Annotated in this window: 86 protein-coding genes and 5 pseudogenes (2 of these 91 running past the window's edge); 66 read left to right on the top strand and 25 right to left on the bottom strand. The window is 71.5% G+C overall.

The genetic code is table 11. The annotated features are described in order from the left end of the window. The 4 genes from C6N31_RS14255 to C6N31_RS14240 all read right to left on the bottom strand — a co-directional run. Positions 1-927, bottom strand: partial view of an ATP-binding cassette domain-containing protein gene (locus tag C6N31_RS14255; protein ID WP_198357641.1) — the start only. 963 nt of this gene lie to the left of the window's left edge; only the first 927 of its 1,890 coding nucleotides appear in the window; it begins with the start codon at positions 925-927; its stop codon lies beyond the left edge, outside the window. Positions 928-2,099: 1,172 nt separating this feature from the next. Then, entirely contained in the window at positions 2,100-3,056 is a 957-nt protein-coding gene (locus tag C6N31_RS14250; protein WP_244809581.1) for a Ppx/GppA phosphatase family protein, read from the bottom strand. 395 nt (positions 3,057-3,451) lie between these two features. Next, a complete protein-coding gene (locus C6N31_RS14245) occupies positions 3,452-4,012 on the bottom strand; it encodes a hypothetical protein (protein WP_232485170.1) in 561 nt (186 codons plus the stop codon). 120 nt (positions 4,013-4,132) lie between these two features. Further along, on the bottom strand, positions 4,133-4,636 hold the full coding sequence (locus C6N31_RS14240; protein ID WP_198357640.1) for a hypothetical protein: 504 nt from the start codon (positions 4,634-4,636) through the stop codon (positions 4,133-4,135). 221 nt (positions 4,637-4,857) lie between these two features. On the opposite strand from C6N31_RS14240, the gene C6N31_RS14235 reads away from it, so the two are divergent. The 5 genes from C6N31_RS14235 (at position 4,858) to C6N31_RS14215 (ending at position 11,730) form a co-directional block, all read left to right on the top strand. After that, positions 4,858-6,711, top strand: a complete 1,854-nt coding sequence (locus C6N31_RS14235; RefSeq protein WP_198357639.1) for an APC family permease — start codon at positions 4,858-4,860, stop codon at positions 6,709-6,711. Between the two features lie 460 nt (positions 6,712-7,171). Beyond that, positions 7,172-7,261, top strand: a complete 90-nt coding sequence (gene kdpF, locus C6N31_RS14230; protein ID WP_078075662.1) for a K(+)-transporting ATPase subunit F — start codon at positions 7,172-7,174, stop codon at positions 7,259-7,261. Positions 7,262-7,269: 8 nt separating this feature from the next. Next, positions 7,270-8,934, top strand: a complete 1,665-nt coding sequence (gene kdpA / locus C6N31_RS14225) for a potassium-transporting ATPase subunit KdpA (RefSeq protein WP_138352474.1) — start codon at positions 7,270-7,272, stop codon at positions 8,932-8,934. After that, positions 8,931-11,060 (top strand): potassium-transporting ATPase subunit KdpB, encoded by a 2,130-nt coding sequence (gene kdpB / locus C6N31_RS14220; RefSeq protein WP_138352475.1) that lies wholly within the window; start codon positions 8,931-8,933, stop codon positions 11,058-11,060. Before kdpA ends, kdpB begins: the two co-directional genes overlap by 4 nt. A gap of 4 nt (positions 11,061-11,064) precedes the next feature. Continuing rightward, complete coding sequence (locus C6N31_RS14215; RefSeq protein ID WP_138352476.1) at positions 11,065-11,730, top strand: potassium-transporting ATPase subunit C; 666 nt, start codon at positions 11,065-11,067, stop codon at positions 11,728-11,730. 432 nt (positions 11,731-12,162) lie between these two features. On the opposite strand, the gene C6N31_RS14210 is transcribed toward C6N31_RS14215, so the two are convergent. Together C6N31_RS14210 and C6N31_RS14205 are read right to left on the bottom strand one after the other, a co-directional pair. After that, positions 12,163-12,987, bottom strand: coding sequence for an SDR family NAD(P)-dependent oxidoreductase (locus C6N31_RS14210; protein ID WP_138352477.1), 825 nt, complete (start codon positions 12,985-12,987; stop codon positions 12,163-12,165). 400 nt (positions 12,988-13,387) lie between these two features. Further along, complete coding sequence (locus C6N31_RS14205; protein WP_198357638.1) at positions 13,388-15,472, bottom strand: APC family permease; 2,085 nt, start codon at positions 15,470-15,472, stop codon at positions 13,388-13,390. Between the two features lie 322 nt (positions 15,473-15,794). On the opposite strand from C6N31_RS14205, the gene chrA reads away from it, so the two are divergent. Next, on the top strand, positions 15,795-16,988 hold the full coding sequence (gene chrA, locus C6N31_RS14200; protein ID WP_269286157.1) for a chromate efflux transporter: 1,194 nt from the start codon (positions 15,795-15,797) through the stop codon (positions 16,986-16,988). A 93-nt stretch (positions 16,989-17,081) separates the two neighbouring features. On the opposite strand, the gene C6N31_RS14195 is transcribed toward chrA, so the two are convergent. After that, the gene (locus C6N31_RS14195) at positions 17,082-17,948 is read right to left on the bottom strand and encodes an Fpg/Nei family DNA glycosylase (RefSeq protein WP_198357636.1); all 867 of its coding nucleotides are present in this window, start codon (positions 17,946-17,948) and stop codon (positions 17,082-17,084) included. Between the two features lie 142 nt (positions 17,949-18,090). Then, positions 18,091-18,909: a S1 family peptidase gene (locus C6N31_RS14190; protein ID WP_438817419.1), complete on the bottom strand. Its 819-nt coding sequence runs from the start codon at positions 18,907-18,909 to the stop codon at positions 18,091-18,093. Positions 18,910-19,201: 292 nt separating this feature from the next. On the opposite strand from C6N31_RS14190, the gene C6N31_RS14185 reads away from it, so the two are divergent. Beyond that, positions 19,202-21,421, top strand: a complete 2,220-nt coding sequence (locus C6N31_RS14185; RefSeq protein WP_198357634.1) for an NADP-dependent isocitrate dehydrogenase — start codon at positions 19,202-19,204, stop codon at positions 21,419-21,421. A 220-nt stretch (positions 21,422-21,641) separates the two neighbouring features. Here the strand turns inward: C6N31_RS14185 and C6N31_RS14180 are convergent, their stop codons facing one another. Genes C6N31_RS14180 through C6N31_RS43790 form a run of 3 tightly spaced genes read right to left on the bottom strand, consistent with a single transcriptional unit; the run spans position 21,642 to position 22,701 of the window. After that, complete coding sequence (locus C6N31_RS14180; RefSeq protein ID WP_232485169.1) at positions 21,642-22,202, bottom strand: DUF421 domain-containing protein; 561 nt, start codon at positions 22,200-22,202, stop codon at positions 21,642-21,644. 56 nt (positions 22,203-22,258) lie between these two features. Next, the gene (locus C6N31_RS43795) at positions 22,259-22,447 is read right to left on the bottom strand and encodes an RICIN domain-containing protein (protein ID WP_244809588.1); all 189 of its coding nucleotides are present in this window, start codon (positions 22,445-22,447) and stop codon (positions 22,259-22,261) included. Continuing rightward, positions 22,444-22,701: a ricin-type beta-trefoil lectin domain protein gene (locus C6N31_RS43790; RefSeq protein ID WP_232485215.1), complete on the bottom strand. Its 258-nt coding sequence runs from the start codon at positions 22,699-22,701 to the stop codon at positions 22,444-22,446. Before C6N31_RS43790 ends, C6N31_RS43795 begins: the two co-directional genes overlap by 4 nt. A 10-nt stretch (positions 22,702-22,711) precedes the next feature. Between C6N31_RS43790 and C6N31_RS14170 the strand changes: the two genes are divergently transcribed. From C6N31_RS14170 to C6N31_RS14045, 26 genes and pseudogenes are all read left to right on the top strand, one after another. Then, positions 22,712-22,921: a hypothetical protein gene (locus C6N31_RS14170; protein ID WP_232485168.1), complete on the top strand. Its 210-nt coding sequence runs from the start codon at positions 22,712-22,714 to the stop codon at positions 22,919-22,921. A gap of 164 nt (positions 22,922-23,085) precedes the next feature. After that, the gene (locus C6N31_RS14165; protein WP_138352484.1) at positions 23,086-24,396 is read left to right on the top strand and encodes an MFS transporter; all 1,311 of its coding nucleotides are present in this window, start codon (positions 23,086-23,088) and stop codon (positions 24,394-24,396) included. 104 nt (positions 24,397-24,500) lie between these two features. Then, on the top strand, positions 24,501-24,719 hold the full coding sequence (locus C6N31_RS14160; RefSeq protein WP_138352485.1) for a hypothetical protein: 219 nt from the start codon (positions 24,501-24,503) through the stop codon (positions 24,717-24,719). Between the two features lie 199 nt (positions 24,720-24,918). Then, positions 24,919-26,451 (top strand): carboxylesterase/lipase family protein, encoded by a 1,533-nt coding sequence (locus C6N31_RS14155; protein WP_138352486.1) that lies wholly within the window; start codon positions 24,919-24,921, stop codon positions 26,449-26,451. An 86-nt stretch (positions 26,452-26,537) separates the two neighbouring features. After that, the gene (locus C6N31_RS14150; protein ID WP_198357631.1) at positions 26,538-27,551 is read left to right on the top strand and encodes a LacI family DNA-binding transcriptional regulator; all 1,014 of its coding nucleotides are present in this window, start codon (positions 26,538-26,540) and stop codon (positions 27,549-27,551) included. 839 nt (positions 27,552-28,390) lie between these two features. Continuing rightward, a pseudogene (locus C6N31_RS14145) lies at positions 28,391-28,817 on the top strand (sugar transferase); the annotation flags it as partial. A 157-nt stretch (positions 28,818-28,974) separates the two neighbouring features. Continuing rightward, positions 28,975-30,291 (top strand): nucleotide sugar dehydrogenase, encoded by a 1,317-nt coding sequence (locus C6N31_RS14140; RefSeq protein WP_138352488.1) that lies wholly within the window; start codon positions 28,975-28,977, stop codon positions 30,289-30,291. After that, positions 30,281-31,546 (top strand): glycosyltransferase family 4 protein, encoded by a 1,266-nt coding sequence (locus C6N31_RS14135; protein WP_164292949.1) that lies wholly within the window; start codon positions 30,281-30,283, stop codon positions 31,544-31,546. Before C6N31_RS14140 ends, C6N31_RS14135 begins: the two co-directional genes overlap by 11 nt. Next, a complete protein-coding gene (locus tag C6N31_RS14130; protein WP_198357630.1) occupies positions 31,543-32,910 on the top strand; it encodes a Wzz/FepE/Etk N-terminal domain-containing protein in 1,368 nt (455 codons plus the stop codon). The genes C6N31_RS14135 and C6N31_RS14130 overlap by 4 nt, the downstream gene beginning before the upstream one ends. Then, a complete protein-coding gene (locus C6N31_RS14125) occupies positions 32,907-34,424 on the top strand; it encodes a Wzz/FepE/Etk N-terminal domain-containing protein (RefSeq protein WP_198357629.1) in 1,518 nt (505 codons plus the stop codon). Before C6N31_RS14130 ends, C6N31_RS14125 begins: the two co-directional genes overlap by 4 nt. A 3-nt stretch (positions 34,425-34,427) precedes the next feature. Then, positions 34,428-36,353, top strand: coding sequence for an asparagine synthase (glutamine-hydrolyzing) (asnB, locus tag C6N31_RS14120; RefSeq protein ID WP_138352492.1), 1,926 nt, complete (start codon positions 34,428-34,430; stop codon positions 36,351-36,353). 25 nt (positions 36,354-36,378) lie between these two features. Beyond that, positions 36,379-38,559 carry a bi-domain-containing oxidoreductase gene (locus tag C6N31_RS14115; RefSeq protein WP_138352493.1) on the top strand — a complete coding sequence of 727 codons (2,181 nt, stop codon included), beginning with the start codon at positions 36,379-36,381 and terminating at the stop codon, positions 38,557-38,559. Next, entirely contained in the window at positions 38,556-40,538 is a 1,983-nt protein-coding gene (locus C6N31_RS14110) for a heparinase II/III family protein (RefSeq protein WP_198357628.1), read from the top strand. The genes C6N31_RS14115 and C6N31_RS14110 overlap by 4 nt, the downstream gene beginning before the upstream one ends. Next, on the top strand, positions 40,532-42,064 hold the full coding sequence (locus C6N31_RS14105; RefSeq protein WP_138352495.1) for a right-handed parallel beta-helix repeat-containing protein: 1,533 nt from the start codon (positions 40,532-40,534) through the stop codon (positions 42,062-42,064). Before C6N31_RS14110 ends, C6N31_RS14105 begins: the two co-directional genes overlap by 7 nt. A gap of 1 nt (position 42,065) precedes the next feature. Next, positions 42,066-43,307: an O-antigen ligase domain-containing protein gene (locus C6N31_RS14100; protein ID WP_138352496.1), complete on the top strand. Its 1,242-nt coding sequence runs from the start codon at positions 42,066-42,068 to the stop codon at positions 43,305-43,307. Positions 43,308-43,309: 2 nt separating this feature from the next. Then, positions 43,310-44,551: a glycosyltransferase gene (locus tag C6N31_RS14095; protein ID WP_138352497.1), complete on the top strand. Its 1,242-nt coding sequence runs from the start codon at positions 43,310-43,312 to the stop codon at positions 44,549-44,551. Then, positions 44,548-45,792, top strand: a complete 1,245-nt coding sequence (locus C6N31_RS14090) for a class I SAM-dependent methyltransferase (protein ID WP_138352498.1) — start codon at positions 44,548-44,550, stop codon at positions 45,790-45,792. The genes C6N31_RS14095 and C6N31_RS14090 overlap by 4 nt, the downstream gene beginning before the upstream one ends. Further along, positions 45,789-46,616 (top strand): sugar phosphate nucleotidyltransferase, encoded by an 828-nt coding sequence (locus tag C6N31_RS14085; protein WP_138352499.1) that lies wholly within the window; start codon positions 45,789-45,791, stop codon positions 46,614-46,616. The genes C6N31_RS14090 and C6N31_RS14085 overlap by 4 nt, the downstream gene beginning before the upstream one ends. Beyond that, on the top strand, positions 46,613-47,260 hold the full coding sequence (locus tag C6N31_RS14080) for a PIG-L deacetylase family protein (RefSeq protein ID WP_198357627.1): 648 nt from the start codon (positions 46,613-46,615) through the stop codon (positions 47,258-47,260). Before C6N31_RS14085 ends, C6N31_RS14080 begins: the two co-directional genes overlap by 4 nt. 3 nt (positions 47,261-47,263) lie before the next feature. Next, the gene (locus tag C6N31_RS14075; RefSeq protein ID WP_138352501.1) at positions 47,264-48,289 is read left to right on the top strand and encodes an NAD-dependent epimerase/dehydratase family protein; all 1,026 of its coding nucleotides are present in this window, start codon (positions 47,264-47,266) and stop codon (positions 48,287-48,289) included. After that, the gene (locus C6N31_RS14070) at positions 48,277-49,560 is read left to right on the top strand and encodes a DUF4910 domain-containing protein (RefSeq protein ID WP_138352502.1); all 1,284 of its coding nucleotides are present in this window, start codon (positions 48,277-48,279) and stop codon (positions 49,558-49,560) included. The genes C6N31_RS14075 and C6N31_RS14070 overlap by 13 nt, the downstream gene beginning before the upstream one ends. Positions 49,561-49,565: 5 nt before the next feature. Next, the gene (locus C6N31_RS14065) at positions 49,566-50,873 is read left to right on the top strand and encodes an MATE family efflux transporter (protein ID WP_138352580.1); all 1,308 of its coding nucleotides are present in this window, start codon (positions 49,566-49,568) and stop codon (positions 50,871-50,873) included. Then, positions 50,870-51,817, top strand: a complete 948-nt coding sequence (locus C6N31_RS14060; RefSeq protein ID WP_138352503.1) for a glycosyltransferase family 2 protein — start codon at positions 50,870-50,872, stop codon at positions 51,815-51,817. The genes C6N31_RS14065 and C6N31_RS14060 overlap by 4 nt, the downstream gene beginning before the upstream one ends. Continuing rightward, positions 51,814-53,055 (top strand): polysaccharide pyruvyl transferase family protein, encoded by a 1,242-nt coding sequence (locus tag C6N31_RS14055; protein WP_138352504.1) that lies wholly within the window; start codon positions 51,814-51,816, stop codon positions 53,053-53,055. The genes C6N31_RS14060 and C6N31_RS14055 overlap by 4 nt, the downstream gene beginning before the upstream one ends. Next, entirely contained in the window at positions 53,052-53,603 is a 552-nt protein-coding gene (gene rfbC, locus C6N31_RS14050) for a dTDP-4-dehydrorhamnose 3,5-epimerase (RefSeq protein ID WP_138352505.1), read from the top strand. The genes C6N31_RS14055 and rfbC overlap by 4 nt, the downstream gene beginning before the upstream one ends. 43 nt (positions 53,604-53,646) lie before the next feature. Then, on the top strand, positions 53,647-54,972 hold the full coding sequence (locus C6N31_RS14045) for a glutamate-1-semialdehyde 2,1-aminomutase (protein ID WP_138352582.1): 1,326 nt from the start codon (positions 53,647-53,649) through the stop codon (positions 54,970-54,972). A gap of 7 nt (positions 54,973-54,979) precedes the next feature. Here the strand turns inward: C6N31_RS14045 and C6N31_RS14040 are convergent, their stop codons facing one another. Continuing rightward, on the bottom strand, positions 54,980-55,663 hold the full coding sequence (locus C6N31_RS14040) for a phosphatase PAP2 family protein (protein ID WP_138352506.1): 684 nt from the start codon (positions 55,661-55,663) through the stop codon (positions 54,980-54,982). Positions 55,664-56,262: 599 nt separating this feature from the next. Here C6N31_RS14040 and C6N31_RS43785 point away from each other — a divergent pair. Next, positions 56,263-56,439: pseudogene (locus C6N31_RS43785) on the top strand (substrate-binding domain-containing protein); the annotation flags it as partial. Between the two features lie 59 nt (positions 56,440-56,498). Here the strand turns inward: C6N31_RS43785 and C6N31_RS14030 are convergent. Together C6N31_RS14030 and C6N31_RS14025 are read right to left on the bottom strand one after the other, a co-directional pair. Next, a complete protein-coding gene (locus C6N31_RS14030; RefSeq protein ID WP_198357626.1) occupies positions 56,499-57,194 on the bottom strand; it encodes a phosphatase PAP2 family protein in 696 nt (231 codons plus the stop codon). 153 nt (positions 57,195-57,347) lie between these two features. Continuing rightward, positions 57,348-58,298, bottom strand: coding sequence for an alpha/beta hydrolase (locus tag C6N31_RS14025; RefSeq protein WP_198357625.1), 951 nt, complete (start codon positions 58,296-58,298; stop codon positions 57,348-57,350). Between the two features lie 390 nt (positions 58,299-58,688). Here C6N31_RS14025 and C6N31_RS14020 point away from each other — a divergent pair, with 390 nt between their 5' ends. From C6N31_RS14020 to C6N31_RS13955, 15 genes and pseudogenes are all read left to right on the top strand, one after another. After that, positions 58,689-59,252: an ATP-binding protein gene (locus C6N31_RS14020; RefSeq protein ID WP_198357624.1), complete on the top strand. Its 564-nt coding sequence runs from the start codon at positions 58,689-58,691 to the stop codon at positions 59,250-59,252. 178 nt (positions 59,253-59,430) lie between these two features. Further along, positions 59,431-61,056, top strand: a pseudogene (locus C6N31_RS14015) (AMP-binding protein); the annotation flags it as partial. After that, complete coding sequence (locus C6N31_RS43780) at positions 61,033-61,503, top strand: acyl-CoA thioesterase (RefSeq protein ID WP_232485188.1); 471 nt, start codon at positions 61,033-61,035, stop codon at positions 61,501-61,503. The pseudogene C6N31_RS14015 and the gene C6N31_RS43780, both read left to right, overlap by 24 nt. 109 nt (positions 61,504-61,612) lie before the next feature. Beyond that, positions 61,613-64,033 carry a bifunctional salicylyl-CoA 5-hydroxylase/oxidoreductase gene (locus tag C6N31_RS14010; RefSeq protein ID WP_138352510.1) on the top strand — a complete coding sequence of 807 codons (2,421 nt, stop codon included), beginning with the start codon at positions 61,613-61,615 and terminating at the stop codon, positions 64,031-64,033. Positions 64,034-64,097: 64 nt separating this feature from the next. Next, positions 64,098-65,150: a carbon-nitrogen hydrolase family protein gene (locus C6N31_RS14005; RefSeq protein ID WP_138352511.1), complete on the top strand. Its 1,053-nt coding sequence runs from the start codon at positions 64,098-64,100 to the stop codon at positions 65,148-65,150. Next, complete coding sequence (locus C6N31_RS14000; protein ID WP_138352512.1) at positions 65,147-66,259, top strand: cupin domain-containing protein; 1,113 nt, start codon at positions 65,147-65,149, stop codon at positions 66,257-66,259. Before C6N31_RS14005 ends, C6N31_RS14000 begins: the two co-directional genes overlap by 4 nt. 245 nt (positions 66,260-66,504) lie before the next feature. Further along, positions 66,505-67,410, top strand: coding sequence for a fumarylacetoacetate hydrolase family protein (locus tag C6N31_RS13995; protein ID WP_138352513.1), 906 nt, complete (start codon positions 66,505-66,507; stop codon positions 67,408-67,410). Between the two features lie 98 nt (positions 67,411-67,508). Further along, on the top strand, positions 67,509-68,249 hold the full coding sequence (locus tag C6N31_RS13990) for a maleate cis-trans isomerase family protein (RefSeq protein WP_138352584.1): 741 nt from the start codon (positions 67,509-67,511) through the stop codon (positions 68,247-68,249). 131 nt (positions 68,250-68,380) lie between these two features. Then, positions 68,381-69,208 (top strand): PaaX family transcriptional regulator, encoded by an 828-nt coding sequence (locus tag C6N31_RS13985; protein ID WP_138352514.1) that lies wholly within the window; start codon positions 68,381-68,383, stop codon positions 69,206-69,208. A gap of 347 nt (positions 69,209-69,555) precedes the next feature. After that, complete coding sequence (locus tag C6N31_RS13980) at positions 69,556-70,503, top strand: ABC transporter permease (RefSeq protein ID WP_198357623.1); 948 nt, start codon at positions 69,556-69,558, stop codon at positions 70,501-70,503. Next, positions 70,500-72,425, top strand: coding sequence for a dipeptide/oligopeptide/nickel ABC transporter permease/ATP-binding protein (locus C6N31_RS13975; RefSeq protein WP_138352515.1), 1,926 nt, complete (start codon positions 70,500-70,502; stop codon positions 72,423-72,425). The genes C6N31_RS13980 and C6N31_RS13975 overlap by 4 nt, the downstream gene beginning before the upstream one ends. Further along, the gene (locus C6N31_RS13970; RefSeq protein ID WP_138352516.1) at positions 72,422-73,483 is read left to right on the top strand and encodes an ABC transporter ATP-binding protein; all 1,062 of its coding nucleotides are present in this window, start codon (positions 72,422-72,424) and stop codon (positions 73,481-73,483) included. The genes C6N31_RS13975 and C6N31_RS13970 overlap by 4 nt, the downstream gene beginning before the upstream one ends. Next, on the top strand, positions 73,465-75,009 hold the full coding sequence (locus tag C6N31_RS13965) for an ABC transporter substrate-binding protein (protein ID WP_198357622.1): 1,545 nt from the start codon (positions 73,465-73,467) through the stop codon (positions 75,007-75,009). The genes C6N31_RS13970 and C6N31_RS13965 overlap by 19 nt, the downstream gene beginning before the upstream one ends. A 414-nt stretch (positions 75,010-75,423) precedes the next feature. Beyond that, positions 75,424-75,519 (top strand): annotated as a pseudogene (locus C6N31_RS45545) (ABC transporter permease); the annotation flags it as partial. A 134-nt stretch (positions 75,520-75,653) separates the two neighbouring features. Next, the gene (locus C6N31_RS13955) at positions 75,654-76,607 is read left to right on the top strand and encodes a DUF4352 domain-containing protein (RefSeq protein WP_232485166.1); all 954 of its coding nucleotides are present in this window, start codon (positions 75,654-75,656) and stop codon (positions 76,605-76,607) included. Positions 76,608-76,632: 25 nt separating this feature from the next. Here C6N31_RS13955 and C6N31_RS13950 read toward each other — a convergent pair whose 3' ends face one another. From C6N31_RS13950 to C6N31_RS13940, 3 genes are all read right to left on the bottom strand, one after another. Further along, on the bottom strand, positions 76,633-77,382 hold the full coding sequence (locus C6N31_RS13950; protein WP_138352520.1) for a DUF4232 domain-containing protein: 750 nt from the start codon (positions 77,380-77,382) through the stop codon (positions 76,633-76,635). Positions 77,383-77,550: 168 nt separating this feature from the next. Beyond that, on the bottom strand, positions 77,551-78,741 hold the full coding sequence (locus tag C6N31_RS13945) for a PucR family transcriptional regulator (protein WP_138352521.1): 1,191 nt from the start codon (positions 78,739-78,741) through the stop codon (positions 77,551-77,553). Positions 78,742-78,847: 106 nt separating this feature from the next. Beyond that, entirely contained in the window at positions 78,848-80,284 is a 1,437-nt protein-coding gene (locus C6N31_RS13940) for an MFS transporter (RefSeq protein WP_187145127.1), read from the bottom strand. Between the two features lie 227 nt (positions 80,285-80,511). Here C6N31_RS13940 and C6N31_RS13935 point away from each other — a divergent pair, with 227 nt between their 5' ends. From C6N31_RS13935 to C6N31_RS13920, 4 genes are all read left to right on the top strand, one after another. Continuing rightward, entirely contained in the window at positions 80,512-82,059 is a 1,548-nt protein-coding gene (locus C6N31_RS13935; RefSeq protein ID WP_138352523.1) for an acyl-CoA carboxylase subunit beta, read from the top strand. A 119-nt stretch (positions 82,060-82,178) separates the two neighbouring features. Continuing rightward, complete coding sequence (locus C6N31_RS13930; RefSeq protein WP_138352524.1) at positions 82,179-83,954, top strand: fatty acyl-AMP ligase; 1,776 nt, start codon at positions 82,179-82,181, stop codon at positions 83,952-83,954. Continuing rightward, positions 83,947-88,323 carry a type I polyketide synthase gene (locus C6N31_RS45140; protein WP_198357621.1) on the top strand — a complete coding sequence of 1,459 codons (4,377 nt, stop codon included), beginning with the start codon at positions 83,947-83,949 and terminating at the stop codon, positions 88,321-88,323. Before C6N31_RS13930 ends, C6N31_RS45140 begins: the two co-directional genes overlap by 8 nt. After that, a complete protein-coding gene (locus C6N31_RS13920; protein ID WP_138352525.1) occupies positions 88,323-89,336 on the top strand; it encodes an alpha/beta hydrolase in 1,014 nt (337 codons plus the stop codon). Before C6N31_RS45140 ends, C6N31_RS13920 begins: the two co-directional genes overlap by 1 nt. A gap of 31 nt (positions 89,337-89,367) precedes the next feature. Here the strand turns inward: C6N31_RS13920 and C6N31_RS13915 are convergent, their stop codons facing one another. Then, positions 89,368-90,177 carry an ABC transporter permease gene (locus C6N31_RS13915; protein WP_138352526.1) on the bottom strand — a complete coding sequence of 270 codons (810 nt, stop codon included), beginning with the start codon at positions 90,175-90,177 and terminating at the stop codon, positions 89,368-89,370. Then, positions 90,174-91,145 carry an ABC transporter ATP-binding protein gene (locus C6N31_RS13910; RefSeq protein WP_138352527.1) on the bottom strand — a complete coding sequence of 324 codons (972 nt, stop codon included), beginning with the start codon at positions 91,143-91,145 and terminating at the stop codon, positions 90,174-90,176. Before C6N31_RS13910 ends, C6N31_RS13915 begins: the two co-directional genes overlap by 4 nt. Positions 91,146-91,426: 281 nt before the next feature. Here C6N31_RS13910 and C6N31_RS13905 point away from each other — a divergent pair, with 281 nt between their 5' ends. From C6N31_RS13905 to C6N31_RS13870, 8 genes are all read left to right on the top strand, one after another. Further along, positions 91,427-91,588: a hypothetical protein gene (locus C6N31_RS13905; RefSeq protein ID WP_164292920.1), complete on the top strand. Its 162-nt coding sequence runs from the start codon at positions 91,427-91,429 to the stop codon at positions 91,586-91,588. A 234-nt stretch (positions 91,589-91,822) separates the two neighbouring features. Beyond that, positions 91,823-93,058 (top strand): cytochrome P450, encoded by a 1,236-nt coding sequence (locus C6N31_RS13900; RefSeq protein ID WP_138352528.1) that lies wholly within the window; start codon positions 91,823-91,825, stop codon positions 93,056-93,058. A 5-nt stretch (positions 93,059-93,063) separates the two neighbouring features. Continuing rightward, positions 93,064-93,924, top strand: a complete 861-nt coding sequence (locus C6N31_RS13895; protein ID WP_138352529.1) for a biotin/lipoyl attachment domain-containing protein — start codon at positions 93,064-93,066, stop codon at positions 93,922-93,924. Continuing rightward, complete coding sequence (locus tag C6N31_RS13890) at positions 93,921-96,260, top strand: ATP-binding cassette domain-containing protein (RefSeq protein ID WP_138352530.1); 2,340 nt, start codon at positions 93,921-93,923, stop codon at positions 96,258-96,260. Before C6N31_RS13895 ends, C6N31_RS13890 begins: the two co-directional genes overlap by 4 nt. Further along, positions 96,257-98,548, top strand: a complete 2,292-nt coding sequence (locus C6N31_RS13885) for an ATP-binding cassette domain-containing protein (protein ID WP_138352531.1) — start codon at positions 96,257-96,259, stop codon at positions 98,546-98,548. Before C6N31_RS13890 ends, C6N31_RS13885 begins: the two co-directional genes overlap by 4 nt. A 1-nt stretch (position 98,549) precedes the next feature. Beyond that, complete coding sequence (locus tag C6N31_RS13880; RefSeq protein WP_198357620.1) at positions 98,550-101,957, top strand: type 2 lanthipeptide synthetase LanM; 3,408 nt, start codon at positions 98,550-98,552, stop codon at positions 101,955-101,957. A 66-nt stretch (positions 101,958-102,023) separates the two neighbouring features. Next, positions 102,024-104,354 (top strand): TOMM precursor leader peptide-binding protein, encoded by a 2,331-nt coding sequence (locus tag C6N31_RS13875; protein ID WP_138352533.1) that lies wholly within the window; start codon positions 102,024-102,026, stop codon positions 104,352-104,354. Positions 104,355-104,375: 21 nt separating this feature from the next. Further along, positions 104,376-105,941, top strand: coding sequence for a SagB/ThcOx family dehydrogenase (locus C6N31_RS13870; RefSeq protein WP_138352534.1), 1,566 nt, complete (start codon positions 104,376-104,378; stop codon positions 105,939-105,941). A gap of 28 nt (positions 105,942-105,969) precedes the next feature. On the opposite strand, the gene C6N31_RS13865 is transcribed toward C6N31_RS13870, so the two are convergent. Next, the gene (locus C6N31_RS13865) at positions 105,970-106,653 is read right to left on the bottom strand and encodes a response regulator transcription factor (protein ID WP_138352536.1); all 684 of its coding nucleotides are present in this window, start codon (positions 106,651-106,653) and stop codon (positions 105,970-105,972) included. A 40-nt stretch (positions 106,654-106,693) separates the two neighbouring features. Beyond that, entirely contained in the window at positions 106,694-106,915 is a 222-nt protein-coding gene (locus C6N31_RS13860; RefSeq protein WP_138352537.1) for a hypothetical protein, read from the bottom strand. A 712-nt stretch (positions 106,916-107,627) separates the two neighbouring features. Here C6N31_RS13860 and C6N31_RS13855 point away from each other — a divergent pair. Then, complete coding sequence (locus C6N31_RS13855; protein WP_232485165.1) at positions 107,628-108,605, top strand: LuxR C-terminal-related transcriptional regulator; 978 nt, start codon at positions 107,628-107,630, stop codon at positions 108,603-108,605. A gap of 69 nt (positions 108,606-108,674) precedes the next feature. On the opposite strand, the gene C6N31_RS13850 is transcribed toward C6N31_RS13855, so the two are convergent. From C6N31_RS13850 to C6N31_RS13840, 4 genes and pseudogenes are all read right to left on the bottom strand, one after another. After that, positions 108,675-109,433, bottom strand: coding sequence for a GAF and ANTAR domain-containing protein (locus C6N31_RS13850; protein ID WP_164293425.1), 759 nt, complete (start codon positions 109,431-109,433; stop codon positions 108,675-108,677). Positions 109,434-109,618: 185 nt separating this feature from the next. After that, the gene (locus C6N31_RS13845; protein ID WP_138352540.1) at positions 109,619-111,010 is read right to left on the bottom strand and encodes a S53 family peptidase; all 1,392 of its coding nucleotides are present in this window, start codon (positions 111,008-111,010) and stop codon (positions 109,619-109,621) included. 165 nt (positions 111,011-111,175) lie between these two features. Next, positions 111,176-111,454: pseudogene (locus tag C6N31_RS43770) on the bottom strand (ECF transporter S component); the annotation flags it as partial. Positions 111,455-111,517: 63 nt separating this feature from the next. Beyond that, positions 111,518-112,090, bottom strand: a complete 573-nt coding sequence (locus C6N31_RS13840; RefSeq protein WP_138352542.1) for a histidine phosphatase family protein — start codon at positions 112,088-112,090, stop codon at positions 111,518-111,520. Positions 112,091-112,355: 265 nt separating this feature from the next. Between C6N31_RS13840 and C6N31_RS13835 the strand changes: the two genes are divergently transcribed. The 4 genes from C6N31_RS13835 to C6N31_RS13820 all read left to right on the top strand — a co-directional run. After that, positions 112,356-112,577, top strand: coding sequence for a CbtB domain-containing protein (locus C6N31_RS13835; protein ID WP_138352543.1), 222 nt, complete (start codon positions 112,356-112,358; stop codon positions 112,575-112,577). Between the two features lie 15 nt (positions 112,578-112,592). After that, the gene (locus C6N31_RS13830; protein ID WP_198357619.1) at positions 112,593-113,375 is read left to right on the top strand and encodes a CbtA family protein; all 783 of its coding nucleotides are present in this window, start codon (positions 112,593-112,595) and stop codon (positions 113,373-113,375) included. Between the two features lie 111 nt (positions 113,376-113,486). Continuing rightward, positions 113,487-113,894: a (2Fe-2S) ferredoxin domain-containing protein gene (locus C6N31_RS13825; protein ID WP_138352546.1), complete on the top strand. Its 408-nt coding sequence runs from the start codon at positions 113,487-113,489 to the stop codon at positions 113,892-113,894. A 113-nt stretch (positions 113,895-114,007) separates the two neighbouring features. Beyond that, positions 114,008-115,343, top strand: the 5' portion of a protein-coding gene (locus tag C6N31_RS13820; RefSeq protein WP_198357618.1) for an APC family permease. It continues 752 nt past the right edge of the window; the window shows 1,336 of its 2,088 coding nt (coding positions 1-1,336); the start codon lies at positions 114,008-114,010; the stop codon falls past the right edge of the window.

The raw sequence follows: 115,343 nt of genomic DNA, 5'->3' as shown, positions 1-115,343 counted from the left end.
CCAAGTGGCAATGAGGAATGCCCCGCCCACGAGCGAGGACACCAGGGCGATCCGCAGCGTGCGGGGAGCGGCGGCCAGGGTGCGCTCGTCGACCCGCTCGGACAGCGATCGGTACCAGAACAACAGGTAGTCGGTCATTCCGTTGGCGCGGACTTCATCGCCGTACTTCGGGGTGGTGGACCACCACCGCATCATGCCCCGCACGTTGCGGTCCCCGACGTTCGCGTAGTGGATCTCGTAGTCCACCCGTGCGGCGAGCACCGCGCCGACGCCGGCGGGAAGCACCGCGAGCAGGAGCAGGGGCAGCATCAGCACGTTCAGCACCGACAGGACGGCGCTCGCGCTGATCATTCTGACCAGGGCCGACAGGAACCGCTGGGCGTCGGCGACCATGACATGCGTGCGCATCACCCCCATTTCAGCGGCCTCTTGACGATCGGCGAACCCGTCCACGGCATACGCCGCCGCTTCTACGCGGCAGACCGCCTCGACCAGTGCGGTGTCCGTCGCGGTGGTGAGCCTGGGTGTGATCCGCCGCTCCGCGTAGGTGGCCAGGGCGCCGGCCCCGCGGGTGAGCGCGGTGGCGGCAGCTACCACGAGCAGGGCCGGCAGGGCCTGGTGCAGCCGGTCAGCGACAGCACCGCTGCCGAGGATCGGGCGCATGGCCTTGGCGGTCGCGGTCAGGAGGACCGCTGCGGCCACTCCGGTGACGAGCTGACAGGACAGGAGCAGGAGGACGGCCCGACGGTCCATGTCCCAGGACATGGCGACGATGCGTCGCAGGACTGACGGGAGCTGTTCGCACAGCTTGCGGAAGGAGACTTCGCCGAGCGGGTTCACGGAGTATTCCCCCGTGTAGGTGATCTCGGCCGGTGGGGGAGGCGGGGGCGTGGCGGCGGGTGTGTCCTGGGTGTCGATCGAGGTCAACTGCTGTCCTCCTGCACGGTCGTTGTCATCGGTTCGGCGCTACCGGGGTCAACGAGGCAGGCCGCGATATCGAACACACGTGTTTGAGCCGGAGTGGATTCCGTACGAACGCGCGCGCGGCACAAGATGCGGAGTGCATCCACCCTTGGGGCGCCCGGGGCCCTGCCCGGCGCGGCCTTGGCCGAATCGCCGACGCTGATGAGCGTGGAGAACGTGGGTCTGGAGGGCTGTGTGGGGCCACGGTTGGATCGGTCGCCGGCGGGAGATGACAGGGCGGACGCTGCTGTGACGGCCCCGGCATGCTGCAGACCGTCAGCTACTGACCTTTTCGGCGTCGTGACCGTTGATGATCCCTTCGGTATGCGGTCTGCACGGCCGTTGGAGCGGTGGCGTCGTTCGTGGCGCGAGGGCGGCAGCGAAGCGCTGCGACCCTGCGGGCTCGGCGTAGCTGCCGAGGCCTTTCGAGGCGCAGCCAGTGCGCTCTGACGTCATGGGTTCGCCACCTCAAGGCCCACCGGACGACGCTGGAGCGCCGCCTCGAAGCACGGAGCGGTGTGGAAGGCGCCAACGCTGTCACCGTTGGTGCGGCGCTGTTCAACCGCTACCTGGCCAACTTTGAGGAACCGAACGGAGAGGGTGAGCAGGTCGTCATGCAGTCCTCGACTTGAGGATCTGCACCCGCTCGGCGGTGAGGGGACGCCCAGCCTTGCGGAGCTTGTGGATGATGGGCACGGCGGGATCCTCCAAGCGGCGGGAGCCGTCAGGACGCGTACGCGGTCGGTTCAGGGTGTGCCGGCGCCGTGGTTCGGGTCGAGCGCGATGAGCAGGACGATGGCGGTGACCCAGCTGAGGAGCGCTGCGATGATCAAGTAGGGCGCGTACTTGCGCATGGCGGCATTCCTTCTCCTCGCGGCCGGTTCCAGCGAGGGAAGCCGGAGATTGAAGCCGGCGATTGAAGCGTACGCACAGCCCGCGGCCATCAGGTCGATGACAAGCGGGCACAGGTGCCCCGACCCTGTGAGCAGGTCGATGGTGCATCCACGGGCCGGGACCGTGGCGGGCCGGGACGACCAGGGTCGGTGCCCGGCACCACAGCCACAGGCACACTCTTGACGGTTCTCCTCGCGGGGTCGCGGAAGACCCCGACAACGTCGGGGAGGGTAAGCCGCAGTTCAGCCGACGAGAGGGAGGTCGTGCCGGGGTGCCGCGGAGGCCGTGCCGAGACGTTCCAGCAGTAGTCCCTCCCGGGTGGACCAGGGGCAGATGTCGACGCTCTTGGCCTCGCACGCGGAGAGGAGGGCCTCGGCGACCAGAGCTCCGGCCAGGGACTGTCCCGCGCGGTGCCGGGAGATGCCCGGCAGGTGGGTGAGCAGGGCGGGGTCCGCTGCGGCCAGCACCGGGATCCATCCGCGCAACTGGGGCAGCGTCAGCTGCTGCCCGGCATGAGGCTTCATGTCCGGGGATGGGGATCCGGCCAGTTCGGCGAGCTGCTCGAAGGTCTTGGAGCAGGCGACGACGCGCCCGTTCCGGGAGGCCACCGGCAGGTCGGGCACTGCCCCCAGGGTATGGCTGAGGTACTCCCGGATCTCCTGCAGACGCCCCGCCGACGGGAGGGTGCCGGCCGGGAACCAGTCCCGGGTGATCCGGCGGGCGCCCAGCGGCAGCGAAAGTGTGCTGCGGGGCTGCTCTCCGCGGCCCGAGGCGATCTCCACGGTGCCACCGCCGATGTCCAGCATCAGCAGCGAGCCCGTCCCGGAGCCCGCCCACTGCCGGGCCGCCACATAGGCCAGGCGGGCCTCCTCCTCGCCGGGCAGAACCCGCAGCCGGGTCCCGGTGGCACGGGCCACCCGCGCGATGATCTCTTCCCGGTTGGGCGCGTCCCGGATGACGGAGGTCGCGAAGGGGAACACCGCCGACGGGCAGCCGAACCGGGCGGCGGCCGTCGCCTCGGCCACCGCGCGCTGCACGCTGGTGATTCCCGCCTCGCGTATGCGGCCTCTTCGGTCGAGCGACTCGTGCAACCGCAGCCGCGTCTTGTACGAGAAGACCGGCTTCAATCCCCCACCGGGCCGCCGCCGGACCACTGCCAGCAACGCGCTGTGGCACCCGACATCCAGTACTGCGGCCACTTCCGGGCGTGCCCCTTCCATCCGACTGTTTCCCCCGTTTCACAGTTCGATTGCGTTCGATCCTAGGCGGTGGGTGTCTGTGCGGGGTTGCTCGTGACACAACGTTGATCTCCGCCCATGGGCCGGTGACGCAACGTTGACACGTTCCTCGCCCGGGCCGAGCGGACGAGAGGGCAGGGCGGACGAGGGGCCGGCCGGGGTTCAGCCGACGTGGACGCGGGGTCGGCGGTCGCGGTCCGGTTCGGCCTCGCGCAGTACGTCGCGGGTGACGGGTGCGACCTCGCCCTGTCCGAAGAGGAAGAACCGCAGGAACTGGGCGAAGGAGCCGTCCTCAGTGCTCGGGCTGCGCCCCCGTCTCGCGGAGTTCCGCTGACGTGAGCGGCCGAAGGAGCCCGTTACTCCAGCCCCGATGCGCGGAAGGTGGCCCGCGCCGCGGCCCCGTCGATCTGCTCCGCCGCCCGCAGCAGATCACCTGCCCCGCTCTGCAGGGTCCCGGTGCCGAGAGAGTTGCGGACACCGGCATCCAGCGCGATCCACAGCAGCGGATTGTCGACGAGCACCCGTGCGTTCAGCTCGACGACGCCACCGAGCGTGTCCCGCAGGACGAGCCGGGGAGCCGTGCCCTGGTGCCAGCGCACGCTCGCCAGGTGGTCCGTGCGGACCCGGCGGCGGCGCAGCAGTCCGCGCGAGACCAGCCACTCCTGGTCCACCGACACCCTCGCCGGTGCGAGCACGGCGAACAGCAGGACGGCCAGCGCCGCCCAGATCCCGGCTCGCGGCGCGGTGAGCTGGCCCTTCCAGGCGTCGGCCAGCGTCAGCACGGCGAAGAGCGCACAAGCGCAGCCCGCCGCGGACCGGAGCTCTCCGGCCCAGAAGCGGTCGCGGGCGCTCGTCCATCCTGAGTCCGCGGAATAGGCCCCGCTCAGCGGAGCGGAGCGTGCGGTTCGCCGTCCCATACGGCCGACGCTAGACACGCCGCACGTCGAAACACCGTGCTTTGATGCATCGCTGATGGATTTTTAACGTCGATCGCCCGGACGGAAGCACCCTCGGTCACGTCACCGGTTCGGCCGGATTCACGCACTCAGCGACGGGCCCACTCCGTACCGCGCCGCCACGGCCTCCACCTCGGTCCAGCCACAGAGCAGCGTGCCGCTCTCCCGGGAGCGGCACGCCCCCGCGTTGACCAGCAGCCACAGGGCCGGGTTCGAGGCGAGCACCTTCGGGTTGAACTCCACGCGGTTGCCGTACACGTCGCGCAGCACGAGGCGGGTGGCGACGCCGTCGATGCGGCGCACCGATACCAGGCAGTCGGTGCGGACGCGCTGCTCGCGCAGCGGTCCGCCGACCGCCAGCCATCCGTGGCCCGCGGTCACCCGGGGCGGATGGAGGACGGCGTAGAGCAGCGCCGCCAGCGCGGTCCACAGCACGGCGCGGGTCGTGTCGAGCCCGCTCGACCCCCAGTCCATGACCAGCAGCAGCGCGAGGACCGCCGCCGAGGAGGACAGCGCGGTGAACGCCTCGCCCTCCCAGGTCCGGTCGTGGGCCAGTACGTCCTCGGCTTCGTCTGCGCGTCCCATGCGGCAGACGGTAGGAGCGGCCGCGGCGCCGACAGCGGCCGTTGACACATCGCTGACGCGGGCCCCGGGGCTCTTGACGGCCTTCTGATGGCGGGGGTGAAGAACGGTGACAGGAAGGCGTCAAGAAGGCGTCGTTCGGCGTCAGGACCGCGTACGGACCGCGCATCGGCTCCGGGAGCCGCCTCCACGCTGGGTATCCACACCATGGAGGTACGACCACGTTGTCCGTTCTGACCAGCGAGCCGACTCTCGAGGCATCCGACGGGGAACCCCCGGACCCAGCTCAGGAGCAGCACAAGCTGACCGCGCTGCAAGGGCTGGCCGCCCTGTCGCTGGACGCGATGGCGTCGGTGGCGTACGGCCCCGAGGCCATCGTCCTGGTGCTGGCCGCGGCGGGCGGGTACGGGCTCGGGTTCGCCCTTCCCGTCACCCTCGCGATAGCCGGCCTGCTGGCCGTCCTCGTCGCCTCCTACCGCCAGGTGATCGCGGCCTTCCCGGACGGCGGCGGCTCGTACGCGGTCGCCAAGCGGCACCTGGGGCGGCGTACCAGCCTGGTGACGGCGGCCTCCCTGATCCTGGACTACGTCCTGAACGTGGCCGTGTCGGTGACCGCCGGAGTGGCCGCACTCACCTCGGCGTTCCCCGCCCTGTACGGCGACCGGGTGTGGATCTGCCTGGCGGTCCTGGTGCTCGTCACCGCCGTCAACCTGCGCGGCATCGTCGACTCGGCCCGGGCGTTCATCATCCCCACCGCGGTCTTCGTCGGCTCCATCCTCACGATCATCGTCGTCGGGCTGTTCCGGGACGCCCCCGCCAGCACCGAGGCCGCGGCCGGCCACGCCTCCGCGCTGGGCGCCAACGCGACCACGGTCGGCGCGCTGCTCCTGATGAAGGCGTTCGCGGCGGGGTGCTCCGCCCTGACCGGTGTCGAGGCCGTCGCCAACGCCGTCCCGTCCTTCCGTGCTCCGGCGCGCAAGCGCGCCCAGCGCACCGAGGTGGCGCTGGGCGGACTGCTCGGCGTCATGCTGATCGGCCTGTCGGTCCTCATCGGCCGCTTCCACCTCCAGCCGGTCGAGGGCGTGACCGTACTCGCCCAGCTCGCCGACGCCTCGCTCGGCCACAACTGGGCCTTCTACGTCGTCCAGTTCGCGACCGTCGTGCTGCTCGCGCTCGCCGCGAACACCTCGTTCGGCGGGCTGCCCGTGCTGATGGGCCTGCTGGCCCGGGACAACTTCCTCCCGCACGTCTTCGGCCTCAAGGCCGACCGTCAGGTCCACCGGCACGGCGTGCTGGCGCTCGCCGCCGTCTCCGCGCTGCTGCTGGTGTTCTCGGGCGGTGACACCAACACGCTCGTGCCGCTCTTCGCGATCGGAGTGTTCGTCGGCTTCACCCTCTGCCAGACCGGCATGGTGCGCCACTGGCGCGCGGAGCGATCGCCGGGGTGGCGGGCGAAGGCCGCGCTGAACGGTTTCGGGGCCGTGCTGACCGGTGTCGCCGCGGTGATCACCACGTCGGTCAAGTTCACCGAGGGCGCCTGGATGATCGTGCTGGCGCTGCCGCTCCTCGTCCTGCTCTTCGAGGCGGTCCACCGCGCGTATGTCCGCATCGCCGGCCGGCTGGGCCTGGGATTCATTCCCGACGCCCCGCACCGCGACCGGTCCGTGATCATCGTCCCGGTGGCGTCGCTGTCCCGTCTCACCAGCGAGGCGCTGACCGCCGCAGTCTCCCTGGGCGACGAGGTCATCGCGGTCACCGTCACCGACCCCGACGACCGCGAACGCACCGAGGCCCTGCACCGCGACTGGGCGCTGTGGTCGCCCGGCGTCGAACTGCGCGACCTGCCGTCCCCCACGCGTTCCGTCGGCCGCCCCGTCGCCGCCCTCGTCCGTCGGATGGCCGCCGACCAGCCCGGCACCCGGATCACCGTCCTCATCCCGGAGGTCGAGCCCGCCCACATGTGGCAGCGCCTGCTGCAGAACCAGCGCGGCGCGGTCGTTGCCCACGCCGTCCGCCGTGACACGGACGCCGTCATCTGCCGGCTCCGCTTCCGCCTGGCGGCCCCGTCCGACCAGTGAGCCACCACGCGGGAACCGGTGAGGAGATCTCCACCACCCGCCCGTCCGCCACCGTGAACTGCAGCAGTGGCCGGACCGCGGTGTCGGTGGCGGCCGGACCGGTGCGTTTGACCAGGGCCCGGCCCGACGGCCACCGCCGGCGCCTCAGGGACACGTCAGGATCGCGCAGTGGAGCGGGGCGCCCCAGCGGTGGAGCAGGCGTCCGGAATCCGGCGTGCGCAGCCCTCTGCACCGGCTTTTCCGCAGGTGAGGCCGGGTGCGTAAGAGAGGCGTCAAAAGCGTGCCAGTGGCCGTAAGGGACGCATCAACGAAAGACGAAGCGGCCTGTTCAGGAGGTTTGCTCAGAGGGTCAGAGATTCCGACTCTTCTAGGAGCACACGATGGCCGACATGGCCTTCGTCGTCACCACGATCGCGGTGTTCGCGTTGGTGGCTCTCATCGCCAAGGGGGTGGCAAAGCTGTGACCGCCGAGAACATCGTCGGCCTCGTCGTGGCCGTCGCCCTCCTGGGCTACCTCGTCCTCGCCCTTCTTTACCCGGAGAGGTTCTGAGTCCAGATATGAGCCCCGTCCTCGCCGGTGTGCTCCAGATGCTCGCGCTGATAGCCGCGCTCGCACTGGCATACCGTCCGCTCGGCGACTTCATGGCCGGCGTCTACTCCTCCGACAAGCATCTGCGGGTCGAGAAGTGGATCTACAAGGCCATCGGCGCCAACCCGTCCACCGAGATGCGCTGGCCCGCGTACCTGCGCGGTGTCCTCGCCTTCTCCGCGGCGAGCGTCCTCTTCCTCTACGTGATGCAGCGGATCCAGGGCAGCCTGCCCGGTTCGCTCGGCTTCTCCGCGATCGACCCGGACCAGGCGTTCAACACCGCCGCGTCCTTCGTGTCGAACACCAACTGGCAGTCGTACTACGGCGAGCAGGCCATGGGCCACGTCGTACAGACCGGCGGCCTCGCGGTGCAGAACTTCGTCTCGGCGGCCGTCGGCCTCGCCGTGGCGGTGGCCCTGGTACGCGGCTTCGCCCGCTCCCGCACCGGTGAGCTCGGCAACTTCTGGGCCGACCTGGTGCGCGGCACCGTACGCATCCTGATCCCGATCGCGGTGATCGGTGCGATCGTGCTGGTCGCCTGCGGCGCGATCCAGAACTTCTCCGGCATCCACGGTGTCGGCCAGTTCATGGGCGGCTCGCAGCAGTGGAACGGCGGCGCGGTGGCTTCCCAGGAGGCCATCAAGGAGCTGGGCACCAACGGTGGCGGTTACTTCAACGCCAACTCGGCGCACCCCTTCGAGAACCCGAACGGCATCTCGAACCTCTTCGAGATCTTCCTGATCCTCGTCATCCCCTTCGCGCTCACCCGCACCTTCGGCAAGATGGTCGGCAGCGTCAAGCAGGGCTACGCGATCCTCGCCACGATGGTGACGATCTGGATCGGCTTCACCGCGCTGATGATGTGGACCGAGTTCCACCACGGCGGCCCGGCCTTCAACATCGCCGGTGGTGCGATGGAGGGCAAGGAGACCCGGTTCGGTGTCGGCGGCTCGTCGATCTTCGCGGTGGCGACCACACTGACCTCGACCGGCGCCGTGAACTCGTTCCACTCCTCGTTCACCGGCTTCGGCGGCGGTATCACCATGCTGGGCATGCAGCTCGGCGAGATCGCTCCCGGTGGTGTCGGCTCCGGCCTCTACGGCATGCTGATCATGGCCATCATCGCGGTGTTCATCGCGGGCCTGATGGTGGGACGCACACCCGAGTACCTGGGCAAGAAGATCGGCACCCGCGAGATCAAGTTCGCGGCGTGCTACATCCTCATCACCCCGGCGCTGGCGCTGTGCTTCACCGCCGCCGCCATGGCGCTGCCGACCCCGATGACGTCGATGACGAACTCGGGCGCGCACGGCTTCTCCGAGATCCTGTACGCGTACACCTCGGGCGCCAACAACAACGGCTCGGCCTTCGCCGGGCTCAACGCCGACACCCAGTGGTTCAACACCACGATCGGGCTCGCGATGCTGCTCGGCCGGTTCCTGCCGATGGTGTTCGTGCTGGCGCTGGCCGGCTCGCTCGCCGAGCAGAAGCCGGTCCCGGCCACCGCGGGCACCCTGGGCACCCACAAGCCGCTCTTCACCGGGCTGCTGGTCGGCACGATCATCATCGTCACTGGACTGACCTACTTCCCCGCGCTGGCGCTGGGGCCGCTCGCCGAGGGGCTGGGGTCATGACCACTCGTCTGAAGCAAGAGGACTCGATGTCCACTGTCACTCCGACCCGTGCCCCGCACCATGATGTGCCCACCGGTCACCAGCCCGACGGCGCACGCGTCGGTGGGGGCCTGTTCGACCCCAAGCAGCTGATCAGGTCCTTCCCGGACGCGGTCCGCAAGCTCGACCCGCGGGTGATGGTCAAGTCCCCCGTGATGTTCGTGGTCGAGATCGGCTCCGTGCTGAGCACGATCTTCGCGTTCACCAACCCGGGCGACTGGTTCGGCTGGGCCATCGCCGCCTGGCTCTGGCTCACCACGATCTTCGCCAACCTGGCGGAGGCGGTGGCCGAGGGCCGCGGCAAGGCGCAGGCCGACACCCTGCGCAAGGCCAAGACCGACACCGTCGCGCGGCGGCTCAACGGCGGCGTGGAGGAGAGCGTTCCCGGTGCCGAGCTGCGCATCGGTGACCTGGTGGTCTGCGAGGCCGGCGACGTCATCCCCGGTGACGGGGACGTCGTCGAGGGCGTCGCGAGCGTCGACGAGTCGGCCATCACCGGCGAATCGGCCCCGGTCATCCGGGAGTCCGGCGGTGACCGCTGCGCGGTGACCGGTGGCACGAAGGTGCTCTCCGACCGCGTCGTCATCAAGATCACGACGAAGCCGGGCGAGACGTTCATCGACCGGATGATCGCCCTGGTGGAAGGTGCCTCCCGGCAGAAGACGCCGAACGAGATCGCGCTGAACATCCTGCTGGCGTCGCTCACGATCGTCTTCCTGCTCGCGGTCGTCACGCTCCAGCCGTTCGCGATCTACGCCGGCCAGAAGCAGTCCATGATCGTGCTGGTCGCGCTCCTCGTCTGCCTCATCCCGACCACCATCGGCGCTCTGCTGTCGGCGATCGGCATCGCGGGCATGGACCGGCTGGTGCAGCGCAACGTGCTGGCGATGTCGGGCCGTGCCGTCGAGGCCGCCGGTGACGTCTCCACGCTGCTGCTCGACAAGACCGGCACCATCACCCTCGGCAACCGCCAGGCATCGGAGTTCGTACCCGTCCAGGGCACCACGGACGCCGAGCTCGCCGACGCCGCTCAGCTCTCCTCGCTCTCCGACGAGACGCCGGAAGGCCGCTCCATCGTCGTGCTGGCGAAGGAGAAGTACGGGCTGCGCGAGCGGCAGCAGGGTGAGCTGAAGGGCGCCGACTGGGTCGCGTTCACCGCCCAGACCCGCATGTCGGGTGTGGACGTGGACGGCCGCAAGGTCCGCAAGGGCGCGGCCGGTTCGGTCATCGCCTGGGTCAACGAGCGCGGCGGAGTCGTCGCCAAGGACGCCCAGGCGCTCACCGACGCGATCTCCCAGGCCGGCGGTACGCCGCTGCTCGTCGCTGTCGAGGACACCGAGGGCGCCCGCGTGCTGGGCGTCATCCACCTCAAGGACGTCGTCAAGGAGGGCATGCGGGAGCGGTTCGACGAGCTGCGCCGGATGGGCATCAAGACCATCATGATCACCGGTGACAACCCGCTGACCGCCAAGGCGATCGCCGAGGAGGCCGGCGTCGACGACTTCCTCGCGGAGGCGACTCCTGAGGACAAGATGGCGCTGATCAAGCGGGAGCAGGCGGGCGGCAAGCTCGTCGCGATGACCGGTGACGGCACCAATGACGCTCCCGCGCTGGCGCAGGCGGACGTGGGCGTGGCGATGAACACCGGTACCTCGGCCGCCAAGGAGGCCGGGAACATGGTGGACCTGGACTCCAACCCCACCAAGCTCATCGAGATCGTGGAGATCGGCAAGCAGTTGCTGATCACCCGTGGCGCGCTGACGACGTTCTCCATCGCCAACGACGTCGCGAAGTACTTCGCGATCATCCCCGCCATGTTCGCGGTCGCCTACCCCGGCCTGGACAAGCTCAACATCATGGGCCTGCACAGCCCGCAGTCCGCGATCCTGTCCGCGGTCATCTTCAACGCGCTGATCATCATCGCGCTGGTGCCCCTCGCCCTCCGGGGCGTGCGGTACAAGCCGATGGGCGCCGACAAGATGCTCCGCCGCAACCTGGCCGTCTACGGACTCGGCGGCCTGATCGCCCCGTTCATCGGCATCAAGATCATTGACCTGCTCATCTCCCTCATCCCTGGCATCGGGTGACGTCGTGAACAACTCATTTGGAAACACCGTGCGGTTGTTCGGAGCCGGGGTGCGCGCGCTGCTCGTCCTGACTCTGGTCTGCGGCGTGCTCTACCCGCTCCTGATCACCGGCATAGCCCAGGGCCTGTTCCACAACAAGGCCAACGGTTCGGAGATCAAGGACGGCGGCAAGGTCGTCGGTTCCAGCCTCATCGGACAGACCTACAACCTGCCGCTGAAGAACGGCGAGGAGACTCCCGCGCCCGACCTGAAGTGGTTCCAGCCGCGGCCGTCCAACGGACTGGGCACCAACTCCGTCAACACCCAGTACTCGCTCATCCTCTCCGGGGCCACCAACCGCTCCGGCGACAACGCGGACCTGATCAAGTGGGTGACGGAGGCCAAGGCCGCCGTCGTCAAGGACAACTCCACGGCGGACTTCAAGGTCAAGCCCTCGGACGTGCCGGCCGACGCCGTCACCTCCTCCGGCTCCGGCCTCGACCCGCAGATCTCGCCCGAGTACGCCGAGCTCCAGGTCCACCGGGTCGCCGCGCTCAACAAGCTCGACGCCCAGCAGGTCGAGAAGCTGGTGGCGGACAACACCGACGGCCGGATCCTCGGCTTCATCGGTGAGCCGCGGGTGAACGTCCTGAAGCTCAACATCGCCCTCAAAGCGCTCATCGCGCATTGATCGCGTTACAGCGGATACGCCGGGCAAGGCCGGCGCGGCCGGAGGTCTGCGGCCCGAGACATCTCTCTCGGGCCGCAGACCCGCCGCGTTCCGGCAGAGCGAGAGCTCCGGTGCCGGGGGAACCGCCAGGGAACCAGTCCACCCAGGGCCCGGAGGCCAGGAGGGCATGGCAGGACAGCTCTATCACGGGGTTCGGGGTTCCGTTCGACGGTACGTGGTGGTGGCGCGAGCTGGTGGTCCGTGCCCCTCCTGCGCGCCGACAGGTGCGCAGGAGGGTCGGGAAGGGCGGTGCGGATCCCCCCACGGGAACCGCACCGCCCTCGTCTCAAAGGCCGTTGGGCTTCCTGCCGTGATGGGCCTTCCTCTTGCGGCGGGCTTGCTTCTTACGGGCGCGCTTGGACATGTACCGCCTCGGTTCGGGGGCTCGGTGGTTCAGCCGGTCCGGCCGACCAACTGGTCGGCGACCTTGCACAGCCGGCGGACGGTGCGGTCCTCCATCGCGACGGGCGCGGCGGGCGAGATCGCGGTGCGGTCGTAGTAGGCGCCGGGTACGAGCTCGGTCGCGGGGTCGCACAGCCGGACCACGCGGGCGGCGCCCTCGGCGGACGAGTCGCCCTCGTGCGCGTACAGCGGCAGCAGGGCGGTATCGCAGATGCCCGGGTGCACGCTGACGGAGGTGCAGCCGGCGTCCGATCCCGCGCCCGCCCTGGCGAAGATCGTCAGCGCGAGCTGGGACTGGGCGTAGGCGGCCAGCCGGGAGTAACGGCGGGACCGGTTCAGGTCGTTCCAGGCGATGGACGCCGTGCGGTGCATGGACGACGACACATTGACGACGCGGCTGCCGGGCCGGGCGGTCAGCGGCCCGGTCAGTTCGCGGGTGAGGAGGAACGCGGCGAGGAAGTTGACCTGGAAGGCGATCTCGTTGCCGTCGGGGGTCATCGTGTGGCGCTCGGGGGCGGCGACCGCCGCGTTGTTCACCAGCACGTCCAGTACGGGATGCGCGTCGGCGACCTTGGCGGCCATCGCCCGCACCTCCTCCAGCCGGGAGAAGTCCGCCACCGCGAGGTCCAGCTGGGACGCCGCGACGCCGGCGGCCACCAGCCGGGTGACGGCCTGCTGCCCGGAGGTGAGGTCCGGCGCGTGCACGATGACGGTGCTGCCCTGTTCGGCGAGCAGCCGGGCGGTCTCCCAGCCGATACCGGAGGTGGCGCCGGTGACCAGCGCGGTGCGGCGGGCGGGTGAGGAGGGTGCAGACATGATCCACTCCGGGATGCGGGATTGCGGGTTTACGGGTTGCGGAACAGGGCTCAGGAGGGCGGGACGGCACAGAGGTGCCGGGGAAACGCGCCACCGGGCTCGTCGAGCGATGGGCGGTGACGGGGGAAGTGCGTCAGCGCGCCGGAGGCGAACAGGGCGCAGCCGGCGGCACCGTATGCGGTGGCCGGTCGTCATGGCGCAGGCAGCTGTTCACGTCTCCATCCAAGGAGACGGCGAGGCCCGGCTCAAGGGGAACGACGGAACCCTGACGGTCTCCTGACAGGACACCTGGTGGCTGGAGAGCCGCGGAGACGACGGAACACGGAGCTGCCCCGGGCCGGTTGATCCATCCGGTGGGCCCGGGGCAGCTCGTGATGGTCAAGTGGCGCGTGGCCGGCGGTCAGTGGGTGTCGACGTGCGGGGCCCGGTCGGGTTCGGCGGCGGGGTCGTCGGCGGGGTCGGGGTGGTTCGCCCAGGGAGTGAGGGCGGGTTCGCCGCGGCGGACGGAGCCGGGGGCGCGGCGGGTCGGGCGCTGCGGCCGGTGTTCGGACGAGCTCAGCTGCCAGGGCACGCTGATGACCATGACGCCAGGGGTGAACAGCAGCCGGCTCTTGAGCCACAGCGCGGACTGGTTGTGCAGCAGGTTCTCCCACCAGTGCCCGACGACGTACTCGGGGATGAAGACACTGATCACATCGCGGGGGCTGGTGCGGTTGAGCGACCGTACGTACTCCACGACCGGGCGGGTCACTTCCCGGTACGGCGACGCCAACGTCTTCAGCGGCACCTCGATCCCGAAGGCGTCCCACTGGTCCTGGAGGACCTTGGCCTCGTCGCGGTCGACCGCGACGGTGAGCGCTTCGAGGGTGTCGGGGCGGCAGGCGCGGGCGTAGGCGAGGGCCCGCAGCGTCGGTTTGTGGACCTTCGAGACCAGCACGACGGCATGCACGCGCGCGGGCAGCACCGTCTCGTCCGTCGGGTCGGTGACCGCCAGCTCGGCGGCGGTTCTGTCGTAGTGCCGCCGGATGCCGCGCATCATCAGCCACAACGCCACCGCGGCGATCACGGCCAGGTACGCGCCCTGCATGAACTTCGTCAGCAGCACGATGACCAGCACCAGACCCGTGACGAACGCCCCGAGCCCGTTGATCAGCCGGGCGGTCTGGTGCCGGCGCCGCTGCGCGGGGTCGGTCTCGTCGCGCAGGGCACGGTTCCAGTGCCGGACCATGCCGGTCTGCGACAGCGTGAAGGAGGTGAAGACGCCCAGGATGTACAGGTGGATGAGGTTGGTGACCGACGCGTCGAACACCCAGAGGAGGCCACCGGCGACGACGGCCAGCGCGACGATGCCGTTGGAGAACGCGAGCCGGTCACCGCGGGTGTGCAGCTGACGGGGCAGGTAGCGGTGCTGCGCCAGGATCGACGACAGCAACGGGAAACCGTTGAAGGCGGTGTTGGCGGCCAGCACCAGCACCAGGGCGGTGGCGGCCTGGATGAAGAAGAAGCCGAAGCTGTGATCGCCGCCGAAGATCGCGGCGGCCAGCTGGGCGATGACGGTGCGCTGCGGGGTGGTAGCGCAGTCCCCGGCGAAGCCCGTGAGACGGCAGGTGTCCTCGGTGATGTGCACCTTCGCGATCATCGCGAGGGCGGTGATGCCGGAGAACATCACGACGGCGATCAGGCCCATCGCGGTCATGGTGGAGGCCGCGTTGCGGGACTTGGGCTTGCGGAACGCGGGCACGCCGTTCGAGATCGCCTCGACACCGGTGAGGGCGGTGCAGCCGCTGGAGAACGCCCGCAGCCCCAGCATCAGCAGTGCCAGACCGGTCAGATTGCTGTTACCGGGGGCCGCGGTGACGCCGTAGGCGGCGGACTCCGCCACCGGGGCGTCGCCGACCAGCCAGCGGAACAGCCCGGTGGCACACATGATCAGCACGCCCGCGACGAACAGGTACGTGGGCGCCGCGAACGCCCGGCCGGACTCGCGCACGCCGCGCAGGTTCACGGCCGCCAGCAGAGCCACGAACCCCACGGCCATGCCGGTGCGGTAGTCGTTGAGCGAGGGCACCGCGGAGATGATGTTGTCGACGCCGGAGGCGACGGACACCGCGACGGTCATCACGTAGTCGACGAGCAATGACGCGGCCACGACGAGCCCGGCGGACGGGCCGAGGTTCGTGGCGACCACCTCGTACGATCCGCCGCCGGACGGGTAGGCGTGCACGACCTGCCGGTAGGAGAGCACCACGACGGCCATCAGCCCGACGACCGCCATCGCCACCCAGGTCGTCAGGTGCAGATACGCCAGCCCGCCGAGGGTGAGGACCAGCAGGATCTCCTGCGTGGCGTACGCGACCGACGACAGCGGGTCCGACGCGAAGATCGGCAGCGCCAGCCGCTTGGGCAGCAACGTCTCCTGCAACCCCTCGCTCGGCAACGCCCGCCCGATGACTACCCGCTTGATTCCATCCACGATTCTCGCCACGCGGGGGAGCGTAAGGGCCGTCCGGCGGTCCGGATGGCGGCGGACAGGGTGCCGCAGAGCCCGTGATCCGATGGGATGTGCCGCCAACTGCCGTACAGATCAGGGGAATACGTCTTCCGGAGGTCATCGGGCCGACCCGAGTGCCACTGGTTGTCGCTCACCAGTCTTAACGAAATCCATACGGCTCGCCGCGTCCCGCCCGTCGCCGGTCCGACCCAGCACGGAAGTGCGGCACCTCGACGTCACCGGGGTCCTATAGGGTCACGGCGCCGTACGAGCCGATGACGTAAGGAACGAGCGACGAGTGAGGGCGGACCGGAGCGTGGACCGGAGCACGGGTACGGGCCGGGTGGGGCTGGTCACGATCGGGCGGGAGTGGGGTCGGATCGGCTGTATCGGCTTCGGCGGACCACCGACCCACATCTCTCTCCTGCGGCAGTTGTGTGTGGAGCGCCGCAACTGGATCCCGGCGGAGGAGTTCGAGGATTCCATCACCGCGACGAACCTGTTGCCGGGCCCTGCCTCCACGCAGCTGGCGATCCTCACCGCCTGGCGCCTGCGCGGTCTGCCCGGCGCGCTGGTCGGAGGTCTGAGTTTCATCCTGCCGGGCCTCGCGCTGATCCTGGCCCTTGCCGCGCTGTTCCTGTCCGGGAACCCGCCGCTGTGGGTGCTCGGGGCGGCCGCCGGGGCCGGTTCCGCCGTCGCCGCCGTTGCCGTGCACGCGGCCTGGTCGTTGGCTCCCGGCAGCTGGAAGCGTGCGGGGAAGGCACGTTCCGCCCGTGTCCGCTGGCTCGGGTACGCGCTGGCGGGCGCGGCCGCTGCCGCTCTGACGGGGCCATGGCTCGTGCTGGTCCTGCTCGCGGCGGGACTGCTGGAGGTTGCGATACGCGCCCGCGGCCGGCAAGACGGTCGGCGAGGTGACCGGCGCTTCGGCCGACGCGTCGCGTCGTGGCCGGTAGTGGCTGCTGCTCCGGTGCTCGGCGGGGGAATGGTGGCGCTGGCCTGGGTGGCGCTCAAGGTGGGAGCACTGTCGTACGGCGGAGGGTTCGTCATCATTCCGCTGATGCAGGCGGACGCCGTCGACCACTACCACTGGATGACCGACAGCCAGTTCCTCAACGCCGTCGCCCTCGGCCAGATCACCCCGGGCCCGGTCGTGCAGACCGTCGCCGTGGTCGGGTACGCGGCCGGTGGAGTGTGGGGTGGTCTGCTGGCCGCCTCGGTGGCGTTCGCCCCGTCGTTCCTGTTCGTGATCCTCGGCGGGCGGCATTTCGACGGCCTGCGCTCCAGCGAGCGGGTGCAGGCGTTCTTCACCGGCGCCGGCCCCGCTGTGATCGGGGCCATCGCCGGCTCCGCGATCCCGCTCTCCCTGGCCCTGCGGAACGGCTGGCAGTACGCCGTGCTGGCGGCAGCAGCCCTCTGGCTGCTGGCTGCCCGGCGTGGAGTGGTCAGCGCCCTGCTGGGAGCAGGAGCGCTCGGCGTGGCGGCGGCGCTGGCCGGCTGGGCGGTGGGCTGACCACCATCCGTGCCTCAGCCCGTGGCGGCGGCGCTGGCCGGCTGGCCGGTGGGCTGACCACCATCCGTGCCTCAGCGGCGTTCCCTGCGGCCGCTATTTCAGCAGCCGGGACATCCGCCGGTCCGCGAGGGGTTTGCCGCCGGTCTGGCAGGTGGGGCAGTACTGCAGCGCGGAATCGCTGAAGGACACCTCGCGGATGGTGTCGCCGCAGACCGGGCAGGGTTCGCCCTTCCGTCCATGGACCCGGAGCCCGCTCTTCTTCTCGCTCTTGAGATCCCGCAGGGCCAGCCCGCTGGACCGCTCGATCGCGTCGGCGAGGGTCGAGCCGATCGCCGCGTGGATCCGGGCCACCTCGTCCTCGGAGAGGTTGGCCGCGAGTTTGAACGGCGACATCTTGGCGGTGTGCAGGATCTCGTCGGAGTAGGCGTTGCCGATTCCGGCGATCGTGCTCTGGTCGCGGAGGAGCCCCTTGATCTGGCGGCGGTCGTCCTTCAGCAGCCCGGCGAAGACCGCCGGGGTGAAGGCCGCGGAGAGGGGGTCGGGCCCGAGCCGCGCGATACCGGGTACGTCCTGCGGATCCCGTACGACGTAGACCGCGAGGTGCTTCTTGGTGCCGGCCTCGGTGACGTCGAAACCCGCGCCGTCGGGTTCGGTGAGTCGCACCCGCAGGGCGAGCGGGCCCTTGCCGGGGCGCGGCGGCTCCGCCGGCAGGGCGTCGTTCCAGCGCACCCAGCCGGCGCGGGCGAGATGGATGACCAGGTGCAGGTCCCCTGCCTGGAGGTCGAGGAACTTCCCGTGCCGGGTCACGCTCCCGAAGACGAGGCCTTCGAGTGCGCCCGGCGGTGGGTCGTAGGTCTTGAGCGCGTGGACGGCGAGCGGGTACACCCGCGCGACGGAACGGCCGACGACGTGTTCGGCCAGGAAGCGGGTGAGGGACTCGACCTCCGGCAGTTCGGGCATGTCCTCAGTCTGCCCCGGCGCGGCCCGATCGGCCGGATACGGCGGGCACACACCCCGGCCGGCCTCGCCGAACCGGGCCGGGACCGCAGGTGCCGCCCGCGCGTGGCTTCGCGCGGGCGGCGGACCGTACGTGGGGGGATGCTCAGAGGCCGGCGGCGGCGCTCTGGATTGCGGAGGCGAAGGTGCTCACCTCGGTGTAGACGCCCGGGTACCCGGCTCGCGCGCAGCCTTCGCCCCAGCTGACGATGCCGACCTGGATCCACTGGTTGTTGTTGTCCTTGCGGAACATCGGACCGCCGGAGTCGCCCTGGCACGTGTCGACGCCGCCCTGGGTGAAGCCGGCGCAGATCTCCTCGCCGGGTATCAGGTCGCCGCCGTAGGAGCTGCTGCAGGACGCGTCGCTGACGAACGGGACCTTGGCCTTGTACAGGTAGCGCTGCTGGCCGCCGCCCTCGCTTCTGGCGCCCCAGCCCGCGATGTCGAACGTGCCGGAGTTGAACGCGGTCGTGCCGGCGATGTTCAGGGTCGGCAGGTTGATGGGCTTGGCGAGCTTGATCAGCGCCCAGTCCTTTCCGCTGCCGTTGTAGCCGGGGGCCTGCAGCACACGCGTGGACTTGACCTTGATGGCGCTGCCGCTCTGCAGGTCGACGACGCCCGCCGTCGCGGTGATGGACGTGTTCGCGCCGCTGCCGTTCACACAGTGCGCGGCGGTGAGGACGATCTGCTGGGTGTACAGCGCGCCACCGCAGCCCATGGACAGCCGGACCATCCAGGGGAACTCGCCCTGCGCCGCGCGGGTGCCGCCGACGACGGACGGACTGGGCTCCGGGCTGGGGGCGGTCGCCTGGGCGCTGAGGGGCTGGAGGCTGAAGACGGCGAGGGTGATCGCGCCGAGCGCCGCGTACCTTTTGAGTGGCTTCAGGCCGAGGTGCAGACCGAGTGGCTTCAGGAAGTTCTTCAACGTTCTTCCTCTCGTGTGGGGGAAGGCACGTAGCGGCAGGTGCATGACAACTCTGAATCCGGAAGGCACCGCAGGACTTCCGGTTCGGGTGGGGGATGCCGCAAGAGTGCCGGTGTGAGTGTGCTGGCGGAGCGAACCCTGCGGCAAGTGGGCCTTTTCGGCCACGGACGTCCGCTCCCGGAAGCCGGCACGGCCGGCGCGTCGCCGTCCGACCCCGGGGGTCGGTTTCAGGTAGCGGCGCTCACGAGATATCTTGATGTCGAGACGTTTGTCGATGTGAAGCGGAGTACTGGTGACTGACTCGACCATTATCTATACGCACACTGACGAGGCCCCGGCCTTGGCGACGTATTCGCTTCTGCCGGTGATCCAGGCCTATGCCTCGACCGCGGGCGTCCGCGTCGAGACCCGCGACATCTCGCTCAGCGGCCGCATCATCGCCAGCTTCCCCGAGCGTCTCGCGGAGAACCAGCGGGTCGACGACGCGCTCGCCGAGCTCGGCACGCTGGCCAAGACCCCCGAAGCCAACATCGTCAAGCTGCCGAACATCTCGGCCTCGATCCCGCAGCTCAAGGCGGCCATCGCCGAGCTGCAGTCGATCGGCTACGCGCTGCCGGACTACCCGGACGACCCGAAGACCGACGAGGACCGGGACGTCCGCGCCCGCTACGACAAGGTCAAGGGCAGCGCCGTCAACCCGGTGCTCCGCGAGGGCAACTCCGACCGCCGCGCACCCGCGTCCGTCAAGAACTACGCCAAGGCGCACCCGCACCGCATGGGCGCGTGGACGGCCGACTCGAAGACGAACGTCGCGCACATGACCGCCGACGACTTCCGCTCCACCGAGAAGTCCACGGTCATCGCCGCGGACGGCTCGCTGCGCATCGAGCTCGTGGGTGACGACGGCAGCACCACGGTGCTGCGCGAGTCGGTACCTGTGCTCGCCGGCGAGGTCGTGGACGCGTCCGTCATGCGGGTCGCCGCGCTGCGTGAGTTCTTCACCGCGCAGGTCGCCCGGGCCAAGGCCGAGGGCGTGCTGTTCTCGGTGCACCTCAAGGCCACGATGATGAAGGTCTCCGACCCGGTCATCTTCGGCCACGTCGTGCGGGCCTTCTTCCCGAAGACGTTCGCCGAGTACGGCCGGACGCTGGCCGCGGCCGGCCTGAGCCCGAACGACGGGCTCGGCGGCATCCTCAAGGGCCTGGAGTCGCTGCCCGGGGGCGCGAAGATCAAGGCGTCCTTCGAGGCCGAGATCGCCGAGGGCCCCGAACTGGCCATGGTGGACTCCGACCGGGGCATCACCAACCTGCACGTGCCGAGCGATGTCATCGTCGACGCCTCGATGCCGGCCATGATCCGCACCTCCGGCCACATGTGGGGCCCGGACGGTTCGGAGGCCGACACCCTCGCCGTCATCCCCGACAGCAGCTACGCGGGCATCTACCAGGTCGTCATCGACGACTGCCGCGCGCACGGCGCCTACGACCCGGCGACCATGGGCTCCGTCCCGAACGTCGGCCTCATGGCGCAGGCGGCCGAGGAGTACGGCAGCCACGACAAGACCTTCGAGATCCCGGCCACCGGCACCGTCCGGGTCATCGACACCGACGGCAACGCCGTACTCGAGCAGACGGTCGGCGCGGGCGACGTGTTCCGCATGTGCCAGACCAAGGACGTGCCGATCCGCGACTGGGTCAAGCTCGCCGTGAAGCGGGCCCGCGCCACCGGCAACCCGACCGTGTTCTGGCTCGACGAGGGCCGCGCGCACGACGCCAACCTGATCGCCAAGGTCAAGGCGTACCTGCCCGAGCACGACACCGACGGGCTGCAGATCGAGATCATGACCCCGGAGCAGGCGACCGCGTTCTCCCTGGAGCGCATCCGCCGCGGCGAGGACACCATCTCGGTCACCGGCAACGTGCTGCGCGACTACCTGACGGACCTCTTCCCGATCCTGGAGCTCGGCACGAGCGCCAAGATGCTCTCCGTCGTCCCGCTGATCAACGGCGGCGGCCTGTTCGAGACGGGCGCCGGCGGCTCCGCCCCGAAGCACGTCCAGCAGCTGCTCAAGGAGAACTACCTCCGCTGGGACAGCCTGGGTGAGTTCCTCGCCCTCGCGGTCAGCTTCGAGCACCTGGCGCAGACCACGGGCAACGCGCGCGCCCAGGTCCTCGCCGACACCCTCGACCGGGCGACCGGCACGTTCCTCAACGAGGACAAGTCGCCGAGCCGCAAGCTCGGTGGCATCGACAACCGCGGCAGCCACTTCTACCTGGCGCTGTACTGGGCGCAGGAGCTGGCCGAGCAGACCGAGGACGCGCAGCTGGCCGGCGCGTTCGCGGGTCTCGCCGCGACGCTGGCCGAGCAGGAGCGGACCATCGTCGACGAGCTCATCGCCGTCCAGGGCTCGCCGACCGACATCGGCAGCTACTACCGTCCCGACGACGCCAAGGCTTCGGCCGTGATGCGCCCGTCGAAGGCGTTCAACGACGCCATCGCGACCCTCGGCTGACGAGAGACGCACGGCGGCGCCCGCCGGCCCGGGAGCGATCCCGGGCCGGCGGGCCTTCGTGTTTCCCGGACCTCGGCGCGCGGCCGGCGTGGTGGTGGAGTAGGAGTGGCCGCCCGTTCCGGCCAGCGCGCCCTTGCCGACGATGAGGTACTCGTCGCGGATGGGCGCACCGGCGAACCAGGATTCGAGGATCTCGCGTGGTGCCCTGGCGGGGCGACCGCTACGAGGGGCGGCCCGTGGCGAGGTCCTTCAGCAGGTTCTCGATCGTCGTCAGGCGGGCCTGCAGGGCCTCGACGTCACCGCGGGTGGCGTTCTGCTCGGTGGGCTTGAGGGTGATGATCAGATGGCCGTCCGGTTCCAGCCGGCCCGAGGCGACATCCGCGATCGCCTCACCGTTCTGCATCCGGACCGCGTGCTCGATCTCGGCAGACCGCAGCGCCAGGTCACGCATGGCCTGCGGTACGAGCTTGCCGTCCTCGATGACGGTGGTCGGGGTTCCTTCCAGCAGCCGCTCCGCCCGGGAGTCGCCGGCCAGCCAGCGGTTCACCGCGGAGTTGACGGCGATCAGGGTGAACGCGCCGATCACCCCGCCGAGCAGACTGTTGTCCGGCCCGATGATCGCGTTCTGCACGACGTTGGACAGCAGGAAGATCACGACGAAGTCGAAGGTGTTCAGGTTCGCCAGGCCCCGTTTTCCGGCCAGTCGGAACAGGATCAGGATCAGGGCGTAGACCAGGACGGTGCGGATGATCTTCTCCGCGATCGGCACCTGAACTGACATCAGGTCATGCCACACGACAACTCCTCCGGATTGTGACGCCCACCAGGACCCGCCGGTCAGGCAGCGCAGAGGGTCACGCTACGCGCCGTCGGTCCGGCGCACGCCCGTGCGCCGCGCCGTCGGTCACCGGCGGTCCGCAGCCACTGCTGGCTCGTGCTTCCTGTGTCGCTCTGCTGCACTACGGCCGCGAGGTCGGCGGTGGAGTCACCGGCCACGCCGAGGACCTTGCCGCTGCGGCCGCTCACGATCCTGACGTAGCCGCCGCCCGCGTCGGCCAGCGTCCACTGCTGGTTCGTGCCGCCGTGCGGCTGTACCGGATCAGCGCCGTACCGGTGGAGGTGGAGGCGCCGGGTACGTGGATGGCCTTGTCGCTGCGGCGGTTGACCAGCGTGCAGACGGTCGGCATGGGGGTGGGGGTCAGGGTGGTGGTCCCACCGGAGGCCAGGGTCACGTCCTGGCTCCACGCGCCGGCCCGGACGGTGGTACGGGTGCCGCCCACGCTGTGCAGGGTGACCGAGGTGACCTGGCCCGCGCTCCCGGCCCTCGGCGCGACGAGCAAGGCGGATCTCCGTGCGCTGCTCCGGGCGGAGCCGAAGCTGATCCTCGGGGTCCTCGTCTTCATCGCGGCGGCCGTCGCGGCCCGCCGGGGATCCAGGAAGGCCATCAGGTCGCAGGACTTCGGAACGCGGCTGTGGGACGAGAGCAGCCGACAGGGCTGACCGGCCGTTAACGGCTGTTCAATGCCCCGTTCTCCGGGAAGCACCTCCGCCATCACATACAACCATTAAGGTCTCATTCGCACGTTCGAGTACATGGACGGCCTCGGCTGCGCCGGCAACTCCTCCGCCGATTCCGCCGCCACCGGCAACTGGAGCTCCTGAGCATGTATCTCGCGGACCGCTCCGCCCCCAGCGGGGCGACCACCACGCCGGGCCGTACACGCGGCCGCCGGTTCCCCGGGGTCTCCTCGGTGGTGTTCGCGCTGGGCGCGGTCAGCCTCATCACCGACATCTCCTCCGAGATGGTCACCGCCGTCCTGCCGCTGTACCTCGTCGTGGGGCTCGGCCTCAGCCCGCTGGGCTTCGGCGCGCTCGACGGTGTCTACAACGGTGTCAGCGCGCTGGTCCAACTGGCGGGCGGCCACCTCGCCGACCGGGTGCGGAACCACAAACTCATAGCCGGGCTCGGCTACGGACTGTCCGCGGTGTGCAAACCGCTGCTGCTCCTCGTGCACAGCCTGGGTCCGCTGGGCGTGGTGCTCGCGCTGGAGCGCACCGGCAAGGGGCTGCGCACCGCCCCGCGCGACGCGATGATCTCCCTGTCCACGCCACCGGAGTTCCAGGGCCGGGCCTTCGGCGTGCACCGGGCGATGGACACCACCGGCGCGGTGCTCGGACCCGTCGCCGCGTTCCTGATCCTGCGCGCGGCGACCGACGGCTACGACGCCGTCTTCGGCGTCAGCGCCTGCGTGGCCGTACTCGGCGTGCTGGTCCTGATGCTGTTCGTACCCGGGAAAGTGCGCGCCGGGCAGGCCGAACCGGTGACACCGGACGAGGCCGGGAGTGGGGAGCGGGCCGGGGCCGAGGTCGTGGACAAGCAACCCGTCGACCTTCGCGAGGCGTTGCGCCTCTTGCGCATGCCGCGGCTGCGCGGGCTCGCCGGCTGCGCCGCCCTGCTCGGCCTCACCACCGTCAGCGACGCCTTCGTCTATCTGCTGCTGCAACGCCGTACCGGCATCAGCGAGTACTGGTTCCCGCTGATGCCGCTCGGCACCGCCGCGGTGTTCCTGCTGCTGGCCGTGCCCGTCGGTACGTTGGCCGACCGGGTCGGGCGGCGCGTCGTGTTCCTTGTGGGGCACGCCCTGCTGCTCCTCGCGTACACGCTGCTGCTCTGGGCCCCCGACCTGCCGGCCCTGCCCTATCTCGTGCTCGCGCTGCACGGCATGTTCTACGCCGCGACCGATGGTGTGCTGCCGGCCGCGGTCGCCGCCATCGTGCCCGAGCAGTTGCGGGCCAGCGGCCTCGCGCTGGTCGGCACCGGCCAGGCGCTGGCCCGGTTCTGCTGCTCGATCGCCTTCGGTGCGGCCTGGACCGTCTGGGGAGACGGTCCGGCGCTGGCGGGATCCGCGGTGGGCCTGCTCTGCTGCGCGGCCGTCGCGGGTGTGGTGCTGCGGCCGCCGGGCGGCCGCGCATGATCCGGCACCGTGTACCTACGCCCGCCGCGGTGACGTGTGTACCGACGCTTTCTGTCGCCTCGCAGCTCCCCGCCACTCCTGTCCCGGCATCCGCAAGGATCCCGATGACGCCAAAGCGCCGCCTGCTCATACTCGCCACGGCGGTGCTCCTCCTCGCGGGGCTGGGAATCGGACTGGTCCTGCACGCCGCCTCCCGCGCATACAAGAAGAACCAGCCACAGTCGGGCGCGGTCGGGACCACCGACTTGTGGAGCGTTCCCGCCGACGGCGCCGGAACGCCCCGCCTGCTGATCCCCGGCGCTTCTTCCCCCGCGCCTCTGTAACCACGGCGGACGACCGCGGGACCACCCACGATATGCAGGATGGTTGACGGTCGTCGAAATGGCGGCATAGCCTCAGGGGGAGCAGGTCGAGCGTGTGCGTGGCGCGCCGCGATGTCAGTGACACGTGTCTCTTCGCACCTCGGCCGTAGCTGCCAAGCCTCTGCCGACGCTCGTCGGCCGCCAGGGAAGGAAGCCTCTGATGGTTGGTGCCGGAGACCAGGATGTGCCCGTCGTGGAGTTGTCCACGGGCACGTTGCGCGGCCGCACGGAGGGCGGGGTCGCGGTGTTCAAGGGGGTGCCGTACGCCGAGCCGCCCATCGGCGACCTGCGGTGGCGCCCGGCGCGGCCGCACCCGGGCTGGAGCGGAACGAGGGATGCGACGGCCTACGGTCCCAGCGCCCCGCAGATGTTCATGGAGGGCGGTGACCCGGTACTCGGCGGCCACGGCTTCCCGCCCTTCGACGAGGACTGCCTGACGCTCAACGTCTGGACGCCGTCCTCCGACGCCTCCGGCCGGCCGGTGCTGGTCTGGATCCACGGCGGCGGCTTCGTCTCCGGGTCCGGCTCGCTGCCCAACTACTCCGGTGAGACCTTCGCGCGCAACGGCGACCTTGTGGTGGTGTCCATCAACTACCGCATCGGTCCGCTGGGTTACCTCTCGTTCGGCTCGGACGCGGACGGGGAGCCCGCCAATTTCTGGCTCACCGACCAGGTCGCCGCGCTGCGCTGGGTGCGGGAGAACATCGCGGAGTTCGGCGGCGACCCCGACAACATCACCGTTGCCGGCCAGTCGGGCGGCGCCATCTCCACGGCGGCGCTCGCCGGCCACCCGGAGGGCAGAACCCTGTTCCACCGCGCCATCCTGCAGAGCCCGCCCTTCGGCCTGCACGTTCCCACCCGCGCCGAAGCCCTGGAGCGGACCACCGTCTACCAGGAGATCCTCGGCGCCAAGGGCATCGCGGACCTGCGGGCCGTGCCCTGGCCGCGGCTGATCGAGGCGGGCGGGGAACTGTTCGGGCGCACGATGCGCTGGGGCTACTGGCCCACACCGTTCCTGCCCGTCATCGACGAGGCGACGATGGACCGGCACCCCGTCGAGACGCTGCTCAACGGCGCCGGGTCGGACATCGACGTGCTGATCGGCTGGACCAGGGAAGAGGCCAACTTCGGGTTCGGGCTCGACGAGAGGTACGCCGCCGCCACCCGGGACGAGGTGATCAGCAGGGCGGCGGACACCTTCGGTGAGGGGGCGGCGGAGGCGTACGCGGCCTACGCGGCGACCCGGCCGGGCGCGCGGCCGGTGGACGTGCTGATGGATCTGATCTCGGACGAGCTGTTCCGCGTGCCGAGCGTGGATCTGGCCGAGCGCCGGGCCGCCCAGGGGCGACCGGTGTGGGTGTACCAATTCGACTTCCCGACCCCCGCGCACGACGGCCGGCTCGGTGCCGCCCACTGCCTGGAACTGCCCTTCACCTTCAACAACTTCGACCAGTGGTCGCACGCGCCCTTCCTGGAGGGGATCCGGCCCGCGGCGCGCGACGGCCTCGCCGCGTCCATGCACCAGGCGTGGATCTCCTTCATCCGCACCGGCGATCCGAACCATGCGGCGCTGCCAGTCTGGGAGCGCTATGACGAGCAGTCCCGTACGACCATGCGTTTCGACTCCGTGATCACGGCCACCGCCGACCTCGCGGGGGACTCGCGGAGATTGCACGGTTCTGCGAGCCGGTGATAACGCGTGTAACCTGATCTCTGAACCTGTGTGCTCCGGGCTGACGTGCCCGTGGGCGCACCACCGGGGAATTGATCAAGGAAGTCATGGCCAAGGACGCTCCCGCTCAGCCGCCACGGACCATCACCAGCGCGGATGTGGCGCGCCTGGCCGGGGTGTCCCGGGCCACGGTGTCCTTCGTGCTCAACGACACCCAGGCGCACCGGGTCAGCGAGAGCACCCGCGCCCGGGTACTGGCCGCCGCCGACCAGCTGGGCTACGTCCCGCACGCCGCCGCGCGTTCGCTGCGTGCCGGACGTAGCAATCTGGTGCTGATGCCGTCATCGGTGTCGGCGATCGGCAGGCTGGTCAGCGATTGGGTGGACGATCTGCACAGCGAGCTCGACCGGCGCGGTTACACGGTCGTGCTCCATGCCGGCCGCTTCCCCGACGCCGTCACCGCCGCGCGCGCGTGGGCCGAGCTGCGGCCGGCGGCGGTGTTCGCTCTCTCCGGCGACTCCTTCACCCCGGAAGCGGCCGATCTCCTGCAGCGCGCGGGAATCCGCGGGCTGCTGGCGTTCGCCGCCCGTCCGCTGGCCGGTGCGCACACCGTCGCGTTCGACCACGCGGACATCGGCGCCGCCGCCGTCGACCACCTCGTCGCGCGGGGGCGGCGCAACATCGCCGTGCTGATGCCGCAGGAGCGCGGCCTGAGCGCCTTCGCCGAACCGCGGCTGGCCGGAGCGCAAGGCGTCGCGGCCACACGCATGGCGACCGTGACCGCCGTGGAGGTGGCGTACACCCAGGACTCCGCGGCCCAGTTGGCAGAGCGCTGGCGGGAGCTGGGCTTCGACGCGGTGTTCGCCTACAACGACGAGTACGCGGCGCTGCTGATGCACGCCTTCCAGGACGTGGGCATCGGTGTCCCGGACGACGTGGCCGTGGTCGGCGCCGACGATCTGGTGCTGGCCTCCCTGCAGCGCCCGCCGCTCACTTCCATCCGCCTCAACCTGCCGGGGCCGGGCGTCATCGCCGAGACGCTCCAGCAGCTGATCGAGCACGGAACAGCGGAGCCCGTCGACCCGGTGGACGTCACCCTCATCCACCGGGCGTCCTCCTAGCGTCCGATCATTGGGTCCGGCGACCGTTCAACTTGATCGGCTCCGCCCGCGACGCCGTTGACTTGGGAGTTCACTGATCCAACTGGCGCCCGCATCTGGCGTCGTGCGGGGGCTGCCGGTCCGCCTGTGCACCCGCAAACGGGCCATGCCGTTCCTCCGTGCCGTCGATCGCCCACACCCGCATCCACCGCCCCGTGCTGACCGACAAGATCCGCCGGACAGGCTCTGAGTGCGGCCCAGTTGGCAGCGCCAGGACGCCTCCGGGTTGCCGCTACCGGCAACCCGGTGAACTCCGTCATCACAGGTCACAAGGCACGTCTTCGTCACCAAGGCACCCGCAGACGGTCACCGGTCCCTGGATCCACTGGATCCAGCTTCAAATGTTGGGCACAAATTCCACACATCCACCTCTTCAGACGGGCCCCGAGGGTCTAGACTGACCGTGCTTCACATGGTGGGATACGAGGCGACAAATCATGATCTCCAGGTCAGGCGTTGCGGGCAGCCAACAGCTGCGTCTCCGCCGCCGGATATGGGGGTGATCAATTCCTGGAGCCCGCGAAGGGGGCTTGGGTGCGGGGAGCACCCGAGGTTTCGACGGGTTCCCGCGCACCTTGAGAGTTCGGCAGGACACGTGAGTCCGCTGTTGTCGGGGTGGGTTGTTCAAGTAGCTCTGAAATAGCCCGGGTTGTCATGCGGGCGGGGGCCTCCCGAGAGGAGGAACAGTGCGGGGGGCGGGGGCCTCCCGAGAGGAGGAACAGTGCGGGGGGCGGGGGCCTCCCGAGGGGAGCAACAGTGTTGGACGAACACGTCGAGCCACTGGGGACCTGGGGGGTTCTGTGCGGCAAGGGGGACTAGTCAGGCCGTTTCCGTCGGCGCGCGGGCGTCTGGCGAACGGAGCGATCAGACAGCCCGCGTTCGAATGGGAGCAGCGGTACCGCCGTGCCGTGGTCACCGGCGATACGGTGGCCACCGCCTTCGTGGTGGCGGCGATCGGCAACTTCTTCAGGGCCCGGGACGCGGCCAACTGGCATGAGAACTGGGGAACTTCTCACATTCGGCACCGAGCTGCTGGTGCTGGGAGCGCTTGCGGTGAGCCGGTCGTGGGCTCCGGCCGTGCTCGGCCAGGGCGCCGAGGAATTCCGCCGGCTCGGACGCTCACTGTTCACGGCGACCGTCGTGCCTGCGCTCGGCGGGATCGCCCGCACCTCGCGCAACATCAAGCTCTGGATCTTCGTCGCGATCCCCGCGATCGAACTCGTCACCACGGTGAATTTGTGGAAGACGCCGCGCGCGGTGCTTCAGGGGCAGGGGGCCTTCTGATGCGCGGGGGGCGCCGTCCGGTCGGCGCACGGACCGCAGGCCGAATGGCCGGCGGACGGACAGCAGGCCGAAAGGGCCTGCCCGGGGGGAGGAACGGGACATGAGAGTAAGCGTCTTTGGGCTCGGCTACGTGGGCTGCGTGTCGGCCGCGTGCCTGGCCAGCCTGGGTCACGAGGTCATCGGGGTGGACGTGAGCCAGGTGAAGGTCGACCTGGTCAACGACGGCAAGGCCCCGGTGGTCGAGGAGCGGATCGGCGAGCTCATCGCCGAGGCCGTGCGGACCGGAGCTTTACACGCCACCGGCGACGTCCGCGAGGCGATCATGGGCAGCGAGGTGTCGCTGATCTGCGTGGGCACGCCGTCGGAGCCCAACGGCAGCCTGTGCACCACGTACTTGGAGCGGGTCACCGAGCAGATCGGTGCTGCGGTGGCCGAGCGGGGTGGGCGGCAGACCGTCGTGTTCCGCAGCACCATGCTCCCGGGCACCTGCCTGAACCTGCTGGTGCCGATCCTGGAGAAGTACGTCGGCGGCACGGCCGGGGTGGACTTCGGGGTCGCGGTCAACCCGGAGTTCCTGCGCGAGGGCACGAGCGTGCGGGACTTCTTCGACCCGCCCAAGACCGTCATCGGCGAACTCGACCCGGCAAGTGGCGACGTGGTGGCGGCGCTGTACGACGGAGTGCCCGGCGAGGTGTTCCGGGTGCCGATCCCGACGGCCGAGGCGATCAAGTACGCGGACAACGCGTTCCACGGACTGAAGATCGGCTTCGCGAACGAGCTGGGCGCGGTGTGCCAGGCGCTCGGGGTGGACTCGCACCAGGTGATAGACGTGTTCCTGGCCGACCGCAAGCTGAACATCAGCCCCGCCTACCTGCGACCCGGCTTCGCCTTCGGTGGCTCCTGCCTGCCCAAGGACCTGCGCAGCCTGGTCCACGCCGCACGGCGGGCCGACGTCTCGGTGCCCATCCTCGCCCACGTACTGCCCTCCAACTCCGACCATCTGCAGCGCGCGGTGGAGCTCGTCGAGCGCACCGGCAAGCGTCGGGTGGGCCTGTTCGGTCTTTCCTTCAAACCCGGCACCGACGACCTCCGCGAGAGCCCGCTCGTCGAGCTGGCGGAGAGACTCTTCGGCAAGGGTTACGACCTGCGGATCTACGACCCCAACGTGAACCTCTCCCGGCTGCTCGGCGCGAACCGCGAGTACATCGAGACCCGGCTGCCGCACCTCGCACAGCTGCTCGCGGGCTCCGTCGGCGAGGTGATGGAGCACGCCGAGGTGTGCCTGATCGGAACCAGGGATCCGGACGTGCTTTCGGCGCTGCCCCATGGCGAAGGACCGGTGCTCATCGACCTCATCCACCTTCCCGACGCCGACGTGCGCCGGGCCGAACCGGGGTACGTGGGCCTTGCTTGGTGACGCGGTCAGCGGCGACGGGACGGCCGGTCGCGCGCTGATCCTGGTGGAGAACCTGTCGGTGCCGTTCGACCGGCGGGTGTGGCAGGAGTGCACGACGCTGCGCGACGCGGGCTGGACGGTGCACGTCATCTGCCCCCAAGGGACAAAGCGGGACACCGAGGCGGAGGCGGAGATCGACGGGGTGCGGATCCACCGCTACCCGTTGCGCGCGGCCACCGGAGGGCCGGCAGGCTACCTGCGGGAGTACGGATCGGCGTTGTGGCACACGTTCCGGCTGGCCCGCAAGGTCGGCCCGGTCGACGTGGTCCACGCCTGCAACCCGCCCGACCTGCTGTTCCTGCCGGCACTGTGGCTGAAGCGGCGCGGGGCACGGTTCGTCTTCGACCAGCACGACCTGGTACCGGAGCTGTACCTTTCCCGGTTCGACCGCGGCGAGGATCTGCTCTACCGCGCCGTGTGCGCGCTGGAACGGCGGACCTACCGGGCCGCGGACGTCGTGCTCGCCACGAACGAGAGCTACCGGGACGTGGCACTGCGCCGTGGCGGCCGCCAACCGGCGGACGTCTTCGTGGTGCGCAGCGCGCCCCAGACCGACCGGTTCCAACCGGTGCCGCCCGAGCCGGAGTTGAAGAACGGCAAGCCCCATTTGCTGTGCTACCTCGGCGTCATGGGCCCGCAGGACGGCGTCGACTACGCCTTGCGGGCCCTCGCGAAGCTGCGCGACGAGCTCGGGCGGACCGACTGGCACGCCGTGTTCGTCGGTTCCGGCGACGCCTTCGACGCGATGGTGGAGCTGTCCCGGCAGCTCGGGCTGTCCGATCAGGTGGAGTTCACCGGGCGCATTCCGGACGCCGACCTGGTGCGCTATCTGTCCACCGCGGACGTGTGCCTCTCTCCCGACCCGCGCAATCCGCTCAACGACGTGTCGACCATGAACAAGGTCCTGGAGTACATGGCGATGGGCCGGCCGATCATCTCGTTCGACCTCCGGGAGGCGCGGGTCTCCGCCGGCGACGCCGCCCTCTACGCGCCCGCCAATGACGAGGCCGAATTCGCCAGGCTCATCGCGCTGCTCCTTGACGATCCGGAGAAGCGGGCCCAGATGGGCAAGATCGGCCAGGAGCGGATCAGCGGACAGCTTTCCTGGCGGAACTCGCAAGCGTCGCTGCTCGCCGCCTACGCCGCTGCGTGCCGTGACCACACCCCGGTGTCGGCGGGCGACCCGGTCCGCACAGGGAAGAGGCAGCACCGTTGAGCGATGACACGATCCGCCTGGTCACGATCGGGTGGATTCTCCGTCGACGGTGGCGGCTTCTCGCCGTCCTCGCCCTGGTGGGCGCGCTCGTCGGCTACGGCACCTCGGTGCTGTTCCCGCCGCGGTACACGACGTCGGCATCGGTACTGCTGCCAGGGCAGTGGGAAGAGCGCGAGCTCCTGACTCAGGTGGATATCGCGACCAGTTCGGTGGTGGTCGACCGCGCGGCCGCCGCTCTCGACTGGACCAAGGTCAGCGGCACCGAGCTGCGGGATCGAGTGAGCGCCAAGGCCGCCGACGGGAACATCATCAAGATCTCGGGAACGGCCGACACCCCGGAGCACGCGCAGCAGCTCTCCGACCGGATGGCCCAGCAATTCGTCAAATTCGCCGCGCGGATCGCAGGCGGCAGCACCGACCCCGACGCGGCTACCGGGACTGAGGCCCTGCGGCAGAACGTGGTGGAGACCAACCGCCGCATCACCGACCTGGCCAATGCGGCAGATCCGGGGCAGACCGTGGAGAGCGTGCAGGCCCGCACCGACCTCGAGAAGTTGCGCACTTCGCTGGAGGAGGCCATGACGAAGCTGGACCAGGCCGACCCGGCGACCAACAAGGCCGGCATGGTCGTCATGGGGCCGGCGGCCCGGCCGACCGGTGAGGCGCCGCCGACGAGGATGCAGCTCATCGTCGGCGGGGCGCTGCTGTTCTTCCTGCTCGCGGTCATCGGCCATCTCGTCGCCGCACGGGTGAATCGCCGACTGCGCACCGAACCGCAGATCGCCGCGGCGCTGGGCTCGGCGCTCCTCGGCACCGTCGACGTGCCTGATGAACGGCGCGCGCACCAGCCAGCAGGTCGTGGCCCGCGAGCCCGGATCCGCCGACTCCTCGGCGTCGACACCCGGTGGGACATACCGACCCCGCCGAGGTCCGGCGACGAGGCCGGCTCGCGGATCCGCTACCGGCGGGTGTGCGCTCGCCTCCGGGACCAGCTGCCGGCCCCCCGGCGGCTGCTGGTCGTCGTACCGGACGGCGACGAGATCGCCCGCCGGGCCGCCGGGCAGCTCGTCGCCGAGGCCCAGGACGATCCGCAGCTGCGGGTGGTGGAGGTCTCGGTGGACCGGCCGACAGTGCCGGACCGCGACACCGAGTCCGGTGCCCTGGTCGTGCTCAGCGCGGGCAGCTGGACCGCTGAGGAGCTCGCCGGCATCGCCGAGGCGTGTGCGGACGGCAGGCATGAGGTTGTCGGCATCGTCGTCGCCGGCACGGTCCGGGCCAGTCCGACGCGATCCGCCGACCATCCTCCGGACAACGCCACTGCGGCGCTCGCGGTTCACAGTCACGCGACGGGAGGTTCGGTGTGACGACGAGCACGACTTCGGAGTCGTCGGCAGCCACTCCGCTCCTTGACCTGCAGGGACTGGTGGTGGCGGTGCGCAGGCGCCGCCGCCTCTGGTGCTCCCTGGCGCTCCTGGGACTGCTGCTCGGCGCGGCGGTGGCGGTCCTGCGGCCGCCGCCGCCGGCCGCGGTGACCAAGGTGCTGGTCGCGCATCAGCAGGACCAGCCGAACGACCCCGGAACGCTGATCCGCACCGACGTCGCGCTGCTGCAAACCACGCGAATCGCCGGTATGGCCCTGCAGTCCCTCGGCTCCCCTGAAAAACCAGAGGACTTCATGCTGGACTACGCGGGTGTCGGCCTGACCAACAACCTGCTGCAGATCAATGTGACAGGTGACACCGACGCGGAAGCGGTGGCCCGCGCCAAGGCGCTGGCCGACGCGTTCGTCTCGGACCATGTGAGACGGATTCAGGAAGCCGCGAACGCCGAGTCCAAGGCTCTGCTCGACCAGCGTGACCGCATGCGGGACGAACTCGCCAAGGTCAACAAGTCGATCGGAAACGGACGGCCGGGGAGTGGGCCGACAGCGTCGGCGGACCTGGAGTCGCTCTTCGCCCGCCGGGCCGAGCTCACCTCGCGGATCACCGATTTCGGCCAGCGCGCCGCGGAGGCGCGCATCGGCACGCCCCAGCTCGTCGCCGGCACACAGATCGTGGACGCCCCGCGCGCGGTGCAGCACTCCCTGCCCAGGGCCGCTGCCACCAACGCCGCGATCGGGCTCGTCCTAGGGCTCGTCCTCGGGCTCGCGGTGGCCGCGGTCGGCACGGTGGTGGCGGACCGCCCCGTGCTGCGCCGGGACATCGCGGCGAACCTGGGCGCCTCGGTCATCGCGGAGCTGCCCCGCCGGTCGGGCAGGCGGTGGCAGCGCCGACGGACCCGGGCGGCCCGCGAACGGCTCACCGCGACCCTGGCCCGCACCGTGCGCGGCTCCGCGGAACCGGTGTCGCTGCTGGAACTGGGCTGTGCGCGCAGCACGAGCGTGATCGCCCTGGACCTCGCCGAGGCACTGATGGCGGAGGGGCCAGTGGTCATCATCGATGGTCTGCCCGGCTCGCAGCTCGCAGGCCGCCGCCCGAAGCCGGGAGACCCGACCGTGGTCAGCGGCGAGGGTGCCGCGGCCGTGTCCCATCAGGAGCGCCGACTCGGTGTCGGCTCGGTGGCCCCCGGCACGGCGTGGACCGGCCTCCCGGACCTCGGTACCCAGACCGTGCTCGTCGTGCGTGCCGGGCACGGCAGCACCGCATGGCTGCACACCGTGGCGCGGCAACTCGCGGACCTGCTCATTCCGGTGATCGGTGTGGTGCTGATCGACCCCGATCCGCGGGACAGGACCGACGGCACCCTGTGGGACGGGCTGCACACCGCGCTGCGCGGTCACAACGAGCGGCTGGCCCGGCAGAACGCGCCGGGCCGACTGCTGACGGAGCGGCCGTCATGGGCCGTACGAGTCCCGGACAGCGATCAGGAGGCACGGTAATACATGTGCGGCATAGCAGGCACGTACCGATGGCCGGACGGGAAGGTCGTGACCGACCGGCTCACCGATACCCTCGCCCACCGCGGTCCTGACGGGGCGGGCCGGTACGGCCACCCCGTCGGTGACGGCGAAGTGCACCTGGGGCACCGCCGGCTGGCCATCATCGACCTGTCCGAGACCGGCGCCCAGCCGATGGTCTCGGACGGCCTCGTCCTGACGTACAACGGCGAGCTGTACAACGCGCCCGAGCTGCGCGGCGAACTGGCAGCCGCGGGGGTGCGCTTCCGCGGTACCTCCGACACCGAGGTGCTGCTGGAGGCCTGGCGGCGCTGGGGCACGGACTGCCTGCCCCGGCTGCGCGGCATGTTCGCGTTCGGGATCTTCGACGAGCGAACCGGTGACCTCGTGCTCGCCCGCGACCAACTCGGCATCAAGCCGCTGTTCCTGCTCCGGCGCGGTGCGGGCCTGGTGTTCGCCTCCGAGCTCAAGGCGCTCGCCGCCGCCACCGGCGGGTCGCTGCAGGTGGACGATGCGGCGCTGGTGGCCTCGCTGCTGTACTACTGGGTGCCGGACTCACGCTGCGCGTTCCGCGAAGCGGAGAAGCTGCCGCCGGGGAGCTGGCTGCGGTGCCGGCCCGACGGCCGGGTGGAGCGCGGCCAGTACTGGAACCTGCGGGACGTCGCCGCCGAGGGCCAGGAGCGGGCCCGCAGCGGCGAGCGGCCGGATATCGCTGCCATCGTCGAGGAGTCGACTCGACGCCACCTGCTCTCCGACGTACCCGTGGCGACCTTCCTCTCCGGCGGTCTCGACTCCAGCTACCTCACCGCCCTGGCGGCCCGCGACCAACCCGGGATCTCCGCCTACACGATCGGGTTCCGCGCCGAGGACGCCAAGTTCGAGGCGATGCCGGACGACCTTCGCTATGCCCGGCAGGTGGCCGAGCGGTTCGGCGTCGACCTGCACGAGATCGAGATCGCTCCGAACGTGCTGGACCTGCTGCCGCAGATGACGTACCACCTGGACGAGCCGATCGGCGACCCCGCCGCGATCAACACGTTCCTGATCTGCGAGGCCGCCCGGGAGGCCGGGGTCAAGGTGATGCTCTCGGGGATGGGTGCCGACGAGCTGTTCGCCGGGTACCGCAAGCACCTGGCCAACCTGCTCGCGCTGCGCTACCAGCGCGTCCCGCGGCCCCTGCGGCGCGGCCTGTCCAGGGCCGTGGACCGGCTGCCGGTCGCCACGGCCCGCCGGGGGTACCGGTCGGTGCGCTTCGCGAAGCGGTTCCTCTCCTTCGCCGATCTGCCGGAGGAGACCGCGTTCCGGCGCAGCTACACCATGTACGACCAGGACGAACTGCTCGCCCTGGTCAATCCGGACCTGGCCGGGACGGTCGATGACGTGCTGACCGAGCACGCGGACATCTACCAGGACAACGAACTCGACGACTTCGTCAATCGCATGTGCCTGGGCGACGCCCGGATGTTCCTGCCGGGCCTGAACCTCGCCTACACGGACCGCTCCAGCATGGCCGCGTCGACCGAGGTGCGGGTGCCGTACGTGGACGTCGAGGTGGTCAAGGCGGCGTTCGCCGTGCCCGGCGATCGCAAGATCGTCGGCCGGCAGGGCAAGGCCGTCCTCAAGGAGGCGGCCACCTCGATCCTGCCCCGGGAGATCGCATACCGGCCCAAGGGCCTGTTCAGCGCCCCGCTGCGGGCCTGGATGAGCCGGGATCTGGCACCGCTGGTGCGCGAGGTGGTGAACGACGGCGTGCTCGTCAATTCCGGGATCCTGCGCCGCGACGCGCTGGCGCGGATGGTCGCCGAGGACGCCGCCGGGCAGCGGGACTTCTCCAAGCATCTGTGGCATGTGCTGACCCTCGAGTACTGGTATCGCGGCGCGACCTCCGGCTCCGGCCGGACCCACCCCTGACGGCGTAGAAACAAAAGGAGTTCGGGTGAAGCAGGTTGTGCAGAACTACAAGAGCGGCGAGTTGGCGCTGCTCGACGTACCGGTGCCGGGGTGCAAGCCGGGCGGTGTGCTGGTCCGCAGCGCGTACTCGCTGATATCCACCGGGACCGAGCTGATGAAGGTGTCCGAGGCCGGCCTGTCGATGGTGGGCAAGGCCCGCTCCCGTCCCGACCAGGTGGCCAAGGTGATGCAGAGCGTGGCCACCAACGGGGTGCCGGCCACCTACCGCAAGGTGATGGGCAAGCTGGACTCCTACACACCGTTGGGCTACTCGCTGTGCGGGGTGGTCGAGGAGGTCGGCACCGGGATCGACGATGTGAAGGTCGGCGACCTCGTGGCCTGCGCAGGCAATGAACACGCGCTGCACGCCGAGCTGAACTGGGTGCCGAAGAACCTCTACGCCCGGGTGCCGGACGGCCTCTCGCCACGGCACGCGGCCTTCGGCACGGTCGGGTCTATCGCGATGCAGGGCGTCCGCCGCGGCGAGCCACAGCTCGGCGACGTGGCGCTGGTCATCGGCCTCGGGCTGATCGGGCAGTTGGTGGTGCAGTTGCTCACCGCCTCGGGAGTCCGCGTCGTCGGCGTCGACCCCGACCCGGTGCGCTGCGAGCTCGCCGAGCGCCTGGGCGCCGCGGCCTGCGGCGATCCCTCGTCCGCGGCCGTGGAAGCCGCCGTTGTCGAGCTCACCGACGGGCACGGCGTGGACCAGGTGTACCTGGCCGCCGGCGGCGGTACCAACCAACCCGTCGAGTTGGCCGCCCGGTTGAGCCGGGACCGCGGCCGGGTCGTCGACATCGGCAAGTGCCGCCTTGACCTTCCGTGGAACGCGTACTACGAGAAAGAGCTCGACGTCCGGTTCTCCCGCAGTTACGGCCCCGGGCGCTACGACCCGGAGTACGAGCTGGAGGGGCGCGACTACCCGATCGGCTACGTGCGCTGGACCGAGCGCCGCAACCTGGCGTCCTTCCTCGATCTCCTCGCCCGCGGCCGCGTCGACGTGGAGCCCCTGGTCTCCCACATCTCCGACTTCGATGACGCCGTCGAGACGTACCAGCGCCTGAAGGACGGCGACCTGAAGGCCGTGGCCGTGCTGTTCCGGTACCCCGAACAGAAGGAGGAAGCGCAGGCCCCGGCGGTGACCGTGCCCGCGGTGCGACGCAGCGACAAGGCGCCCACCACGGCCGGGTCACCCAAGGCGCAGGTGCGCCTTGCGTTCGTCGGCGCGGGAAACTACGCGACGTCGATGCTGCTGCCGCACCTGGCACAGCGCGACGGCGTCGAGTTGTCCACGGTCGTCACCACGACGGCGCTGTCCGCGGCCAACGCGCAGCGGAAGTTCGGCTTCGCCGAGGCGACCACCGATCTCGACGCCGTGCTCGGCGACCCGTCCATCGACGCGGTCTTCGTGGTCACCCGGCACAGCTCGCACGCCGAACTGACGCGAAGGGCACTGCTGGCAGGCAAGGCGGTGTTCGTCGAGAAGCCCCTGGCCCTCACCGAGGACGAGCTGGCAGGCGTGCTCGCGGCGGTGGAGGAGTCCGGCAACGACCGGCTGCAGGTGGGCTTCAACCGCCGGTTCGCGCCGCTGCTGCAGGAGGCCAGCAATCGGTTCGGCGCCAGGACCGGTCCTGCGAGCCTCCGCTACCTGGTCAACGCAGGTCGGCTGCAGCACGGCAGCTGGTACCTCCAACAGGGCGCCGAGGGCTCGCGGTTCGCCGGTGAGGGCGGGCACTTCATCGACACGGCGAGCTGGCTGCTCGCGGCCGACCCGGTCTCGGTGTACGCGGTCGCCACGTCCGGTAACGAGGACCTGCAGGTCGTGCTGCGCTACCCGGACGGGTCCACCGCCACCATCAGCTACATCACCACCGGCCCGCCCGGCTTCCCCAAGGAGACGCTGGACCTGATCGCGGACGGCAAGGTGCTGCGGCTCGACGACTTCGTCCGTGCCTCGGTATACGGCCGTAAGCGGTGGGTCAGTTCGCGGCTGCCCAAGGCCCGGGACAAGGGCCAGTCCGCCGAGCTGGCCGCGTTCATCAAGGCCGTGCGGACCGGCGGGCCGATGCCGGTGCCGCTGGAGTCGCTGGTCGCCACCACGGCGGCCACCCTCGCCGTGCGGGCCAGCCTGGTCGGCGGCGCGCCGGTGACGTTGGCGAGGGCCCGATGACCATGAGCGCGGGCTGGTACCTGCGGCGGTTGTCCCGGATGGGACCGCGAGAGGTCGGCGGCCGGGCGGGCGACGCGGTGCGCAGGCGGCGGTGGCGGTCGGCGCTGCCGGACTGCCCGAGCGTGACCGGCGCCCGGTTCACCGCGGTACTGCCCGCCGGGACGATCGCCGCAGTGCCACCGGACGCCGCGAAACGTCTCATCGCCGAGGCGGACCGGCTGATGGACGGGCACGCCGAGTACTTCGGGGTGGACCGCGACGACCTGGCCGACCCGGACTGGTCGTACGACCCGAAGACCGGGCGACGGGCTCCGTCCGGTTACGCCTTCGACGTGCCGTACCGGAACGAGGACGCGGTCGGGGACATCAAGCAGATCTGGGAGCTGTCCCGGCACCAGTACCTCACCGTGCTCGCCGCCGCCTACGCGATCACCGGGAACGAGCGGTACGCCGAGCGAGTGGCCGAGCACCTGCGGTCCTGGTGGACGGCCAACCCACCGCTGCGTGGCGTGCACTGGATCAGCGGCATCGAGCTGGGGATCCGGCTGTTGTCCTGGGTGTGGATCCGCCGGCTGCTCGACGGCTGGCCGGGCGCGGCCGGTCTTTTCGAGCGCAACCCGGTTGCGCTGAACCAGATCTGGCACCACCAGCGCTGGCTGGCCGCCTTCCCCAGTCGGGGGTCCTCGGCGAACAACCACGTCATCGCCGAGACCGCCGGGCAGTTCGCCGGGGCCTGCGCATTCGGGTGGTTCCCCTCATCGGCGCGCTGGCGAGCCGACGCGCTGCGGTCGCTGGAGCGGCAGCTGCGAAGCAACACCTTCCCCTCCGGCCTCAACCGCGAGTTGGCCACCGAGTATCACGGACTCGTCCTTGAACTCGGCATGGCCGCGGTGGCCGAGGCGGATGCCGCCGACGTGCCCGTCCCCGCGTCGATCCGGCTGGTGCTGCTGCGGATGACCGACGCGCTCGCGGCCGTCGTGGACGGCCGGCTGCGGCCGCCGCGCCAGGGGGACGCGGACGACGGGTACGGTCTGGTCGTGGACGGCGCGGGCACCGACCGCTGGGCCTCGCTCCTTGCCACCGGGGACGCCGTGTTCGGCCGACTCGACTGGTGGCCGACGGTGTCCGACACCGATGTGCGCACCCAGCTCCTTGCCGCGCTCATCCGGCCGTACGCGGAAATGGGAACCACACCGGCCGTGACCCGCCCGCCAAGCCGACCGGCCCACTTCGCCGACGCGGGGCTCACCATCCTGCGCGGTCCGGAGGAGATCTGGTGCCGCTGCGACGGCGGTCCGCACGGGTTCCTGTCCATCGCCGCGCATGGCCACGCGGACGCGCTGTCCGTGGAGGTCCGGCACGACGGGGTTGACGTGCTCGCCGACCCGGGGACGTACTGCTACCACGGACAGCCCCAGTGGCGGCAGTACTTCCGGTCGACCCTCGGCCACAACACCCTGCAACTGGACGACGGTGACCAGTCCGTCTCCGGCGGGCCGTTCCTGTGGACCCGGCATGCCCGCAGCCGCGTCCTGGTCGCGGACACATCCAGCGAAGGTGTGGCCCGCTGGAGCGCCGAGCACGACGGTTACCAGCGCTCCGTGCACCGCCGCCGGGTGGAACTGACCGCCGCAACCATGGAGTTGCGGGTGGTTGACGAGGTGCGCGGCCCGCGCCGGGCCGTGCGCCTGGCGTTCCACCTCGGCCCGGCGATCGCCGCGGACCTGGTGGGGAACCGGGCCGTGCTCACCTGGAACCGGGACGGCGAGGACCGCTCCGCGGTGCTCGACCTGTCCGGGCAGCTGAGTTGGCGGGCGCATCGCGGCGAGAGCGACCCGCCGCTGGGCTGGTACTCCACCGGCTTCGGGCGCAAGGAACCCAGCACCACGCTGGTCGGCACCGGCTTCACCGACGGCCCCGCGCTGTTGGGGGAGTTCACCACCGTACTCACGTTCCGCGGGAGGGAGAACGCGTGGTGATCAAGAGGCGGCACCGGGCGCTGTCGACGGCACCGCTGGTACTGGTCCTGCTGGCGGCGACGGGCTGTGAGAGCACGCCGGGCGCGCGGCCGGAGCCGGCCGCCGCGCCATCCACGTCCGTGGCCCAACCCGTGACCCAGGTGTGCGCCAAGCCCCCGGCCGGGCCGGCGGAGGCGCCGGCGGGCGCGGTCGCGGTCGACCCCGCAGTGGTCGGTGACCTGGCTGCGAAGACCAAGAGCAGCCCCCCGAACACCACGTTCTGGCTTCGGCCGGGGACGCACAAGCTCGACCCGGACCGCTACGCCCAGGTCGTCCCCAAGCAGGGGAACCGCTACCTCGGTGCGCCGGGCGCGGTGCTCGACGGCCGCAAGACCAACCAGTACGCGTTCAGCGGTACCGCCGGCAACGTCACCGTTCAATACCTGACCGTGCAGAATTTCGTCGCGCCGCCGGATGAGGGCGTGGTCAACCACGACTCGGCCGACGGATGGCTGATCGAGCACTCGACCATCCAGTACAACTCCGGCGCCGGGCTGATGGCCGGTGCCCGCCAGCAGGTCCGCGCCAACTGCCTGCGCAACAACGGGCAGTACGGAATGAACGCGTACAAGTCCGGTGGCTCCATCAGCGGCCTGGTGGTCGAGGGCAACGAGATCGTCGGCAACAACACCGGCGACTGGGAGCGGCGGAAGGAAGGCTGCGGCTGCACCGGAGGCATCAAGTTCTGGGCCGTCAACGGCGCCGACATACGCGGCAACTGGGTGCACGACAACCGCGGACCCGGGTTGTGGGCGGACACCAACAACAACGACTTCCGCATCGAGGACAACGTGCTGGAGGCCAACGACGGTGCCGCGCTGATCTACGAGACCAGCTACAACGCGGTCATCCGGAAGAACACGATCCGGCGGAACAACTGGGTCGAGGGCCGCAAGTACGCCGACCGCGGCGACACCTTCCCGTTCGCGACCGTCTACGTGTCCGAGTCCGGCGGCGAACCACGGATCCGAGCCCGTACGGACAAGATCGAGATCTACCGGAACGTGCTGGAGAACAACTGGTCCGGGATCACCCTGTGGGAAAACGCTGACCGGTTCTGCAACAGCCCGGCCAACACCTCGTCCGGTGACTGCACGTTGCTGGTGAAGAAGACCGACCTCTGCGCACGGCCGGCGATCGCCACCGCACCGCTCTACGCCGACTGCCGGTGGAAGACCCAGCGGGTGGACATCCACGAGAACCGCTTCGTGCTGGACACGTCCGTCGTCCAGTGCACGGTGAAGTGCGACCGCATGGCGGTCCTCGCCAACTACGGCACCTATCCGGACTGGTCGCCGTACCAGGGCGAACGGGTCGCCGAGGCGATCACCGGCAAGCAGAACAACCGCTGGCACGACAACGTCTACATCGGACCGTGGAAGTTCGTCGCCCACGACCCGAGCCGGGTGCTCGACTTCGGGCAGTGGCAGGGCACGCCGTACCAGCAGGACACGGGCAGCACCCTCCGCGCACAGGGCGGTGGTTGAGATGAGCCCGGACCACACAGAGCACACGTCGAAGATCGTCGGGACGGTCTGGGGGCTGCTGATCCTCAACACGCTCGGCTCCACCGGAGCGAAGACCATCATCCCGCTGCCCCGCTCCCTCATCCAGATGGTCACCATGGGCGCGCTGGTCGCCGCGTTCGCGCTGGCGCTCGCAGGTAATCTCCAGCTGCGCATCCGGCCCAGCGCCTTCGTGTTCCTGCTCACCCTGCTCCTTGTGCCGAGCATGATCTCCAGCGCGAGCCTGGAGTCCGGGTCGGGTGCGCTGTTCCGCTGCGCCCGGCTTGCTCTGTTCATCGGCACGCTGTGGCTGCTCAGCCGCTGGTGGGACGGCGGCCTGACGTTCGTACGGCACCACATCCGGATCTACTTCGCGGTGCTCGGGTCGGTGGCCGTCGGCCTGGTCGCCTCACCGGGAGCGGCCATGCCCGGGCTCTACGGCGGGCGGCTTGTCGGCGCGTTGTGGCCGCTCACCCCGCCGCAGATCGGACAGTACGCCGCAGTGATCATCGGGCTCACCGTGCTGCTCGTACTGGGGCACCGGATCGACAGGGGCAGCGCGGCGGTAGTCATCGTGCCGTCACTCATCCTGCTCGCGCTGACCCATACCCGGACGGCCACGCTCGGCCTGCTCATCGGGCTGGTGCTGGCGATCGGCTCGCTCGTCCTGACCAGCGCCGCCGCCCGCCGGTTCTTCGGCTGGACGGTGGTGATCGCCACGGTGACCGCGGTGGGGTTCAGCTCCGCGCTGCAGGCGTGGTTCCTGCGCGGACAGGACAAGGAGAACTTCTCCAACCTCACCGGTCGGGCCAAGGTCTGGGACGCCCTGCTGGCAGCCCCCCGGACGAGCTCGGAGCAGTGGTTCGGCATGGGCCTGGGCGACAAGTCGTTCGGCGGCCTGCCGATCGACAACAGCTGGCTGGCCGTTTACAACGAGCAGGGTCTGACCGGCGTCACCCTGGTAGCGGCGATCATCATCGTGCTCGGCGGCGTCGCGTTGCTGCGGCCACCGTCGCTGTCGAGGGCCTGCGCGATCTTCCTGATCAGCTACTGCGCGATCGCGTCGTACACCGAGGCCGGGCTTGGCGACGCCTCGCCGTATCTGCTGCATCTGGCCGTGGCCGCCTCGCTGCTTGCGGCACCTGCCGCGGTCACTCCCCGCTCCACGCCCCAAGTCCCTCGACGGCACATACCGCGATGGGCCCAGAGATCGGAGGTGATCTGAGCATGCATGTCCTCGTGTTGCACAACCGCTACGCCTCGGCGCAGCCGAGCGGGGAGAACAAGGTCGTCGACCAGGAGGTGGCTCTGCTGCGCGAGGCCGGCCACCGGGTCGAGGTGTTCGAGCGGCGCAGCGACGACATCGCCACCCTGTCCCTGCTCGCCAAGGTCGCGCTGCCGCTGCTCGTGCCGTGGAACCCGGCGGTCCGCTCGGAGCTCGCCGCCCGGCTTCGCACCTCACGCCCTGACGTGGTGCACGTCCACAACGTCTTCCCGCTCCTGTCGCCCGCGGTGCTTGCCGCCTGCGCCGACGCCGGTGTGCCCGTCGTCGCCACGCTGCACAACTACACCCAGGTCTGCCCGCCCGGCACGCTGCAGCGGGACGGCCGGCCGTGCACCGAGTGCGTCGGGTCGGCGCCGCTGCCCGCCGTACGGCACGGCTGCTACCGGAACTCCCGGCTTGCGACGGTGCCGCTCGCGGTCAGCCTCTCGGTCAACCGGCGGCGGTGGTGGTCCGGCGTGGAGCGGTTCTTCTGCATCTCCGCTGCGCAGCGCGATGTCCTGGTGCGGGCCGGCATGCCGGCCGAACGGCTGGCGGTGAAGCACAACTTCGTGCCGGACCCGGACGCCCGCCGAGCGGGCGACGGCGAGCATCTGCTCTATCTCGGGCGGCTCGCGGAGGCCAAGGGCGTGCGGTTGCTCATGGCTGCGTGGGACGAGATCGCCGCCGGCGGCGGTGTGGGCGTGCCGCTCGTGGTCGCCGGCACGGGGCCGCTGGAGCCAGAGGTGACCGCCTGGGCGGCGGGCCGGGACGACGTGCGGTACGTCGGCCTGTATGACGCGGAGGAGTGCCGGCAGGCCATCGCGCGTTCGGTCGCCGTGGTGGCTCCCTCGACGTGGTTGGAAGCGTTCGGCCTGGTGGTCGTGGAGGCGATGGCGGCCGGGGTCCCGGCCGTCGCCGCCGGTCACGGCGCCTTCGTCGAACTCGTCGAGGACGGGGTGACCGGGCTGCTGCACCGGCCGGGCGAGCCCGCCTCGCTCGCGTCCTGCATACGCCGGATCGCGGCCGAGCCGGCCCGCAACCAGGAGATGGGCCAGGCGGCCCGGCGCCGTTACGAGCAGGGCTTCAGCCCGGCCGTCGGCCTGGAGCGCCTGGTGGAGGGGTACCGCACCGCGATCGCGGTGCGGTCCGGCGGCGGGGACAGCGCGCCGCCGATAGGGATGGAATCAATGGGGGGCAGTAAATGACACGTTGCCGACTGTGCGGCTCGGCGTCGCTGGCGAGCGTCGTCGATCTGGGGGCGACCCCGCCGTGCGAGAGCTTTCTCGCCGCGGACCAACTGGACCTGCCGGAGCCCGCGTACCCGCTGCATTTGCGGGTCTGCACCGACTGCTGGCTCGCGCAGATCCCTCCGCTGATCACGCCGGAGGAGACGTTCAAGGAGTACGCGTACTTCTCCTCGTACTCGACCTCCTGGGTGGAGCACGCGCGCACGTTCGTCGCGGATGCCGTGCAGCGGGTGGGTATCGGGTCCTCGGAAGAGGAAGCCTTCGTGGTCGAGGTCGCGAGCAACGACGGGTACCTGCTGCGGCATGTGGTGGACCGGGGGATCCGCTGCCTCGGCATCGAGCCGTCGGTCAACGTCGGGGCTGCGGCGCGGGACGCGGGTGTGCCCACGCTCACGGAGTTCCTGAGCCCGGACACCGGCGCCGCCGTCCGCGCCGAACACGGTCCGGCGGACCTGGTCGTGGCCAACAACGTGTACGCGCACATACCCGACGTGGTCGGGTTCACCCAGGGGCTGCGCGCCCTGGTCGCCGACGACGGCTGGGTCTCCATCGAGGTGCAGCACCTGTTGACCCTGATCGAGGACAACCAGTACGACACGATCTACCACGAGCACTTCCAGTACTACACGGTCGCGTCCGCGATCCGGGCCCTTGCGAGTGGCGGACTCGCGCTCGTGGACGTCGAGTTGCTGCCCACGCACGGCGGCTCCATCCGGCTGTGGGCCCGGCCCATCGAGGTGGCCGGCGAGCCGACACAGCAGGTGGCCGATGTACTGGACCGGGAGAAGGCCGCCGGGCTTCAGGAGCTGTCCGGGTACGCCGAGTTCTCCGCCCGGGTGGCCAAGGTGCGCCGGGACCTTCTGCGGTTCCTCATCGAGGCGGCCGAGCGCGGCGAGACGGTCGTCGGCTACGGCGCCCCGGGCAAGGGCAACACCCTGCTCAACCACTGCGGCATCCGGCCCGACCTGCTCGCGTACACGGTCGACCGCAACCCCTACAAGCACGGCAGGTTCACCCCGGGCACCCGCATCCCGATCCTGCCGCCCGAGCAGATAGCCGCCGACAGACCGGACTACGTCCTCGTCCTCCCGTGGAACCTGCGGGCCGAGCTGGTCGAGCAGCTCTCCTTCGTGCACGACTGGGGCGGCCGGCTGGTCTTTCCCATCCCGGAACTGAGCATTGTCGAGGCCAAGTCATGAAGGTCGTGCTGTTCTGTGGCGGTTACGGGATGCGCATGCGCAACGGAACCTCCGACGACGTCCCCAAGCCGATGGCGATGGTCGGACCGCGACCGCTGATCTGGCACGTCATGCGCTACTACGCGCACTTCGGGCACACGGAGTTCATTCTGTGCCTCGGGTACGGGGCGCACCACATCAAGGACTTCTTCCTCAACTACGAGGAGACGACGTCCAACGACTTCGTGCTGCGGGGCGGGCGGACCGAGCTGCTGTCCACCGACATCTCGGACTGGACGATCACGTTCGCGCAGACCGGCATCGAGTCGCCGATCGGGGAGCGGCTGCGCCGGGTGCGGCGCCACCTGGACGGCGACGAGATGTTCCTCGCCAACTACGCCGACGTGCTCACCGACGCCCCGCTGCCGGAGATGATCGACCAGTTCGCCCGGCGCGACGCCGGTGCGTCGATGATGGTGGTGCCGCCGCAGTCCTCGTTCCACTGCGTGGAACTGGGCGAGGACGGCCTGGTGGGGGGCATCACCGCGGTGAGCGACATGCCGCTGTGGGAGAACGGTGGCTACTTCGTACTCCGCCAGGAGGTCTTCGACCACATACCGGAGAACGGGGACCTGGTCGCCGACGGATGTGGACAACTGGCCAAGCGCGGACGGTTGGTGGCGCATCAGCACCGCGGCTTCTGGAAGCCGACCGACACCGTGAAGGAGCGGGCTGCGCTCGACGACGCCTACACCCGGGGCGACCGCCCGTGGGCCGTGTGGGAACGGGACGGCGCCGGGGCGAGCACGACCGGCAGCAGGCACGGCGCCGGAGCGAAGGCGTGATCCGGCTCGGGGCCGGGCGCCTGGACCGGATCGCCGCGGTGGGCGCGCACTGCGACGACATCGCCATCGGCGCCGGCGGCACGCTGCTGACGCTGTGCCTCGCGCGGCCGGGTATCCGCGTCGACGCGCTGGTGCTCTCCGGCGGTGGCGGCGCGCGGGAGCGGGAGGAGCGGGCCGCGCTCGCCGCCTTCTGCCCGGGCGCCGATCTGCGGCTGACGGTGCTCAAGCTGCCGGACGGCCGAATGCCCGTGCACTGGGACGAGGCCAAGGCCGCGGTCGAGGAGCTGCGCGCGGGGACCGAGCCGGATCTGGTGCTCGCGCCGCGTACCGATGACGCGCACCAGGATCACCGCGGCCTGGCGAAGCTGATACCCACCGCATTCCGCGACCACCTCGTGCTCGGCTACGAGATCGTCAAATGGGACGGCGATCTCGGCCGTCCGTCGGCGTACCAGCCGCTGTCGCCGGAGACCGCCGAACAGAAGGTGCGGCTGTTGCAGGAGCACTACCCCTCGCAACGGCACCGGCCCTGGTTCGACCGGGAGGCCTTCATCGGTCTTGCGCGGATCCGCGGCATCGAATGCCATGCGCGCTACGCCGAGGCGTTCGCCGTCACCAAACTCACGCTCAATCTGGAGGGATGAACCTTGCGCGTACTACTGACCGGCCACCAGGGCTACCTGGGCACCGTGATGGCCCCGGTCCTCAGCGCCGCCGGACACGAGGTCGTCGGGCTTGACGCCGGTCTGTTCGCGGACTGCGTGCTCGGCCCGCCGCCCGCGGACCCGCCGGGGCACCGGGTGGACCTGCGCGACGTCACGGCCGACCACGTGGCCGGGGTGGACGCCGTGATCCACCTGGCCGCGCTCTCCAACGACCCGCTGGGATCGCTGGCGCCGGAACTCACCTACGACATCAACCACCACGCGTCCGTCCGCCTCGCGCGGCTGGCCCGCGACGCCGGAGTGCGACGCTTCCTGTACGCGTCGACCTGCTCGGTCTACGGCGCCTCCGGCGGCGACGACCTGGTCGCCGAGGACGCCCCGCTGCGCCCGGTGACGCCGTACGCGGAGTCGAAGGTGCGGGTGGAGGACGACCTGCACGCGCTGGCGGACGGCGACTTCACCCCGGTGTTCATGCGCAACGCCACCGCCTTCGGCTACTCGCCCCGGCTGCGCGCCGACATCGTGCTGAACAACCTGGTGGGCCACGCGCTCCTGTCCGGCGAGGTGTTGGTGCTCTCCGACGGCACCCCGTGGCGCCCGCTGGTGCACGCCGCCGACATCGCGCGCGCCTTCACGGCCGCGCTGACCGCGCCGCGCGAAGCCGTGCACGACCGGGCCTTCAACATCGGCAGCGAGATCAACAACGTCACGGTCGCCGAGATCGCCGACCAGGTCGCCGAGGCGGTGTCCGGCGCGAAGGTGGTGATCACCGGGGAGAACGGTGCCGATCCGCGGTCGTACCGGGTGGACTTCTCCCGGTTCCGCGCCGCGATACCCGGCTTCGACTGCGAGTGGACGGTGAAGCGGGGTGCACTCGAACTCGCCGCGGCCTACCGGAAGTTCGACCTGACCCGGGAGGACTTCGAGCAGCGTTTCACCCGGCTTGCCGTGCTGCGCGCGGCGTCCGACGCGGGCACCGTCGACGACACCCTGCGGTGGCGCCGATGACCGACACCGCCGAAGAGATGTACACGCTGGTGGAGCGGCTGTACCCGCTGTGCCGGAGCATCACCGGCGACGGTGTGCGCGCCACCCTGGACATCGTCGGGGAGTACATCCCCTTGCAGGTGCATGAGGTGCCGACCGGGACGCAGGTGCTCGACTGGACGGTGCCGCAGGAGTGGAACATCCGGGACGCGTACGTCGCCGACGCCGCCGGCAACCGTGTCGTCGACTTCGCCGCGTCCAGCCTGCACGTGCTCGGCTACAGCGTGCCGGTGTCGGCGACCATGCCGTTGGCCGAGCTGCGCGAACACCTGCACACCCTGCCGGACCAACCGTCCTGGGTGCCGTACCGCACCAGCTACTACAAGCCGGAATGGGGGTTCTGCCTGGCCCAGGAGACCCTGGACGCGCTGCCGGACGGCGATTACGAGGTGCGCATCGACTCCACACTCGCGGACGGCCACCTCACCTACGCCGAGCACGTGGTCCCCGGACAGGTCGCCGACGAGGTCATCGTCTCCTGCCACACCTGTCACCCGTCGCTGGCCAACGACAACCTCGCCGGTATCGCCGTGGCGACGTTCCTGGCCCGCGCGCTGGCGCAGGAGACGCCGTACTACACCTACCGGTTCATCTACGCGCCCGGCACCGTCGGGGCGATCACCTGGCTGGCCCGCAACGCGGAGCGGGTGGAACGGGTCAAGCACGGCCTAGTGCTGGCCTGCGCCGGGGACCCGGGACAGTTGACGTACAAGCAGAGCAGGCGCGGCGACGCGGAGATCGACCGCGTGATGCGGCACGTGCTGGCCGCATCCGAACGCCCGCACCACGTCAACGAGTTCACCCCGTACGGCTACGACGAGCGGCAGTACTGCTCGCCCGGTTTCAACCTGGGCGTTGGCTCGCTCACCCGCACCCCGTACGCCGGCTACCCCGAGTACCACACCTCGGCGGACAACCTGGACTTCGTCTCCCCGGACGCGATGGCGGACACCCTCGCGGTCTGCCGCGAGGCATTCGCCGTCCTCGACCGCAACCGGCGGTACCTCAACCTCAGCCCCTACGGCGAACCACAGCTGGGCCGACGCGGGTTGTACGACGCGCTCGGCGGCCGCAGCGACACCAAGCAGGCCCAGATGGCCATGCTCTGGGTGCTCAACCTCTCCGACGGCGAGCACAGTCTGCTGGACGTCGCCGAGCGGTCCGGGCTTCCGTTCGACACCGTGGCCGCCGCCGCCGACGCCCTGCGCGGCGCCGAACTGATCAAGGCATGAAGCCGATGACCACCGAGGGGGAGAAGACGACGGCACCGGCGGCCCCGGCCGGACCCGCCCGGCAGACCGCCAAGCGGGCCATGGTCGGCCGGCTGTCCTGGGGACTGGCCGACCAGGCGGCCTCCAGCGTGAGCAACTTCGCGGTGGGCATCTACGTGGCCCGCTCGCTGGGGGTGACCGCGTTCGGCGTGTTCAGCCTGGCCTGGGTGACCTACGGTGTGGTGCTCAACGTCTCCCGCGGCCTTGCCACCGACCCTCTGGTGGTGCGCTTCAGCGGCGCGCCGGACACGTCCTGGCGCGGGGCGGTGGCCCGGTCGACGGGTACCGCACTCGGCGTCGGTACGGCCATCGGCGCGGTGTGTCTGGTGGCCGGGCTCGGCCTCGGCGGCCGCCTGGGGCCCGCGTTCGCCGCCCTTGGTGTCATGTTGCCCGGGCTGCTGCTCCAGGACGCCTGGCGGTTCTCGTTCTTCGCCGCCGGCGCCGGGCGGAAGGCGTTCGTCAACGACGTCGTGTGGGGTGTCGCGCTCGTCCCGGCCCTGGTGGTGGCGGCCCGGGTGGGCAGTGTGGCCGCCTTCGTGTTCGCCTGGGGCGCGTCCGCCACGGTGGCGGCGGGGTACGGCTGCATCCAGTCCGGCATCGGGCCCCGGATGACCGAGGCACGCGGGTGGCTTCGCGAGCAGCGTGATCTCGGCTACCGGTACCTGGTCGAGAACGTCAGCCTCAGTGGCGCGAGCCAGTTGCGGGCCTACGGGCTCGGCGCGATCGTCGGGGTCGGCGCGGTGGGCGCGGTGCGGGGCGCCGAGCTCCTGCTCGGCCCGTTCCTGGCAGTGCTCATGGGACTTTCGCTGGTCACCGTCCCGGAGGCGGCACGGGTGCTGCGGCGGGCCCCGCATCAACTGGGCAGATTCTGCCTCCTCCTTGGCGGCGGGCAGGCCGCCGGCGCGCTGATCTGGGGCTCGGCGCTGCTGCTGATGCCTGGCCGGTTCGGCGAGCTGGTGCTCGGCGACGTCTGGCACTCCGCCTCGCAGCTCATCGTGCCCATCACCCTCGGCGTCGCGGGCGCGGGACTCGGCACCGGCGCGGCGGCCGGGCTGCGCGCGTTCGGCGCGGCTCGGCGCAGCCTGCGCTGCCAACTGTTCGCCTCCGCCTGCTATGTCAGCGGCGGACTCGGCGGGGCGGCTGTGGCCGGCACGGTCGGCTCGGCCTGGGGCGTCGCCGCCGCGACCGTCAGCGGCTCGGCCGTGTGGTGGCTGCAACTGCGGTCCGCCCTGCGCGAGCACAACCACCCCCTCCCCGAAGTGAGGACCTCATGACCGCCCAACCCAGGCTGAGCATCGGCCTGCCCGTCTACAATGGCGAGGAGTACCTGGCCGAGTCGCTCGACGCCCTGCTCGGCCAGACCTACGAGGACTTCGAGCTGGTCATCTGCGACAACGCCTCGACCGACGGGACTCAGGACATCTGCCGCAAGTACACCGAGCAGGACTCGCGCATCCGGTACCTCCGGCTGCCGCGGAACATCGGCGCCACGCCGAACCACAACCATGTGCTCGCCGAGTCCCGCGGCGAGCTGTTCAAGTGGGCCTCGCACGACGACCTTTACGCCCGCGACCTGCTGCGGCGCTGCGTCCAGGCGCTGGACGAGCGGCCGGACGTGATCCTCGCGCACACCGGCCAGGCGGTCATCGACGGCGACGGTCAGGTGACAGTCCCGTACGAGTACACGCTCGCCACTGACTCGCCGCACGCGCCGGAGCGCTTCCGCAGCATGCTGTTCGAGCCCGGCGGTGACGACTTCTACGGGGTGATCCGGGCCGACGCGCTGCGCCGGGTGAAGCCGATGGACAGCTACCACCACGCGGACCGCACGTACGTCGCCGAGATCGCCCTGCACGGGCGCTTCCACCAGGTGCCGGAACTCCTGTACTTCCGCCGCGACCACCCCACCCGCGCCGAGCGGGCGAACCCGTCCAAGCGCTCCCGGTGCGTCAATCTCGACCCGCGCCGGGCGGGCCTGCTGCACCCGACGCCCCGGCTGCTCGCCGAGTACGTCTGGGGCTTCGCCTCAGCGATCCGGCGGGCGCCGTTGTCCGCGGCCGACCGGCGCTCGTGCTACCGCCACCTGGCCGCATGGATGACCAGCCGGGTCCGGCCGGGCGCCGGCGAGCGGGTCGAGGACCGCGCTCCGGTCGATCCGGCCCTGCTCACGGTCTCCGTCGACGCCGTCGTCGCCGGCCGTGAGGGGAGGCAGAGATGACGTCCACGGATGAAACTCCGGTGCGTGTCGGCGTGTTCGGCCTGCTCGGATCCGGCAACCTCGGCAACGACGGATCGCTCGAAGCCGTGCTCGGGTACCTCCGCACCGAACACCCGGAGGCGGTCGTGGACGCGCTGTGCGGCGGACCCGAGGCCGTGACGACCCGGTTCGGGATCCCCGCGACGCGGCTGCACTGGTATCGCGGGGAGTACCGGACCGCGTCGCGCGCGGGCGCGGTCGCGGCGAAGGGTCTGGGCAAACTCGTCGACGTCTTCCGCACCGCTGCCTGGGTGCGCCGGCACGACGTGGTGATCGTGCCGGGCATGGGCGTCCTGGAGGCCACGCTGCCGCTGCGGCCGTGGGGCTTCCCGTACTCGCTGTTCCTGCTCTGCGCGAGCGGCCGACTGTTCGGCACCCGGGTCGCGCTGGTCAGCGTCGGCGCCGCGACGATCGGCAACCGGCCGACCCGGCTCCTGGTCCGCTGGTCGGCGCGGCTGGCCGCATACCGGTCGTACCGGGACGCGCAGTCCCGCGACGCGATGCGGGCGATGGGCGTGGACACCGCGCGCGACGAGGTCTACCCGGACCTCGCGTTCGCCCTGCCGACGCCGCGGGCCGGCGCGCCCTCGGACCCGTCGGCACCGCCGGGACCGGTCTGCGTCGGTGTCATGGACTTCCACGGCGGCAACGACGACCGCGCCCAGGCCGAGGAGATATACCGGCGCTACCTCGACGGGACGATCCGGTTCGTCGGCGCGCTGGTCCAGGAGGGCAGGTCGGTCCGGCTGCTCACCGGCGACGAGTGCGATGCGTCGGTGGTCGCCGCGATCCTCGACGCGGTGGACTCGCCGCTGGTCACCGCTGCCGAGCCGTCCTCACTGGCCGACCTGATGAAGGAGATGGCGGCTGCCGACACCGTGGTGGCGATCAGGTACCACAACCTGATCTGCGCGCTGAAGACCAGCACGCCGGTGCTCGCCCTCTGCTATGCGGCGAAGAGTGACGCGCTCATGACGGAGATGGGTCTCGGCGCGTACTGCCACCCGGCGCGCGAGGTCGACGCCGACCGGCTGCTCGAGCAGTTCTGGGCGCTGGAGAAGCGATCGGCCGAGCTGCGGCAGACCCTCACCGAGCGGAACCTGGCCGCCGCCCGGCAACTCGAGCACCAGTTCAACTCCTTGACCGCGGCCCTGTTTCCTGCGGCCGACCACGTCCACACCTCGAGGAAGGCTCCATGAAGGCGACCGAAGTCCCGGAGATCACCGGCGCGTACCTCTTCGAGCCGACGCGGTACGCCGACGAGCGCGGCTTCTTCTGCCGTACCTTCGACGCCGACGTGGTCCGCTCGGTGGGCCTCGACCCGGACGCCTTCGTCCAGGACAGCGTGTCCCGCTCGGTCCGGGGCGTGCTGCGCGGCCTGCACCTGCGCTCCGGAGCCGGCGAGGCGAAGCTGGTGCGGTGCTCGTACGGGAGGATCTTCGACGTCGTCGTGGACCTGCGGACGGACTCGCCGACCTATCGCAACCGAGCCTTCTTCGAGCTGTCCGGCGAGACGCAGACGACCCTGTACATCCCGGCGGGGTGCGCGCACGGCTTCCAGGCGCTGACCGAAACCGCTGACACCTCGTACCGGATCGACCGCCCGCACGATCCGGCCGAGGACGTGACGATCGCCTTCGACGACCCGGAGCTCGCCATTCCCTGGCCGCTGCCGGCCACATCGATGTCCCAGCGGGACCGGGAGGCGCCCAGCCTCGCCGAAGTCCTGAAGCACAGCGAGAAGTGAGGTCGGCGTGGACACCCAACACACCGAAGAGACTGAAGTCACCGTGGACACCGAAGAGTTCCTCCTGCCCCGGTCGCGGATGGCGAACGAGCGGTTGCACGCCATGATCCCCGGGGGCGCGCACACCTACGCCAAGGGCGACGACCAGTACCCCGAGAACGTGGCGCCGGTCATCAGCCACGGCCGCGGTGCCCACGTGTGGGACATCGACGGCAACCGCTATATCGAGTACGGCTCCGGCCTGCGGTCGGTCAGCCTCGGCCACGCCCACCCACGCGTGCTCGAGGCGGTGCGGCGGGAACTCGACCGCGGCAGCAACTTCGTCCGGCCGTCCATCGTGGAGGTCGAGGCCGCGGAGCGCTTCCTGGCCACGGTGCCGACCGCGGAGATGGTGAAGTTCGCGAAGAACGGCTCCGACGTCACCACCGCCGCGGTGCGCCTCGCCCGCGCCGTTACCGGGCGCCCGCGGGTGGCCATCTGCGGCGACCATCCGTTCTTCTCCGTCGACGACTGGTTCATCGGCATCACGTCGATGTCCGCAGGCATTCCGGCGGCGACCACCGGGCTCACCGTGGCGTTCCCTTACGGGGACCTGGCCGCCACGGAGGAATTGCTCACCCGGTACCAGGATGAGGTCGCCTGCCTGATCCTCGAACCGGCCGGCCACACCGAGCCCCCGCCCGGATACCTCGCCGGCCTGCGCGAGCTGGCCGACCAGCACGGCTGCGTACTGATCTTCGATGAGATGATCACCGGCTTCCGCTGGTCCGAGGCGGGCGCCCAGGGCCTGTACGGCGTGGTGCCCGACCTCTCCACGTTCGGCAAGGCGCTGGGCAACGGGTTCGCCGTCTCCGCGCTGGCCGGGCGCCGCGACCTGATGGAGTGGGGCGGGCTGCGTCACTCCGGCGACCGGGTGTTCCTGCTGTCCACCACGCACGGTGCGGAAACGCACTCCCTGGCCGCCGCGATGGCCGTGCAGACCACCTATGTCGAGGAGGGCATCACCGCACAACTGCACGCCCTCGGCGAGCGGTTGGCCACCGGTGTCCGCGCCGCCGCGGCCGGCATGGGCGTCGGCGACCACGTCGTCGTACGAGGCCGGGCCAGCAACCTGGTCTTCGCCACCCTGGACGAGAACGGGCAGCCGTCGCAGCAGTACCGCACCCTGTTCCTGCGCCGGCTCCTCGCGGGCGGAGTGCTGGCCCAGTCGTTCGTGGTGAGCAGCGCGCTTGACGACGCAGACATCGACCGAACCATCGACGTGGTGGCCCAGGCATGCGCGGTGTACCGGAAGGCACTGGACGCCGCTGACCCCACCCCCTGGCTGGCCGGGCGGCCGGTGAAGCCCGTGTTCCGCCGCTTGGTGTGACGTGACGTCAGCGACGCTCCCGCCAACCGGCCGCGGCCGTCCGATCAACCAGCCAGTCGGCCATCCGGTCGACCAGCCACGCGGTCGCCGGGATCACCGCCAGCGCGGTGCACCAGCCGCCGAGGGCGTCGGTCGGGTAGTGCGCGCCCAGAGCGACCTGCGCCCAGCCCATGGCTGCGCCGGCAACCAGCGCCGCGGCGAGCACGAGTAACGTGCGGCCCGTCCGGCCGAGGCCGAGCCGGCCGGTCGCGAGCAGCGCCACCATGAGGGCGAGCGCGGTGGCGAAGGCGGTGTGCCCGCTCGGGTAGGACAGGTTGCCGTCGCCGTGGATGGTGCGCCCCACCAGATGCTTGAGCAGCGTCGCCGTTCCCACGGTCATGCCGACACCGGCAACGACGAGCACCGCTGCGCGAGGACTCCGAAGCAGCAGGCACCCCGTCACGATGGCCACGACCAGCATCACCGCTCCCACGGGCTCCCCCAAGAAGTCCATGGTCAGAGCGACGTTCCGCCACGGCGGCCGCACACCCTCCACCGCCGGCTGGATCCACCCGTCCACCCTGCCGGGCTGGCTGTGGCCGGCATACAGGACCCCGAGTACCGTGACCGCCAGCGCGGCGAGGGCCGCAATCAGCCCGAGCCACACGCGCAGCGATGGGGGCAGCATCGCGGGCGCCGCCCGGCCGGTCACCCGCCCACCGCGTCCGGTCGACCTGCGGTAGTGACCATCTTTTCTGCCGTGCGCAGCGTCGGGCGTTGCGGGATTGCGTCGCAGCCGTGCCGGCGCCGCGGGACCGCATCAAGACGCTGACCGCGTTGGCGGAGCCGGTGACCGCGCCCCACGCCGGCGGGGCGTGGTTTCCGAACGACTCCGGTGCCCGGAAGTCCGGGCACGCCACGGCTTACCGCCCGCTGCCGCCCGCCGACATGGCCGGGATCGTCAGCCTGTACGGGTTGCTCGGCTGGACCGAGGAGGATGACAAACCCGTGCAGGATGAACTGGTCTTGGCCGACTTCCAGGTCCGCTCCGGCCAGGCGATCCAACGCGAGCCCCCGTCGTGTCCGACTCATCCTCCAGCGACCATGACCATCCCGCGAAGAACCGCTCCTGGCCTGTACGACCCCTTTACGTCTCATCCTAACGATCCGAACCATGCGGCGCTGCCGGTCTGGGAGCGTTACAACGAGCAGTCCCGTACCACCATGCGTTTCGACTTCGTGATCACGGCCACCGGTGACCTCGCGGAGACGGCGACGGTGACCGCCGTCGAGGTGGCGTACACCCAGGACTCGGTGGCCCAACTGGCGGAACGCTGGCCGGGGCTGGGTCTGGACGCGGTCTTCGCGTACAACGACGAGTACGCGGCGCTGCTGATGCACGCCTTCCAGGACGCGGGCAGCAACGTCCCGGACGACGTGGCCGTGGTCGGCGCCGACGATCTGGTGCTGGCCTCGCTGCAGCGCCCGCCCCGGTGGACGTCACCCTCATCCACCGGGCGTCCTCGTAGCGTCAGTTCACTTCCGGCTCAGCCGGCGCGCTCCCGGGCGAGCAGCGGGGCGAAGGCCCACCAGAGCAGCAGCGAGGTACCCGCACCGGCAAGGGCTCCCGCGACCGTGTCGCTGAGCCAGTGCGCGTGCAGCCACGTCCGGCTCCACATCATCAGCGCGACGAACAACCCGCCGCCCAGCCACCAGGCCCGGCGCCGGGCGAGCGGGATCAGCAGGACGCCGACGATCACCACGAGGGTCGCCGCACCGGCGGCGTGGCCGGACGGGAACGAGCCGTGGTCCACCCTGACCAGCGGGTGGGCGGGCCGCGGCCGGTCCACCACCTGCTTGAGGACCTGGACGACGAGCATGTTCGCCGAGAGGTAGGTGGTGAGCAGATACAGCACCGACCACCAGCGCCTCAGGACGAGCAGCGCCACCAGGAGCGCCAGCGGGACCACCACGCCGAGCGGTCCGCCGAACCAGTTCAGGACCGTGGCGACCCCCTCGTAGACACCTCGGTGCGGTCCTCCCATCCAGCCGAGCCACCGCTCGTCCAGCCCCTGGAAGAAGGGGTGCCGGACGTCGGCACGCGTGGCGATCCCGATCAGCGCGGTGGCCAGCAGGCAGACCAGCGCGAGGGGGAGCACGCGTGGTCGCGAGGGAGCGGCGGGCAGCCGGTGGTTCCCGGCGGCGGTCGGGAGCTCGGGAACGGCGGTCGATGTGTCGGTCACGTGGTGCCTCTCGCGGCCCGGTCCGCGGGGGCGGACGGACGGGGAAACGGATGAACGGATACGGATACGGAAGAGTTGGACGAGGGACGGGGGCGGCGTGCAGAGAGCGGCGGCCGGAGGTCCGGCCGCCGCTCGCGGAAGCAACCGCCCGGGTCAGGGCTGGGACGGGCCGTTCAACCGGCCGGCGATGAAGGCGACGCTGTCGCCGACGATCGAGACGATGTCCGGGGAGCCGAGGAAGATGTGGTCGGCGCCGTCCACCGGCGTGAGGGTGACCTCGCCGCCCGCGGTGCGCAGCTCCGCGGCGAGGAGCTCGCTCTGGCTGTAGGGCACCAGACCGTCCTTGGTCCCGTGGATCAGCAGGAAGGGCGGGGCGCCCGCGCCGACATAGGTGACGGGGCTGGCGGCCCGTGCCAGGTCGGTCCGCTCGTCCTCGGTGCCGCCGAGCAGCGCCGCGAACGGGTTGGGGTACTCGGGCGCGCCGGGCGGTGACGGCGGCATCGGGTGGGCGAGCAGCGAGGCGATCTCGTGGACCCCGTACCAGTCGACGACGGCCTGTACCGCGGTCGGCTCGCCGAGGACGCCCTCGGTGCCCTCCATCGCGCCGCCGCCGGGGCCGTCGGCCGTGGTGAGCCCGGCCAGTGCCGCCAGATGACCGCCGGCCGACTCGCCCCACACGGCGATCCGGTCGGTGTCGATGCCGAAACTGCCGGCGAAGCGGCGGATGTAGCGGATCGCCGCCTTGACGTCGTGCAGCTGCGCCGGGAACGGCGCCTCCAGGCTGTGCCGGTAGTCGATGGAGACGAGGGCGAAGCCGGCGCCGAGGACCGAGCCGTGCAGCAGCTCGACGGGCACGGTGGGCGGCGGGTAGCGCCGGTCGCCCTCCATCCAGCCTCCGCCGTGGATCCAGAGGACGACCGGCGGGGGCGTCGCGCTGGCGGGCACCTGGACGTCGAGCAACCGCGGCCGGTACCCCGGCGAGGTCGCGTAGGTGACGCCCTCGAACCGGGTCACGCCGTCGTCGCCCACCACGGGCGGCACGGGGGCCAGGAAGGGCGGCGGAGGCCACCCCAGGTCGAGTTGGGCTGGCGGTGACTGCGTCATTCCGGTCCCTTTCCATCCAGGTCGATCGACGTGTGTCCGCGGCGGCGCACGGGCCGTGTGCTCGGCGGAGACCACCGCGGACGGCCGCGCACGTCAGTGGAGGTCCACGAGGTCCACGAGGTCCACGAGCTTTATGAGGCGCACGGGAGTGCGCGGCGGTTCACGGCGTCGGTGAAATCCGACATCCTGCAACTTTTGCCCGAAATGCCTTGCGCTTGGCGCGGAGGGCTGCCTAGCATGTTACACGTGTAACAACGATCCGTACCGGCACTGACCCCAGAATTTCGGTCCAGTTGATCCGAGAGGTGGCGCAGGAGCCGGCGGAGGTTGCACGAGCGACACAGGCGTCCGTCCCCCCTCGCCTCGCCGTCCCGCCCCGGGAGTCCCGCGATGCTCACCGTCACCGCGTTCACCGTCTCCGCTCCGTCCACCCCGCCGATGCCGTCCACGTCGTCGGCCCCGCCGGTCCTGCCGGCGCCCGCCGGCGCCGGGCGGGCGCGGTCCCGCCCGTCCGCGCCGCCTCCTCCGGGCCGCGCGCTCGTCCACTGGGTGCTGTCGCCCGAGGTGGCGGCCGTCCCGCGGATCCGCCGGCGGCTGCACCGCGTCCTGCTGGACTGGCACATCCATGCCGACGTCATCGACACCCTCCTGCTGGTCGTCACCGAACTGGCCGCCAACTCCGTGCAGCACGCCGGGCCGGCCACTGAGCAGCTGCGCGTCACCGCGGCCGTCGGCGGCGGTCAGCTGTGGCTGGACGTGAGCGACGGGGACCCGTGCCCGCCCCGGGCCGGGGCGGACGTCGATCCGGATGCGGAGTGCGGGCGCGGTCTGCTGATGGTGAACCTGTTGGTCGACGAGGCGTGCGGCTCGGTGGAGGTCCTCCCGTACGGCGGTAGGGGTGCGGGCGGTGGTGCCGGGAAAACCATCCGGGTGCGGGTGCCCGTCGCGCGCTGACGGGCGTCCCGGCGGCGCCAGGTGACCGCCCCGGCCCGTTGCGGACCTCCGCTTCCGTCACTTTCCGTGACGAAACCTGTTCTTAACGAGAACCTTTATAGCGAATCATTGACTGCCGTCATTTTGGCGAGATACTGGCTCCACTCTCCCCGCTGCCCCGAGATTGAGGTGCCGCCCCATGGAGCTCTCTCCGTCCGCGCATGCCGATACCTTCTGTCGCGACCGGCTGCCACCGTTCGCCCAGTGGCCCGAACTCAGCTTCGATCTACCGGAGTTGGCGTATCCGACCCGGCTCAACTGCGCGCAGTCGCTGCTCGACGACGCCGTCGCCCGCTGGGGTCCCGACCGGCCGTGCCTGCTCACCCCGACCGGGCGATGGACGTACGGGGACCTCCTGCGGCGCGCCAACCAGGTGGCGCAGGTGCTCACCGAGGACCTCGGCCTCCAGCCCGGCAACCGTGTGCTGCTGCGCGGCCCGAACAATCCGTGGCTGGTCGCGTCCTGGTTCGGCGTCCTGAAGGCCGGCGGCGTCGCCGTCACCACCATGCCGCTGCTGCGCGCCGCGGAACTCGCCGAACTGCACGACATCAGCCGCCCGGTCGCCGCCCTGTGCGATCACCGCTATCTCGAAGAGCTCGACGCGGCCGGTGCCGCCGGCCTGACCGTCGTCCCCTACGGCGGCACCGGACCGGACGACCTGGCGGCCCGCAGCGGGACGAAGAGCGGCTCGTTCGTGAACGTCGACACCGCCGCGGACGATGTGGCGCTGATCGCCTTCACCTCCGGCACGACGGGACGTCCCAAGGCGACCATGCACTTCCACCGGGACGTGCTCGCCAACGCCGACACGTTCTCCCGGCATGTCCTCCAGCCCCGGCAGGACGACGTGTTCACCGGAACGCCTCCGCTGGCGTTCACCTTCGGGCTGGGCGGGCTGGTGGTGTTCCCGCTGCACGTCGGCGCGGCGACCCTGCTGATCGAGCAGGCGACACCGACCCAACTCGCCGACCTGGTGGCCGAGCACGGTGTCACGGTGCTCTTCACCGCACCCACCGCCTATCGCGCGATCATGGCCGCCGGTGTCGCGGACCGGCTGGCGGGCGTCCGCCGGTGCGTCTCCGCCGGCGAGGCGCTGCCGGCGAGCGTGTGGGAGGAGTTCCGCGCCACCACCGGACTGCACATCATCGACGGCATCGGTGCGACCGAGATGCTGCACGTGTTCATCTCCGCCGCCGACGGCGACATACGCCCCGGCGCGACGGGCAAGCCGGTCCCGGGCTACCGGGCGGCCGTCGTCGACGAGACGGGGGCGGCCGTCCCCGACGGGCAGCCGGGCCTGCTCGCCGTCAAGGGCCCCACCGGCTGCCGGTACCTGTCGGACCCACGGCAGTCGGAGTACGTCAGGGACGGCTGGAACATCACCGGCGACACCTACGTCCGGGACGCCGACGGCTACTTCTGGTACGTGGCCCGCAGCGACGACATGATCGTCTCGTCCGGCTACAACATCGCGGGTCCCGAGGTGGAGAAGGCGCTCGTCGTCCATCCCGACGTCGAGGAGTGCGGTGTGGTGGGAGCCCCGGACGGCAGGCGCGGCATGGTCGTCACGGCCTATGTCGTCCTGCGGGCCGGGGTCGAGGCCGGCGCGGACACCGTCAAGGCGCTGCAGGACCACGTCAAGCGGACCATCGCGCCCTACAAGTACCCCCGCGCCATCGAGTTCGTCACCGCGCTGCCGCGCACCAGCAACGGGAAGCTGCGCCGCGGTGAACTGCGCAGGATGGCGGTGGACGGTGCGACGGGCGGCGAGGCGTCGCTGCCCAGCGTGACCGTCGAACGGCGGGTCGAGTGGCCGGACACGGACGCGGCCGGGCACTACCACCACTCCACGGTGGTGCGCTGGGTCGAGGCGGCCGAAGCGGTCCTGCTGCGCAGGCTCGGCCTCGGCCATCTCTTCGGCAGCATCCCCCGGGTCCACTTCGAGGCGGACTACCGGGAGCGGCTGTGGTTCGGGCAGGCCGTCCGCACCGAGCTGCGGATCACCAAGGTGGGCACCAGTTCGCTGCATTACGCCTTCACCGTGCGCGGTGAGAGCGAGGACGGGGCGGCGGACGGGGACGGGGTCGCCGCCACCGGGCGTATGACGATCGTCCACTCCGCCGCGCGCGCCAAGGGCTCCGAGCCCTGGCCCGACGACGTCCGCCGGCTGCTGTCGACGGCGGGCGCACAGGCTCCCGAGCTGTTCGCCTGACCGGCGCGAGCCGGGCGGGACCGCACGCGGTCCCGCCCCGCCATGTTGCAATATTGACGATCGCAGAAAATGCGGCATATCTTATGTCGCAGAACCACGAGGAGGACCCGTGCGCGTAGCAGTCATCGGAGGAGGGCCCGGCGGGCTGTACTTCGCAGCCCTGGCCAAGCAGCTCTCACCGCGATGGGACGTCACCGTCTGGGAGCGCAACGCCGCTGAGGACACGTTCGGCTTCGGGGTCGTGTTCTCGGACGAGACGCTCGACGGCATCGCGCAGGCCGACCCCGAGGTCTACGCCGCCATGTCGGAGGAGTTCGCCCGCTGGAGCGACATCGACGTCTGTTACGGCGGCCAGGTCCTCACCTCCGGCGGCCACGGCTTCGCCGCCCTGGGACGCAAGCGGCTGCTGCAGATCCTGCAGCAGCGCTGCGCCGCCCTGGGGGTCGACGTCCGGTACAGCACCCAGGCGCCGCCGGCGGCGGAACTCGCCGCGGAGTACGACCTCGTGGTGGCCTCCGACGGGGTGCGGTCGGCGACCCGGGAGCACTTCGCCGACCGCTTCGGGCCGGATCTCGACGAGCGCGGGTCCCGCTACATGTGGCTGGGCACCGACCGGGTCTTCGAGGCGTTCACCTTCATCGTCGCCGAGGCGGACTTCGGCACCCTGCAGGTCCATGCCTATCCCTTCGACGGGAAGCGCAGCACCTTCATCGTCGAGATCGACGAGGCGGCCTGGCGGCGCGCGGGCTTCGACACGTTCGCGGCCCGTGACCTGCCGCCCGGCACCAGCGACGAGGAGAGCATCCGGCTCTGCGAGGAACTCCTCGCGGACCACCTCGACGGGCACCGGCTCATACCCAACAACTCCAAGTGGCTGCGGTTCACGACCGTGCGCAACCGGTCCTGGCAGCACGGCAACGTCGTGCTGCTGGGGGACGCGGCGCACACCGCGCACTTCTCGATCGGCTCCGGCACCAAGCTGGCGATGGAGGACGCGCTCGCCCTCGCCGCCTGTCTGCAGGAGCACCCGGACGTTCCCGCGGCGCTGAGCGCCTACGAGGCGGAGCGCCGGCCGGTGGTCGAATCCACCCAGCGCGCGGCCCAGGCCAGCCTGGAGTGGTTCGAGAACGTCGGCCGGTACACCGGCCAGGACCCGCACCAGTTCGCGTTCAACCTGCTCACCCGCAGCCGCCGCGTCACCTACGACAACCTCCGGGTGCGGGACGGGGAGTTCACCGCGGCGGTCGACTCCTGGCTCGCCGAGGCGGAGGAACCGCTGACCGCGGCGGTGCGGCCGGCGGCGGTGTCCGTGCCGCCGATGTTCCGGCCGTTCCGGCTCGGCGGCCTGCACCTGCGCAACCGGGTGGTCGTGCCGCCCACGGCGCTGTACACCGCACGCGACGGTGTGCCGGGGGACTTCGACCTCGTGCACCTGAGCACCCGGGCGCTCGGCGGCTCGGCGCTGGTCTTCGCGGGGATGACGGCCGTCAGCCCGCAGGGGCGGGCCACCCCCGGCTGCCCGGGGCTGTACACCGACGGGCAGGAGGCCGCCTGGCGGCGGATCACCGACTTCGTCCACCAGCAGTCGGACACCTGCCTGGGCATTCAGCTCACCCACGCCGGACGCCGCGCCGCGACCACCATGCCCCGCTCCGACGGCAGTTCCGGCCCGCTCGGCGACGACGGCTGGCCGACCATCGCCGCCTCGGCCCTGCCCTGGAACGAGGCGGACCCGGTGCCGCGCGAGGCCACCCGCACGGACATGGACGAGATCGCCCGGGACTTCACCGCCGCCGCGGAACGCGCCCACCGGGCCGGATTCGACGTCCTGGAGCTGCAGTACGGCCACGGCCATCTGATGTCCGGCTTCCTCTCCCCGCTGACCAACCTCCGCACCGACGCCTACGGCGGCACGCTGGAAGGACGGCTGCGCTTCCCCCTGGAGGTGCTGCGGGCGGTGCGCGCCGTATGGCCGGCGGGGAAGGCACTGGTCATCCGGATCTCCGCGGCGGACTGGGCCGAGGGCGGCACCAGCGAAGCCGACGTGGTGGAGATCTGCCGCGCCCTCGCGGACGCCGGGGCGGACGCGCTCGACGTCTCCACCGGTGAGGTCGTCGCCCATGAGCGGCCGCGCTACGGGCGCAGCTACCAGACGCCGTTCGCCGACCTGGTGCGCAACGCCACCGGGATCCCGACCATCGCCGTGGGCGCCATCTCCACCTACGACGACGTCAACTCGATCATCCTGGCGGGCCGCGCCGACCTGTGCGCCGTCGGCCGGGCCCAGCTCCACGACCCGCTGTGGACCCTGCACGCCGCCGCGGCCCAGGACTACACCGGGCCGGGAGCGACCTGGCCGCACTCGTGGAAGGCGGGCAGCGGCAAGCCGCCCGGCGCCCGCACCGACCGGGTGCCGCCCCGGCTCCAGCTGCTGCGCGAACCGCCCGTGCCCGTGCACCAGCGCTGGCTTCCGCACCCGGCGGCCGGGCTGCCGGACGCGGACCTGTCCGGCGCGACGAGCGGCCGCTGATCGTGCCGACCACCGACCGGGCGCCGTTGACCGCGCTCACCACCGCAGAAGCAAGGAGGACCGGATGCTGAACCTGCCCCGCTTCACCGCCGCCGCGGTCCAGGCGTCACCGGTGTACCTGGACGCCGGCGCGACCGTCGACAAAGCGATCGCCCTCATCGGGGAGGCGGCCGGCAACGGCGCCTCGCTGATCGTCTTCCCCGAGGTCTTCATCCCCGGATACCCGTACTGGAACTGGACGATGAACCCGGTCCAGGGCTCCCCGTGGTTCGAGCGCCTCTACCGCTCGTCGGTCGACATCCCGGGACCGGAGGTGGACGCGCTGCGCGCCGCCGCCCGCCAGTACGGCGTCGTCCTCGTCATCGGCGTCAACGAGCGCGGCGCGCACAGCCTCGGCGTCCTCTACAACACGATGCTGACGATCGGTACCGAGGGCGAACTGCTGGGCGTGCACCGCAAATTGGTGCCGACGTGGGCAGAGAAGCTGACCTGGACCGGCGGCGACGGCAGCTCCCTGCAGGTGCACCGGACCCCGATCGGCCCGCTCGGCGTCCTGGCCTGCGGCGAGAACACCAACACGCTGGCCCGCTTCACGCTGCTGGCACAGGGCGAACTCGTCCACGCCTCCAGCTACATCGCCCTGCCGGTGGCCCCCGAGGACTACGACATGGCGGACGCCATCGCGGTCCGCACCGCCGCGCACTCCTTCGAGGGCAAGGTCTTCTCGGTCGTGGCCTGCTCCACGATCTCCCCGGAGATCGTGGACACCATCGCCGGCGACGACCAGGAGGTGCGCCGGATGCTCGCCCGCCCCCGCAGCGCGCTGTCCGGGATCTTCGGCCCGGACGGACGCCCGGTCACCGAGCCGCTGATCGACGACGAGGGCATCGTCTACGCCGAGATCGACCTCGGCAAGTGCATCCAGCCCAAGCAGATGCACGACATCACCGGCCACTACAACCGCTTCGACGTCTTCCAGCTCCACGTCGACAACCGTCCACGCCAACCGGTGACCTTCGCGACCGACCCCGCGCCGGCGGCTCCCGCCCCGGACGCCAAGGACAGCACCGAACTGCAGGACCGCAACGGCCTCAAGGACCTCAAGGAGGAGATATGACCGCCGAGAACGACGACACCATGCTGGGACGCGCCCGCGTGTCCGACACCCCCGAGCTGACGGCGTACTACGGCGAGCTCGCCGGCCTCGAGGCCGGCGCCCTGTGGACCGTCGCCAACGAGATCGAACCCTGGTTCCCGCAGCCGAAGTCCGTGCCCGTCCTGTGGCGTTACGAGGAACTGCGGCCGCTGGTCCACAAGGCGCTCGACCTCGTCAAGGCCGACGACGCCGGCAGGCGGGTCGTCATGCTCGTCAACCCCGGCCGCAAGGACGTCAGCGCCGCCGCGGGACTGCTCTACACCGGACTGCAGATCATGGGCCCCGGCGAGGCGATGACCGCCCACCGGCACCAGGCCGCCGCACTGCGCTTCGTCCAGGAGGGCACCGGTGCCTGGACGATCGTGGACGGGCAGAAGCTGAAGGTCGGCGCCCGCGACTTCGCCATCACCCCCAACGGCACCTGGCACGAGCACGGCAACGACTCCGACGACGCCCCCGTCATCTGGCAGGACGGCCTGGACATCCCCCTGGTCAACTCCCTGGACGCGGGCTTCTACGAGGTCCACCCCGACCTCTACCAGACGCCCGGAAAGGTGATCAACTCCTCCGTTCTCACCTACGGCGGCAACCTCCTGCCGTACGGCGTGGAGAAGTGGACGAGGCCGTACTCTCCGCTGCTGGCCTATCCCTGGGAGCCGACCTACGCGGCGCTGCGCGACCTGGCGAAAACCACGGACGGCTCCCCGTACGACGGCGTGATCATGGAGTACACCAACCCGCTCACCGGCGGATCCGTGATGCCCACGATGAGCGCCCATATGCAGCTGCTGCGCCCCGGCCAGGCGACCCGCGCCCACCGGCACACCGGATCCGTCATCTACACGGCCGCCAAGGGCCACGGTGTCTCGGTGATCGCCGGGCAGCGGTTCGCGTGGAAGCAGGGCGACATCTTCTGCGTGCCGTCCTGGGCCTGGCACGAGCACGAGAACCTCGACCGGTCCGAGGACGCCTGCCTGTTCTCGTTCAACGACTTCCCGGTGATGCGCTCGCTCGGCTTCTTCCGTGAAGAGGCGTACACCGCGAACGACGGGCACCAGCCCGTCACCTAGGCGAGCACCGACCCGTCGCTTGTCGGGCCCGTCACCCGACGGGCCCGCCACCCAAGACGTCCCGCGCCGCCGGATCCGCCGGCCCTGACACCGGCTCCGGCGCCGGAGTCTCCGGGGACACTCCTGTCGCGCCGACACCGTCCCCGGCCAGGACCGGCGGTGTCCTCCTGATGGGGACACCGCCGGTTCACCCCCCGGCCCTCCCGACCCCGACGTACCCCGTCCCACCCTCGCAAGGAGCAGCCATGCGCCTGATCACGTACACCCACAACGACGCGCCCGACCGCCTGGGCGCCCAGCTCGACGACCGGGTGGTCGACCTCGCTGCACTGGCCGGGCACGCCGGGACCGAGCTTCCGGCCGACCTGCTCTCCTTCATCCGGTCGGGATCCGCCGCCCTGGACGCGGCCCGCGAGCTGCTGAGCGGCGACCCGGCCGGCTGGCCGGCCGGCGTCGTGCACCGCCTCGCCGATGTCGAACTCCGCGCACCGCTGCGGCCGGGCAAGGTCGTCGGCGTCGGTCTGAACTACGTCGAGCACGTCGCGGAGTCCAGCCGCACGCTGGACACCGCGAAGGAACTGCCCGACCGGCCCGTGCTGTTCGGAAAGCCCGCCACCGCGATCACCGGCCCCGGCCGGCCGATCCTGCACAACGCGGATCTGACGACACAGCTGGACTGGGAGTGCGAACTCGCCGTCGTCATCGGCCGCACGGCCTTCCGTGTCTCGGAGGCGGACGCCTGGGACCACATCTTCGGCTACAGCATCATCAACGACATCAGCGCCCGCGACCAGCGCCGCTCCGGCCAGTGGTTCTTCTCCAAGGGCCAGGACTCCTACGCGCCGTTCGGCCCGGCCGTGGTCACCGCCGACGCGGTGGGGGACCCGATGGCGCTGGACCTGTCGCTGCGGGTCAACGACGTGATCAAGCAGAAGTCGAACACCCGGCACATGCTCTTCCCGATCGCCCGGCTCATCGCGGACATCACCTCGGGCATGACCCTGGAACCCGGTGACGTCATCGCGACCGGCTCCCCGTCGGGCGTCGGCGCCGGCATGGTCCCGCCGGAGTTCCTGCAGCCCGGCGACCTGGTCGAAGCCACGATCGAGGGCATCGGCACGCTGTCGAACCCGGTGATCGACGCCCGCTGACCCACCGTCATCAGCCAACCCCCGCACCGAAGGAGCGCACCGCCTTGTCCCACCGCAGCTACCGGATCGGCCAGATCGTGCCGAGTTCGAACGTCACGATGGAAACCGAAGTGCCCGCCATCCTGCGCGCCCGGGAGACCATCGCACCGGAACGGTTCACCTTCCACTCCAGCCGGATGCGGATGACCCACGTCACGCCGGAACAGCTCAGGGCCATGGACGCCGACTCCGACCGGTGCGCCCTGGAGCTCTCCGACGCCCGGGTGGACGTGCTCGGTTACGCCTGCCTGGTGGCGATCATGAGCATGGGTCTGGGCTACCACCGCGTTTCCGAGAGCCGGCTGCACGCGCGCACCGCCGAGAACGGCGGAGCGGCCCCGGTGGTCACCAGCGCCGGCGCCCTCGTGCACGGGCTGCGCACCCTCGGCGCCAAGAAGATCGCGCTCGTCGCCCCCTATATGCGCCCGCTCACGCAGACCGTCGTCGACTACCTCACCCATGAGGGTTTCGAGGTGCTCGACTACGAGGCGCTGGAGATCCCCGACAACCTCGACGTCGCGGCCCACGACCCGGCCCTGCTGCCGGACATCGCGCGGGCGCTGGACTACGAGGAGGCCGACGCCGTCGTGCTCTCCGCGTGCGTGCAGATGCCCTCGCTGGGCGCCATCGACCAGGCCGAGCAGCTGCTCGGCAAGCCCGTGGTGTCCGCGGCGGTGTGCACCGCCCACCAGCTGCTCCGCGCGCTGGACCTGCCGGCGGTCGCGCCCGGAGCGGGACATCTGCTGTCCGGCGGCTACGCCGAGGTGCCCATCCTCGGGCAGGAGGTGGCCGCCGGGTGACCACCGGGGGATACCGCCGGGTGCCCGCCGGCCCGCTTCCCGGACCGGCCGGGCCGGCCCGACGTGCCCTGGGGACGGGCCGAGGGCGTACGTCTCGGTAGGATCGCCTCCGCACACGACGGAAGGCGATCATGTCGGACAGCTCGACCCGGCCCAGCTCCCTGATCAACACGGTCTACGGGGCCTTCGTCCGGCATCTCGGCGGATGGATCTCCATCGCCGACCTGATCGTCCTGATGGCGGAACTGGACGTGGACGGCCCCGCGGTGCGGTCGGCGATCTCCCGGCTCAAGAAGCGGGGCATTCTCGAACCCGAGCGGCAGGGGGCGACCGGGTACCGGCTCAGCCCCGCCGTGCACGCGATCTTCGACGAGGGCGACCGGCGGATCTTCGGCAGCCTGGAACCGGCGAACCTCAGCGACGGCTGGGTGATGGCCGTCTTCTCCGTGCCCGAGTCCGAGCGCGCCCACCGTTACCAGCTGCGCACCCGGCTGACCTGGCTGGGCTTCGGGAACACCGCGGCCGGCGTGTGGCTGGCGCCCGGCCGGCTGCTGGAGGACGCGCGCAACACGCTCGAACGCCTCGGGCTGAGCGACTACGTCCATCTCTTCACGGCCGACTACGCCGCGTTCAGCGATCTGCGGACCGCCGTCAGCTCCTGGTGGGACTTCCCGGCCATCGAGGCGCAGTACGAGGCGTTCACCGGGATGTACGCGCCCATCGCGGCCCGGCTGGCGGAGCAGTCCGCCATCGATCCCACCGAGGCCTTCCGCGCCTATGTGCCGATGCTGACGCAGTGGCGCCGGCTGCCGTACCTCGACCCCGGCCTGCCCGCCGAGCTGCTTCCCGGTGACTGGAACGCGGTGGAGGCCCGCCGGGTCTTCCAGCAGCTGCACGAGCTGCTCGCCGAGCCGAGCCTTCGCCATGTGCGCAAGGTGACGGGCTCCGAAGCTCCGTAGACCGGGCTTCCCCCGGGGTGAAATCCCCGTCAATCCACCCTCAGGTATCACGTGTAACCCGCCATCTTGAGTAGTGCGGTGCAGTCTATTGACACGTGTAAATTTCGTATGTTCTTCTTCTGGCTGTAGCTAAATCAGCTCGATAATCTTCGCTGGAGCCGCGCAAGCGGCCATGCCCGCCGCGTAGTCGCACCGCCTGTGGCGGTGGCCCGGCCGGGGGATTCGGCGTAACCCGCCACCGCCCTCCGTTCCGCGACCCGGCATCCAGGATCTCTCTCGCCATCGCCGCCGAGGCGCCCTCAGCGCTCCCCAGATCCTCCCTTCGTACAACTTCCGATGAGGTGAGCATGGCAATATTCCGGCTGGTGATCCGGCGGCTGCTGTCGTCGACTCCGCTGCTGTTCATGGTCTCGGCCCTGACGTTCGTGCTGGTGTCACTGGTGCCGGGGGACCCGGCCCGGACGATCGTCGGGCAGCACGCGACCGAGGAGCAGTACCGGACCGTCCGCGGCCAACTGGGCCTGGACGAACCGCTGCCGGTGCAGTACTGGCACTGGCTGGTGCGGGTGTTCCACGGCGACCTCGCCTCCTCGCTGTTCAGCGGTGAGCCGGTCACGTCGGTGCTGAACAACCGGCTGCCGGTATCGATATCGCTGATCGTCGCGGGCACCGTGGTGTCCGGGATCCTGGGCGTGGCGCTGGGCCTGCTGAGCGCGCGGCGCGGCGGTTTCCTCGTCAGGATCGTGGACGGGCTGTCGCTGATCGGCCTGGCCGTCCCGGCGTTCTGGCTCGCGCTGGTCCTGATCGCGGTGCTGGCGGTGCAGTTGCGCTGGTTCCCGGTGACGGGCTACGTACCGTTCGCCGACGACCCGGCGCAGTGGGCGCGTTCGCTGGTGCTGCCGGTCATGTCGCTGTCGGTGGGCGCGGTGGCGATCATCGCCAAGCAGACCCGTGACTCGGTGCTGGACACCTCCACCCGCGACTTCATCCGGGTGATGCAGGCCAACGGCTTCTCACCGCGCTCGATCCTCTACCGGCACGTGCTGCGCAACGCGGCGCTGCCGGTGGTGACCGTCCTGGGCGTGGTGCTGGTCAGCCTGCTCTCCGCCGCTGTCTTCGTCGAGACGGTGTTCGCCATGCCCGGCCTCGGCAGCCTGACGCAACAGGCCACCATCCAGCACGACATCCCCCTCATCCAAGGAGCCGTCTTGTACATCACGGTGCTGGTGGTCCTGGTCAACCTGCTGGTGGACCTGGCGTACGGCCGTCTCGACCCGCGGGTGCGTGCCGCATGAGCACCGCCGCGAAGAGACCGGGTCTGCTCGCCCGGGTCGTGCGCCGCCCGTCGGGCGCGGCCGCCATCGGCTGGCTGGTGCTGCTGACCGCGGCCACCGCCGGAGCCTCGTTCACCGCCCCGCGCGGGCCGCTGGAGCAGGACCTCGGACACGTGCTGGCCGGCCCCTCGGGCGGCCATCTGCTCGGCACCGACAACCTGGGCCGGGACCTGCTGAGCCGGCTGCTGTTCGGCGGCCGCTCCACGCTGCTGGCGGTGGCCGAGTCGCTGCTGGTCTACCTGGTGATCGGCACCGTCCTGGGGCTGGCCTCGGGGTATCTCGGCGGCTGGGTGGACTGGCTGGTCACCCGTACCGCGGACCTGATGTTCGCGCTCCCGGGCATCATCATCGTGCTCGTCGTCCTGTCGGTGTTCCCCGGCAATCTGCACGCCGCGATGATCACCTTCGGGGTGCTCGGCAGTCCGGGCCTGATCCGGATCCTGCGGTCACAGACCCTCGGCATCCGCGAGGAGTTGTACGTCGCCGCGGCGAAGGTCGCGGGGCTGACGCGCTCCCAGATCCTGCGCCGGCACGTGCTGCCGCGGATGACCAGCATGGTCATCGTCCAGGCGGCGCTGTTCTCCGCGATCGTCGTCACCATCCAGGCGGGGCTGGGGTTTCTTGGCCTCGGGGCGCAGCCGCCCGACCCGTCGTGGGGCGGTCTGGTCGCGGACGCGTCCCAGAACATCGACCGTGATCCCTGGATGCTGGTCCCCGCGGGCATTCCGCTGGTCATCACCGTGATCGCGCTGGGTCTGCTGGGCGACGCGATCCGCGACGCGGCCATCGAGGGCTGGTCGGTCTCCAAGATGGCGGCACCGCCGGGCCGCACGGTGCCGGCGCCGAGGTCCGCCGAGGACGCCGTGGCCCCTGTGGAGGGCTCGATTGAACCGGACGCGCGGGCGCTGCTGTCGGTGCGGAACCTGTCGGTCGAGATCGGCGGCATCCCCGTCGTCCAGGGAGTGTCCTTCGACGTCATGGCGGGCGAAACACTCGGCGTCGTCGGTGAGTCCGGGTGCGGCAAGTCGGTGACGGCGCTGGGCGTCCTGGGCCTTGTGCCCGGCGGCGGCCGGGTCGCCGGCGGCCAGGTGGTGTTCGACGGGGTCGACCTGGCCGGCTCCCCGGCCGAGCTGGCCCGGGTCCGTGGCTCCGGGATCGCCTATGTGTCCCAGGAACCGATGGTGGCCCTCGACCCGACCTTCCCGGTCGGCCGCCAACTCGCCGAGGCCGTACGGCGGCACAGCCGCGCCGACCGGCGGACGACCCGCGCCGCGGCCCACCGCCGGGTGATCGAGCTGCTGACCATGGTGAACATCCCCGACCCGGAGGCGGTGGCCGGCCGCTACCCGCACCAGCTGTCCGGCGGGATGGCCCAGCGTGTCGCCATCGCGCTGGCCCTGGCGGGCGACCCGAAGCTGCTGATCGCCGACGAGCCGACCACCGCGCTGGACGTGACCGTCCAGGCCGAGATCCTGACGCTGCTGCGCGGGCTGCAGGCAGAGACGGGGATGGCCGTGCTCATCGTCACCCACGACTGGGGGGTGGTGGCGGACCTCTGCCACCGGTCGGTCGTGATGTACGCGGGGCAGGTCGTGGAGCAGGCGGACGTCGAGTCGATGTTCACCCTGCCGCTGCATCCGTACACCGCGGGCCTGCTGGCGGCCAACCCGCACCTGGCCGGCGGCGGAGAGCCGCTGCCGACGATCCCCGGCACGGTGCCTGCCCCCCGCGACTGGCCGCAGGGCTGCCGGTTCGCCGCCCGGTGCTCGCGCGTCACCGACGCGTGCGCGGCGGCACCGGTCGCCCTCACCCGGCCCGTACCCGACCGCCTCACGCGGTGCGTCCATTCCCAGCAGCTCCTCGTGGAGGGCACCCCCAGATGACTCCGCAGACCATCCTCGACATCCAGGACCTGACCGTCGAGTTCCGCCAGGGCCGGCGTACCGCGCCGTTCCGTGCCGTGGACTCGGTGTCCCTGACCATCGCGGCGGGGGAGACCGTCGGCCTGGTCGGCGAGTCCGGCTCGGGCAAGTCGACCATCGGCCGGGCCGTGCTCGGTCTCAACCCCGTCCGCTCCGGCCGGATCCACTTCGAGGGCGCCGACATCACCAGCGCCCGGCCGGGTGTCCGGCGGGAGCTCAGCGCCCGGCTGCAAGTGGTCTTCCAGGACCCGTACTCATCGCTCAATCCGGCCCGCACCATCGGCCGGACGCTCGCCGAACCGCTGCTGGTGCACCGGAAGATCGGTGCGGCGGAGACCGCCGAGCGGGTCACGGAGATGCTGGCGCGGGTCGGGATGCCCGCCGACACCGCGAACCGGTACCCCGGGCAGTTCTCCGGCGGGCAGCGGCAGCGGATCGCCATCGCCCGCGCGCTGATGCTCTCACCACGCCTGGTGATCTGCGACGAACCGGTCAGCGCACTCGACCTGTCCATCCAGGCCCAGGTGATGAACCTGCTGGCCGATCTGCAGAGCGAGCTCTCCCTCAGCTATCTGTTCATCGCCCACGACCTCCCCGTCGTCCGGCACCTCTCGCACCGCATCGTCGTCCTGTACCGCGGCCAGGTCATGGAGTCCGGGCCCGCCGACGACGTCTACGCCGATCCCGTGCACCCCTACACCCAGGCGCTGCTCGCCGCGGTCCCCGAACCCGATCCCCGGGTGCAACGGGCCCGCAGGGCCGACAAGGAGGCGGCCGGCGCCACGGTCCTGTCCACCCAGCCGCCCGCGGCCACCGGCTGTGCCTTCGCGCACCGCTGCCCGCACGCGATCGACATCTGCCACAGCCTGCGCCCCGAGCTGCTGCCCGTCCCCGGCGGCGAAGCGTCGGGCGGCGGGCGGACCGCCGCCTGCCATCGCGCCGCGGACCTGCATCCGCTGACCGTTCCAGCACATTCAGGAATCACAGGAGAGGAAGTGCCGTGTTCAGGCAACGAATGATCAGCGGGCTGGCGACCTTGGTGGTGCTCGCCGCCGCGGCCACCGCGTGCGGCGGGTCGTCGAAGGAATCCGGCGGCCAGGGCGACACCCTGACCGTCATCTCCCCGAGCGCCCCGGCGAGCCTCGACCCGGCGAAGGCCAACGTCGGTTCCGACAACTGGTTCGTCAACCTGGCCTACGACACCGTTCTGCGGCAGGGGCAGGACGGGAAGACCGGTCCCGCGCTCGCCACCAAGTGGGGGTACGTCGGCACCGGCAACCGGGAGTTCGAGTTCACCCTGCGCGACGGGGTGAAGTTCGCCGACGGCACGGCCATGACCGCCCAGACTGTCGCGGCGTCACTGAACTACACCCGCAAGAACGGGCTCAACGTCTCCTGGACCTCGGCGATCGACTCCGTCACCGCCACCGGTCCGCTCACCGTGCGGATCCACTGCTCCAGCCCGCACCCCAACGTGCCGCAGCTGCTCAACCAGATCCTGCTCGTCGGCTCGGTGATCAGCCCGGCGGGCCTGGCCGACGCCAAGAAGATGGGCACCCAGTCCTTCGGCGCGGGCCCGTACGTCCTGGACACGGCGCACACGGCCACCGGCGACCACTACACCTACACCCCCAACCCCAACTACTGGGACAAGACGAAGATCCACTGGAAGAAGGTGATCATCAAGATCGTCGCCAACCCCAACTCGGCCCTCCAGGCCGTGAAGACCGGGCAGGCCGACATCCTGGGCATCACCGCCAACCAGGTCGACACCGCCACCTCGGGCGGCCTGAGCGTGATCCGCTCGCCCAACGCCTTCCTCGGCATCGACCTCGTCGACCGGGACGGGGTCCTGTCCAAGCCCCTCAAGGACGTCCGGGTCCGCCAAGCCCTCAACTACGGCGTCGACCGCGAGAGCATCACCAAGGCTCTCTTCCAGCAGTACGGCCACGCCACCGACCAGATATCCCTCCCCGGCCTGGACGGTTTCGCCGCCGACTACGACAACCACTACTCCTACGATCCGGCGAAGGCCAAGCAGTTGCTCGCCGCGGCGGGATACCCGAACGGGTTCGCGCTGCACATGGAGACCCAGAACTTCTTCGGCATCGACCTGGTCACCCAGGCCGTCGTCCAGCAGTGGAAGCAGATCGGCGTCACCACCACCGTCACCACGGACACCAGCATCGGCCAGTGGCTGGGCAACGCCACGTCGAAGAAGTTCCCCGCGCTCGGGTTCGGCTACGGCGGCGCCTCCACCTACACGCTGTCGCTGGACTGGATGCTGCCGCACCCGACCGCGTTCAACCCGTTCGCCTCGCAGGACCCCGCACTGACCGCCATGCTGGCCACCGCCGCGGCCGCCCCCCAGGAGCAGCAGCCGGCGCTCTACCAGAACGTCATGCGCCGGGTCGTCGACCAGGCGTGGTTCGTCTCGGTGCTGCGGACCGACGGGATCTACGCCTTCAACAGCCGCAAGCTGAAGGGGTTCGCGGTGGCACCCAGTTACCTTCCCGACCTCGCCTGGGCCACCGCACCGAAGTAGTACCCGTCCCTGCCGCCTCACGCTTTCCGCCTCACGCTTTCCGCCTCGCGCCTTCCGTCTCCCGCCCGCCCCGTTCCGGCCGGCGGGAGGCGGGAGGCGCGCTTCGCCATGGGGCCCGCGGGCGGCTCGCACCTGATCGTCCCTGATCAGTTCCCGCTCCCGTGCGCAGGTCGGCGCAGCGTGGCCGTCCGGTGACCGAGAGGTAGGCGACAACCCTTGCCAGCAACGGCCAACTGTGCTGATATCCGAACCTGCTGGCAGTGACAGCAGGTGCCCTCACGAACACGCCGGGGCGAACGGGCGGCGCACGTACGGCGCCCCCAACGGAACAGCCGTCGGATCAGCTCTGCGGCAGCCAACCCGGCCGCCCTCCCTCAAACGAGTGCCATGCCACAGGACTTCTTCGAACCGCGTCGGCCGGCCCTGATCACCGGCAAGGCGTTCGCGGCCGGGGCGAAGGCGCTGATCCAGGCGGTCGTGGTGATCGTCATCGCGGCCCTGGGCATCGCGGCGGCCTCGTCCCTCCTGGGCCGCCTGGCCCGCTGACCGGGAGCACCGACGCGCGGGGGTACGGCGAGGAACCTATGGTGGGATAGGGAACCAAAAGCGGACGATGTGCAGACGCTTCCCAGGAGGCGATGACCATGCATCGCGCTCAATGGCTGTGTGCGTCGTCCCTCTTCGCCGTGGTGCTCGCCACCGTCGCCGTCGGCTGCTCCTCCCCGACGGTCACCACGTCCCCCGCGTCCGTGCAGCCTTCCACGTCCGGATCGTCCGTCCCGGGTCCCACCGCGTCACCGACCGGTGCGGGGCAGCAGGAGGCGCAGATCGGCGACACCCTGGATCTGGTGGGTACCGGTGACGGTGAGCGCATGGCCGTCACGGTCACGCGGGTCGTGGATCCCGCGGGCGCCGGCGTCTTCGGTCCGGACGCGGGAAACCGCTTCGTGGCCGTGCAGTTCCGGCTGCGGGACACCGGGACGGCCGTGTACGCGGATTCCCCCTCCAACGGGGCGCAGGTGATCGACACCCAGGGCCAGGCCTTCAACTCCACGATCGCCGACACGAATGCGGGGCCCAGCTTCCCCGGCAGTGTCCGGATCACCCCGGGGGACACGGCGCTGGGCTTCATCACGTTCGAAGTGCCGAAGGCCTCCGTGATCGCCAAAGTGCAGTTCACCCTGAATTCCGGCTTCGCCGCCAACACCGGCCAATGGACCGTGCAGGGCGTGGAGAAGGGCTCGCCGTCCACGGGCACCGCCCCGGTGCCCCAGCCGACCGTCTCCACGGCACCCGCGCCCACGTCCGCCGCCGGGGCGACGAGTCCCCGCCAGGTCGTCGAGAACTACTACGCCGCCATCAACGCCCACGCCTATCTCACGGCATGGAACCTGGGCGGCAAGAACCTCAACGGGTCCATGCAGGGCTTCGTGGCCGGCTTCGCCGGTACCGCCCACGACACGGTGACGGTGACGGATGTCCAGGGCGACACCGTGAGCGTCGTTCTCGACGCCACACAGACGGACGGCAGCCACCGCGTCTTCTCCGGGACCTACACGGTCCGTGACGGCATGATCGTCAGCGCGGACATCCACTGAGACGCCGCCGTCGGCCATGGGTCGGTCAGGAGCCCACGGGGTTCACGAAGGTGCCGGGGTGGGTGGCGCCGTCCTGGCGGACGATCGAGCCGCCCCAGGGCCACTTCAGCGCGAACTGGGTCTTCTCGTCCGGCGGCGTGATGCGGACCAGGGCGGGCTCGAAGGCCTCGGCGGCGGGGGCGGTGGTGGGGAGGAGAGTGATGGAGAAGTTCGTGGTGTCCGAGGGCTTGAGCAGGATCTTGGTGGGCGTCGTCGAGGCGCGGATCAGCGACCAGGTGCCGTCCGTCGCGCGGTTGCCGACGATGTCGACGCCGGGGAAGCCGATGAGCGAACAGGTGTGGCGGCTGATGTTGGTGAAGAAGACGGAGGCCCGGGTCTGGCCGGTCGAGGCCATGTCCGGGGCCGCGCCGCCGCCGGCGGCGAAGCCCGCCTTGAGGTCGCCGGTGTGGCAGCGGGCGATGGACGCGAGATCGACGACTGTGGACGTGCCGGAGGTGGACGTATCGGCGTTCGACGGGCCGTCATCGGACGACGCGGATCCGCCGGTCGTATCGTTTCCGCTGCTCTTGGCACCGTCGGTCACGCCGCCGCTGCCGGCGGTGGGTGTCGCCTTCGGAACGCCCGTGGTGGGGGCGGGGGCCGGGGTGCTCGGGGCGTGGTTGGGGCGTCCGCTGGATCGCGCGCCGTCCGCCGAGGTCTGGCACGCGACGGCGCCGGTGCTCAGGGCAGCGATGGCGAGTATCACAGCCGCGTGGCGGGGCAGGCGATTCAGCATGGCGGTCATGGGTACCCGACTCTCTGCGTGCGGCGGCGCGACGATCTCTGTGCGTTCACGCGCGGAACGCGGGCCGCGGTTCCAGCGGACTGCCACCGGCCGGGTCGGTCAGGGCCGCGGGGTCCGCCGGCAGGTGCTGCTCCGCACCGGACCGACGACAGGGAGCGCTCAGCGCAGCTGCTGGACGCGCAGGGCCAGTTCCATCTCGAAGCGGGCGTCGGGGTCCTGGAGCCGGTCGCCGAACAGTTCGTCGAGCTGGCGCAGCCGGTAGCGGACGGTCTGCGGGTGGATGCCGAGCCGGCCCGCCACCTCGTTGGCGTTGCGGCTGCACTGCAGCCAGCAGAGCAGCGTGTCGGCGAGGCGGGCCCGGTACGGCGGGCGCATCCGTTCCAGCGGGCCGAGATGGCGTTCGGCGAGGGCGTCCACCAGGGCCTCGTCCTGGAAGAGCAGCATGGTGGCGAGGTTCTCGGAACAGCGCACGACCTCGCCGCCCGGCAGCACATCGCGCCGGGCGAGGGTCAGCGCGTCCATCGCCCAGCGCAGCGACCGGGCGCCTTCGGTCAGTTGCACGGTGGGGCCGAGGGCGGCGCGGTGGCCCTGCAGCGCCGAGTCGACGGCGCGGGTCCTGCCCGGTCCGCCCGGGTCGGGGACGACGATGCACCCGGGCCGCTGGTCGAAGCGGGCCAGGAAGCCGGGCGGCAGGATCGGGTAGAGGGTCTCGCGTTCCCAGTGGTGGTCCACGACGACCACGGCGAGGGAGGTGGGGACCGGCCAGTGGGCGGCGTGGGCGAGATCGCGGATGGCCTCCTCGGTGGGGGGCCGCTCGGCGATCAGCATGTCGAACAGCCGCAGCCGCCGGCGTTGCAGCTCACCCGCCAGATGTAACTGGGCCTCGGCGTACCCGGCGGAGGTGGCCGTGGCGATCTCGTCGATATGGACCAGCGCGGCCTCGCCCAGCAGGCCGAGGACCTCACGCGGCAGGACGTCGGCGTCGGCGAGGGAGACGATGCGGCGCCAGGAGATCCGGGCGCCGATGCGGAGCGCGCCCTGGAAGGAGTCGAGGCTGCGGCCCTCCCGGGCTTCGCCGCGGCCGATACCGCGGTAGATGCCGATGACCTCCTGCGCGCTGATGCCCGGGGCGGAGAGGCGGTCCAGCAGGAGGTTCAGACCTAATTCCACGCCGGTGTGGATGGTTTTCGTGTAGGTGTCGTTCGTCGGGCGGTCGTACTCGGGAATCTCGGCCTGGATGGCTGCGACCACCTCCTTCCGGATAGCGTCGAGGAAGGGCCGGAGATGGTGGGCGAGCTCCGGGGGGATCCGGCTGAACGGCTCATCTGCCAGTTCTTGGGTCTGTCGCACCGTGGCGGAGTTCCTTCCGCTTATTGGTTCGATTGCTTGCGACGGTACTCCCCGGAAGCAGCTGCCCGCCACGGTGCCTGACGGAGCATCAGATGAGGATGCGTTGTCACTTGAGTGACAACGAGTCCCCGACGGTGCGGCCTTCCGGCACAGCCGGTGCCCGGTGGCGGAGGGCGAGGAACGTCACCAGGGCGCCGCACAGGACACAACCGGCCGCGAGTCGCAGGCCGGCCGCATAGCCGTCGAGGAACGCGGTAAGCGGATCGGAACCGGCGGCGAGTTCCGCGCTCCGGGTGTGCGTCAGGACGACGCCGACCAGGGCGATACCGAAGACCCCGGAGATCTCCCGGGCCGCGCTGACCACCCCGGACGCCATGCCGTTGCGGGAGGCCGGCACCGAGGCGAGGGAACGGACCGTCAGCGGCGTGGTGAGCGCGGAGCCCGCGCCGATCAGCAACAGCCCCGGCTGCAGACCGAGATAGCTCGTCCGCAGACCGGTCGCGGACACCTGCACCAGCCCCCACGCCACCAGCACCAGCCCGGCCGCGATCACCCGGTGCGCGCCCCAGGCCGCGCAGAGCCGCTCCGCGAACGGCGTCAGCGCCAGCAGCGCGAGCGCCAGCGGCAGGAAGGCGAGACCGGCCTTGGTCGCGGAGAATCCGAGCACCTGCTGCAGATACAGCGTGGTGAAGAAGAACACGCCGTTGACGCCGATGCCCCAGAGCACCTGCGCGGCCGTTCCGCCGCTGAGGAGGCGGTCACGGAAGAGGCCCAGTTCGAGCAGCGGCGCCGCCCTGCGGATCTCCAGAGCCACGAACAACCGGCCCGCCAGCGCCGCCGCGAACAGACACTGGGGCACCGGCCAGCGGGTGAAGCCGTGCGCCCCGCCCTCCAGCAGTCCGTAGGCCAGCAGCCATAGCGCCGCACTCGACAACACGACCCCGGGCACGTCGAGTCGGCGCAGCGCGGACAGACCCGGGCGGCGTACCGCCGCGGGCACCGCGCCGGCCAGCAGCAGTCCGAGGACGCCGAAGGGCACGTTCAGGAAGAACACCCACCGCCAGCCCCACCGCTCGGTGATGAAACCGCCGAGCACCGGCCCCAGGGCCAGCGCGACCGCCAGCGCCCCGGTCCACAGCCCGACCGCGAGCGAGCGGCGCGCCGCGGGCAGTTGGCCGGTGATCACCGCCAGTGTCGCGGGGATCACCAGCGCGGCTCCAGCGCCCTGCACGGTCCTGGCCGCGATCAGCGTCGGGCTGTTCGCCGCGAGACCGCCCGCCACGGAGGCGGCCGTGAAGACCGTCAGCCCCGCGATCAGCACCGGGCGGCAGGACAGCAGGTCGGCGAGCCGGCCGCCGGCCAGCAGCAGCGCGCCGAAGCTCAGGACGTAACTGGTGCCCACCCACTCCAGATCCGGCAGGTCGAGACCCAACGCCCGTTGCACGGAGGGCAGCGCGACGTTGACGACGGTGTTGTCCAGCGTCGTGATGAACCCGGTCACCGCGATCCCCAGCATGATCGGCAGCGTCCTGACCCGGTCCACCGGCGGCTCCTCTCCCGGGTCAGGAGCCCCTGGTCCTGGCGGGTCATGTGCTCGGGGCCGTCCGACCTTAACCACCGCACCCGCCGTTCGGCTTGTCATCGGAGTGACAGAAGGCGGACGGGCGGCTGTCACGCCCCGCTCTAGTGGCCCGGCACCCGGAAGCGGAACCTGTTGCCCCCATGACGCTCCAGAATTCCGGATCCCCCCTCCGGGAAGGAGAGCCGCGCATGACCCGTTTCGCCGAGTTCGAGTCCCGTCGCGCCCAGGTTCTGCGAGGAGGCTCACCAGCGGCCGTGGAGCGCCAGCACTCCCGAGGCCGGCTCACCGCGCGGGAGCGCATCGACCTGCTGCTCGACCCCGGCTCCTTCACCGAGACCGACGCCTTCGTACGGCACCGCTGCACCGCCTACGGCATGGACGCCTCCCGCCCCGACGGCGACGGGGTCGTCACCGGTCACGGCACCGTCGACGACCGCCCGGTCGCGGTCTTCGCGCAGGACGCCACCGTCTTCGGCGGAAGCATGGGGGAGGCGTTCGGCGAGAAGGTCCTCAAGGTCATGGACCACGCGCTGAAGGTCGGCTGTCCCGTGATCGGCCTCAACGACTCGGGCGGCGCGCGCATCCAGGAGGGGGTCGTCGCCCTCGCCCACTACGCGGAACTCGTCCACCGCAACGTCATGGTCTCCGGGGTGATCCCCCAACTGTCCATGATCCTCGGCCCGTGCGCGGGCGGCGCCGCGTACTCGCCGGCGCTCACCGACTTCACGGTCATGGTGAAGGACATCTCCCACATGTTTGTCACCGGCCCCGACGTCATCCACTCGGTGACGGGGGAGGAGACCACGGCCGAGGAACTGGGCGGCGCCCGCACCAGCTCCGCCGTCAACGGCACCGCCCACTACCTCGCCCACGACGAGGCGGACGCCTTCGACTTCGTGCGCGGGCTGCTCTCCTACCTGCCCGCCAACAACCGTGAGGCGCCACCGCGCTACCGGCAGCGCTCCGACCCCGGCATCACCGCGACGGACCGGGAACTCGACGAGATCGTGCCCGCCAACCTCGGTCACGCCTACGACATGCGGGAGATCCTGCGGCGCGTCGTGGACGACGGCGAACTGCTGGAGATCCAGGAACTGTTCGCGCCGAACATCATCTGCGCCTTCGGCCGGGTCGAGGGCTCGTCGGTGGGCATCGTCGCCAACCAGCCGCTGCACTCCGCCGGCGCCCTGGACATCAACGCCTCCGAGAAGGCCGCCCGGTTCGTGCGGTTCTGCGACGCCTTCGGCATCCCGATCCTCTCGTTCGTCGACGTGCCCGGCTACCTCTCCGGCGTCCGGCTGGAGCACGAGGGCATCGTCCGCCGGGGCGCCAAGCTGCTGTACGCGTACGCCGAGGCCACCGTGCCCGCCATCACCGTCGTCGTCCGCAAGGCCTACGGCGGCGGCTACGCCGTCATGGGGTCCAAGCACCTCGGCGCCGATCTCAACCTGGCGTGGCCGACCGCGCAGATCGCCGTCATGGGAGCACAGGGCGCGGTCGCCGTCCTGCACCGCAAGGAACTGCGCGACGCCGAGGACCCGGAGCTGCTGCGCAAGCAGCTCACCGCCGAGTACGAGAACGATTACGCCACCCCGTACCTGGCCGCGGAGCGCGGCTACCTCGACGCCGTCATCCTCCCGCACGAGACCCGCGGCCGGATCGTCCGTGGACTGCGGTCGCTGCACGGAAAACACCGGCCCGCACCGCAGCGCCAGCACGGCAACATCCCCCTCTGAACCCCTCTGAACCCGTCTGAACCACCCGTCCCCCGGTCCCACGGATCCCCCCCACCGGTCCCACGGAACCACCTCCTCCGAGAGCGGCCCCCCTCGCGCCCCCACCCCTCTGGAGTCCCATGCCCCCCGCGCGCCCTCTCCCGCCGACCGAGTTCCCGCTGACCGAGTCCCTGCGCCGCTGGTCCACCGAGCGCGGCGCCCAGCGGGCCTTCACCTTCGTCGACTTCCCCACCCCGGACTCGCCGGGCCGGCACCGCAGCCTGACCTGGAAACGGCTCGACCAGCAGGCCCGCACGATCGCCTGGCGGCTGCGGGCCGATGTGGGCCCCGGCGAGCGGGCCGCGCTGATGCTGCCCCAGGGCCTGGGCTACGTGGCGGCCTTCCTCGGCTGCCTCTACGCGGGGGTGATAGCCGTCCCGCTGTTCAGCCCCGACCTGCCGGGGCACGCGGGCCGGCTCGCCGCCGTGCTCGACGACTGCGAACCGTCCTGCATCCTGACCGACACCCCGACCGCCCCCGCCATCGCGGCCTTCGCCGCCGAGCACGGGATCCCGCACCTCCCGGTCGTCCCCATCGACCGGCCGGCCGGCGCGGGCCCGCTGACCGACGCGCTCCCCGATCCGGACCGGCCGTTACCCGTACCCGAACTGGACGACATCGCCTACCTCCAGTACACGTCGGGCTCCACCAGGGTCCCCGCCGGGGTGATGATCAGCCACGGCAACGTCGTCGCCAACGCCCGGCAGGCCGTCAGGGCGTTCGGCGTGACGGCGGACGGCAGCACCAGCGTCGGCTGGCTGCCGCTCTTCCACGACATGGGCCTGGTGCTGAGCATCGCCGCACCCGTACTGGCCGGCATGTCGTCGGTGCTGATGGACCCGGTCTCCTTCCTGGAACGGCCCGTGCGCTGGCTGCGGTTGCTCGGCGCGTACCCGGGCACCATCAGCGCCGCCCCCAACTTCGCCTACGACTACTGCGCCACCCGCATCGACGAGGAACAGACCGCGGCACTGCGGCTCGACCGCGTCCGCGTCATGATCAACGGCAGCGAACCCGTACGGCAGGGCACCGTGGAACGCTTCCAGCGGGCCTTCGCCCGCACAGGACTGCCGCCGGAGGCGCACTGCCCCTCGTACGGCCTGGCCGAGGCGACCGTCTTCGTCACCACCGAACCGCCCGCCGACCTGCCCCGGAAGCTGGTCTGCGACCGCGAGGCACTGGCGGCGGGGCACATCCGGCCGTGTGCGGACGACGACGCCCTGGCGACCGTACTCGTCGGCTGCGGAACCCCGGTGGGGCAGGAGCTGCGCATCACGGACCCGGTGACGGGGCTGGTGCTGCCCGAGGACCGGATCGGTGAGATCCGGCTGCGCGGTCCCAACATCGGCCTGGGCTACTGGAAGCGGACCGGCCGTTCGCAGGCGTCCTTCGCCTCCCGCATCCCCGGCGAGCTGGGCGACTGGCTGCGCACCGGCGATCTCGGGGCGCTGCACGAGGGCCGGCTCCAGGTCACCGGACGGCTGAAGGACCTGCTGATCGTGGACGGCCGCAACCACTACCCGCAGGACCTGGAGGAGACCGTCCAGTCCTCCCTGGACTGCGTACGCCGCGGCCGGCTCGCCCTGTTCACCGTCACCGGCGACGGCGGGCCCGACGAGGTGGTCGCCGTCGCCGAGCACGCCCGGGACCTCGACGTCACCGCCGAGCTGTGCGCGGCGGCGGAGCGGGCCGCCCGCGCCCGGATCTCCGCCCGGCACGGGGTACGGCTGGCCCGGCTGCTCCTCGTACCGCCCGGCGCGGTGCCGCGCACGTCCAGCGGCAAGGTCTCCCGTTCCGCCTGCCGCGAGCGGTATCTCGCGGGCGAGTACGAGAGGGAGGCGGCGGCAGGTGAGTGACGGCGCCGGGGGCGCGGGGGAGTCCGGCATCGCCGGGGAACTCCGCCGCACGATCGTCTCGCGGCTCTCCCAGTGGTACGGGCTCGACCCGGCAGAGATCGACGACGACCGGCCGTTCGCGGAGCTCGGCATCACCTCACGGGACGCCATCGCCCTCACCGCCGATCTGCGCGCCCTCACCTCGGTCCAACTCCCCGCGACCCTGCTGTGGGAGGCGCCGACGCTGGGCCGGCTGCTGTCGGTGGTCGAGGCCGCGGTCGGCGTCGGGGAAACGGCCGGCCTCCCGGCGCCGACTCCCCGGTCCGCCCCGGCACAGCCACCGGGCGGCGCGTCGAGTGCCGTCGCCGTCGTCGGTATCGGCTGCCGGCTCCCGGGCGGCATCACCTCCCCGGCCGCCTTCTGGGAACTGCTCAGTGCCGGCGGCAACGCGGTGGGCACGCTCCCCGAAGGGCGGTGGGCTCCGTTTCTTCCCGACGGCGTGCCGCCCGAGGGCATCAACCGGCATGGCGCGTTCCTGTCCGATGTCGCGGGGTTCGACGCCGAGTTCTTCGGCATCTCGCCGCACGAGGCCACCCTCATGGACCCGCAGCAGCGGCTGCTGCTGGAAGTGGCACGGGAGAGCCTGGACCACGCCGCGATCCCCGCGCCAGGACTGGCCGGTACCCGCACCGGCGTGTTCGTGGGGATCAGCGGCAACGAGTACGCCCAGCTCACCACCGCCGACCTGGACGCGGTCGACGCGTGGACCCCGCCGGGCGTCGCCCTGAGCATCGCCGCGAACCGCCTCTCGTACGCGCTGGACCTGCGCGGACCCAGCCTCGCCCTGGACACCGCCTGCTCCTCGTCGCTGGTCGCCGTGCAGCACGCCGTCCGCAGTCTGGTGTCCGGCGAGACCGACACGGCTCTCGCCGGCGGGGTGAACCTGCTGCTGTCGCCCGCGCTGACCCTGGCCTTCCAGCGCGCGGGCGCGCTCGCGCCCGACGGACGCTGCAAGACCTTCGACGCCGCGGCCGACGGCATGGTGCGCGGCGAGGGCTGCGCGGTCGTCGTCCTCAAACGACTGGCCGACGCCGAGCGGGACGGGAACCGCGTCCTCGCCGTCATCCGGTCGACCGCCGTGAACTCCGACGGCCGCTCCAACGGGCTGCTGGCCCCCAACCCCGAGGCCCAGCGGGCCCTGTTGGAACAGGCCCACGCCGGTGCGGGCTCCGAACTGGACTACGTCGAGGCGCACGGCACCGGCACCGCGCTCGGCGACCCGATCGAGGCTCACGCCCTGGGGGCGGTACTCGGCCAGGGCCGCGAACCGGACCAACCGCTGCTCATCGGCTCGGCGAAGACCAACGTCGGCCATCTGGAGGCCGCGGCCGGAATCACCGGGCTGGTCAAGACGGTGCTGGCGCTGCACCACGACGAACTGCCGCCGCACCTCAACTTCGGAACCCCCAACCCGCTCATCGACTTCGACGCGCTGGGCCTGCGGGTCGTCGACTCCCCGGAGCCCTGGCCCCGTTACTCGGGCCGGGCCACCGCGGGCGTCTCCGCCTTCGGGTTCGGCGGCACCAACGCGCATGTCGTGCTGGAGGAGTACCGGCCCGCGCTGAGGAAGGCGCCCATGCCAGGGGGAGCGCCGGCGATCACCGTTCTCGACGCCCTCTCCACCGCACGGCTGCGCGAGGACGCGGCGCGGCTGAGCCGCTGGCTGTCGTCGCCCGCGGCCCGAGGGGTCAGGATCGAGGACGTCGCCCGTACGCTGCACGGCCGCACCGGTCGCGGCCGGTACCGCGCGGCCGTGGTCGCGGGCAGCATCGAGGACGCCGCGGCGGCCCTCTCCTGCCTCTCCGCAGGCCGGCCCCATCCGGCGGTCGTCACCGGCGGCCCGGTCACCGAAACCGCCCGCCCCGTCTGGGTGTTCTCCGGCTACGGCTCACAGTGGCCGGGCATGGCCCGCCGGCTGCTCACGGCGGAACCAGCGTTCGCCGAGGCGGTGGACCGGCTGGAACCCCTGTTGCTCGAGCACGCGGGCCTCTCGCTGCGCGCGGGACTCGAACCCGGCGCGGAGTTGTCGTCCCCTTCGGTCGTCCAGCCCGTGCTGTACGGCCTCCAGGTCGCCCTGGCCGGACTCTGGCGGGCGTACGGGATCGAACCGGCGGCCGTCATCGGCCACTCGATGGGCGAGGTCGCCGCGGCCGTGGTCGCCGGTGCGCTCGACGCCGAAACCGGCGCCCGTGTCATCGCGACCCGCTCCCGGCTGCTCGACGGGCTGACGGGCGGGGCGATGGCCGTGGTGGAACTCTCCGCCGCGCAGGTACGGGCACACGCCGGAACATGGTCCAGTCTGCGGGTCGCCGTCCACTCCTCGCCCGGCCAGAGCGTCGTCACCGGCACGGCGGACGACATCGGCGAACTGATCCGGCAGGTCGCGCGGGAGGGCGGGCTCGCCCGATCGCTGGGGGTCACCGCGGCGGGCCACTCCCCGCAGGTCGACCCGCTGCTCGGCCCGCTGGCCGAACAACTCGGCGAGGTGCCGCACATGCCGTCCGGCGTTCCCTTCTACAGCACCGTCCGGGACTCGCCCCGCGACCTGCCGGTCTTCGACGCCGGGTACTGGGTGGCCGCGCTGCGCCGACCCGTGCGCTTCGCGCAGGCGGTCGCCGCCGCGGCGGCGGACGGGCACCGGCTGTTCGTCGAGGTCTCCCCGCACCCCACACAACTGCATCCGCTCGCCGAGACGCTGCGCGCTTCGGATGCCGCATCGGGAGCCGCTTCGGGAGCCGGGGACGCCGCGCTGTTCCCGACCCTGCGCCGGAACACCGACGACGCCTTCTCGTTCCGGCACAGCCTGGCGGCGCAGCTGGTCAGGGGTGTGGCGATCGACCCCGGGGCGCTGCACGGGACCGGCCGGATCGTCGACGTACCGAGCGCCGGCTGGCGGCACCGTCCCTACTGGGTGAAGGGCCGGCTGGCGGCGCAACGGCAGGAACCCGATCCCGTACCGCTGCCGGTCCCCGGAGCCTCCGAACCGGCGGACCGGCCCAGGACCGTCATCGACCGGCTGCGCGAGCATGTCGCCCAGGTCATGGGGTACGCGCCGGAACATATCGACCCCGGGACGCCGCTCACGGAACTCGGGCTCGACTCCCTCATGGCCACCCGCATCCTGGCCGCCGTCCAGCGGGACTTCGGCACCGTCGTCGAACCGCGCGTGCTGCTGCGTAACGGCACCGTCGCCGCGCTCGCCGCGTGGCTGGAGCCGTCGGGCGCGGGGGACGGTACGGAGCAGGCGGCCGAGGATACGTTGACGGGTGTGCTTCCCCGGGACGCCGCCGAGCGGCTGGTCTCCCGGGCCTGGCAGAGCGTCGCCGGCGGCCGGCCGCCCGGCGCCGAGGACGACCTCGGTCTGCGGGAACTGCCCCGGGAGCGGCTGGCGGAGCTGGCCCGGGAACTGTCGGAGCGGGCCGGATGCGAGGTACCGGCCGATGACCTGCTGACCGGCCCCTCCACCGTCGCCGCCGTCGCCGGTCTGCTGCGCCCGCGCCTGGAGACACCCGTCAGCGGTCCACTGCGCGTCCTGCGGGCGGGCGGGAGCCGGCCGCCGCTGTTCCTGATCCATCCCGCGGGCGGATCCACCGCCGTCTACCGCGCCCTCGTCCAGCGGCTCGGCGACGAACAGCCCTGCTACGGACTGGAACGGCTGCCCGGCCCCGACGCGGTGCACGAGCGGGCGGCGGCGTACGCGCGGATCGTCCGTGAGACCCGCCCGCTCGGGCCGTGGCTGCTCGGTGGCTGGTCCTACGGCGGGGTGGTGGCGCAGGAGACGGCACGGCTGCTGGCCGGCGACGGAACCGTGCCCGCGCTGATCCTGATCGACAGCGTGCTGCCGCTCCCCGTCCCCGAGTTGTCGCCTGCCGAGGAAGCCCGCCGCCGCTTCGCGGAGTTCGCCGCGTACGTGGAGCGCACCTACGGCAGTCCGCTGCCGCTGCCCTACGACGAACTCGCGACGCTCGACGACGCCGGGCAGATCGAGCTGGTGGTCAAGGCGCTGGAGCAGGCGGCGGATCTGCCCGCGGCCGTGCTGGAACACCAGCGCACCTCGTACCTGGACCTGCGTAGCGGGGAACGGCACACCCCGCGCCCGTACACCGGCCGCACGCTGCTCTACCGCGCCACGCGGAGCGCGCCGCACACCGTCCAGGACGCGCGCTACACCCGTACCGACGAGGCGCTCGGCTGGGACGGGTCCTGCACCGACCTCTCCGTCGCGCCGATCGAGGGAGATCACCTCTCCCTTCTCGATCCGCCCGCGGTCGACGACCTCGCCGCGCTGCTCACCCGCGATCTCAACCCACCCACGACAAGAGGGATCTGATGCACACACAGCGCCGCCGCCGTACGTCCCGCGCCGCCGTCACCGGAGCGGCCATGCTCGCGGCGACCGCCGCGCTGACCCTCGGCCCCACCGCTCTCGCCCCCGCCGCCGCTGCCTCCACGGCGGCGGCCGCCCCGGCGCGTACCGCCCTGGACGGGGCCGGCATCGTCTCCGAGACCTGGCTCGACAGCCGTACCGTCGATCTGCAGATCAACTCCCCGGCGATCCGCGGCACCGTCGGGACCAGGCTGCTGCTGCCGGCCGACTGGTCGGCCCAGGCCACCCGCACCTGGCCGGTGCTCTATCTGCTCCAGGGCGCGCACGACGACTACACCTCGTGGACCCGCGAGACGGATATCGAGCAGTTCACCGCGGACAAGGAAGTCATCGTCGCCATGCCGTCGTCGGGGCCCACCGGCATCCCCAGCACCTGGTGGAACTTCGGCTCGGGCGCCCCGGACTACGAGACCTTCCAGGTCACGGAGTTGATGCAGCTGCTGCAGCAGAACTACCGGGCCGGGACGACGCGGGCCATCGGCGGGGTGTCCACCGGCGGTTGGGGCGCGATCGCGTTCGCCGCCCGGCACCCCGGAACGTTCAAGGCGGCGGCCTCGTACAGCGGTGTCCTCCACACGACGATGCCCGGTATGCCGATCATCGTCGAGGCGATCGTGGGCCGTGAAGGCCTTCTGCCCTGGGCGCTGTGGGGCTCCCCGATCTTCCAGAGCCCGCTGTGGAACGCCCAGAACCCCTACGCCCTGGCATCGAAGCTGACCGGCACCAGCCTCTACCTGTCCTCCGGCACCGGTGTCGTCGGCGGGAACGGGGAGCTGAGCGCCGAGGCCCTGGAGACCACCCTGTGGCCCGCGTCCCAGAGCTTCGCCGCCCGGCTGCAGCAGCTCGGCATCCCCGTCCAGACCCACTTCTACCTCGGCGGCACCCACAGCTGGACCTACTGGCGCAACGAGTACAAGACGTCCTGGCCGCTCCTCTCGCAGGCCCTGGGGCTGTGACCGACTGACGCCCGGCGCGCTGTGACCCCGGTCAGGCGCGCCGGGGCTCCCAGCGGAAGAGGCGCCGGGCGGCCAGCAGCACGCCGGCCGTCCACAGAGCGGTGATCAGCAGGGCGGGGCCGGCGGACTGCCAGGTGTGCAGGAAGGAGAGATCGGCCAACGGGCCGCCGTTCCAGCTCTCCTGGCCGAAGCTCTTGCCGAACCACGCGGTTCGGAGGGCCTGCACGACCGGGGTGAGGGGCAGGGCGTGCGCCGGACCCTGCAGCCAGGAGGGGAGCGACGACAGAGGCGTCGCGACGCCCGCGCCGAACATGCAGAGCATGAGGACCGGAGTGGCGACCAGCGGGGATGTCTCGGCGCTCGGCGTCAGCCCGGACAGCGCCACGGCGAGCAGGGCGAACAGCAGATAGCCCGCGACCAGGGTGAGCAGCAGCAGCGCCGGGTCGGCGGGCAGCGGCGCGTGGAACAGACCCACCGAGAGGGTGCCCAGCACCACGGCCTGCAGCAGGACGACGATGCCGCTCGCGCCGATCTGGCCGGCGAACACGGCGCTGGGGGGCACCTCCGTACCGCGCAGCCGCTTGAGCACCAGATCGTCGCGGCGGGCGACGACCGCGTTGAGGAGATTGACGAAGGACGTGACGAGCGCCAGCCCGATGAAGCCGACGGTGACATAGCCGGCCGCGCTCACCCCGCCGATCTCCTTGTCGCGCAAGGGCGCCGCGACGAACAGATCCAGCAGGACGGGGAGCAGGAACCCGATGAAGGTGGAGCGGCGGTTGCGCCAGAAGACCTTCCAGGACAGCAGGAGTTGGCCGTGGGCGTAGCGGGTCCAGGTCATCGGGCGGCCGCCTTGCTGTGGTGGTCCGGGCGGACGGTGCCGTGGTCGTCGGACGCCGTCCGTTGGTCGCCGGCGAGGGCGAGGAACACGTCCTCCAGCGAGGCGTGCCGTACTTCGATGCCGTCGAGTTCGACACCGCGCGCGCCGGCCCAGTCGTGCAGGACGGCCAGCGCGGGCGCCGTCCGGGCGACGGCGTAGGACACCGCGTCACCCTGTACGGCCAGGTCCGCGCCGGGAAGCCGCGGCAGGTCCGAGGCGGTGGTGGCGAACGGCAGCGGGAAGGTGATCCGGCTGCGCTGCCCGGAGAGGACCTCGGCGACGGTGCCGGTGGCGGTGATGCGGCCGGCGTCCATGATGGCGACCCGGTCCGCGAGTTGCTGGGCCTCTTCCAGGTAGTGCGTGGTCAGCACCACGGTGGTGCCGGCCGCCCGCAGTTCCCTGACGAGCTGCCAGGTGTTGCGGCGGGCCTCGGGGTCCATGCCTGTGGTGGGCTCGTCGAGGAAGAGCAGCTCGGGGTCGTTGAGCACGGCGAGCGCGAGGTCCAGCCGGCGGCGCTCACCCCCGGAGAGCTGGCCGACGCGGGTGCCGGCCTTGGTGTCGAGCCGTACCTGGCCGAGGACGTCGGCGGTGGCGCGGGCCCGCCCGCTGAAACGGCGCCAGGCGTCCACCGTCTCCCGGACGGTCAACTCCTTGAAGAATCCGCCCTCCTGGAGCATCACCCCCGTCCTGCGGCGGAGCGCGGGCCCGTCCGCGTAGGGATCCAGTCCCAGCACCCGCACCGTACCCGCGGTGGGCGGACGGTAGCCCTCGACGACCTCGAGGGTGGTGGTCTTGCCGGCGCCGTTCGTTCCCAGCAGCGCGAACAGCTCTCCGCGCCGGACGGTGAAAGACGCTCCGCGTACTGCTTCGTAGTCCCCGTAGGACTGCCGCAATTCCACTACTTCTATGACTTCGGGAATCTCTTTCATGCGCACATGGTGCGCGGTATCAGAGAGGGTCTGCAAGAGGGAATGAATTCATTTTACCTTCCTGAGCTGCGAGTTCGTCGAACATGTAAAACGTCATAAGAAAGCGGTATGACATTTTGCAGGCGGTGTTTCTGACTTTTCCCACTGATGTGCGGACGGCCCTCGGGTGCATATTTCTCTCATCGCCGGAAGCGGCCGGGAAAACCGGAAGCCGAAGGGGATGAGGGAATCGGCAGACCGGCCCACCAGGGTCCGGCGCCGTGAAACGAGAGGAGTCGGCCATGGCTGACAACAAGGACATCACCGAGACCGCCGCTGTCGCCGAGACCGAGCAGTTCGACATCGAGGTCGAGGAGCTGGACACCGTCTCCGGCGGCATCAGCGTCAGCTCGCTGCTCTCCGCGGCCTGCCCGGTCTCGTCCTTCAGCTCGGTCTCCAACTGACCTCACGGTCCGTGTTGGTAAGGCCTCCGAGTCTGACGCAGTAGCGGCCGACTGAGGCCGGGCCGGCGGGCGTCATCGCTCCGCCGGCCCGCCACGGCCGCGGGAATCCGCGCCTCGGTGGGACCTGAACGGTCCCACCGGGGCGCCCCTCGTCCGGCACCCGGCTCCATCCCTGACGACACAACGACACATCGATACATCGACCAACTCACGGACCGACAAGGAGAACCGGGCATGGAAAGCCTCCGCCACCAGCTCACGCGGTTCATCCAGGACCCGGCCGCGCGACGCGACCCCGCCGGGCTCTACCGGCGGCTGCTGACCGAGGCCCCGGTACTGGACCTGGGACGCGTCCACGTCATCTCCGGCTACGAGGAGATCGTCACCGTCCTGATGCACCCCGGAACCGCGGTGGACCCCGCCGCGATCGGGCTCGACCGCCCCGGTTCCTCCGCACTCGCCCAGGTGCTCGCCCGTACGCTGCCGATGCGGGACGGCGCCGACCACACCCGGCTGAAGCGCCTCGCGACCGCCGCGTTCAGCGCCCGCCGGCTCGCCGAGATTCGCGCCAGGATCGAGAACACCACCGAGGAACTGCTCGCGCCCCTGCTGGCCGGCGGCTCCTTCGACCTGGTGGCCGACCTCGCCGTGCCGCTGCCGGTGGCGGTGTCGTGCGCGATCCTCGACGTGCCGCCCGAAGAGCGCGAGCGGGTCACCGGCTGGGCCGGACTGGTCGCCCGGTCCCTCCTGGACCCGTTCGCCGGCGCCGAACAGACCGCCGCCCTGGACGCCGAGTTCGAGGGGTTCCGCGACTGGGTCGAAGAGCTGTGCGCCGCCCGCGCGGCGCGTCCCGGCGGCGATCTCATCAGCCGCCTCGTCCTGGCCAGGGACGCGGGACAGCTGGACGACGAGGACCTGCTCGCCTTCGTCGTCATGCTGTTCGCCAACGGGCTCGAAACACTCACCTCCGGACTCGCGGTCGCCGCCTGGCAGTTGCTGCGGAACCCCGCGCTGGCCGCCGGAATCCGCGCGGAACCGCACACCGCCGAGGCCGTCTTCGACGAATGCCAGCGGCTGGGCAGCCCGGTACGGGCCAGCGCCCGCGGGCTGGGCGGCGACGTACAGGCCGGGGACACACTGCTGCCCGCCGGACGGGTGGTGCTGCTGCTGTACGCGGCCGCCAACCGCGATCCGCGCCGCTTCCCCGATCCCGACCGATTCGACCCGGCCCGGGCGGAGCGCCGACATCTGGCCTTCGGACACGGGCCGCACCACTGCCTGGGCGCTCCGCTGTCGCTGATGGCCGGCGGAACGGTCCTGGCCCTGCTCGCGGCGGCAGGCGCCGAGCGGGAGTTGAGCACCCCGCTCGACGAGAGCACCGCCCGCTGGAGCGAGCAGTTCGTCTTCGGCGGGCTGCGGGAACTGCCCGTCGAGGTCAGGCAGCTCACCTCCCTCGGCGCGGGGATGTGACGGCGATGACGACAACGATCCCGATGAAGACCGTCCCGGCCGTCCCCGACGGAGAACCGCCCGCGTCAGCGGAGCGAACGGGCCCGTCCGCTCAAGCGGTGACGATCGCCGCCGCGGCGGCTGCCGCACAGCTCGAACCGGGCCTCGACCGCCCGGTCCGTGTCATCGGCAGCCGCCTCGGCTCCGCCCTCGTCGCCCTGGTCCTGGCCCTGGGGGCGGGCGGTGCCTGGGTGGGCTGGGGGTCGCTCCCGAACACCCTGTCCCTGCACGGCGTGCTGGCCCACGGCCCCGCGCCGGTCCTCGCCCGGGCCGACGTCGCCGGTACGGTGCTCGACCTGCGGGTCCGCCCGGGGGACCGGGTCACCCGCGGGCAGCTCCTCGCGCTGCTGCGCACCACGGCCCCCGGCCCGGGCGGCACCGCCGAGCTCCGCTCTCCCGCGGACGGCACGGTCGCCGGTGTGCTGACCGCGCCCGGCGGCACTCTGCCGGCCGGGGCCGCGCTGCTCGCGCTCGACCCGGCCGGCGAACCGGCCACGTTGCGGCTCTACACCGGTTCCGCCCGGGACCTGGCACGCCTGCGACCCGGCCAGTCCGTACTGCTGCCCCTGCCGTCCGGCACGGTGCGCGCCCGCATCACGGCCGTGGACCCGTATCCCGCCCGCGCCGACTCGCTCGACGGCGCACTGCCGCTCGGCGAAAGCGACCTGGGGTCGGGGGCCGACCCGGTCTGGACGATCACCGCCGTGCCGGATGCCGCGTCCGGCGCGCTGCCCCCGACGTACGGCCCGGTGCCCGTGGACGTCTCCGTCGACCTCGGCTCCCGCCGCCCCTACCAGGTCATCCTGGGTACGGGGGCCGGGCGATGAGCCTCGACACCCGGACCGCCGAGGAGCGGAAGAGCCAGGAGCCGGCGGCGGCCGCCCCGGGTCCGCCACCGAAGAGCAGCGCTGTCCGCGCGGGCCGCCGGCGCCGCTATCTGCGGACGCCCGTCGTCCCGCAGATGGAGGAGCAGGACTGCGGCGCCGCCTGTCTCGCGATCGTCCTCGGCGCGTTCGGCCGCCGGACGACCCTGCACGAGGCGTCCCGCTCCTGCGGTGTCTCCCGCGACGGTGTGAGCGCCGCCGCGGTGGCCCGCGCCGCGGGCCGCTACGGCCTGGTGGCGCGGGGCCGCCGGGTGGTGCGCGGCGAGGACCGGCTGCTGGGCCTGGACGCCGTGCCGGTGCCGTCGATGGTGCTCGTCACCGGTCCGCACTTCGCGGTCTTCGAAGGCATCAAGCGCGGCCGCGTACGCGTCAACGATCCCTCGCTGGGCAGCCATTCGGCGACACCGGCCGAGTTCTGGGACTCCTTCGCGGGCATCGCGGTCGGCTTCGAACCGGGGCCGGACTTCGAACGGGGCGGAGCCCGGTTCCCGTTCCTGCGGGGGCTGTTGACGAGGATCCGGCCGTACGGGTTCGCGCTGCTGATCGCCGTGCTGGTCGCGGTGCTGCTCACCGTTCCCGCGATGGCCGCGGCGTTCCTGCTGCGGGCCTACCTCACCTCGGTGACGATCGGCGGAACCGGCGCCTGGGCCCTCCCGCTGGTCCTGGCCACCGGCGGTTCGGCCGCCGCGGTGCTGCTCGGCACCTGGCTGCAACAGAGCGTCGTCAACCGGGTGCTGGCCTCCATGGCGGCCCGCACCTCGACCGGATTCCTGTGGCGCATGCTGCGGCTGCCCGGTTCGTTCTTCCACCGCAGGCAGCTCGGCGGTCTGGTGACCAGGGTCCAGATCAACGACGGGCTCTCGGCGCTGCTCTCGTACCGCGCCGCCGGCGCCGCCGCCTCGGCCGCCACCGCCGCCGCGCATCTCGCGGCTCTGATCTGGCTGCAACCCCGGCTGGCAATCGTGCCGGTGGTGGTGGCGGTCATCGACATCGCGGCCCTGAAACTCGCCGACCGGCGGCGCGGCGGCATGCTGCACCAGCTCCACTCCGAGCAGCACAAGCGCGACGGGGTGGCCTTCGCCGGGATCTCCGCCATCGAGACACTGAAGGCGGAGGGGGCCGAGGACTCGTTCTTCCGCTCCTGGTCGGGCTGGCAGGCGCGGGCCATGGACACCGCGCAGAACGTCGCCACCGCCGTCCTCGTACCGCTCTCACTGCCGACCGCGCTCACTACGGCGGGCACCGCGGCCGTCGTGGTGGCCGGGACCGCGCTGCTGATCGGCGGCAGCGTGACCGTAGGAACGCTGCTCGCCTTCCTGCTGCTGCTCAACGGGTTCCTGCTGCCGGTCACCCAGCTCGTCGGCACGGGATCCGAGCTGACGATGGCGCGAGCCCAGTCCGCGCTCCTCGACGACGTCGAACTCTCCGAGCCCGACCCCTATCTGACGGCCGTCCTGGACCCGGTGGACGGCTCGGCCGGACCCGTCGCGCTCAGCGGCCTGCTGGAGCTGCGGGACGTCTCCTTCGGCTACGACCCCAACCGGCCGGCGACGCTGGAGGGCATCTCGCTGACGGTGCGGCCGGGGGAGTGGGTCGCGGTCGTCGGATCGAGCGGCAGCGGCAAGTCCACGCTGGCCCGGCTCGCCGCCGGAGTGCTCCGGCCCTGGACCGGCGACGTGCTGCTGGACGGAGTGCCGCGCGAATCACTGCCGCGCGCCGTGGTGACCAGCCAGGTCGCTTACGTGGAGCAGCGGTTGCGGCTCTTCGAGGGCACCATGCGCGACAACCTCACGCTGTGGAACCCGGCGGCCGACGAGACCGCCCTGCACCGGGCGCTCGCCGACGCCGAGGCCGCCGACCTGGTCCGTGGCCGTGGTGGCCTGGACGCCGGGCGGATCGAGGAGGACGCACGGAACCTCTCCGGCGGAGAGCGGCAGCGACTGGAGCTGGCCCGTGCGCTGGCCCTCGACCCGCCGCTGCTGGTGCTGGACGAGGCGACCTCCGCGCTGGACGCCCGCACCGAGGCCTTGGTCAACACGCACCTCCGGCGGCGCGGTACCAGCTGCCTGGTGCTCGCCCACCGGTTGAGCACCGTCCGCTCCGCCGACCGGGTGGTCGTCCTGGAGGGCGGCCGCATCGTCCAGCAGGGCACCCCGGCGGAACTGGCCGCGGTGCCGGGCCGCTACCGGACGCTGCTGTCCGAGGCCGGTGGCCAGGACGCCACCGCCGCCGCCCCGGTCGCATCGACCCCGAACCGTCCTGTTCAGGAGCAGTCATGACGCCCACTCAGCAGGCGGAGCGCAGCCGCGCCGCCGACGCGACGGCCGCACTGAACGCGACGGCGGCGGCCAACCGCGCGACCCTCGCGGCCGCGCTCGACGGGCTCGGCCCGGCGGCCCGCCGCCCGAGCGGGGAGGCCCGCGCGGTGGCCGTCCCACCGCCGGACGCCGCCGCCCACGCACTCGCCGTGCTCGCGGCCCTCGGCCCCGCCCTGGGGATCGAGGTGCCGGCCCAACTGCCCGCCTCGGTGCGCACTGCCCGCGACCCGCTGATCGCCCTGCTGCGGCGGCTGGGCGTGCGCTGGCGGCAGGTCACCCTCCCGGCCGCCAAGGCGCCCAAGGGCGCAAAGAGTCCGGACGGCGACGACGTTCACGGTGATCCCGGTGGCACCGCCGGTGCGATGATCGCGTTCGCCTCCGACGACGGCCGCCCGCTCGCCCTCGTGCCGCGCGGCCGGGGCCATCTGGTGCACGATCCGGCGGCCCGGGACACCGGCGGTGCCCGGCGCCGGCCGGCGGGACCCGCCTGCTCACGCCAGGCGCTGCTGCTCTACCGGCCGCTGCCGCCCGGCACCCCGACCCCCGGTTCATTGCTGCGCTTCGCGCTCGGCGCCCCCGGCACCCGGCGCGACCTGGTGGTCCTCGCGGGCGCCGGTCTGCTCACCGCCGTTCTGACGCTGCTCGTGCCACTGAGCGCCGGACTGCTCGTGCCGCGGCTGCTGGCCGCCGACCGCCACCCGCTGCGCTGGCTGGCGCTGCTGCTCGGCGCGGCCTCGGCGGCGGGACTCCTGCTCCTGCTGGTCCGCAACACCGCCGCCGTGCGGCTCACCGGACGCATCCAGGCGGCGCTGGAACCGGCCGTCTGGGACCGGCTGCTCACCCATGACGCCCGGTTCTTCCGGGACTTCTCCACCGGCGACCTCGTGCACCGGGCCAACGCCGTCGCCGAGGCCCGGCAGGCACTGTCGGAAGTGCTGGTCTCCGCGGTACTGGGAGCGTTCTTCTCGCTGTCGGGACTTCTGCTGCTGCTCACCGTGGATCTGCGGCTCGGCGGTGTGCTGCTGGCCGCCGCCGTCGCCGCCGTCACCGTCCTGCTCCTGCTGGGACGGCGCAGGCAACGGTACGAATCCGAGGTGTACGCGCTGCACGGCCGGCTGCACGGAGTGCTGTACGGGCTGCTGCTGGGCATCGACAAGCTCCAGACGGCGGGGCGCGAGATCCAGGCCTTCGCCCGCTGGGCCGGGCCCTTCGCCCGGCAGAAGCGCGCCGACGCCGCCGCGATGCGCACCGACGCCGCATCGGGCGCCGTCACCGCCGCTCTGCAACCGCTGCTGCTCGCCGTGCTGCTGGCGGCGACAGCCGCCGGGGGCGCCGGGGGCGTCTCCGCAGGGCATCTGATGGCAGCCGGTATCGCGGCCGGACAGGTGGCGCTGGCACTCGGCCAGCTCACCCACGCGGCGGCCACCGCGTACGGCATCGCGCCGGTGCTGGACCGGCTGCGGCCGGTGCTCGCGGCGCCCGCCGTCCCCGCCTCGGGACCGCACCGCCGCGACCCCGGGGTGCTGGGCGGCGCGGTCGCCCTCGAAGAGGTGACCTTCCGCTACCCGGGCGCTGCGGTGCCGGCTCTGGACCGTGTCAGCCTGCGGGCCGAGGAGGGCGAGTTCGTCGCCGTCGTCGGAGCGTCCGGCGCCGGCAAGTCCACACTGATCCGGCTGATCCTGGGGTTCGACATCCCCGAGTCCGGAACCGTGCGGCATGACGGACAGGACCTCGCCGCCCTCGATCTGCGCCTGGTGCGCGGACAGTTGGGCACCGTCCTGCAGAACGGGCGGACGCTGCGCGGCAACCTGCTGGAGAACCTGGCGGGCACCGACCCCGACGTCACCGAGGACGACGTCTGGGCCGCCGCGGAACAAGCCGGCATCGCCGCCGAACTCCGGGCCCTGCCGCTCGGCCTGGGCACTCGCATCGGTGAGGACGCGCAGGGTTTCTCGGGTGGTCAGATCCAGCGCATCCTGCTCGCCCGCGCGCTGGTCAGACGCCCCGCCGTGCTGCTGCTCGACGAGGCGACATCCGCCCTCGACAACGCCACCCAGGCCCACGTCGCCGACGCCGTGGCCGCCCTCGACCGCACCCGCATCGTCATCGCCCACCGGCTCAGCACCATCCGCCGGGCCGACCGCATCCACGTCATGGACGCCGGGCGGGTCACCGCCTCGGGGACCTACGACGAACTGCTCGACCACGACCCCCTGTTCACCCGCCTCGTCCGACCCCAGGAGATCTGAGATGACGCTCGACCTGCAGGCCTGGCTCACCACCCCCGCCGTGCCGGGAACGGCCGCCGGGTCCCCGGCGGGCGACGGCACGCTCCTGCCCGGCGTCCCCCGCGGTGACGACCGGCTGCGTGCCGTGATCGCCCTGGCCGCCTCCTTCCCGGAGCGCGCCGCGGCCTCGACCACCGCCGACGGGACACCGGACGGGGCCGGACCACCCGTCTTCGCCGCCGCCGAGGACGAACAGCACAGCCGTTCCACCGCCGTCGCGGGCTGGCTGCGGCGGGCGGCGGGCGACCCGGCGTCGGCCGGGGTGCTGCTCGACCACCTGGCGGCCACCGGCCGTGAACTCGGCGACGGGCTGCGGCCGGTCGCGCTGCGCGACCCGTCCGTCGTCCCGGACTGGGCGCACGCCCTCATCGGCTTCCTGCGCGCCCAGCCCGCCGCCCCCACCGCCGAGACCGTCGCACCGGGTGCGATCACCGCGTCCTTCCGCACCGCCGCCGGAGCCCTGCTGCCCTACGACCTCACGGGAGCCGCGGACACCGCGTCCGTGCTCGGTGTCCAGGTGCTCGACTCCGCGCGGGCCGACCTGGCGGAGACCCTGGTGCGGCGGCTGACCGAGGCGCTGGACCTGCCGATGCGCTACGAGGTCCAGTCGTCGTCCGCGCACCCCGGCGGTGGTGACTGGGACGCGCAGGGCGGCCCCGACGCCTCGCAGGAGGGCTGGCTGGCCCGGCTGGAACGGCTGCCCGCGCTCGCCTTCCTCGTCGGCACCGCCTGCCGCCACTGGCAGCACGTCTACACCGAGATGTTCGCCCGGCTCGCCTCCGACCGGGAACTGCTGCGCACCCGCCTCTGGGACGGCGCCGACCCGGGCGCGCTGGCCGCGGTGCACGGTGACGCGGGCGACCGCCACGCGGGCGGCCGGTCCGTCGCGCTGCTGCACTTCGCGGACGGCCAAGGCGTCGTCTACAAGCCGAAGGACCTGCGGCACGCCACGGCCTACATGGACCTGGTCCGTGACCTCAACGCCGCGGGCCTGTCACCCGAACTCCACGTCCGCACCGTGCTGGTGCGCAGCGACCACAGCGCACCGGACGACGGCGCCGCGACCGGCCCCGCCGCCGATCCGGCGACCGAGCACGAGTCCGACCACGGCGACGCCTACGGCTGGGAGGAGCTCGTTCCCGCGCTGCCCTGCACCGACCGGGAGGGCTTCGCCCGCTTCTACCGCCGGCTCGGGATGACCGTCCGGCTGGTGCAGCTGCTCGAAGGCCGCGACCTGTGGTCCGACAACCTGCTGGCCAGCGGCGAGTATCCGGTCATCACCGATCTGGAGTGCCTGCTCTACCCGCGGGTCCAGACCCCGCCGGCGCTGCCCGCGGGCCAGGGTGGACTGCTGGACGTACTGGAGTCGACCGTCGTGCGCACGGCCATGGCCGTGCAGCCGTGGGTGCCGTCCAAGGACCGCCCGGTGGTGGACATCGGCTGCCTCTCCCGCGCCGATGACCTGGAGATCGAACCCGGCAAGCCCGCCCTGCCACTGCCGCCGTACCGGCCGGTGCACGGCGGCGAGAAGGCCGACCCGTGGGAGTACGCGGACGAGGTCGTCGCGGGCTACCGCGACATGCACCGCACACTCGCCGGGATGCGGGACCGGCTGGCGTCCCCCGACGGCCCGCTGGCCGGCTTCAAGGGCGTCTGGGTGCGCTACATCTGGCGGCACACCTGGGACGGCTACAAGATCCTGCGCACCTCGACCAGCCCGCTCGCGCTCTCCGACGGCGCCACCCGCGAGACCGTGATCGCCGGCGCCCTGCGCGGCGCCGTGGCCGCCCGCGCCGGCGACAGCGCACGCGGCGACCTGCTGGAGGTGGTGCTCAGCGAACTCGACTCCTACCGCGTCCTGGACATCCCGTTCTTCCGCTCGCTGACCACGTCGTCCTCGGTGTTCACCGCCCAGGGCCACGAGATCCCCGGTCACTTCCAGAGCACCGCCTGGGACCGGCTGCACGCCCGCATCACCGAACTCGACCGCTTCGACCTGGATCTGCACACCGCGGTCCTCTCCGGCTGCATCGACGCGGCACGGTCCGGGACGCAGCTCCCGCCGGCCACCACCGCCTCCCGGGGACCGGCCTCGCTCTCCGTACCGACGTCCGGTGAACTCCTCGACCACGCCGTGCGGCTGGGCGACCGGATGCTCGCCGACCGGCAGCGCACCGCCGCGGGCGGCGGCTGGATCGGGCTGAGCTGGTACCCGGCCACCGGGCTGCGCCAGGTCGAGGTGCTCAGCGGCGTCGACCTCGTCACCAGCGGTGTCGGCGTGGCGCTGTTCCTTGCCGAACTGTGGTCGGCGACCGGGTCGCCGCGCTTCCGGCAGGCGGCGCACGAGACGCTGTGGGCCGCGGCTTCCCTCATCGACCCGCGCCACCCGGCCTCCTTCGGCTTCGCCCGCGACACCCGGCTGGCCTCGGGGGTCCCGGTGCCCGGCGGTCTCGCCGGACCCGGCTCCCTCATCCACGCCCTGGCCCGCGGCGCCGAAACCCTCGCCGAGCCCGCCTTCCTCGACGTGGCGCGGGCACTGGTCCCCGGAGCGGCGGCCCTCGCGGCGGCGCCCGCCGGCCGGTCCTCGGCCCGCGACGCCGACCGGCTCCCGTACCAGGACAGCCCGTTGGGCGCGGCCGGGCTGCTGCTGAACCTGCTGCGGCTGCGCCGCGCCACAGGCGCCGGAACGACGGGCGTCGCCACCGACGCCGACGCGGCGATCCGCGACCTCGCCGAGGCCGCTCGCCGGGAACTGGCGGGCGACGCCCCGGCCGGCCGCTTCACCACCCCGGCGACCTTCCTCGACCTGGTGCCGACCGGCGCCGACAGCATTGCCGCGGCCCTCGCCCGTACCGTCGCGGAGGCGCCCGGCCTGCTGGCCGATCCCGACGCCGCCCGCGCGCTGCTGCGCGCGCACCGGTTCACGACGACCGCCCGCGGCGGACGGCTGGCCTGCCTGGACACCGCCGTCTCGCTGGGCACCGGCGCCGTCCACCCCGGCGACCTCGCCTGGCTCACCCCGCCCGTCACCGCCGCCGAGATCGCGGCGCTCGGCACCCGCGAACTGGTCGCCGCAGCGGGCGAGGCACTGACCTCGGCCGAGGCCGGCCTGCTGCACACCCTGGACGACGACCTCGCCGGCAGCACCGCCGAGACCCTGGTGCCGGGACCGTTCTTCGACGGCCGGGAAGCGGCCGGCGTCCTCGTCGCCGAACTGCTGCGCCGGCACCACGCCACCGGCAGCTGGTTCGGGGACCGCGCCGCCGACGACCGCGTCAACCTCGGCGCGCTGGACGGCGGCGCCGCCGTCGGCCTCCTCCTGCTGCGGCTGATCGACCCGGCCACCGCCCCGCTCGCCACCCTGCGCTGAGCCCGGCACCAACGCCCTGGGTCGCAGCCCGGCCCGCCCCGCCCCAATTCGGACTACGGAGTCACCATGACCAGTACCCGGCCGACGCCCGGCATCGGCTTCAAGCGGCACTACACCCCCTACGTCGTCGACGGCGAGGCCGTCTACCTGGTGTCCGAACGCGGCGTCTGCGTCGTCAACGGCTCACTGGCCGAACGGCTGGCGCCGCTCCTGGACGGCACCAGGAGCGCCCACGAGATCGGTGCTGAGCTGGCGCCCGCGGTGCCCGCCGACCGGGTAGCGGTGGCCCTGGACCAACTCGTGGCCGGTGGCTGGGCCGCCGCCTCCGACCCGGGGACCGACCCGGCCGCCGCCGGATTCTTCGAGATGGCGGGCCGCGACGGCGACACGGCCGTCGCCGCGCTGCGGGACGCCCGGGTGCGGGTGGAGGTCTACGGGAAGGTGACACCGGAGCCGTTCGTCGCGGCGCTGCTCGCGGCCGGCGCCGCGCACGTGGCGCTCGCACCGGCGGACGCGCCGCCCGCCGACACCGAGGGTGCCGACCTCGTCGTCGCGCTGACCGACGACTACCTCAACCCCGGCCTTGCGGGCCGGAACGCGGCCGCCCTCGCCTCCGGCACCCCGTGGATGCTCGCCCGTCCGGTCGGTTCGATCGTCTGGGCGGGACCGGTCTTCGTCCCGGACGCACCGGCGTCCGCGGACACCCCGGCCGGAGCGCCCGGCACCGGAACCGGCTGCTGGGAGTGCCTCGCGCACCGGCTCTCCGCCAACCGGCAGTCGCTCAGCTACCTCCAGCACCGGCTGGGCAGGGACCAGCCGGTACCGACCGTCGGGGCGCACCTGGCGCCCACGGCCGCCCTCGGGGTGCAGCTCGCCGCGCTGGAGGCGGCGAAGTGGGCCGCGGGCGTCCGCCCGGAGAAGGCCCAGGTGCTGACGTTCGACACCGTGCTTGCCGAGGCGGAACGCCATGAGCTGGTCCGCCGGCCGCAGTGCCCGTCCTGCGGCGACGCCGCGACCATGGAGCGCCGCCAGCTGGCACCGGTGCGCTTCGAGAGCCGGGCCAAGGCGTTCACCGCGGACGGCGGCCACCGGTCCGCCTCGCCCGAGGACATGCTGCTGAAGTACCGGCCCCAGCTCAGCCCGGTCACCGGTGTGGTGACCACCCTGGTGCCCGCCGAACGGACGCCCGGCGGCCTGCGGGTCTACGTCGCGGGCCAGAACCTCGCCCGCCAGGTCGGCGACCTGCGCCAGCTCCGTACCGGTCTGCGCAGCATCAGCTGCGGCAAGGGGCGGACGGACTCGCAGGCGCGGGCGAGCGCGATGGGCGAGGCGATGGAGCGCTACTCCGGGGTGTTCCAGGGCGACGAGGCGCGCCGCACCGCCCGTTACGAGGAGCTCGGCGAGCAGGCGGTGCACCCGTCCACCAGCCTGCTCTTCAGCGACCGGCAGTTCCGCGAGCGGGAGCTGTGGAACGCCAAGAAGTCGATGTTCAACACCGTGCCCGAGCGGTTCCGCGAGGACGCGGTCATCGAGTGGTCGCCCGCCTGGTCGCTGACGTCGGAGCGCACCCGCTGGCTGCCGACGATGTCGCTGTACTACGGCTACCGGCACAACGGCCCGTTCTTCGCCATGGGCGACTCCAACGGGGCCGCCGCGGGCACCTCGTTCGAGGACGCGACGCTGCAGGGCTTCCTGGAGCTCGTGGAACGTGACGCGGTCGCCCTGTGGTGGTACAACCGCGTCCAGCGACCGGCCGTCGACCTGGACTCCTTCGGCGACCCGTACATCGACCGGATGCGCGAGGTCTACGCGGGCCTGAACCGTGAGATGTGGGCCCTGGACCTGACGGCCGACTTCGGGATCCCGGTGGTGGGCGCGTTCTCCCGGCGGACCGACAAGCCGGCCGAGGACATCCTGATCGCGTTCGGCGCCCACCTCGATCCGCACATCGCGCTGACCCGGGCCCTCACCGAGATGAACCAGTTCCTGTCACCGGTGGCCGACGCCGGTCCCGGCGAGACGACGTACTCGGGCGCCGACCACGAGCAGAAGGCCTGGTGGAAGAGCGCGACGCTGGCCAACCAGCCGTACCTCAGGCCCCTCGACGGCCACGCCCCCGCCGCGGCCGGCCGCTGGGACCCGCTGGCCGCCGACGATCTGCGCACGGACCTCGAGACGGTGCAGCGCCTGGTGGCGGACCACGGCATGGAGATGCTCGTCCTGGACCAGACCCGCCCCGATGTGGGCCTGCCCGTCGCCAAGGTGATCGTCCCCGGGATGCGGCACTTCTGGGCCCGGTTCGCGCCCGGCCGGCTCTACGACGTTCCCGTGCGGCTGGGCTGGAAGGCCGCGCCCACCGCGGAGGCCGACCTCAACCCGACCGCCATCTTCATCTGACCGCAGGACGGAAGGCGCGCCATGACCATCACAGAACAGCCGCTGACCACCGCTGACGCCGAACTGTCCCGGGTACGACGGATGCTGACGCTCCGCCAGGACGTAAAAGTGGCGGCGGAGGGCGACGACGTCGAACTCACCCACCCCTGGGGCCGCCAGCGCGTCCACGCGCTCGGCGCGCCGACCGTGCGCCGGCTGCTGGCGCTGGGCGCCGGACCGGTCGACGCCGACGCGCTGGCCGGGGACCGCGAGGCCGGCCGGCTGCTGAGCCTGCTGGGCCGGTTCCCCTATCTGGTGACCAGCATCCTCGACGACCCGCTGACCGGACCGCTGGCCACCGCCGTGCCGATCGCCCGCTCGGCGGCCACACCCGGCGCGCCGGACCTCGGCACCACGGCCGTGGTGCTGTCCCGGTTCGCCTATCTGCGCAGACTGCCCGACGGACCCGCCGACGGCGGCGGGGGAACGATCGGCCAGGGCTGCGTCATGGAATCCCCGCTGGCGCCCTACCGGGTGACACTGCACCAGTCGGCCGCGGCGGCGTTCGTCGCGGCGCTGACCACGCCGCGCACCGTGGCGGAGGCGGCCGCGCTGGCCGGGCTGCCGGAGCAGTCGGGCGCCGCGCTGGCCGCCCTGCTGGCGGGGACCGGCTTCATGGAGCCCGCCGCGGGTGCCGCGGTGGGCGCCGCCCCCGCGCTCCCGGCGGCGGACCCGCCGCTGTGGGACTTCCACGACCTGCTCTTCCACTCCCGCAGCAGGGCCGGCCGGCACGACTACACCAGCGGCGGCGTCTTCGCCCACCAGGACGTACCGCACCCGCCGGCCCTGCCGGGCGCCGGGAGCAACGAGGACGAGCCGGGTATCGACCTGCCGGTGCCGGACTGGGACGAGGTGACGGCCCGGGACCCGCGGCTGACCGAGGTGCTGGAGGGGCGCCGGTCCATCCGCACCTACGCGGAGACCCCGGTGACGCTGGAGCAGATCGCCGAACTGCTCTACCGGGCGGCCCGGGTCCGTCAGGTGATCCCGCGCGACCCGTCCTCCCCGAACTCGTACGACGCGATCGACCGCCCCTACCCGGCCGGCGGCGCCACGGGCGAGCTGGAGATCTATCTGTCGGTCGCCGCCTGCGAGGGGCTGCCCACCGGGGTCTACCGCTACGACGCCGCCGCACACCGACTGCAGCCGCGCCGTTGGCACGGCGCGGCTGACGAAGCGGCGTTCAGGGAACTGCTGACGGCGGCATGGCGGGCCACCAACTGCACGGTGGATCCGCAGGTGCTGCTGACGGTGACCTCGCGGTTCGGCCGGCTGTCGTGGAAGTACAGCCAGATCGCGTACGCGCTGACGCTCAAGCACGTGGGAGTGCTCTACCAGACCCTCTACCTGGTGGCGACGGCGATGGGTCTGGCACCGTGCGGGCTCGGTTCGGGTGACACCGACGCGGCGGCGCGCGCCCTGGGTCTGGACTGGACGTCGGAGTCCTCGGTGGGGGAGTTCCTGATCGGCAGCCGCCCGGCATCGGGTTCCGGCAGCCTGCCCCAGGGCTTCTGCGACATCGTCGACACGATGCGGGAGCAAGGCTGAGGACGGGGGTCCGTCGTTCCGCCGGCCGCTACAGCCAGTCGTTCTCGCGGGCGATCCTTATGGCGTCGCAGCGGTTCCTGGCGCCGGTCCTGGCGATGGCCGACGAGACGTAGTTGCGCACCGTCCCCGGGGACAGCGACAGCTGGTTCGCGACCTCGCCGATGGTGCTGCCGGCGGCGACCAGCCGCAGGACCGCGAGTTCCCGGCGGGTCGGCGTGTCCGGCCCCGGCCGGATCGCCACCAGCACCAGCTCGGGGTCGAAGACCCGTCGTCCCGCCGCGAGTTCACGGACGGTGCTGATGAGCCGCTCGGGCCGTACGTCCTTGCGGAGCATGCCGTGCACACCGTCGGCGTAGGCGCGCTGCACCTCGTCGGCGCGGGGTGCGGCACCGAGCAGCAGAACGGCCGTCCGCGGGGAGAGCGACCGGATCAGCTCGGCGGTCCGCAGTCCGCCGGCTCCCGGCACGTCGAGATCGACGACCGCGATGTCGGGCCGGTCCCCGGTGGCCTGGGCCACGGCGCTCTCCGCGTCGCACGCCTCGGAGCAGACGGTGAGGTCCGGTTCGCGGTCGAGCAGGGCGCTCAGACCGGAACGGAACAGGTGGTGTCCGTCGGCGAGCAGGACGCTGGTGGTCGTGGTCACGGTGGTCGTCGCGGCCGCCATGGTCAGGGTGGGCGGGAGGTCCTGCGGTCGGTCCAGTGCCGTGGTCATGTTCCCCGTACTCCCTTCGTCCCCGGATACGAACCGCTGCTCAGCCCCAGCCCCAGGTGTCCGGGTGCGTCGGGTCGGGCTCGACCGGCGGGTGGGTGGGCGCCGGGGTGGGCGTCGGAGCCGGCGTGGGGCCGTCGGCCACGACGCTGACGGAGTGGGCGGGAGCGGTGGCGGGGGACGCGGCGCCCAGTGAGCTCCCCACGGAGACGGAGGCACCGAGGATGACAGCGACAGAGGCGATGGATACCGCGAGCTTGCGCATAGGAATGCCCGAGCCTTCCGTTCGTGGGGATCCCGGACTCCCGCCGGGGTCATGGCCGAACCGGTGTGAAACCGGTGGGTGGTGCTGGTGTTGCGCTTCGGATGGTCCGGCTGCCGTGCCGTTCTTCCGACACCATGAGAGTGGCCCGCGGTGGCCCCGGCTGTCAGTAGCCGGAGCTGTCACCAAGCTGCACTGGCACCCTCGGGCCAGCTCCGGCCACCGGTCGGCCCACTCGAACAGCGTCGACGCCCCAACCATCCCTGGCATCACTGGCACCCCTTGAACACCAGCTGTCACAGAGGCCTGCGGCGACTTCCTTACAGCAAGGCGTCAATGGCGCATGGCAGGAAGGTGACACCGACGGTGGACAGGGGTTGCGGGACCGGTAGAAAGGGTTCCCATTGCAACGTTCTGAACTGCGTCTTTACCGCGCGCCCGCGGGCGGTTCGCGATCGATATGTCCGCGCACCCCGCCCGGCCACGCGTTTTCCGCAGAATCGGAGCTTCCGAAGCCCTCACCTAAGGTTGCTGCACCGCTACGCTGACGCCCTGAGTCGGTCGTCGAACACCTTCAGCGGGGTGTTCCTCGACGGCGTTTTTGTCACGGGCGGGTGCGTCGCAGTCTGACCACCCAGGGGAGCTCGGGGGGTACCAGGTGGGAGAACGGCTAGTTCTTGACGCGGTGGCCGAGGGGGTCTATCGGACGATGCTCATGCATCCCGAGTTAGACATCCCCGACGTGGCCGATCTGTTGGAGCAGTCGGTGGAAGCCATACGCGGTTCGCTGGACCAGCTCGCTGACCTCGCGCTGGTCCGCCCGGCAGGACCGACCGGGCGCTGGCGTGCCGTCAATCCGGAGCTGGGGCTCGCCGCCATGCTCGCCCGTCAGGAAGCGGAGGCACAGCGCCGGCAGAACGAGATGGACCGCAGTCGCAACGCGATGGCCAGTCTGATCACCGAGTTCGCGACCACGCGGCCGGCCAGCAGCTCCTCCGGCGTCGAGATCCTCTGCGACCTGAGTGAAGTGCGGCTCCGGCTGGAGGAGTTGGCGGCGGACGCGGCGGGGGAGGTGCTCTCCTTCGCCCCCGGCGGACCGCAGCCGGCCCATGTCATGGAGGCCAGCCGCGACCTGGACCAGGAGACGCTGGACCGCGGGGTACGGATGCGGACCGTCTACCTCGACAGTGTCCGCAACGACCCGGCCACCGTGCAGTACGCGCGCTGGCTCAGCGAGCTGGGCGGCAGTGTGCGCACCACGCCCACCCTGCCGCTGCGCATGATCATCGTCGACGGCAGGACCGCCGTCGTCCCCGTCGATCCCGAAGACCCGCGCAAGGGCGCGGTGCTGCTGCACAGCCCCGGGGTCATCGCGGCACTGCGGGCCCTGTTCGAGCAGGTGTGGGACCAGGCGCGGGCGCTCGGTGAGACGCCGACCCGTGATCCCGCCGGACTCACCGTCCAGGAGCGGCAGTTGCTGCGGCTGCTCGCGTGCGGTCTCACCGACGAACGTGCCGCGCAGCGGCTGGGCGTCTCGCTGCGCACGATCCGTCGCATGATGGCCGACCTCATGACCCGGGTGGACGCGCGCAGCCGCTTCCAGGCCGGTGTGCAGATCGCCGCGATGGGCTGGCTCGGCGCCCGCACACCGGCCCCGCTCGGGGTCGACATCAACGCGGTGCCCGTCGAGTGACCGCGGCGGGGTGAGCGCGTGCGGCCCGGTCGTCGCGTGCTCCGGTCGAGGGTTCGCGGCCGGCGTCGCTCACTGTCGGGTGTCCGGCCCCGCCGGTTCGTCGATGATCCGTTCGGCGAGTTCGGCGAGCCGCAGCTGATGGCTGCGGGCGTGCCGGCGCAGGAGGGCGAAGGCGTCGTCGGGGCTGCAGTGGTGGCGTTCGGCGAGGATGCCCTTCGCCTGCTCGATCACGATGCGGCTGTCGAGCGCGTTGTGCAACTGGCCGATCCGCGCCTGCTGTTCGGCCAGGGCTCTGCCGTGCCGGAGGGTGATGGCGGCCGCTTCGGCGAGCGACTGGCCGAGATCCAGGACGGACGGCGTCAGCGTCCCGGCGCGCCGGTGGAACAGCGCCACGGCGCCCTGGGTGCGGTCCGCGCGGCGCAGCGGGATCACTGCCACCGTGGTGAACCCGCAGGCCAGCGCCTGCCCGGTGAAGTGCGGCCAGCGGATGCGGTGCACGGGCCGGCTCAGCGGTGTCTCGGCCAGCCGTGTCCCGGACCGCAGGACGTCGTGGCCGGGCCCCTGGCCCTTGTCGAGCTGGATCCGGGCCAGCCGGCCCACCGCCTCGGCGCCGGCCGGGTCGGCGGCGGACGCCGCGGTGTGCAGGGAGTGGTCACCGGCCGGGCCCTGGCCCTGCGCGAGGACGGTGGCGGCGTCGAGGTCCAACAGGTCCACGGTGTGGTCGGCCAGCCGCTGCAGGAGCCCGACGCAGTCCTGGCTGTCGTCGAGGGCCTGGGAGAGAGCGAGGAAGGCATCGGCCAGCCGGACCTCCCGCAGCGTGGAGGACATGATGCGGTGCCGCCTTCCTCGCGGTGCTCGGGGCCCCGGATCCGCACGCCCCCGGCCAGCGTCCCAGCTCGGGGGTCCGCCCGCCACGGCATTCCCCGACCGGGCGGCCACCCGCTGCGGTCCCGGCATGCGGACGGCCGCCGCCGTACCCGGAGGTACGACGGCGGCCGGGAAGTGCCGTTCGGTCAGTGGTGCAGCCAGCTCTGCAGTGCCAGGGCCGGGACGAAGCGGGCCGCGTCGAGGGTGCCGATGCCGGTCGCCATGTCATAGCCCTTCACCGCGGTATAGCCGGTGACACCGTCATAGGTGTTGTTCGTACCGTCCGCGACGTCCACGACGCCCGTGAACGGGTTGTGCGGGGCCTGCTGGGACAGCGCGTACAGCGCGCTGTGGATGTCGCCCACCCGGTGCCCCGCGAGCTGGTCGGCCAGCGCCACGATGCCCGCGAAGAGCGGACTCGACTCGCTCGTACCGCCGTTGACGCCCCAGCCGACCGACGTCGGGTCGTAGCTGGAGTACACCCAGGCGCCCCCGTCGACCGCTGCGGCCATCGAGATGTCCGGCGTGCCGCGGTGGTTGCCGACGATGCCCTTGACGCCGTTCTGGTACGCGGGACGGCCGAAGACGTGGGACTGGCCACCGCCACTGGCGCCGTAGTCGTTGTAGACACTGTCCGGCGCGGTGCGGTTGCCCGCGTCGTTCAGGTGCAGCTGGGTGCCGCCGATCGAGGTGACCAGCGGGTCCGACGACGGCCAGGAGTTGACCTGGTAGGGGTAGTTGGCGCTGCCGTCCTCGATGTAGTCCGTGGCACCGCTGTCACCGGAGGACCCCAGCACCGTCACCCCGTGCCTGGCCGCGTCCTTGAACGCGTACCGCAGCTTCTCGATGCTCGAGAAGTTGCCCTGCTCGAAGCCGGGGAAGGTGTTCTCGGTCGCCCCGAAGCTCTGCGAGATGACATCACCGATGCCGCGGTCGATCAGCGACTTCTCGGCGTCCATCATCTCCGGCAGGCCGACGACGCCCTCGGTCTCGGCGACCGCCGTCTCCACCAGGATGATCTTCGCGTCCGGCGCCACGGCGTGCGCCATCTCCACGTCCAGCGTGGACTCACCCGCCCAGCCGGTCATGTCCGGGTTCGTGGCGTCCCACGGCGGGACGTTGCCCCACTTGACCACCTGCACCGGCGCGCTCTTGATGCCGAACTGCGCGCTGTACACGTCCAGGTCGTGCTGGATCGTCGGCGAGCCGAACGAGTCCACGATGACGATCGTGCGGCCCTTGCCGGTGATGCCGGCCCGGTACAGCGGGTTCAGGTTGTACGCCTGCCGGTACTGGGTCGGGGTGTAGCAGTTGATCCCCCACTTGGCCTGGCACTGCTCGATGCTGAGCGGGCCGTCGGCGGCGCGGACCAGTTGGTGCCCTTCAACGGCCGGTACCACCCTGACCACCGGGGCCTTGGCGGCAGGCGCCGCGGTGGCGGCCCCTGACAGCGGGGCGGATATGAGCGCTGCGGCTGTGAGGGCGGTGGCCCCGGCCGCTGCGACCACGGCACGCTGCCGCGGACGAACTCTGGGCATGGATCCTCCTTGTATGGAGTCGGGCCGCGCTGGGCGGCTGCCGTGATCACATCCGTACATCATGAGCAGGACAAGCGTGTTGGCGGATTACTGCCGACGGCTTTACCTGGGAGCCGATAACTTTGCGGAGCCATTACCCGGGCGGTCTCCGCTGCCCCTGCCGTCTCAGCGCTCCCCGTCGTCCGCCACCGGATCGAAACGGACCGGCGCCTCGGAGTTGGCCCGCCGGGCGGTGCGCCGGAACGTGATGAGGACGGCGGGCCCCGCGACCAGGATGCAGATGAAGTTGGTGACGGCCCGGCCGGTGTCCCGGCCCAGCGACGTGGCGAGGTCGAAGGCCAGGTAGCGGTGCCAATGCTCGGTGAGCGGCAGCCCCGGCAGACAGGCGATCGAGCTGTTGGGGTCGAGCGAGAACGGCCAGAACGACAGGTTCAGCAGGAAGCCGCCTGACGACTCAAGGACGACTCAAGCCCTGACGACCGCGACCCGCGGTGCGTGCGTGCCCGGTCACCCCGCCAACGGCCGCCCGCACCGCAGGTTCCACCGTCCTGCGCGGCCGACCAGCTCGGTGACCGTCAGCGGCAGGACGTCCAGCCGCCAGAACGCCTGCGGCGGCAGGCCGACGGCGTGCACGACCGCGGCCCGCACGACCGCGGGCTCCGCGACCGCGAGCACCCGCCCGCCGTCCGGCGCCCCGCCGTCCAGCCAGCCGCCGACCCGTTCGCAGAGCTCCGTCAGCGATTCGCCGCCGTGCGGGGCCGCGGCGGGGTCCGACAGCCAGCCGGCCACCGCCTCCGGCTCGGCGGCCGAGACCTCGTCCAGCCGGAGCCCCCGCCAGCGGCCCATGTCCCAGTCCCGCAACGGCGGCTGCTCCCCTGCGGTGATGCCGAGGAGCTCCGCGGTCCGCCGGCAGCGCTCCGACGAGGCGGTCAAGTACGCGGTCGCGCCCGGCAGTCCGGGCGCGCCGGCGCGCGCCCGGCGCTCTCCGGCGTCGGTCAGCGGGCTGGTTCCGTCGTCGAACCGCGCCTCCGCGAAGGCCTGGCTCTCCGCCGACGAGACCAAGAACACACGCACCGTCATCCCCGCTACCCCTCCCTTGTCGCACCGGCCCCACAGCGGAACACATCGTCGCAGGTTGGCGCGTATCGCCTTCGCGCACGCCCTTGGCCGCGGGTGTCGCTTCACGGTACGGTTCAGCCCGACCCGACGACGGTGTGAACGGAAGCACGGTGAAAATCCGGCACGGTCGCGCCACTGTGAAACCGGCTCACCCCGGTAAGTCAGACCCGGCACCTTCGTCAACAGCACCACCAAGTGGGACGCGTGTTCCCGAGGAGGCACTGCCATGGCCCAGTCCGCTGCACCCGCGGCCGCCAGCCCAGCCCTACCCATCACCCCGCTGCCGCTGAAGGCGATCCTGCCCTGGGCAGTGTTCTTCGGCATGCTCGCGCTCGTTCTGCTGTACTTCGTCGGTGCGGAGCAGGGCGCCACGTCCCTGGTCGCCGGATCGGACGTTCACGAGTGGGTCCACGACGGGCGCCATCTGCTCGGCTTCCCCTGCCACTGATCGGAAGCCGCTCCAATGAACTCCACCACTGTGCGCTCCCTGCTGGTCCGGGGGATGCTCGCCGGGCTCGTCGCCGGTCTGCTGGCCCTCGTCGTCGCCTATCTCATGGGCGAACCGAGGGTCGACGCGGCCATCGCCTTCGAGGACTCCCACTCCCACGAACACGAGATGGAGATCGTCAGCCGCTCCCTGCAGTCCACCGCGGGACTGGCGACCGGCGTTCTGATCTTCGGCGTCTCGCTGGGCGGGATAGCGGCCCTCGCGTTCTGCTTCGCCCTGGGCCGCGTCGGCCGCTTCACCCCGCGGGCCACCGCCGTGCTCATCTCGGGCGCGGCGCTGCTCACCGTCTACGTGGTGCCGTTCCTGAAGTATCCGGCCAACCCGCCGTCGATCGGCGACCCGGAGACCATCGGTAAACGCACCACCCTGTACTTCCTCATGATCGCGCTGAGCGTGCTGCTCGCGGTGGCCGCCGTCATCCTCGGCAAGCGGCTGGCACCGCGGCTGACCACCTGGTACGCCAGTGTCGTGGCCGGTGTCGCGTATCTGGTCGCCATCGGGCTGGCCTACGCGTTCCTGCCCGCGATCAACGAAGTGCCCGCGGACTTCTCCGCCACTCTCCTGTGGCAGTTCCGCCTTGCGGCCGTGGCCATCCAACTCACCCTGTGGACCGCCTTCGCCCTGACGTTCGGCTATCTCGCCGAACGCGTACTCACCCCCCGGCCCGCCAAGAGCGAGGCCGCGGAGGCGAACAGCGAGAGCAACACGGCGGCATGGACGGCCGCCTCCGCCGGCTGACACCGACCGACGTCCACCTGACACGACCGACAGCCCGCCGGGGCCCGCCCCGGCGGGCTGTCGGTCGCGCCGCGCTGTGCCGGGACCCGGCACGGAGCCGAAGGAGTCCGCGTGACCGCCCCCTTTCCCACGCCGTACGCGGCCCGGCCCTGCACCCTGGTGGTGTGCCGGGGGTGCTGCTGCGGCAATGCGAGCAAGCACCCGGGCACCGACCACCAGCGGCAGTTGGACCGGCTGAGCGCCGCGGCCGCGGACTCCGGCGGCCGGCTCGCGCTGCGCACCACCGACTGCCTGGGGCCCTGCGACCAGGCGAACATCGTGGTCGTCCAGCCGTCCGCCGAAGGACGCCGCAAGGGCGGCCGGGCCGTATGGATCGGCTTCGCCACCGATGACGGCTCCACCGACGACATCCTCGCCTGGGTGGCGTCGGGCGGCCCCGGCGAGACCGAACCACCCGCCTCCCTCGCCCTCCAGATCGTCAGCCCACGGCGCGCGACCCCGCTGCGCCGGCGCCGCTGACCTTCCGCCGCGAGCGCCGCGGCACGGCGGGCACTGGGCCGCCCGGACCACGGGGACCGGAGCCGCCGCGCGGCGCTGATCAAGAGTCCTGGCCTGCCCTTACGCTCACCCGCGTGGCAAGAATCGTGGATGCGGTCAAACGGTTGGTGATCGGGCGGGCGTTGCCGAGCGAGGGGTTGCAGGAGACGCTGCTGCCCAAGCGGCTGGCGCTGCCGATCTTTGCGTCGGACCCGCTGTCGTCGGTCGCGTACGCCACGCAGGAGATCCTGCTGGTCCTCACCCTCGGCGGGCTGGCGTATCTGCACCTGACGACCTGGGTGGCGATGGCGGTCGTCGGGCTGATGGCCGTCGTGGTGCTCTCCTACCGGCAGGTCGTGCACGCCTACCCGTCCGGCGGCGGATCGTACGAGGTGGTCGCCACGAACCTCGGCCCGTCCGCCGGGCTCGTCGTGGCCGCGTCATTGCTCGTCGACTACGTGATGACCGTCGCGGTGTCCGTCGCCTCCGGCGTCGACAACATCATCTCGGCGATCCCGTCCGTCAACGAGTACCGGACCGTGATGGCGGTCGCCTTCGTCGCGCTGCTGGCGGCGATCAACCTGCGGGGGACGAGGGAGTCGGGGCGGGCGTTCGCCGCTCCCACCTATCTGTTCATCGCGGGCGTGCTGATCATGTGCGCCACCGGACTGTTCCGCTGGCTGGTGGGCGACGCGCCGGTGGCGGAGTCCGCCGCGTACGGCATCACGCCGGAGCCGGGCGACACCAACCTCGCGGGTCTGGCGCTGCTGATGCTGGGGCTGCGCGCGTTCTCCAGCGGTTGTACCGCACTGACCGGTGTCGAGGCGATCTCGAACGGCGTGCCCGCGTTCCGCAAGCCCAAGTCCCGCAACGCGGCCTCCACCATGACCGCGATGGGCCTGATCGCGGTGGTGATGTTCTCCGGCATCACCGCGATCGCGATGATCTCGGACGTCCACATCACCGAGGACACCTGCCGGCTGACCGGCTTCTCCGGGGACTGCGCGACCACTCCGCAGCGCACCGTCATCGCCCAGCTGGCCGCCGCGATCTTCGGCGGTGAACACAGCTTCGGCTTCTTCTTCATCCAGGCCGCCACCGCCCTGGTGCTGGTGCTGGCCGCCAACACCGCCTTCAACGGTTTCCCGTTGCTGTCGTCGATCCTGGCGCAGCACCGCTACCTGCCCCGTCAGCTGCACACCCGCGGTGACCGGCTCGCGTTCTCCAACGGCATCGTCGCGCTGGCCGTCGTCGCAGGCGCCCTGTTGTGGGCCTTCCACGCGTCGGTCACCAATCTGATCCACCTGTACATCCTGGGCGTCTTCACCTCGTTCACGCTCTCGCAGACCGGGATGGTCCGGCACTGGAACCGCGCGCTGCGCACCGAGACCGATCCGGCCCAGCGCCGCCGGCACCGGACGGCACGGGTGA

Origin of the sequence: Streptomyces fildesensis (genome assembly GCF_016107395.1) — a bacterium.
GTDB lineage: Bacteria > Actinomycetota > Actinomycetes > Streptomycetales > Streptomycetaceae > Actinacidiphila > Actinacidiphila fildesensis.
This window is presented reverse-complemented; position numbering and strand designations above follow the sequence as displayed.

Bases quoted from the DNA above. Each gene is read 5' to 3' on its own strand.
- C6N31_RS13880 (WP_198357620.1), top strand. From the start codon at position 98,550: ATGACGCTCGACCTGCAGGCCTGGCTCACCACCCCCGCCGTGCCGGGA.
- C6N31_RS14005 (WP_138352511.1), top strand. From the start codon at position 64,098: ATGCTGAACCTGCCCCGCTTCACCGCCGCCGCGGTCCAGGCGTCACCG.
- C6N31_RS14090 (WP_138352498.1), top strand. From the start codon at position 44,548: ATGACACGTTGCCGACTGTGCGGCTCGGCGTCGCTGGCGAGCGTCGTC.
- C6N31_RS13935 (WP_138352523.1), top strand. From the start codon at position 80,512: ATGACCCGTTTCGCCGAGTTCGAGTCCCGTCGCGCCCAGGTTCTGCGA.
- C6N31_RS43780 (WP_232485188.1), top strand. From the start codon at position 61,033: ATGGCGGTGGACGGTGCGACGGGCGGCGAGGCGTCGCTGCCCAGCGTG.
- C6N31_RS14000 (WP_138352512.1), top strand. From the start codon at position 65,147: ATGACCGCCGAGAACGACGACACCATGCTGGGACGCGCCCGCGTGTCC.
- C6N31_RS14160 (WP_138352485.1), top strand. From the start codon at position 24,501: ATGACGCCAAAGCGCCGCCTGCTCATACTCGCCACGGCGGTGCTCCTC.
- C6N31_RS13920 (WP_138352525.1), top strand. From the start codon at position 88,323: ATGCACACACAGCGCCGCCGCCGTACGTCCCGCGCCGCCGTCACCGGA.
- C6N31_RS14110 (WP_198357628.1), top strand. From the start codon at position 38,556: ATGACCATGAGCGCGGGCTGGTACCTGCGGCGGTTGTCCCGGATGGGA.
- C6N31_RS13830 (WP_198357619.1), top strand. From the start codon at position 112,593: ATGAACTCCACCACTGTGCGCTCCCTGCTGGTCCGGGGGATGCTCGCC.
- C6N31_RS13900 (WP_138352528.1), top strand. From the start codon at position 91,823: ATGGAAAGCCTCCGCCACCAGCTCACGCGGTTCATCCAGGACCCGGCC.
- C6N31_RS14055 (WP_138352504.1), top strand. From the start codon at position 51,814: ATGACGTCCACGGATGAAACTCCGGTGCGTGTCGGCGTGTTCGGCCTG.
- C6N31_RS13985 (WP_138352514.1), top strand. From the start codon at position 68,381: ATGTCGGACAGCTCGACCCGGCCCAGCTCCCTGATCAACACGGTCTAC.
- C6N31_RS14065 (WP_138352580.1), top strand. From the start codon at position 49,566: ATGACCACCGAGGGGGAGAAGACGACGGCACCGGCGGCCCCGGCCGGA.
- C6N31_RS13980 (WP_198357623.1), top strand. From the start codon at position 69,556: ATGGCAATATTCCGGCTGGTGATCCGGCGGCTGCTGTCGTCGACTCCG.
- C6N31_RS13915 (WP_138352526.1), bottom strand. From the start codon at position 90,177: ATGACCTGGACCCGCTACGCCCACGGCCAACTCCTGCTGTCCTGGAAG.
- C6N31_RS13885 (WP_138352531.1), top strand. From the start codon at position 96,257: ATGACGCCCACTCAGCAGGCGGAGCGCAGCCGCGCCGCCGACGCGACG.
- C6N31_RS13870 (WP_138352534.1), top strand. From the start codon at position 104,376: ATGACCATCACAGAACAGCCGCTGACCACCGCTGACGCCGAACTGTCC.
- C6N31_RS13995 (WP_138352513.1), top strand. From the start codon at position 66,505: ATGCGCCTGATCACGTACACCCACAACGACGCGCCCGACCGCCTGGGC.
- C6N31_RS13910 (WP_138352527.1), bottom strand. From the start codon at position 91,145: ATGAAAGAGATTCCCGAAGTCATAGAAGTAGTGGAATTGCGGCAGTCC.
- C6N31_RS13860 (WP_138352537.1), bottom strand. From the start codon at position 106,915: ATGCGCAAGCTCGCGGTATCCATCGCCTCTGTCGCTGTCATCCTCGGT.
- kdpB (WP_138352475.1), top strand. From the start codon at position 8,931: ATGACCACTCGTCTGAAGCAAGAGGACTCGATGTCCACTGTCACTCCG.
- C6N31_RS13840 (WP_138352542.1), bottom strand. From the start codon at position 112,090: ATGACGGTGCGTGTGTTCTTGGTCTCGTCGGCGGAGAGCCAGGCCTTC.
- C6N31_RS13855 (WP_232485165.1), top strand. From the start codon at position 107,628: ATGCATCCCGAGTTAGACATCCCCGACGTGGCCGATCTGTTGGAGCAG.
- C6N31_RS14165 (WP_138352484.1), top strand. From the start codon at position 23,086: ATGTATCTCGCGGACCGCTCCGCCCCCAGCGGGGCGACCACCACGCCG.
- C6N31_RS13955 (WP_232485166.1), top strand. From the start codon at position 75,654: ATGCATCGCGCTCAATGGCTGTGTGCGTCGTCCCTCTTCGCCGTGGTG.
- C6N31_RS14085 (WP_138352499.1), top strand. From the start codon at position 45,789: ATGAAGGTCGTGCTGTTCTGTGGCGGTTACGGGATGCGCATGCGCAAC.
- asnB (WP_138352492.1), top strand. From the start codon at position 34,428: ATGTGCGGCATAGCAGGCACGTACCGATGGCCGGACGGGAAGGTCGTG.
- C6N31_RS13835 (WP_138352543.1), top strand. From the start codon at position 112,356: ATGGCCCAGTCCGCTGCACCCGCGGCCGCCAGCCCAGCCCTACCCATC.
- kdpA (WP_138352474.1), top strand. From the start codon at position 7,270: ATGAGCCCCGTCCTCGCCGGTGTGCTCCAGATGCTCGCGCTGATAGCC.
- C6N31_RS14020 (WP_198357624.1), top strand. From the start codon at position 58,689: ATGCTCACCGTCACCGCGTTCACCGTCTCCGCTCCGTCCACCCCGCCG.
- C6N31_RS14195 (WP_198357636.1), bottom strand. From the start codon at position 17,948: ATGCCCGAACTGCCGGAGGTCGAGTCCCTCACCCGCTTCCTGGCCGAA.
- C6N31_RS14025 (WP_198357625.1), bottom strand. From the start codon at position 58,298: ATGACGCAGTCACCGCCAGCCCAACTCGACCTGGGGTGGCCTCCGCCG.
- C6N31_RS13990 (WP_138352584.1), top strand. From the start codon at position 67,509: ATGGAAACCGAAGTGCCCGCCATCCTGCGCGCCCGGGAGACCATCGCA.
- rfbC (WP_138352505.1), top strand. From the start codon at position 53,052: ATGAAGGCGACCGAAGTCCCGGAGATCACCGGCGCGTACCTCTTCGAG.
- C6N31_RS14245 (WP_232485170.1), bottom strand. From the start codon at position 4,012: ATGGGACGGCGAACCGCACGCTCCGCTCCGCTGAGCGGGGCCTATTCC.
- C6N31_RS13875 (WP_138352533.1), top strand. From the start codon at position 102,024: ATGACCAGTACCCGGCCGACGCCCGGCATCGGCTTCAAGCGGCACTAC.
- C6N31_RS13950 (WP_138352520.1), bottom strand. From the start codon at position 77,382: ATGCTGAATCGCCTGCCCCGCCACGCGGCTGTGATACTCGCCATCGCT.
- C6N31_RS13930 (WP_138352524.1), top strand. From the start codon at position 82,179: ATGCCCCCCGCGCGCCCTCTCCCGCCGACCGAGTTCCCGCTGACCGAG.
- C6N31_RS14210 (WP_138352477.1), bottom strand. From the start codon at position 12,987: ATGTCTGCACCCTCCTCACCCGCCCGCCGCACCGCGCTGGTCACCGGC.
- C6N31_RS14180 (WP_232485169.1), bottom strand. From the start codon at position 22,202: ATGTCAGTTCAGGTGCCGATCGCGGAGAAGATCATCCGCACCGTCCTG.
- C6N31_RS14150 (WP_198357631.1), top strand. From the start codon at position 26,538: ATGGCCAAGGACGCTCCCGCTCAGCCGCCACGGACCATCACCAGCGCG.
- C6N31_RS14140 (WP_138352488.1), top strand. From the start codon at position 28,975: ATGAGAGTAAGCGTCTTTGGGCTCGGCTACGTGGGCTGCGTGTCGGCC.
- C6N31_RS14060 (WP_138352503.1), top strand. From the start codon at position 50,870: ATGACCGCCCAACCCAGGCTGAGCATCGGCCTGCCCGTCTACAATGGC.
- C6N31_RS14240 (WP_198357640.1), bottom strand. From the start codon at position 4,636: ATGGGACGCGCAGACGAAGCCGAGGACGTACTGGCCCACGACCGGACC.
- C6N31_RS13845 (WP_138352540.1), bottom strand. From the start codon at position 111,010: ATGCCCAGAGTTCGTCCGCGGCAGCGTGCCGTGGTCGCAGCGGCCGGG.
- C6N31_RS13890 (WP_138352530.1), top strand. From the start codon at position 93,921: ATGAGCCTCGACACCCGGACCGCCGAGGAGCGGAAGAGCCAGGAGCCG.
- C6N31_RS13865 (WP_138352536.1), bottom strand. From the start codon at position 106,653: ATGACCACGGCACTGGACCGACCGCAGGACCTCCCGCCCACCCTGACC.
- C6N31_RS14155 (WP_138352486.1), top strand. From the start codon at position 24,919: ATGGTTGGTGCCGGAGACCAGGATGTGCCCGTCGTGGAGTTGTCCACG.
- C6N31_RS13905 (WP_164292920.1), top strand. From the start codon at position 91,427: ATGGCTGACAACAAGGACATCACCGAGACCGCCGCTGTCGCCGAGACC.
- C6N31_RS13895 (WP_138352529.1), top strand. From the start codon at position 93,064: ATGACGACAACGATCCCGATGAAGACCGTCCCGGCCGTCCCCGACGGA.
- C6N31_RS14100 (WP_138352496.1), top strand. From the start codon at position 42,066: ATGAGCCCGGACCACACAGAGCACACGTCGAAGATCGTCGGGACGGTC.
- C6N31_RS13970 (WP_138352516.1), top strand. From the start codon at position 72,422: ATGACTCCGCAGACCATCCTCGACATCCAGGACCTGACCGTCGAGTTC.
- C6N31_RS13975 (WP_138352515.1), top strand. From the start codon at position 70,500: ATGAGCACCGCCGCGAAGAGACCGGGTCTGCTCGCCCGGGTCGTGCGC.
- C6N31_RS14095 (WP_138352497.1), top strand. From the start codon at position 43,310: ATGCATGTCCTCGTGTTGCACAACCGCTACGCCTCGGCGCAGCCGAGC.
- C6N31_RS13850 (WP_164293425.1), bottom strand. From the start codon at position 109,433: ATGTCCTCCACGCTGCGGGAGGTCCGGCTGGCCGATGCCTTCCTCGCT.